The organism is Flavobacterium sp. FG19 (genome assembly GCF_057809475.1).
In genome coordinates, this window is record NZ_JBMDKA010000002.1 from 230,687 (window position 1) to 346,029 (window position 115,343).

Consider the following 115,343-nt stretch of genomic DNA (forward strand, 5'->3'; position numbering starts at 1 on the left):
CTAAAAGCTAAAATTATTTTATTTGAAGAAGTATTGTTTTGCTCAGATATACTGAAAAATGAATTAAGTCCTTATAACGTAAACTTAGTAGCAAATCTTAACTGTAATGCACTGCATGTAGAGGAATTTAAAAACGTTTTGACACTTGTCGAAAACATTCAAACTATTTACGACAGCCCAACTCTTGTCAAGAAAGAACAAGCCCGCTTTTACATCAAAATATTTTTACTGGGACTTATAGAATCTATTCACGGCCAGCATCCTATATTGCATCAAAAAACGAATCAACATGATTATATTGCTTTTAAAAAACTGCTCAACGAACAGTTTAAAAGCGAACGAACAGTGCAATATTATGCCGCAAAACTGGGAATTACACCTAAAAAACTCAACGAAATCACAAAAAAACATTGCAGCGAAACCGCCATTAATGCCATTCATAATAGAATTTTAAAAGAAATTAAAAGACAGCTTTTGTTCTCTGATCTTTCCCATAAAGAAATAGCATTTAATCTTGGTTTTAGTTCTCCATCTGCTTTGAATAAGTTTGTAAAATCAAAACTCAAAGAAACTCCAACTGAACTTCAAAACGAACTCTCGCAGATTTATAACGCATAATCTATTCTCTATTCTCTATTCTCTTTTTTCTATTTTCTATTAAAAAACGGCGCAAATTTATATCGCATAGTCCTGTTTTTATAACATCCTCCTTTTTCCCTGCTCTACTTTTGCAACAGTAAATACTACTGATGTAAAATGTACAAATCCTTATTGCTTTATAAGTACCGCAGATTAATTCTTTAATTCTACTCCTCTGCATTTTAAACAGGCAATATCATTAATAAGCATTTTCAATAACATCATTATTTATTCTACTTGTCCTAAAACTTTCTTTTGGATGACAAAAGGCATTTACACGCTTATTTTAAATAAAAAAATATGAATAGCAATAGTTCGATAAACGAAAATATTCGCACCATTTTAGAAGAAAACCTAAAATTGGCAGATCAGATTAATCCGCAGGAAATTGAGGCATTGGTTAACAAAATCAAATCGGCCAATAGAATCTTTTTTATGGCTGCCGGCAGAAGTGGACTCGCCTTAAAAATGGCCGCAATGCGTTTTATGCATTTGGGTTACAACGTATATGTGGCAGGAGAAACCACAACACCTGCCATCCTTGAAGGCGACCTTCTAATCTTAGCATCTGGATCTGGCACCACTTCTACAGTAATCAGCGCTGCAGAAAAAGCAAAAAAACAAAATGCAACAGTTACCGCCATTACAGCCGATTCGAAAAGTCCACTGGCAGAAATAGCAGATAGTATACTGCTTATTAATGCTGCAACCAAAACAGACTTTGGTGTTTCCGTTTCGCAGCAATACGCAGGAAGTCTTTTTGAACAATTTACATTATTGATACTGGAAAGCATTTTTATGAGCCTTTGGCAGGAATCTGGTTTAACCAAAGAAGACCTATGGCCTAAACATGCCAATCTGGAATAACTTTTTTTTTACTTTTTAAAACACTTTAGACATGACAAAATTACAAGTCGCAATTGATTTACTTACTACAGAAGCAGCATTAGAACTTGCTGGAAAAGTAGCTCCTTACGTAGATATTATAGAATTAGGAACGCCACTTATTAAAGCAGAAGGCCTTAGTGTTGTAACAGCTATGAAAGCCGCTTTCCCTGAAAAATTAGTTTTTGCCGATATGAAAACGGCTGATACTGGAGCTTTGGAAGCTGAAATGGCTTTTAAAGCTGGTGCTGACCTAGTTACCGTAATGGGAACTGTAGATGATGCTACCATCAAAGGCGCTATTGAAGCAGCGAAAAAATATGACAGAAAAGTTGTTGTAGATACTATTGGCGTAAAAGACAGAGTACAGAGAGCAAAAGAAGTAACTGCTTTTGGAGTGGCTTTTGTGGAACTACACGCAGGTCTAGACGAACAGGCTTTACCTGGATACTCTGTTCAAACACTTATTGGTGAAGGAAGAGAAGCTAAAGTTCCTTTCTCAGTTGCAGGAGGCGTAAACATCGATACCATTAAAGATGTTGTGGCTGCGGGTGCAACTGTAGCTGTAGCAGGTGGTGCTATTTATGGAGCTGCTGATCCAGCTGCTGCCGCTAAAGCATTAAAAGAAGCTATAAGCACTGTTACTGCATAATAATTGATTTTTTAAGGCTGGAATTTACAAGTTCCAGCCTTATTTTTTCCCTACATAATCTCTTATTTTAATGAGCATTAGTCATCTTGATATAAATTTTTGTATCGGGTGCTCCTACATTAAATTTTGTCTCTTCGTATTTTGGAGGTCCCATAAATCCTTTTGCGTTATTAGAGCAGGCTACCGGCTCTTTAGGCATTCCTATAAAATATTTATCTAATTTTCCATTACTATTCTTGTCTTGATATACCAAAACGGTATATTCTCCAGTTGGAATTCCTGTAAATTGAACCAAGGCAGTATTTGCTTTTATTACAGACGAACCCGTTTTGTATGCTTTTTTTAGAAAGAAATGCAGGCAAGTAACTTAATCTCCTATTTGTACAGAAAGTTTTTCTTCCAATTCCTTCATGTTTAATTGTCCTGAATTTTTCCATTTCCCAATAATCGTCCCGGATTTATCGATTAAAACATAATGAGGTATTGCCGTGACAAAATATTCAATATCTACAGAAGGCTTTTTATTTTGCTCTATCCCACAGTTGTTTAAGTCACTGTCTATTAAAATATGTCTCCATATATTGGTTTTATTCTTTGCGATAGAATTTTTCCATTTTTCTTTATCCGTATCTCTAGATATGCTTATAATTTCAAAATCCTTACCATTAAAGCGCTTATATATCTCTTTCAAATATTTTTGATCTTCTATGCAGGGAGCGCACCAGCTTGCCCAAAAATCTAAAAGTATGAAATTTCTGCCATTAAAATCACTTAAGGTTATTTTCTTGCCATTTATATCATAAAGACTGAAATCGGGAGCAGGACTCCCCACTTTACTCTGCTTAAAATATTTAAGTTTTTCATTCATTTTTTTACCATCCGCACTTGATTTTATTTCTTCTGTAAAGTTTTGGAAAACTTCATTGTATCGATCATAAAATTCCATTCCTTCTTGTGTTTGCACCTTACTTAAAATCAGTTTAAGACTGGCTGGTGACGAAGGATGCGAAAAAGCAAAATTAAGATCTCTCCTTACCTCCTCTCTCAAGCTTGAATCGTACAGATACCACAAATAAGTAAGGTCTTTATCTAATTTTTCATTCATAATTCCTGTAGCTTTTTCAATTTTGCTGTTGCAATCTTTAATTAAAACACCCAATGAATCCTGAGTTTTCTTAGTATCTCTATGAAGATGCTCAATCTGGCTAATAACATCAGCTTCCTGCGATTGTGCTGAGCAGCTTAAGGAAATAAAAATCAATAATACGGTAACATACAATAGCTTTTTCATATGTAAATATATTCTTCAGTTTTAAAAAATTCATCATCTTTTAACTCATTAATAAAAAAAGGCAAAGGTTCTCTTTCATATATTCTAGGATATGAAAACTCATTTATGAATAATCCCGGTGTAAAGTATGAATTCTTGTCAACTCTTTAAGCTAAGTTTTTTTATAATTTGTTTTATTTATTAGTTAAAAAATTAAAAAAATCCTCATGTTATTGTAGGCACTTACGGATACCTAATTTTTGTAATAAAAATAAGATTATTTTTATTACATATATAAAAAATATAACATAATTTACTAATTAGATTAAAGTCATTAAAAAAAACTCTAATATTCTCAACAAATTTTGATTTGTATAAACACCAAATTATTGCATAAGCCAAAAAGCGCCAATTGAAGACAATTGGCGCTTTTTTCTACTTAAAAATCTAATCTTATTGGGAACAATTTCTATTTATTCTTCGCAATTCTAAATCCGAATCCATCATTTCGTGTTTCCTTTGGTGACTGATATCTCACTTCTGGCATATGAATTCCATATTCTAATGGTCTTCCGCTCTCATCTTGTGTTTCGTAAAACCAGCTGACACCTTTTGAAATTTTATATTGTCCATCTACAGGGCCCTGAGGGTTTCTTTTACTAACCAGAATATCCTTTTCGGGATTATACCAGTCAAAAACCCATTCGCCAACATTCCCGGTCATATCATACAGACCAAGTTCATTTGGTTTAAGAAGTCCTACTTTATGAAATGTACCCTTTGAGTTTTCTTTGACCCAGCCAACTTCAATTGGATTATTACTGCCGCTATATTTGTATCTTTTTGTTTTCATTCCACCTTTGGCCGCATATTCCCATTCTGCTTCCGTTGGAAGTCTTCCCCCTGCCCACTTTGCAAATTCATTTGCTTCGTCCCAGGTTGCAAGCATCGGATTTTCATCTATCCATTGGTAATAAACTTTAACACCATGTGCATTTTCAATAGGCGGCTCGGGCATTTTTCTACCTGTTTCCCTGCAAAATTCTTTAAATTGTTTAACCGTTACTTCATATTTACCAATGTAAAAACCATCAATTTCAATTACTCTGTGAGGACTGGTAAATCCTTTTACAGAGTCGCCTTTTGGACTTACAACAATCTGGTTTCTGCCTTGTTCAAAAGTTCCGCCTTCCACAAAAATCCATTCCATTTTCTCTTCACTTTTCTTGCAGGAATTCAGAAATAAAAATCCAGTTAAGAATATAAATAGTCGTAAAGCCATTTAAATAGTCGTTAATGTTTTTTAAAAGTACTGCCAGCTCGTATATCTAACCTGACAAAAGTTTGCAATTATTTACTCAGCAGCCGCCTTTACCAGGTACACGTTTATAAATTACCTTATTATCCCGTTCTACATAGTCGCCAGATATAATTGGATATAAATACTTAGGCGCATGGGATACACTATGGCTTCTTATAATTATTTTGTCGTTAACTTTCAGACTTCTTAACTGCCGGAATTCATTGCTGCCAGACTTTTCCAATCCAAAACTAAGTATATAATCATGATGATTAATCTTTACCATAATTCCAAAACCTAATCTCGCCCCGGGCGGAAGAGAAAGAGAGGTTACAACTCCCATCATATTGGTATTATCATTAATAGGCTTTCTTATTACAGCTTCACTAGCGTAAACTCTATTACCTGCAGGAGAGGCTTCCCATTTTTTAAACATTCTGCCATCGGGAGCAGCCTCCCATTTTTTTCTTTCAGCTTTCTTCTCGGTGTTAGAAAGATTTTTAACTACTGGCTTTTTAGAAATTTCATTTTTAATTTCACGATTAGCAAATACCAATCCGCTTACTACAACCAGGAATAAGACTAGCACATAAATGATTTTTTTCATACTTTTCACAGCTTTAATTAATAACATAGTTTACTTTCTTTTTAAAGTTTATGTAACAAAATTACTTTGATATATTTCGGCTGGAGCGATAATAATTGTAAATAAAAATGTAAACTTTGTAAATAAATTATTGACAATATGCATCTTAGTCGAAATATGATCTCCGGAAAAAGTAAATATTGGTTTGTATTAACATTTATCTTGTTTTCTGCTATAATCTACGCTGCCTTCCGTACGGAAGATAGTGACAGCTTTGACTTTGCCAGAAGAGAAATTTTACTTCGAAAAATCGGACATGAACTGCTTTTACAATCAGGTGACAGTACATCAAGAGTACTCCCTGTAAAAAAAATTTCAGAAAATGAATATCAGATTAGATTTGAGAATGATTTTAGTTTTCAGCCAGATTCATTGGTAAATATTACAAATCGTTTATTAGTCAAAGACCCGTTCGCAAGTTCTTTTATCGTTAACGTTCTCAATTGTGGTAACTCCAGTGCTGCTTATGGATATGTTCTATCCAAAAACGGAAAAGATGATATTGTAACCTGCATTGGGAGAAGACAGCCCAAAGCCTGTTATATGATTAACATTAAATTCAAATCAACAGAAATCATTACAGCAGACCACAAATATCTTCTGGGAAGTCTGTCAGTTTTGGCATTAGTCGGTTTCATTCTTCTAAAACCTGCTAAATCACGAAAAAAAACACCTGATAATCAAAATACCGATACTTATTCTTTAGGATCAGCGTTGTTCAATTCAAATAGTCGAAAACTCATTATAAATGGCAATACAATAGACCTGACCGCAACAGAAACAAGGGTATTACTTATTTTTGCTTCTTCTCCAAACAAAACCATAGAAAGAAACCATTTACAAAAAGAGATATGGGAAGATGATGGTGTAATTGTAGGCCGCAGTTTGGATATGTTTATATCTAAGCTTAGAAAAAAACTTGAATCTGATCCCAATATCAACATTGTTGTTGTTCGCGGCAAAGGTTATAAACTTGAAATTAACTAACCAAGTATATAATTGTTGTTTTATCTGGAAATAAATTAGATACTACCTTTCTCTCAATTTTGCAGGAGTGTATCCGTGTATATTTTTAAAGGCTGCAATAAAGTTGGAGGTGTTCTGATATCCAACAAGGGTACTTATCTCATGCACAGGCATCTGTGTATCTAACAAATATCTTTTAGCAAGGTTCATTCTGATGTCCTGCAGATATCCAAAAACGGTATTATCAAATAATACCTTAAAACCGTTTTTTAATTTCGTCTGATTAATTCCAACCTTTTGCGCAAGTTCAACAATACTGAACGGCGTTTCTAAGTTATTGCGGATAATTGATGCTGCTTCATGCAGTCTTTCTTTATCCTTACCTGACAATTCTCCAAACTGCTTTGGCTTTTCTGTACTTCCATACAACAGCCCTATCAGCTCATAAGCTTTTGATTCTAAATATATTTTTCTGGCAAGTCCTTCAAACATACATCTCTTTACTTCCTGAATGACATTGTAAACATGAGAGTTTATGCTGAGCATATTTTTAGAAAGTGAACTGCTGATGTCTTTATTGATTTTTGAAATAAAACTATCCATCAGTTTTGACTCCCCGTCTAAATGATTCAATGATGTCAGTGGAAGGTGAATATCAAAAGTGCTGTATTCTACATTTTTCTCAAATAAAATATCGGCCTGATTTTCATCAGCTGAAAGGTAAATAATGTTTCCCGATCTTGCCGGAGTCAAATGATCCTTATTAAATTTGTCTTTATAAAAGATTCCTCTTTCAGACAAATTAATCTGAATCTCCAAAAGGGCAGAATCTCCTTTACCGCTGATATTTACATCATCCTGCATACAATAACGGCTTTCCTGTATAAATAAGTCTTCCTGCAGATTCTGAGTTTTATAATAAATACTGCCTTTTGGTGTAAGCAGCTCCACCTGATTAACTTTTGTTCCCATTGAAGAAATCTGTACTTCGTTGGGAGAAGTAACAAAATCGCTGAAATCAGCACCTAAAAATCTGTAACTCATAATACTTCCACATTCATAATTTATACTTCCATATTCGTAATCTCTTTACGTCGCAGTACGCATACTTTTACACCGTAAATATAATTTATATTTAATTTAAATAAACATTAGTCATTCCATTTATTTTGAAACCTATTATTTTAAAACCGTTTCTAAGGTTTTCTCTGCTTTTTTTATGCTGCATCAATATACTTTCAATACAAGCACAAACAGATAAGAACGCGGTATCAAAAAACTCATCTTCAGTTTCTGATACTTTACAACTTAAAAGTACAACCGTTTTTGGTTTATCTGCTTCTCAGAAAATAAATCGACAAGCTTTTAACGTTACTGCCATTGATGCTAAAAAACTTCATAATTCGACCTTAGACATCTCTAGTGTTTTGGACCGGGTTTCTGGCGCCCGCCTGCGTCAGACAGGAGGCACAGGATCTGACTTTGATTTTTCAATTAATGGATTTTCGGGAAAAAGAATTCGTTTTTTTCTTGATGGAGTCCCCATGGATAACTTTGGTTCATCATTTCAGATCAACAATATTCCTGTCAACTTCGCTGAGCGTATTGAAGTTTATAAAGGTGTAGTGCCGGTCTGGCTGGGCAGCGATGCTTTGGGAGGTGCTGTTAATATTGTTTCTGGCAGCAGACTTAGAAACTATGTTGACTTATCATATTCATACGGCTCTTTTAATACACACCGCACTAATTTAAATGCCGCTTATACGTCTAAAAATGGATTTACAGTGCAGCTGAATGCTTTTCAAAACTATTCCGATAATAATTATAAAGTAACGGTAGATGCCGCCGATGTTCGCACGGGCAAATACTATCCCAACACCACTGTTAAACGCTTTCATGACCAGTACCACAATGAAACTGCCATTCTAAAACTGGGAGTGCTGGACAAAAAATGGGCCGATCAGCTTTTGTTTGGAATTACTTTAGGACAGTATTACAAGGAGATTCAGACTGGGGCGCAACTTCGTACTGTTTTTGGTGCCTGGCATACCAAAGGAGACATCATTATGCCTTCGGTTAAATATCTCAAGAAAGATTTTATTACAAAAGGTCTTGATGTTACCATAAATGCCAACTATAATTTAGGGAAAGAACAGAGCATAGATACCGTTCATGCCCGTTACGGATGGCTTGGAGATTCTATTCAATACAAAGGCAGAGGCGGCGAATTATGGTACGCTCATAATGTTTTTAGAAATAATGCCGCTAATGCATCTATAACGGCATCTTATAAAATCAGCGAAAAACATACTCTGGCTTTTAATAATGTTTATAGTCATTTCAATCGCAAAACCGAAAATCTGGTTGCTTTTGACCAGAGACCTTATCGTATTCCTCAAAAAACAGATAAAAATATATCAGGACTGAGTTATCAGTATGCCATTTCGGAAAAATGGAATGCTACCCTATTTGCCAAACATCTTTATCAAAAGGCAAATACAACTTTAATCGAAACTACTATCGTAAATCCATTGGATACTATTTACAGAAATGTCAACACTAATATTAGTAAACCCGGTTATGGACTAGCCGCTTCCTATCAGGTTAATCCAGTATTTCAGGTAAAGTTTTCTTATGAAAAAACCAACAGGCTGCCCGAAAGTGAAGATCTGTTTGGTGACTTCGTAAACAAAGAAGGAAACTGGAACATAAAGCCCGAAACGAGCGACAATATTAATCTGGGATTCAATTATTCGCTGCCACTGGAAAACCATCAGTTATACTTTAATGCAGCAGCGATATATTACTATGCAAAAGATTTTATCTATTATGTTTTTAATAATGTCGAGAATAAAACTGTTGCTAAAAACCTTATGGACGTTTCTAACACAGGTTTGGAAGCAGAAATCAGATACTCGTATAAACAGCGCTTTACCATGGGGGTCAATGCGAGTTATCAGGATATTAGGGACAAACAGCGTTACCGGGCTGATCTTCCCGCCTCTTTTCACATTAAAAGTGAAACTTACGGCCAAAGAATTCCAAACATCCCCTATCTGTTTGGAAATGCAGATGCCTCCGTATTTTTTAAAGATGCTTTTAAGACCGGAGATAAATTTACTATAGGCTATAATATGCTGTATGTACATGAATTTTACCTCTATTGGGCCAGTCAGGGTGCGGCAAACACCAAATATACAATTCCGGAACAGCTGTCGCATGATTTAAACCTGCTGTACACTTTAAAAAATGGCAGATTTAATATTGGCTTAGAATGCAGAAATATTACTGATAAAAAACTGTATGACAATTTCAGCCTTCAAAAACCGGGAAGAGCATTCTTTCTAAAACTCAGATATTTCATTAATAACTCAAAATAATCAATTTCAAAATTTACCAATATGAAAACAAATAAATTTTTAGCTTTAATCTGCGCATCCTTGTTTTTAGGGGCATGCAGCAATAATGATAATCCTTCTGAACCGGAAATTACTGAACCTGTAGAAGGAATGTTCGTTTTAACGGCCAAAAAAGGTCTTGCCGGAGCCGATTTGTTATATAGCAAAGACTCTTTAAAAGGTGTTCTTGAAACAACGGGCAGAGGAATCGAACAAAATGGTGCCTCACGTACTTATTTAACGCATAATGGACTAATTTTCAGCTTCATGTTTGGAGGTTCGGCACCAGGCGCCGTTACAGCTTATAAAATCAATACTTCTAAAGAACTGGAAAAAGTAACTGATTTTCAAACCGAAACCATGCATGTTTTTGGCACAATTGGAGATGATATTCTGATGGTAAAAAACGCATGGCAGCCCGAAGAAGAATTCAACAATTGGTACCGTTTGGATACTAAAACACTTCAGATCGTTTCGCAAGGTCAGATCAATGCCAACAAACTGGCTGGAAATGGCGGAAAAGCATTTTTTACCGATCTAAAAAAAGTAGGAGATAAAGTTTTTGCTTCGTACTGGAATATCGAAAGCGCCAGAACATTTAGAAGTGCTTACACAGACAGCACTATGATTGCGGTATACAGTTATCCGGACATGAAATTTGAAAAGGTAATCAGAGATGCCCGTACGGGTTCTATTGGCGCTTATTTCAGAAGCGGTATGGAAGTAGATGAACAAGGTGATGTTTATGTTTTGGGTACAAAACTTGGACCAGATAAAACGGGAACTCACAGCACTAAAACACCTGTCGCTTTTATGAAAATCAAAAAAGGAACTACAGAATACGACAAAGCCTATTTCTTTGATATAACGGCTGCTTCCGGAGGTAAATATGTTTTCCAGAAATTATACTTAGGAAAAGGTAATTTTTTATTGACAATGGGTGATAAAGCAGATACATACGGAACAACTATGGGACTTACTACTCCAATAAGTTTTGCAATTGTTAATGTTTATAATTCGACTTATAAAGCCGTAACAGGTGCTCCGGATCCAACATCAATTTATCGCACAACAGAGTACAGCAATAACTATTCGCCTTTAGATGGCAAAACGGGTTATTTAGGAATAAATGTCCTTGATATGGCTACTTTCTCTATTGAAGGTGCTGTATATAAATTTGACGCAGAAACTGCTACAGTGACAAAAGCATTAACTCTTGACAGTCCGGGAGGATTTACCAGTTTAGACTGGCTTCCTGTTAGCAAATAATTATTCTTTAAGTAGTTTATTTTAATAGATTTGATTTGTTAAAGCCGTTTCAAAATTAAGTTTTGAAACGGCTTTAGCGTTTTTAATGGTTTGCTCCCAAAATATAAACTGCAGGTTATTACAAAGAATAGGCCTGTAATGTTTTTCTTGCCCATTTTCCCCAATTTTTCAAAGCTTCTAAAAGTACTTTATTAAGTTCTTTATTGTTAGCAGGCTTACCTTTTGCCGGAGGAACTAAATCTTTTTCGGGTACTGGAATTTCAGTAACTTTTGTGGCAAACCATGTAATATTTTCATGCGGCATGGCCAGGCCTAAAATTGCTCCCGGTAAACCTGTAAAAGATTCAGGACCGCCTGAGAACGGGATCTGAATGGCGTAATACGCAACAACATAAACAGAATCGATTATGACAGCATTTGCTCTCCGGCATTCGTAACCCGCAATTTCTCTGGTTTCGTCAGTAATTTTCCAGTCAATTTTGCGTAAACTATCTTTAACTAAGTATAAATCATCGTAAACGTTTTTTTGTGTAATACTGGTTTGGGTATCCAGATCTGTGGAAATAACATTTTTTAAATTAGCCATTGCATCATCTGCAATCCAACTGTCTTTACTTGTTGATTCATTGTTTTCAATCCATTTATATAAACTTTTGTTTTTTGAAAAGCTGAGTGTACTTTTTGAAGTTTTAAACTGTGAATTGTTTTTTTTATAACTTTCAAAAGCTAATTGATAATAACTCTCTGTTTCTCCTTTTATTTTTTTTGAAATCAAAGCGTACATATTTGATTTTTTTTCAAATTCAATGACACCATTTTCAATAAAGTGATTATTTTGAGCAGAAACATTGAAATCCGATAATACAATCAGTAATAACAGTATATATTTTAGTGTTGTTTTCATAATTTAGTTTGCTTTAATTTCTCCCCCGCCCATTTTACTAAAGTCCCAGCTTACAGAGAACATGAAATATCTTTTGATAGTGGTATAAGTACTTTGGTTAATATTTCCATTATACGCCGAACGATTAAATCCTGCATTTTGATTTAAGAGGTCTCTTCCTGTTACAGAAACTCTTAAATTATCTGTTTTAAAGAATTTTTTGCTGATCGAGGCATTCCATATAAAACGTTCAAACGTTTCCTGAATCACCTCAGTTTTTCCGGTATACTGGTAGTTACCATCACTACTAATTTCCAGTTTTCCGGGCAATTGAAAATTGGTCCAGAAATTACCATTAAAACCCCAGCCATTGCTATTACTATCTTTGTTTATACTGGCATTGGCAACGTTGTACACAGGCCCGAAACTGGCGTTAAAATTGTATTTTTTATCTTTATATTTAGACACGTTTAAATTTAGGGAGTAACTTGAATTTTTAGTTTGATTCAGCTGCGTATTGATGTAATTATAGTTTACGTTTTTATTGGCACTTAAGCCAATACCTGCTGACAGATCTATTGCTTTAATTGTTTTACCAAAATTACTGTTCAAATAAAAACTTGTCGCTGCTTTGTCTTTTAAGTTTACAAATTGGGATACACTTTCACCTCTGTCATTTGTAACGACATCACTAATTACCGGATTCAGGATGAAAGTATACGAACCATTAATCGAAAAATACTGATTACTGAGCACTTTGTATGAAAAATAGCTGCCATTAAAGTTATTTCTAAAAGACGGATCTAAATTAGGATTACCCAAAATTGTATTCAATTGATTCTGATTGTTCCGGATAGGCTGTAATTGCTCTAGTGCGGGCTGATCAGTACTTCCGTTATACGATAAACGCAATGATTCTCTTTGTTTAAAATTATACTGATAGTTTAGCTGAGGCATGTAATTCACAAACTTTCTCCTAAAATAAGTATCCGTATACACATTGTACTGCTTAAAGCTTACGTCGCTGAATCTGGAACCGGCAGAAAAAACGGTTTTATTTTTTTTATAGTTAAAAATAGCACCAACCTGATTTATGGCCTGATCCAGTTTATAATTATTACTAAAGACTGAATCGAGAACATTATAATTACCATCTGAAGACTGATTAAAAGATTTGAGATCAGATTTTCCGTTACTTATATTGTAGCCATAATTTAAAATTAAAGTCAGGCTTTGGGATAAAGGTTCGGTATAAATTAAATTTGATTTAAAAAACGTATTACTGATATTGTTGACTTTATTCTGATCGACAACTTCGATATCGTCAGGGTTAATTACTGATGTTTTATAAAATTCAGCTTTGGAATTTAAGTAACCATCACTTTTTGTTTCGGTACTTGACTGGTTCAAATTAAGTGATAAAGTACGTCCTGCTTTTTTTAGTTTTTTGGTTAATAAAGTGTTTATATTAAAAGTTTTATCATCAACTTCGTTTTTAGTCGTTTGATTCAGAGTATTCAGCAGACCGCCATTCTCATCAGTCCCTTTTCGCACTTCGCCGTCGTTTGAATTAGTGTTTTTCAGTAATCCATTTGCGTTTAATTTTAAGGTAAGGGTGGAATCAATTTTAATTTCGTAGGTCAGATCAAGTTTGTTTTTTAACATGTTTTTCTCAAAATTTTTATCTGAAGTATTATAAATACTGCCAGAGTTTAAATTTTGCTGATTAATATCATTACGGGTTCCTGAAAGTTTGATATCGCCAATTTTATAATTTACATTTATAAATTCTTTATCCTTATTCCATTTATTGTCAAAATGTATACCTCCGGTTTGTACAATAGGAATTCCTTCACCATTAAACTGGCCATCCCAGCTGTCTAACTCATCATTTCCGTTAATTGTAAAATTAATACCGCCATCATCCGCAATCTGGAAATTGCCTTCGCCATATTTGTCTTTATCTCCCCATCCTAATCCTACTTGTCCGGTATTACCTAAAATACCATAAGCGGCTAATTTTTTCTTGTCCCAAAACTTATTAAACATAGCCTGGCCATTATAAAAACCATCCGTTCCGCCTCCAAGTTCTGCTTTCCCAAAATATCCCTTTTTTTTATCTTCTTTAAGTTTGACATTTAGTGTTTTGGTTTTCTGACCGTCATCTATTCCGGTAAAAGCAGCCTGATCGCTTTTTTTATCAAAGAGCTGTACTTTATCTACCATATCGGCACGTAAATTTTTTGTAACTAAAGTGGGATCATCTCCAAAAAATTCTTCGCCATCAACCAGAACTTTGCTTACGGTTTCGCCCTGAGCGGTTATTTTTCCATCTTTATCAATTTGTATTCCCGGAAATTGTCTTATCAGGTCCTCTACTTTTGCGTTAGGGGCTATTTTAAATGCTTTTGGATCAAATTCAGTAGTATCGCCTTTAATTTTCATAGCAGCCCTATTGCCTTTTATAATTATTTCTGATAGCAGTCTGCCTTTATCCGCCAAATTAATTTTACCGTAATCCTTAATTAACTTTGTAGAATCAACAGAAAACTGATCTACAAAATCAGCATATTTGGGATAAGAAACCAGCAGAATAAATTTACCGGCTTCAATATTATTCAACTCAAAATAGCCATCTTCTTTGGCTCGGGTATATTTTACTAAAATGGAATCTTTTTCTCTTAACAAAGAGACTGATGCTTTTGTTAAAGGAGAATGGTTTATAGTATCTGTTACATATCCTTTAACTGTGCCGGATATTTGTGCCTGTAAAATATTTGATAAAAAAAGAAAGGAGCATACTACCAGAATTGTCTGTCTCATTAATTGGCTGTGGTTTTTGAAAAAGAGGCATTATAGTTCCATTCCATTTTTTGAAAAATAGAAATATGATGCATTTGTTATGTGATTTGTTTTTTGAGTAAGCAAAATTGCAGATTCTAGAATAGCAATTGAAATAGTATCTTTTGATACTGGTCTGCAGAAGTGCAGGGGCTTAATTTTATGGAAATCATATTTTTCTAAAAGGCTTTGGTTGTTAGTTTCGTGTATTTTAATAATATAAATTAATTATTATTACAATAATAGTTAAAAAGCATATATGTTTCAAAAATAAGTAAAAATACTACACTATTTTTAAAATACACTTTACTTTTATTATGATGATTAATTATTTACATCAAAAGGATCTTATGCTATTTCAAACACAAAACGCTAAGACTGATTTTAAAAAGAATCGCCAGCATAAGTGTTGCGGCAGAAACTTAGTAAACAACTCAACCTGATAAAATATAACCATAAACAAATCAATAACTTAATCTTAAAAAGATTTTATACAGCAGCTAAAAAACTTTGTCAGTTTCAAATAAACAAAGCATCATGGAACTATCCGTACATGTTTTTTATCTCCGCCATAACAAAGGTACTCTGGGTACTGCCTATACTTTCAACTGAACCCAATTTATTAAACACAAAATCCTGATAATGCTTCATGTCTTTGGCAGAAACTTTCATTAAAAAATCGTAATCTCCTGAGATATTGTAACATTCTACAATTTCTTCTATTTTCATAATATCACTAACAAACTGATTCCCAATATTACGATCGTGCTGTTTCAATTTGATATTACAGAAAACGATGAATCCCCTGTTTAGTTTTTCTGCATCAAGAAGTGCTATATACTTCTTAATATACCCATTATTCTCCAATCTTTTAATTCGTTCAAAAACGGGCGATGCCGAAAGATTTACCATCTTTGCCAGCTCTTTTACAGTGTATTTAGAATTATCATGAAGTATATTTAATAACTGAAGATCAATATCGTCTATCTGTTCCATAGAATGTTTTGCTAAAAAAGGGTTGAATTAATTTACAATTAAAGAATAATAATCTTCAAATTTAGCAAAAAACAACATAAAACTCCTATTCTAATAGAATTGAAGATTTAATGACCTTCAAAACTTACTTTAACAGTATAAAAATCTAAAAAAAGCATTGAAAAAGTTATTAAAAGTATTAAGTAAAGCAGGTTTACAGGGTTTCCTGTTAATGATAATACTTTATATCAGCCAGAAAGCACTCGTTTATGCTTCATGCGAAGACCAGAACGAGGTGAAAATTTCAAAGCATTTTCATTTCATAATACTTTAATTGACCTTTTTCCATTCGAATGTGCCATTCTGCTTTACAATCATACTATCAACATTTTTACCAGAAACCTTAAACTCACCCTTTATTTCCAGTAAATTGGAAAACTGAAACAGCGTCTGAGTCTGAAAAATTAAATCAAACCTGCCTTGTCCTGCAATATTTGCAACCAGACCTGATTTCTCTTTTGTAATGGTTATAAATCTCTTTGGGTCAGAAACCAACTGATATTTTCCCGTATATTTTTTGAAATTTTCATCAGTTAAAGATACTTTAGTCTGAAGCGGTCTGCCAATCATAATTTCAGGCACCCGCATTGCCAGTTCGTCTCTGGCAGCGTTTTCAGAATTGAATAGTAATACGATATAAAGATCTTTCTCAGGAAAGTAACCTGCATAAGATACAAATCCATTTTTATTACCGCCATGGTCCATTTTTTTTATACCATCAGCATTCATAATATTCCATCCAAAACCATAATTTACAGCTGTACCGTCCTTAAGTTCATAAGGTGTAACAGCACGGGCTAACAGCTCTTTATTCAGTACTTTGTAAGACATTAATCCTTTATTCCATTTTTCTAAATCAGAAGTATCAGAAAGCAGTCCTCCTGCAGAATAACCAACAGTGGCACTCCAAAACTCTGATTTTTTATACGTATCTCCGTCTTTGAAATATCCCGAAACCCGATTGGGTATGATGTTTTCGTCACTGTCTTCACAAGTATGTCCCATATCCAGAGGCAGAAAAATGCTCTTTTTTAAATAATCGGCATATTTCATTCCGCTCAGCTTTTCAATAATGAAGCCCAGAAGTATATAATCTGAATTACAATATTGGTAGGCCGTACCCGGTTCAAATTCTAAAGGTAATTTTTCAAAAAGGGCTATTAATTCTAAAGGTGCATAGTCCATTCTTTCTCCAAATTTCTGATTGGTCTCTACCTGCAGGTAATCTTTAAGTCCCGAAGTGTGGGACAAAAGATGTTGTATCTGAATATTTTTTCCTTTGAAACTTTCAATATATTTTTCCAGAGGATCATTTAGGCTGATTTTTCCTTTTTCGACCAGCTGAAGTATTGCCACTGCTGTAAACTGTTTTGTAATGGAGGCAATACTGAAAACGGAATTGGTTTTTAAAGGAACATTTAATTCTAAACTGGCACTGCCAAAAGCTTTTTGGTAAACCACTTCTCCATTTTGTGCTATTAGAACAGAACAGCCGGGAGTATTCTCTGAAAAATGCTTTTTGAAAAGATCATCCAGTTCTTTTTCAAATCCATTAACCTGACTGTAAACATTTAAGCTTACAAAAGATATAAAAAGCAGGGCAATCGTTTTCATTTCAGTATTTTTATGTTAGTAATTTTTCAATCTTAACGGGTTATTCCTCTTAAACACAAACCTTAATCCAGATTTATCACGATTGACATTATCAACAAGAAAAACCATTATGTTCTAATTCAGTTTGATCTTACAAAAACAAATATATTGTATTTATGCTGAATAACATAAGATATCGAGCAGTCTCAATTTTGGCAAAAAAAAAGAATCCTACAGTAAAAAATAAGAGTACTGATTATCCGCAAACCGTATATCCGTACAGCGTACTGAAATCTGTTTATATATACTCAACCTGTGTAATGTAGTGTAAGAATTATCTATTAGTGCTTTTTAATTTAGTTATCTAAGCATACAAAAACTTAAAATTCCATCGCTTATCCATTCACTGTAAAAAATAATCAGTACATTTATTTTTTTCATAATACATTTTTATCTTTCTGCCATGAATGCTGCCACAATGCCGGTTCCCCATAATGAAGCTGAGCGCCTTGAAGCCTTAAAACGCTATAATATACTAGATACACTTCCTGATCATGTTTACGATGATGCCACAGCACTTGTTTCCTACATCTGCGAGGTACCTGTAGCTTACATATCTTTTATAGATGAAAGCCGGCAGTGGTTCAAATCTAAAATAGGATTTGACATTTCCGAAGTGCCGCGGGAAGTTACTTTTTCGCGCTATACTATCATGGACTCTAAGCCGGTAGAGATTCCGGATACCCTGCTCAACGAGCGCTTCAAAAATGATCCCAACGTAACGGACGGTTATAAGATAAGATTTTATATCGGAATGCCCATTATCACTCCAGATGGTTATCCTATTGGAGTGTTATGTGCCGTGGATCAGCAGCCCAGACAACTTAATGAAAATCAACGAAATGCCCTTAACATTGTAGCCAGACACGTCATTAATACTCTGGAGTTAGGCAATAAAAACAGTGAGCTTGGCCGTCAGAAAAAAATAGCCGAACGTGCCGTAGCGGCCAAAGAGAATTTCCTGGCTAATATGAGCCACGAAATCAGAACACCTCTTAATGCCGTAATTGGTTTTACAGAGCTGCTGGCGGCCACGAACCTTAATAAACAACAGCATGGTTTTGTAAAAGACGTGCAGATTGCCGGAGAAAACCTGCTTCTTATTGTTAATGATATCTTAGATATTTCCAAAATTGAATCTGGAAATCTCAGCCTCGAAGAACAGCCATTTCACCTGAAAAATGTACTGAAGCATATTTACGACCTTTTGAAGGTAAAAGTCCGCGACGAAGTGGAGTTTAACCTGTATTTGGACGCAGAACTTCCTGAAATAATTTCCGGCGATCAGGGCAGGCTTAACCAGATATTGGTAAATCTGGCCGGCAACGCCCTTAAGTTTACTCCCGAAGGAGAAGTGACGATTGCGGTAAAAAAAATAGCAGAGACAGATGACAGCTATCAGATTCGTTTCTCAGTGAAAGATACCGGCATAGGGATACCTCAAAAAAAACTTAAAGCTATTTTTGAACGTTTCACTCAGGCCGAGGAAAGTACTGCCAGAAAATTTGGCGGAACAGGACTTGGTCTCAACATTGTAAAACAGCTTGTAGAACTGCACAATTCAGAGATTTTGGTAAAAAGCCGTGAAGGCAGCGGATCAGAATTTTACTTTACAGCAACCTATAAAAAAGCACTTTATAAACCTGAGCATTCTGAAGTTGAAATCATAAATGAACTGGGCACAATTAACATACTGCTCTGTGAGGATAATCCTCTAAATCAAAAACTTGCCTTAAACGTTATTCAGGGATTCGGATTTAAAATAGATATAGCCGACAACGGCGATCAGGGTATTGAACTTCTTTCACACAACAGTTATGACCTCGTGCTCATGGATCTTCAAATGCCCCAGCGCGACGGCTACCAAACCACAGCATACATCCGAAATGAAATGAAGAGTACCATTCCTATTATTGCCATGACTGTCCATTCTTTTGCCTGGGAACAGGACCGCTGTCTGGAAGCCGGTATGAATGCCTATGTTCCTAAACCTTTCAAACAGCATGACCTTTTGGAAGCTATAAAATCAGTGCTGACCAAAAACGAAAATCTGTAAAACCCCGAAGATGACCGTAATTTATAGTTCTGTAACCGTTTTAAATATTTAATCTATACGATACAATGTAAATCCCATTACAAAAATGCAAAGAACCTTTGTACAGGCAGAAAGCCTAAAACAAATATTCTTATAAAATGATAGAGCCCTTTTTTGACGTATCCGTTTCTTTTGTTGAAAAAAGGATATTTTTGGTATAGCATCTGAATTGCTGAAGAAGCCAATACATGTGCACAGATTGAATTCTGTTTCCCGACATACTCTTCACGCATTACATCCAGAATGAGTATAAGCCTCTTTTGACTAGTATGGTTCCAGGCAGTATGTGTATGTGCATCGCAAAATGGCAGGGCTGTTCCATTTGCCCATGGCTTTATTTCTGTGCCTACCTGAAAACCGCAATCAGGCAGAGTCCCCGGTATATCTATACCTACATGACAGCGTATAATGGCATCTGTATCGCCCTGATGTGGATTAATATTTGAACCCGGTTCTAAAACACTTAAGGAAAAAGAAGTAAGACCCGGTATGGTTTTTAATATTTTTATAGTCTCAGGACATTTTTTATAATTTTCCTTTATGACAAACTTCCAGAAATAAATTCCCATGGTCTTCCATTTTTTAGGAGGAAACGACATGCTTTTATTAATAAAATAAGGCTTAAGATTCTGGGGTTTCTCTATCATCAGCCCAACAACCTCATCTCTGATAACTTCCCAATTATCTTCCATAATTTTTGTCCATGGTAATTTTTCACGTTCGTAAAAAAAAGGCTGGTTCCCCATGTAGCGCCCTCCGCCAAAATTATACCATGGTTTATTATCTTTTTTAATTTCAGGTTTCATGATGTTCTCTAATACTATTAATTTTCTAAGTGGCTGTATAATTTTGTTGTGTTATAATTTGCTTCTTTTTTAATTATTTCAACTATTTCACTACTGTGATCTTTAATTAATTCATGACTTCCGTTTATATAATAAATCGAAAAATTACTTCCGGCCAGACTTATCCAGTTTTTTACCTTATCGATTCCGGCAATACGATCGTGAGTTCCTGCCATTACGACAACAGGAATGTCTATAGGCTCTTTTACAGAGACATAAGTTTCCAGTATCTGTACATCTGCCCTTACAAGTGAAATCGTATCATTAAGGGCTGTTTTCCTTGCCTGTACATTTTTTGAGTTTTCATACTTAACGACCATTTCTTCAATAAATTCAATATCAGACAATTCATGCAGCCTGCTTTCTGAAGGTTCTATAGGTGCTTCACAGGCAGAAAGAAACAATTTACAAGGCAGTTTCCTGCCGTTTTGTTTTAGAGCTGTATAAAATTCATAAGCCGTGAGTGCTCCAAAACTGTGTCCAAAAAATATAAAGTCTTCTTCGGGTTCTTCAAAATGAAACAGTAGTGATTCCATCAGTTCCGGCATAGAGATAAAGGGTTTTACATCGCTTCGCTCTTCACGTCCCGGAGGCTGTATGGCAATTAACTCAACATCCTTTTCAAACATAGCTCCCCATTTTTCATAAACTGATGAACCTGTCCCCAAATAAGGAAAACAATATATTTTTAACTTTGCTTTTTCATCTGCCTTTTTTATTAATTTAAACAGACTTCCTGAATCTTCCTTTACTTCTGTTGTCTGCATTAATTCCGGTTCCCTGATATCCTCTTCGGCCTTGATTTGATGATTATTTTCCTGTTTGTATAACAGAGAAAATATATGATCACTCACTGCATTGATGGTTGGATAATTATAGGCAAGCGTATTGGGCAGCTGACAGCCAAAATATTGCTCCAGCTCTGCAGCAAAATGTATTGCCATAAGTGAATCCATACCTAAAAAGTTAAATCGCTGGTCACCTTCAATCTTATCAAACGATTCTATAAGCATTACATTTCTAAGCTTAATTCTAACAGCCGTTTCTATTAATTCTCTTGCCTTTTCAGGGCTGCTTTCCAATATTAACTTAATGCTGCCACTGATAAGTTTTTGCTCTTCTGTATCATGTGTAAAGACTTCCGAAAATAGCGATGGCTGCAATGAAAAATCTATAAAAGTGCCAAATTTCTGCCACTCAATATCAGCGATCAATGAAAGAGGTTCATTTAAGAACAGCTCTCTTTCCATAGCTGCGAGGGCCGCATCAGGAGACATTAAATTAAATCCCAGCTTCTTAAGCAGATCTGATTCTTTATCTTCAGCACTCATGCCTACTTCTGCCCACGGCCCCCAATTGATACTTAAAGACGGTAAGTTGTGCTGATGTCTGTGAAGACTTAGCATATCCATAAAATGATTTGCTGCTGTATAATGACTTAATTCTACCGATCCCCATAATGCTGAAACGGATGAGAACAGTACAAACAAATCTAAATCCATCGTTAAGCTCAGCTGATGCAGTGCCCATGAAGATGAAACCTTTGTTTTAAGCGTCTCTAAAAATGCTTCCCTGTCCAGATCCATCACTTTTGAAAACCAGTTTACTCCAGCCGCATGGATAATTCCTCTTACCGGAATATTTCTATTATTCAGGTCACTGCACAGGTCTTCCAGTCCATTATTATCTCTTATATCCAGGGCAGCAATATCAATTACAGCTCCTTTATCCTGCAATACCAAAAGCTGTTGGATAGTACCATAATCAGGACTGTCTTCGGGAATTGCGGGCCAGAGATGTGCTGGCAGAAGTTTTCTTCTGCTTATCAGTACCAAATGTTTTACTCCTTTGGTAAGCAGCCAGTTGGCACATTTTAAGCCTAAACCTCCTAAACCTCCCGTAATAATGTACGCACCGTCAGCACGCAATTCAATATCCTGTTGTAATGCTTTCTTTTTAAATGGTGCAATATATTCTATATACTGTTTATCATCTCTTAAGGCCACACTGCGTTCAGCTGCCGGAGCTGTTATTTTGTGCAGTACAGCAGATGGAACAGTGTGATCGTCAATATCTATAAGTCCGCCTCTTAATTCAGGATGCTCCAGAAACAGGGTTTTTGAAAAACCCCAAACCGGAGCCTGTTTAAGGTTTATTATCTGTTTTTTATCGATTTGCTGTGACTGTTTGGTAACTATCCATACTGGTAATACAAGGGCATTTTTTTTAAGTGCCTTCATTAAAGGTATAAGCAGTCCGGTACCATTGCTAATTCCATATTCCAGGGTGGGTATATCGAATTCAGTATCTCTTATGTTATTTCCTGCTGTTACAAATACCAGTTTCCAGTCGGTACTGCCATCACGGCTCTTAAAGTTTACTATTTTATCAATAATCCCGGCCCATTCGGTGGCTTCTGTTTCAGCAGTTACACTAAACTCGGGCTTGACCTTACTAATAAAAGTGTCCTTAGTATCGACTTTTATCCAGAAAAAATCGTTTTTATTTTCTTTTAATTCACATACTAAACTCTCAACAAACGTATTGCTTTCACCTATGATAATCCAATTAGTGTCTTTTAACAAAGAAGAGCTTTGTACAGCTTTAACTTCCTTCCATTTAAGACGATAAGTATATGTAACAGATACCTCATCACTAACAGACGGCTTATAAACTGTCCCCCCCTGAGAAGGATTGGCAAACTCCGAAAGTTTGTCGGCATCTATTCCGGCCATCCAGTAGGATTTGTGCATAAATTTCTGTCCGGGTAAACGATCCGGGTACGCATGTCCTTCGGTAATGGCGTCCCATTTTACATTTATCCCCGACTGATAAAGTTTACCTACTGAATCATAGAAGAAATAATCTTCGGTCCTCTCACCTTTCTTAATATTGAGCGACCTCAACAGCATAGCATTAGTAAGGTTTAATGTATCGTTAACTGCCACAAGCGTACTTGCTCCGGGGCCAATTTCAACAAAATGAATATTAGTATCCCTGGGAAGTAAATTTGCCGCAGCCTTAAAGTTTACGGTATTAAGTAAATGCTCTACCCAGTAATCTGCCTTAGGCGCTTCCTGCATTACTTTTCCTTTTAAGGAAGATATCCATTTCTTTTGAGGCTCTTTAAAACTAAATTGTTTACTATATTCCTCCAGTTCCTTAGCTATAGGCTCCATAAGATGACTATGGAAAGCATGAGATGTTTTTAAATGGTAAGTTTCTGTTCCGAGCCCTCTAAAATGCTCGACAACAGCAGCTACTGCAGTCATGTCACCTGAAACTACTGTTTTTTTATCGCTGTTAATGGCTGCTATCTTAACCTGCTCTTTATCCATGATTTTGGCTACTTCCTGGGCATCAGCAAAAACAGTTACCATCATACCTCTGTTGGAAAGCGTTTCTGTAAGTTTGGCGCGTTTTGATAAAATTGCCATTCCGGTTTCGGGCTCAAAACAGCCTGAAAGGCAGGCAGCGGCATATTCACCAAGGCTGTGTCCTATTAAGTAATGCGGCATTACACCACATTCCTGCCATAATATCCCTAAAGAATATTGTACGGCAAAAAGAATGGGCTGCATATATTTGTCCAGCCAGAATGTTGTGTCTTTTTCTTCAAAAGCAAGATAAGCCAGACTGAAACCGTTACCTGTTTCTTCATCTATAACTTTGGCACATCTGTCAAAAGCAGTTTTAAAAACCGGGAATCTAAGATATAGTGTTCTTCCCATATGAAGATAATGCTCGCCCTGTCCTGTAAACACAAAACATACCTCTGAAGGAGAAATCGCTTTACTGTCCTCTCCAAGATTCAAAAAGTTTATCAGTTTGTCTTTTAAAGACTGTATCGAATTGACCATAAAACACTTGCGATACTTCAGGTCAGATCTTGATTTTGACTGGGTATAACAAATATCCTTTACAGACATTTCCTGATTTGCATTTACCCATTCGAGCAAAACTTCGGCCTGATCTTTTACCCCCTGTGCTGTTACTGCGGAAAAAACAAACGGACGCTGCGCATGATCATAATAAGTTACCGCTTCAGGAGGGGCCGGCAGTTCTTCAGGTTCAGATAGAATAGCGTGTACTAAAGATCCGCCAAAACCAAAAGAACTGATTGCAGCTCTGCGAACCTCATTATCATCAATATCCCAATTGGTTAATTGTTTAGTAAACTTCAGTCTTGTATTTTCTAATTGTATCTGCGGATTTAATGTTTTAACATGTATCTGCGGCGGTATTTGTTTGTGCTGAAGCATTAACACGGTCTTGATTACACTTGCTATTCCGGCACCTGCTTCCAAGTGGCCTAAATTGGCCTTAACCGACCCTACATAACATGTATTGGTACCTGCACCATATTGTTTCCGTATCTGTTCCATTTCTATAGGATCACCCGACGCTGTTCCTGTACCGTGAGCCTCAACGTAGCTTATATTAGTCCCCTTTAACCCAGCGGTTTTTAAGGTTTGCTCTATAAGCTGGTTTTGTGCTTTTCCGTTTGGAAAGGTAATTCCGGGACTTTTTCCATCCTGTCCTGCCATTGTGGCTGCTATTACTGCCAGTATTTTATTGCCGTCTCTTACAGCTGCCGATCTTTTTTTAAGCATTACGAGTCCGCATCCTTCTGCCCTTACATAACCATCGGCAGCTGCGTCAAACGTTTTGCACCTTCCTTCCGGAGACATCATTCCAAACTGGGACAAAGTAATAGTAGGCCCCGGCGATAATATTGCATTTACTCCCCCTGTTATAGCTTGTGTACAGTTACCATTTAAAATGGCCTGCGCTGCCAGATGTAAAGCTGTTAATGATGAGGAACAAGCTGTATCTACCGTTAAACTAGGCCCTTTAAAATCATAAAAATAAGAAAGCCTGTTAGCTGCTACGCTATTAGAATTGCCAAGTCCCGAATAAGCATTGAAGCCTTCCATTCCGGAACTCAGCTTTATTTTCATATATAAATAATCATTGGTAGACATTCCAATAAAAACTCCTGTACCTGATCCTGCAATATCTGCTTTTTTGATACCAGTATTTTCTAAAAGCCTCCAGGAAGTTTCCATAAGCAGTCTTTGCTGCGGATCTATTTCAGGTGCCTCGGCTGCAGAAATATCAAAATGTGCAGGATCAAACTGGTCGATATCATCAATAAATCCGGCCCACTTAGTATTCACTTTTCCCGGTACTGCAGCTCTTGTATCATAAAAAAGTTCGTTATTCCATCTGCTTACCGGAACTTCTGATACGGCATCAATACCCCGGGATAACAGTTCCCAATACTTATCGGGATCATTGGCTCCTCCCGGAAAACGACAGGCCATCCCCACTATCACTACAGGATCATCAGCTGAATTTTCTATTTCTACAGCATCGTCCTCTGCGTGTATAATCTGCATTCTGCCTGACAAATACTGATTGAGACATTCTTTTCTTGCGATCTTATAATTGCTGGTTTTAGGGATAAGCCCTTGTGCCGTAAATACGATTTTATTGGGTACTATTCCGTAAGCTTCTGCCAGATTGGCTTTAATTTGTAAAGCTATTTTATCGAGCTCTGCCCTGTTGGTATGCCTGTGTACTTCCTGAAATACATAAAACTCTTCTTTTGTACCATCTGCGTGGGAAACACAAACGGTATGATCATTTGTCTTTAGTTCGGTCAGCATATAACGACTGCACGTTTCCAAATCTTCGGCATCATAATTAACCCCTCTTACAATGATTATTTGTTTTATACGTCCTGTGATGTACAGAAAACCATTTAAAACAAAACCTGTATCACCTGTCTTTACAGGTGTAATCTCATCAGTGGTATACGGTATCTTATCCAGATAACCTTCAAAATTTGATGCCCCTTCAATCCATATCTCACCAGATATTCCTTCCTTACATAATTCTCCGTTGGCAATATCCACAATTTTAATAGTGCCTTTATTGTTTATACGGTACGGCAGTAAAGGTCTTTTTTGCTTTTCGCCCACTTCATTCCAAAAGATACTGTTTTCTATTTCAGAAAGCCCTTCTGTTCCTCCTGCCACGAGTAATGTGGCTTCTGCCAGTCCATAAACCGGTTTGAAAGTATTTCTTTTAAATCCTTTAGTTTTAAACTTATTATAAAATTCGTCTAATATTTGTAATGATACCGTCTCAGACCCAACATAAGCGTATTTCCAGCAGCTTAAATCAGGAACCCTGCTCTCGTCTATCCTGCGTACACAATGCTCAAAACTAAATGTTGGTGCCGCCGCTGTATCTGCCTGATACCTGTTTATGGTTTCCAGCCATAAATGAGGGGAAGATATAAACGAATGTGCCGGCAGAAAAACAGCAAATCCCGATTCATACAATACAGAAAACAAATGACCAACAAGTCCCATGTCGTGATAAAACGGAATCCAGCCTGCAAGCCTTACACTCTCCGACCGGGCGAAAATACGCAGCATCTCTGCCATATTATTCATAACATTTTTATGCCTGAGCATGACGCCTTTTGGAACAGAAGTTGACCCCGATGTATATTGTACATAGGCAATATCATCTGCACTTATTTCAGGTAATGTAACCGGTACTGTTCTATCTTTAAGTGAATCTATAGTAAATACTTTTACATCTCCCAAATTTTCATTTTTCAGGACTTCTATAAGGGTGTTATAATGTGCATCTTCTACCAGTACACTTTTAGACTGCCCTCTTTTTACAATTTCAAGGATACGTTCATAACCCTGTTTATTTCCTGATTTCCTTATTGGTGCCAGTGGTGCCGGAATACATCCTGCAAGCATACTCCCAAAAAAACCAAGAACGAAATCGGCTTCGTCTTCAATGGCTATCAGTATAATGTCACGACTAGTAACGTCAGGCAGGAGATTGTATGCTGCACTCAGACAGCCTTCCTTAAGCGATTTAAATGTAAATTGTTTTTTTTCTGCACCATATCCATCCAAAAAAATCAAGGCGGTTTCTTCTGCTTTTTCTTCCGGATAATGTAATACTAAATCAACTACGGTATTTTTATTCATATTTAAACTATTACATCTAGATGACTGGTTATAACAGATCCATTCTGAGCTGTACCTTTTAAGATATAGGTCGTTGACGAAGAAAGGGTAACCTGTTTCGTTCCCTCCTTAATTTTATCTGTCGCAATATCCTCTCCCGGGTTTAATTCAAGCTTAACAAGATTTGCCGTAACCCATGACAGCTCATACACACCATCGCCTTTACTTGTAAAATCAAAAAACTGCACCTGTGGGTGTGTTGTATCTCCATCCCCCAGATAATACACTTCTGTATTGCCTCCCGGCTGGTACAAAGTAAGTATTGCCAGTGTATTACCAATTATCTGCAGCCTTTGGGCTCTCCATTCCGGGCAGTCAAAACTTCTTACTATACCACTTAATGTATTACCGTCTCTTCTGGCATATTTAAAATACAGCATTTGTACGGGCAGTAAATTTATACTTACCCGTTTTGCTGCTATATTTTTAAAACCATTTACACTTAGTTCATAGTAAACAGAAGATGGCATATTGGCATAATTACTTCTATAAAACTGCTGCACTTCATTCCCCGGATTAACTGTAATACCCGGCGAAGGGTTGTTTAACTCCAATCCTGAATTTGAATTAACAGCCGACGATGCTCCCCACAGGAAAAACCAATCCAGTTCTATAGAATCATCGACTTTTATTGAGCCGCTTTTATTACTGGTGAATGTTGTAATTAAAGGCGGGTTTTGTGTTAAGGTTACAGGGACCTGTGTATGCCGCTGGTCTGATGTAAATACGGTTACAGTATAAGTACGCTGGGATTCTGTTCGGGATGGTATAGTAACCATTGTATTGCCGGGACTTGGCGGCGGCCCCTCCACAGGAAATACTCTGTCACCACTGTTAAAAGGTGCAATCACTACTCTTGTCCCCCCTACAGACTGCCAGTAAAGTCTGGCGGAACCATTTAAGGCTATGGTTGACGGACTTACCCATGCGATAATATCTAATGTATTATTAGCATGTTTAGATATGTTTACAGAAGCCTCACCCTCCTCCATCAGATTTTCATTTATTCTAATGACCGCCGGAACAGAAGGCTTGTATTTAGAGTTAACAGGCACAGCCAAAAAAGTAATCTCAAACTGCTGCCCGGGCTGTAGTTTTGTATTATTGTTAGTAAATCTCACAATAAATTCATTTCCCATAGAAGACTTCCCGCAGGTGATACCAGACGGTACTCTTGTATCAAAATTTAAGTTTTCTACTAAGTCCGTATCGGTATTCCCCATAGGGAAAGAGATCTCAATACTATCACCACGAATCCCTCCTCTAAAATGGATAAGCTCACCATCTGCAGGGTTGGTAATGATCATCGTAAGATCGACAGAAGTACTTATAAAAACTTCATTAGGCTCAAAAGAATATTGTAAAATACTTGAATTTACCATCACTTTCTTTACTTAAGTTAATTATTTGTTGCATTAGAACCCGATAACACTATCCATCCTTCAATGAGTGAAGGCGGGGCCGAATTTAGCACAGCTTGCGGAGTGGAAGGTATTATGGCTGTCTCCTCGTTCCAGCTGGTTACATCTTTTCTTGCCATCCATGACCAGCTTCCTTTTACCTCAGCCGGGGTTGGCATTTTTATTCTTGCCGGGTCCAGTAATAATGGTCCGGCTCTAAAGGTCGCTTTTAGATTATTTAAGGCTATAGATACAGGTCCGTTTGGAAGACTCACTGATACGGCTGGTAAACTGCCTGAAATTACGGGTATATTTCCTGACGGGTCAACCAGCAGGGTCAGTTTTACGGTTTCATTATTGGGTGCAAGTGATACTTTATGCCCGGTTTTTACATAGCTGGTTTTGTATCTTACTTTTTTACCATCATCAATAAGCTTAAAGAGACTGCTATTAGAAGCAGCATCTTTAAAAAGTGATTCATTTACTCTTACCGTCTGCCCGTTTGCTCCATGAACAGCATAAAAAGTATCATAATTATCGGCTTCAAAATAACCTAGTACCCCGTTGGTTTCTACATTATTGTCACCTACCCTTACGGTAAAAGGCACTTTGCAGAAATCAGGCAGTGTAAGTTTGTAGGTACCATTTTGGTTGTAGTACCTTCCTGTTTCGCCCCAGCTCTGGTTAAATAACGGCATACCTGAAAGCGATAAATCTATTTCGGCACGTACTACAGCCAGAGGTCTTCCTAATAATATAGATAAGTTACCATTTTGACTGCCAACGTTTTCCATTGTCCAAAGTGAATCATCAATAGAAGACATAAGATCATCATAAGCTACTGATCCTTCGGGAGCTGTTGCTAATAAACGCATTATAAAAGCCTGTAAATGCTCATTAACTAATGCAGGCGGTGCCCCTAATGCAGCATTACTGCCCGGAACAGCATCCCATCGTATACTATAACCTCTTCCTGTCTGATCATCCCTGCTTTCCTGCCCTACTTTAATAACAGCTCCCATGTTTTCTCCTTCCGCATTAAATACCATTAAGGAGTTGTCAAGGTGATTAGGCATTACCCATCCGCAGATGGGGCTGGTAAGATCCGAAGAGTTGCTTTTTATCCTGTCATTATCACTTTGCAGGAGGTTTAGTCTTACCTTAGCAAGCTGTGCCAGCCTTGGCCGCAGCTGTCCAAAATTTTCAGTATTTCCTCTATAGTTCGGGCTAGATGTGGTAAGGCTTTCTGACCAGTATATATCCGGTATAGGCGATTGCTGTCCGCCTCTTAATATCTGCCCGAAAGAATCCACCACCCAAATATCCATTACTTCAAAATGACCTGCCGGAATTGGGAAAAAAGGCTGCGGATTGGCGGAACCAAAACTACCTGTTACCGGCCTGAAATTGGAATTTGAATTCCCCAATAAATTAACTATATCAGCATCTTCGGGATAAGTGTTTATAGAAATAAGCATCGTAGTGAGCTGCTTCATCAGCCCGCTCATTGACTGGGTTAACATATCTATTTTCGATATTTTACGGGCTGCAGCTTTAAGATCTTCTTTTATATAGTAGGGTATTGTTGATGAGTCATAATTACTATCTGTGGTAAAGGTTTCAAACTTATCCTGAATTACCCGTGCGGTATTAGCATTTAAAATGGCACGTCCCATAAAAGGAGGAAAATTTTGAATAGGTGTTATCTGGTTCCCCATCCAGTCATAATCTATATCTCCCAATTCCCATAAACCAAGTCTTTGCGCATCATTTAACACCGCAGGTCTCCATCTGATACTCCAATCTATATAAATTGGAGACCATGGCTGTACTCTCCTGTAAGCAACTCCTACTGCTGACGGAATTATTCCTTTAAACTTAGCAATATCGGCTAAGGATTGCACATGGCATTCCAAAGTTTTGGGGTCATTCCATATAACAGTCTGCTGCATTCTAATCTTCTGTGCTAATGGATTAATCTGTTCATTCGAAGGATTCGCAACCCCGCACATATTAAAAAATAACACAGCAATAAGTCTTGCACAGCTCTGATCCAGCAGTAATGTCTCTACCCATAAATCCATTACTTCTTTAGGAATGGCATTCCATAAAGGCATGGCTGCAGCATTTAAAATTTGATGTGCCCCAATGGTTTGTTTATACTCCACATTATCTATACTATAAGTAACATCAATGGATATTATGGTCTGCCCCGTTATCCTTACACTTAAAAAGCTGCCATCATCAAATTCTGTCGGATCCGATAGTTTTGTATCCTGTCCGACTCCCGCTACCATAATTACAGGATCATTAGGAGATGTATAAGGCTCAAGGTCTACAGCTTTTACAACAAAATCTGACCCAAGTGATTCCTGCAGCATTATTGAAATAGTAACAGCATTCTCACTTTTAGTCTGATGATTTTTAATATTATCCTCAAGATTTACAGAGATTGCCTGCAGACTCTGGCTAACAGCAGTATTTCTCCTGAAAGCACTTTTTAGACTTAAAGAAAAAAGTTCTGTCCTTTGGCTGGCAATAAGCCTGTGAAGACTGTTAACCTCGCTTTGTAAAGTATTTAAATTAATCAGGGTTTCTGTATCCTTTTGAGTAAGATCAATTGTCTGCTGGCCTCCGGTCATTACACTATTGGCACCACCCTGCTCTGCATTTACTACTATCCATTCCTGACCTGCATAAGCAGTTTCAAACCTGGAATTATGCAAAAGGGTTTCTACCCTTACCGGATCTTTATCAAGATCAAAAATAAGGTCTCTCTGAAAAGCTTCTAATGCCCTTTCTATATCATGTACAAATGGCTCCTGGCCATGTTCTTCTGCTACTTTATTTGACATATAGGCAGATATCGCCTCTATAGCATTAGAACCAATAGCAACGTCAGGGAATGCAATACCGCCGCCCGGAGCACCTGATCCATAAGCAATTTCATAACCTTCCCATACTACATTTGCTACCATAGAATGACAGATGGTTTGTGCTGCCAAAGGCGCAGGGCTGTTTGTATCTCCGTATTGCTTCTGCCAGTTGTGCCAGGCAATTATTGCATTTTTAGCCTGCTCAGGAAGATTAATGGCATCCGGATCAAAAACTCCCTGCAGGCCATGAGTCTTCTGCCAGTAAAGCCAGGCATTTACAGCATCTTCAACATCAGCGGTGCCATCGCCTACAGACCATGAATATTTTTCTCTCAGGGTTTGTTCCCAAACCTCGTTACTTTCAGCGGGCATGTCGGCTAAAATATCATCTTCGGGATCAGCATACCAACCCACAATTGAATAGGTAAATATTGATTTATCTTCGCCGGGGATATCGTGCAGTGAAAAAACATTGGTTACATTATCATATGCAACAGACCATGACACATCTCCGGGGCCTACTGCTTTTAAAAATGGTTTTCCGTCTGTCGCTTCACCTGTCCAGTCTTTTAGTCTGTAACTTTTACCAATCCCTCTTACAGGAGTATAAATATCTTCAGGATAAGGATACTGGCTATGATCATTAGGAATATCGCCTAAATCAAAAAGATCATCACTCTTTAATACATTAACCCCATTATCCTTTATAACAGGAGCGACATTTATGGGAGTCCCATTGGGAATTTTATCATCATTTATATTTCTTGGATATTCAAAACGGGTAATAAGCCACCTGTTAGGAACATTCGGAAAAACTACTTCATTAATTTTTTCATCCTGTTCTCCTCTTCGCATCGTGTAAGGAAGTGTCCACATGATATGAATACCCGGTTCCGGACAGTCTTTTGTACCAAAAGGAGCCGGCTGATCAGGCAGTACCCCTGAAGCCAGATTATAATAATTGTCCTTTACACTGGACCATCTTGTTTCTGAATCATAATCAATACGACTGATAAGCAAAATATCAGCTGCCATAGGAACCAGAACACAGGGTCCCGGCCATACTGGTGAAAATTTTGAATCTGACATAATTATATCGTTTTAATACTGTCAATTGTATAATTGCATTGAGGATACTGTCCTCCTTTTTCGTCTTTTATCTGATACGACTGTCTGCCTGCCCCCTGCGTGAGCTGTATAGCAAAACCGCCGGGAGTAAGCGTATTGTTTTCCAGAGCATTATTTGCTGAAAGCGTTTTGGTAATAGAGTCTGCAAGTGCACCTATATCTACAACCCCCGGTTCCTTATCCTGCCTCATGGTTCCGGATGCTGTGACACTTCCTATCTGTTTTCCGGCAGGATGTTCTTCCTGAGACGGATACCCTAATCCTCTCATGGATACCTCAAAACGCTGCGCACTTTCTTCCCTTGTTATCCCAAAATGCAGTCCTTCGGCGGGTTCAGAAAAGTCAACTCTGTCCGGTACTCCATAAAACAGACAAAGCAGTACATTAGGAGAAAGCCGGTCCATTCTTACTATAGTAAGCAGAGTATCATCCTGATAAGCATTAACCTCTATTCCCGGCCATCCTGAAACTACCTGAGAACGAAAAATAAATCCTGAAATAGTTCCTCCAGTAGTATTGGTCTTTAAAGCTTCATTACGAAGATCAGACCTTAACTTTAACTGGAATTCATCTACCTGAGCATAAATCTGTTCAAAAAAAGCCTGTGTAAATACCTGATCTCTGGATGATAACACCCCCGTACTTAGAGCTCCGTCTACAAGTCTGTCCAGCCAGTTTCTATCCAGAAAAAAGAATCTTAGGGATTCTGTTGGCAGCATTCTTGGATCGGGAATCAGATACTCTGTTGGCACCCCATACAAAAGTGTAAGCTGCGACAGCCATCTGGCAAGATCATCCGGCAGTTCGGGTGCATCACTGTCTTTTTTTCCGACAGATGCATTCATTATACTTTTTGCTATTGATTTATGCAGCGTTTTTCTATTGGCCCAGGATTTCATAACATTAGTTTTTTATTTTTTTTACAAGCTCCAAAAGTGGATCATCATCACTTTCAATTAGTGCTTTAACATCGTTATTATTAAGAACACCCGGTAAATGATCTCCTAAAAACTTTTCTTTACGGGTTTCAAATTCAGGCCATTCGACTTTTTTAAACTTATTTGTAAACAGGTTTACTGTACCCGATACAATATTTGCCTCTTTTTTATCTACAGCCCCAATTATCATGGCTTTTGCTTTTAGTCCTTCATTTTTAGACTGTCTGATAAGTGATTCTAAATAGGCATTACGCCAGTTAAAAAGCCCGTTGGCAAAAGTACCGTCCGATAAAGCCAGCAGACGTCCGATCTGCCATGCCGAACTATACGCATGATTAAATAATCCAAATTCGGGATCATAATGAATGGCATGATCACTATATAAATAAGGGCCATAATCAAAACATCTTTTGGTAGGTGCTGCTACCAATGGTCCCCGATACCATGAAGTTGATGTTTCTCCTTCACGCATATTATTCTGCAGTGGTACATAGCTTATTTCCAAAGCTTCCCGAGCCAGCGTATTGGTATCTGTTTCTGCCTCTTTTGGTAATTGCAGCAGACTTACACCGCCTCTGCCTTCCAGGCACAAATCGGCCATTAATGTTTTAAAACTGGCTCTGGCCTCATTACAGGTAAACTGCCATGATCCAAGTGTTACCAGTCTTATCTTATCGTAACCCTCTACGTTATTCGGACTCAAATGATCCTGATGTCCTTCGTAGGAAACTAAAAAAATATGATTTTTTACCCCTGCTTTAGGCAGCCTGTTTCCTATTACTACAGAAAAACAGCCATCGTCGTTCATACCCAGCATTACTTTACCTCCTGTATTGACTCCTCTTGCATGTGCCAGAAAAGGCAGCTCTTTTATAGTGGGTGCTATTGCCTGAAAATATTTAATATCAAAATCCATTACCGTAAGCGAATCACTGCCATTAGGTACTTTTCCTAATACAGGAAGTAATACTTTTGATGCCGGCGTCAGCATTTCGTCAACCGTCATCACTACCGGATCTGGAACTTTTTTTGAGTCGATATCATCCTGGTATACTGTTAACAGGCCAATCCAGGGGATCTGGTTAATTTGGGCCGGATCTCCCATTGCTTTGTCAAACCTCAAACTTCTTTCCGATTCGGTTACGGGAGGATTAATTTCGCGGGACCATGGCAGCGAAAAATTATTAAACACCATATGCGGTAATGAATTATCGTAATTACCTAATTGGTTTGCCGGCGGATATAAAGTATGGATACTACCGGGATCTATAGAAAATCGCGGACCATTAACTAATAATGGCTGATCGGACACATAGGACGGATCCTTTCCGTCAGTGACTCCCAGAACCTCCTGCTTTGCCTTTAAGGTATAATTTCCGGCAGGTAAAGGAGGCTGGATATAATCGTAAAAACGAATTTCTCCAACTCCTACAGTATCCGGTTGTGTTATAATGCTGGTACTCATCGTTTTGTTATTTAGCAGTTATTTGTATTGCACTTGATTTATTATTATTGGCTTCCAGATCTATGGCACCGTAATTAAGGGAAAGTTTTTCCCAAATATGTCCCGAAATTTCTTCTATATCACTCAGTCCATACATACCTATAATATTTAAATCGGGATTGCCTGGTTTTGCAATCACTCCATAATAAGAATCTTCAGGCTTAGCTTCCGGAACAGCATAAACAAAAGTAGTTTTGCCGTTTTTGATGTATGATTTCTCATAGCTGCTTAAACCGGTTTTTAACGGAATCTCTCCTGCCGCTATTGTTACTAAAAGATCATCGTCGCCTTCCATTATACTTTCTGTCATTACGGCAATAAACTTACTGGAAACAGGAAATAATGATTGTATCCATCCTGGTTCTAAACCGTTTACGCCCATAACCTTATTGTTCTTTAAAAGATCTCCGGTGTCAATTAATCCCATGTGTCGCTTAGTTCCCGGAATCGCTATTCTCTGGCTGTTTTGTACCCTGATCAATGCCCTGTCTGTCAGTGCCCAGACCGGATTTATTTTAGAAAGCAGGGTATCTTTCTGCCAGCCTGCGGTATTATCAGCATTCTGCCCATAACCTTGTACTACTACCTGTGCCGTAAAGGCAGGAAGGGTATATATTGATCCCGATTCAAAATATTTCATACTGGTTATCTCTCCGTATTTATTGAAAGTAAATACCAGAACAGGAAGACCTCCTTCATTTTTCACAGTAGCCACACTGTTTACATCTGTTTCCCAAAGTGCTATACCTCCGTCATGAACCGTTATAAAATCAGGAGAAACAGTTTCTCTTTCATTCTGAGCAGAAGGCTCTGCAGTTTTGTCTGACCATTTGGCCCTTACATTCCCTGAGTAGAGCGGCATGGCATCTAATGAATTTGTATCTCCTTTGCTTTTTAACACAGCTCTCGTACCGTATCTTTTTAAAATACCCTGCAATACCGGCTGTCTCACTTCTCTATTTAAAACAGCTGCTTTTTTAAGTGCTTTTACGGCTGCACGCGGTGTACCTTTTTCCGCCTGCCCGCCATTTTGGTAAATACCCAGTCTTGCAATAACCGGAAGATCCTGGAGTATCATTTCGGCGGCAAAGGCCATTACAGAAAGATCCGGACTGTCCGGTGCATTTATAGCGCTTGCTCTTAATGCAGCAAATACCGCATTACGTTTTGCAATTACATCACTATTCATGACAGACTCCCTGATTATGGTATAAGACCTGTTCTGGTCAGGATAACGCAGCGCAGGAGGATAATTGGGTACTAAAGCATAGGGCAATAGTTTAACCGCATTATTGTCATATTTTAAATTACCAATATCAAAAGCCGGCAGGTTTTTTGGAATTACATAACGATTTACATTTATGGTTAATCCAAACAATGCTCCTTCTATAAGCATACCTGCTGCATTTGGTGCCTGATTTTTATCCAGCATTTCTTTCGACCATAATGCCGAAGGCGCCCCGTTTGTTATAGCTGTCATTGCTATTTCTCTCTCAGACAGATTAATTTCATTACCTGCTCCGTCAACTATTGAAATAGTAATCGGGGCCTTAAGGTTATCAATATATCCCATCGGACGTACTCCTACTGCCATACCACTCTCCTCAAATTCGGAATTGCTCACTGTAAGTAAATTTACAGGAATCGCTGACTGAACTGAAACGGAGAACGGAACCGGGTTTACCATCCATACCGGACTGTCTGCATTAGTGCTCTGCAGGCCGGAATCTGCGTTCCATTTTACAATCTGTTGTGCAGGATCAACTGCATTTTTAAACATTAAGTTTTCTGAAGCAGATTGCTGCGGTTCTGTTTGCGGCAGGAAGCTTTGTTCAAATGCTGCCCAGGTAAGCTGGTTGTCATTTCGGTTATTCTCACCTCTTCCAATAGGAATTGTAAATGAAATTACGTACCAGTTAACTTCTATAGAGCCATGTGTAGGCGGACCTTCGAGATTTAGTCTGGCACCAAGTTCTGCTCTAAGGGTTATCGATATTCCTGCAATGGTTACACCAAAAGATACTCCAACCGTAATACCAATACCTACATTAAAATAGAAAGGTTTCCATTCTATAAGGAAGTTGGCGTAAGCATTAAGCCATGCGCTAAGCGGCCCCAGCTCATAACTTACATTTAGGTAACCGCCAGCCATAATTGCTGTAGGGCAGAGCGCAAAATATACACCTCCGGTTATACTTATCTTGCCTACCGCAATATCCATCTTCCATTGCATGCCTAAGCGCGGTACATCCGGATAATAAACCGGTTTGTTGAACGCAGGGTGATATCCGCCAAGCGTAATTACAAAATCCCCGGCAGCAATTTTATAGTCTTTTGTTGTTATATCTTTATACCATAAATAAAAAGCAAATCCTCCTGTTACCCTGCAGTCTTTAGTTAATACAAATGAATTAGGTGTTAACCTCGCTTCTGCCGATATAATTCCCTCTCCAGGCTTAAAGGAAACTTTAATTGCAAGTTCAAAATAAGCCAGTGCTGCACCGGAATCCTTATTATCTCCAACAGGCGGCAGCGTTGCATAACTCAGCCCAAGCAGGTTAATATCCCATTCTTTACCAAAACTGAGGAACAGTAAGGCCACTGTAGTAATAAGCTCAAACGATTTGAATTTTAATCCGGCCGCTACCCAGTACTGTCCTATTTCTGGTCTTACTACCTCCGAAAGATCGGTAAGAGCTTTAACCGGATCATTACTTGTAAAACTGCCTTCTGCAACGCCTTTAACCAATAAGAAGCTTTGTACATCCTCAACAGAAGGAATCTGGATAGAACGGTTGTAACTAAAACCGGCAGCCACACCCGTTATAAAAAATGCCGGCGGTCCTCCAAGCGGAGCATTTAATACTCCAAATACAAATAACGATGGAACCGTGTCTGCTCCTTTTTTGTCGGATACCGGAATTTGTGCATAAGATCCCAGAGCCATTAAAGAAAAAGATCCTCCTTTAATCACCGCTGTACCATTATAACATAAAAACGGATTAGTCTGCTTAAGAAGACCTGCGTCAAGACTTACACTTCCTCCTCTAAAACTTATATCCAGTCCCTGCAGATCAAGAGTATAAGATCCAAAATCGGCTGGTTTTGTTACTGGTAAACCTACATCCAGTCCTATTAAAGTTGCTTTTAACCCGGCCAGTTCTACACTTCCTGAGAAAAGGAAATGCAGCAGATACTCTTTTTCTTCTTCTTTACCATTCCAGCCCAAGCCAAGGCTGTTTACAAACAATGGTCCGAATGCTCTTTGAACTGGCAGTATAATTTCGGTACCACTGCCCGTATTGCTCTTAAGGTTAATATATAATTCATTAGTATAAGCCGCTGTTACAGAAAAAGTAGGATTGGTTGGCGGGTTGCCTTCGCTTTTTTCATCACCTGATCCTAAAAGATTACTCGCAATAGGGTTTTCACTTCCTCCGGATGCCATTCCGGAAGGCGATAACGAAATTCCTATATCTTCTAGTGTAACTCCTGCTCCAAATGTTACTTCAGGATTACCACCGTTTAAATTCAGGTCAAATAATACTCTTGGTTTTATGGCATCTATTACAAACCTGCTAAAGTTTACAAGAGGTTTACCATTGGTACCTACAATGTCAAAACCTACATTATCCAGTACAAGGTTTATACTGCTAAAATCGGCCGCTATTTCATTGGTTACAGCATCTACTGTAATAGGTATATAGATACCTATACCGGGATTTCCTACTTCTCCACCGCTGCCCTTTACCCAGTCATCATTTTTATCACCCAGCTGTAATACGATATTGGACAGTGCCGCAATTTTAAGATCCGGCGCAAAAAGATGTAATCCATAACTGCCTGATTTACCGGGCTCGGGTCCTATCGTTATTTTCGATTTATTATCTGTGCCAAATGTAAGGATCGTAATTTCATTTTGCATCAGTGTTTTAAGCAGGTTGCCAAAGAAAGCCTGCGGGGTTATATGGCTGAGGTTGTCAAACGAGTTAAGGTAATATCTTTTTGGTGCACTGCCTTCACTGTTAATAAGCGAAGCGGCTTCCAGAAGCACTGCAGGTGTCGGCACGCCCGATCCTGTACTGATTACAGGTGATTCCAGCCATGTATGTACACTGTCCTGATTAAGAACCAATGCCGATACATATCTTGGCACTACATTTTTAAATACGCTGAATATCCAGTCGGCCATCCTGTCGGATAATTCGCCCTGTCCGGGGAAGAATTCCGGTAAAAGCTGTCTTTCAAGATTTGAATTTACTAAACCTGTTTCTGTTTTATTAGTAAGAGGATCCAGAGATAATACAAATCCTTTATCTGAAACATATTCCAGATTTATAGAAGGTCCCGAAGTACCTTCTACAGGTACCATAACATTAAGCCCAAAGTTAAAATCGAACTTGCCGGTGCCCATATCAATACCAGCTCCTGTATCTTCAATAGCGATGTTAACAATCTTTAATGAAGGCATTTCAAGTCCGGCCCATAAACCCAGCATATTCCTGTCGTTTAAGCCTGCTTTTATTACAGGCATATTCTCTCCGGGAGAGAATAACACAAGACCTTTATGGGTACTAATCTGATTAGGTAAAACGGTATCCAGTAATGTTTTTACAGCAGCAGCGGTTGCCGGGGCATTTTCAGCACTAAACCTGTCCTTCAGCCAGCTTAATCCCGCTTCTTCAATTAATTGAAGAAGTTCTGCCTGCGTTTTGTTTATAAAGTTTTGCGGCGTCAGTATAAGCAGTAACGCATCGGACAGAGTATTTACATCGACAGCCGCTGCAAAACCTGTCATTTTATCTATAAAAGGTTTTGCTCCTGTTTTTGCCAAAGCTTCTAATAGTTTAGGCGTAAGATCTTTTATAAGGGTTACAGAAGCCATTCCTGCCGCCTGTCCCGCTATATTTCCCCATCCCAAAAACGGCAGCAGCTGGAGGTTTAAAGGCTCCGGTTTTTCCGGAGTACCTCTTGTTATTTTCAATAAAAACTCCCTGTCAAAACCCGTTGACACAAAAAACGGAAAATCTGCTGCTTTGGTAGAGATGTCTACTCCTCCCGAAAATGCAGGCTGGAAATTGGCATCAAGATCTACTTTTAGCTTAAGATTGTCCAGTACTGCCATCCCGCCGGCAATATCTATCTTGGCAGTACCAAACTGGAAAGAAGCCAGTCCGTTATCTCCTGTCAGTTCTATAGCCAGATCATAAGGCAGTCCTGAGATCTTTATACCATTTTTAAGGGGAGCTGCTTTTATGCCGTTTGATGTAGATACCTCGGGTAAGTTACTTAACAGCTGTACGAACGACCCCACATTAAATCTTCCGTTATGTCCCAATACACTGTCTGACAGCAGCCATGGCAGAGGATCTTTGAGAAGTCCAAGTATAGACTCCATGCTCCAGCTCTGGCTATTTGATGCTGCCAGTAAAAGATCTTTATTTTGAGGACTATCGCTTTTTTTAGCCAGACCAAGTCCCTCAAATACCTGCTGTAAGAAAGGATATTTCTCTAATAAACCGTCTTCCAGTACCGCATTTAAAAGAACATTAAGCACATAGGCCGGGGCAATTTTAGATAGCTGGCTGACAAAATCTTCTCCTTTAAAAGGATATAGCTGTAATGCCTCCGCAGCAGGTCTGCTGCCATCGCCCCAGATTATTTTTGAAGTAAAAATATCCTCTGTTGTTAATGGATATCTTAAGTTTATAGTATTGTTTAATGCAAGCTGCAATACAGGACAATAAGCGTTAAGTGTGCATTGCATAGACCTGTTAATAAGGTCCAGACTCAGGCTTCCGCTAAATTCTGCAAAACTTCCCAGTTGAAAAGCGTCTTTAGGTAATACCGCCAGGGTTACTACGCCGCTGCTGTTTGTACTAAAAGTGAAGTTACCCCATTGTGTCGGCTGAATATCCTGAACCAGTTCTCTGGTAAGTGCCTGTAATAATGCCGTATCCGTAAATAAATTTTCAAATCTGTCACGTATACTGCTGACCGGGTTAGAAGCTATTTCAAGCAGGGCTTTCGGATATAATGGGTATCCTTCGGAAGCGGGACCGCATATCCCTAAACCATTTAACAAATCCAGGAGAGGTTTGGGAAAATCAGGGATTTTAATATCGAAAATCTCTTCTAAAAACGTAAACAGCTGTTTTCTGGATTCAACATTTGTTAACAACGATGAAAGCTGTGATTGGATATACGTATCAAAATTAGCTAACAAGGCATTCCAGCCTGCTGTATTTATAGTATACAGATCATCTTTCCCGGTTCGGGTATTAACCAGACCCAATATAGCAAGCAGGTCATAAGCCGTTTTAAAACCCTCTACATCTTCTACCTGAATAGCAGCGGTCTGTACTGCATTGCTCAATATGGTATAAAATGCCTGCTGAAGTCCTGTCGCAAAATCAGGGCTCAAAATCTCTTTGAGTGTTAAGGAATCTCTTTTATCCTGTCCTGCCAGCGTAACATCCAGCATGGTAATTACAGGCTCAAATTGTATAGCCGAATCAGCAATACTTAAATTTAATCCCAGTACCACTCTGCCTACACTTCCCGCATTAAGCGGCAGGTCTACTAAAAGCTCACCCGGTTTTGACAGTGTTCCTAAAAGACTGAATGACGGGCAGTTTGTAGTAATAAAATCTCCTGTATCTAAAGAATATTCTATAGCATTTAACCTTGTTTCAAGCTCAAACTGAAAATCACTGTAGTTGTAGATATCACTACGCCCTATTCCGGCTCCTATTACCTTACTAGCTGCAGTATACCATACCGGTATTTCAAAACCTTCAGGCAGTGGTGTTTTATACGGATCGATGAAACTGCCGCTCCCTGTTATAGCCGGAGGAGTTTCCAAATCTGTATTGATAGTCCATGTGAGCAGTCCAAGTAAACTTTTCGCCTTATCATTTGTGCTAAAGTTATCGGCCATCTGGTTTCTTATATCAGTCCATGGTGCCGAAAAACTATTAATTTTAAACTGTGTGAAGCCGTCCCATTTGAAATCTGCCGGGAAAACGGGCGATTTAGAAAGATCTGTCAGTAAGCCAAAAGCTCCCGTTGTAAAGAGTCCAGCCCTTGTACGGGTACGCATTAAAAAAGCTCCTAACGCTCCTACAAGGAATGGTCCAAAGGTTTTTACCCCATTTGTTACAAGCTCTTCCAGTGCGCTTTGATCATCAAAATTAAGATCCTGCCCCAAAGCCAGGTCCTCTCCGTCCAGTTTTAAAGCCGGTTTATTTACAAATAAGGACCAGTTCCAGCCATTAAATCTGCTCCATGCGGCAGACAGCTGTGCTTTTTCTACACTAACAGATATACCTGCAGCTTCTGGCGTACTAAAACCATCAGGCAATGTTAACTTTGCTTCAATAAGCGGCAGCCAGTTCGCTGTTATCTGTTTATTTCCGGAATCTCCTGAAGGAAAATCCACACTCACAAAATCCAGCGTTATTGCGGGTACAACCTTTATTCCTGGGAGATCCACCTCTGGTTCAAGAGATAAACCCAGAATCAGTCTCGTGTCACCATTGGACAGCTTCGTATTATAAGCTGTTAAGTATGCGGGTAAAGAAACCTTATCCAGAGAAATCCCTGCTTTCCATGGTGAATCCGGAGTACCTTTACCCGTAACCACTATCGTTTCACTTCCTGAAGCTGCATTCAGCATTTGTGCAAAATCCTGCACTATATAGGTAAATGCTGTTTTATTATTAACTAGCGGTGCATATTTAAGGATCTCTAAGTAATATCCTGCCCATGCTCCTATTGGATTTGTTATCGAATTAATCATTTGCCCGGCATCAAAAGGGGCTGCTAATGCTGCAGGCCAGTCTGATGCGCCAGACGGACTCGTAAGTCCTATAAGCGATGCTACACTATTGGCAAATGTATTGGTTGAAGATGAGGTTACTCCAAGCAGAGTCTTAATACCATCGCTTAATAATGATGCCCCGGCATTGGCTAACTGCGACGGAGAAAGCAGATTAATGGTATCGAAAGAGCTGGAGCCCGTTACAACCTTATTTAACCTGAAATAAGGAACTACGCTTCCTGATAAACCAAAGGACATACCGCCTTCGAGATTACCAAAACTGTATTCATTGAACTTACACAGAGGTTCTCCTGCTGTTTTATTATTAAGACCGCATTTAAACTGAAAATTTATCGCAGGATCGGCCGTTATGGTATTACCGCTTAACTGAAATTTTGCAAGTTCCAGATCGGCCTCCATGCTGAGTGCAACATCTGAATCGCCCAGTATAATGTCTTTACCCGCAAATGAAATTCCCGGATAAAAATAGCGGGTACCTTCCAGAACTACATCGGTACCTACTGTAAAGTTTAGTTTTCCAATATCATTAATACTAATTAATGAGATTTCAAAAGGATTTGTTCTGGTACCGCTTCCCGAAGCTTGTACCGCAGTACCGCTTATAAAACCACCCAGGCACGAAAGCCAGGTTTTTAATTGTGCCGGATTGGCACATAAAGTATTAAACCAATTTAAAAATGGTGTGGCTGCACCATTAGGATATTGTTCAGGATTTGAAGCGATCTTAAACAACTCGTACCATTCCAGTACGGGTAATTTTTCGTCGGAATTAGGTACAATGGAGGTTAATCCCATTAAAGGCGGAAAATAACCTATTCTTGTCTGCTGTGTCTCGTCTGTAAATACTTTGCTTAAAGCACCAACAAAAAGACTGGATACGGTTTCCAGTATCTGCTGGCCGGTTATAGCTTCAAGATCTGCAAGAGTACGGTCGCTAGGTTTAGCATCTCCTGCAAGCTTTAGAGCTAATACCTGAACCGAAATATCAAAAGGTACGGCAGCAGCCAAATCTATACTGGCGTTTACTTTTACACCATTAAACGAAACATCATTTATGTCTATTAAAGAACTGTCGGCTTTTGCACCTTCTACGGCTACCCCAAAGTTAATTGGGTATCCTGCTTTATCAAATGTAATATTAACCTGCCCCTTATCTATCCTTAAAAAAGGAATCTGCCCCCAGACATTAACTTTAAGTAACGGATTCTCTGATGTTACAGTCCAGGTATGCAAAACACCTAAGCCCAAAACAGTTTCTGTACCATTTTGGGAGGTTACAAAGTACAAACCTGTATTTTTATCATCATATTTTACCGGATACCATGTACCCAATAAAGCAGGATCTTTTACCGGAATCCCCAAAGCATTGCCGCCAACCTTACCTAATAACTGCCCCAGAAGATCCCCCAGATTAGAAGAATTTGCCGTAAACCCGTTTTTAGTATTTTCTATAGGGTCTGTAAACCAGCCATTATTAAGGTCATAGGTATTGTCCTGATCTTCTTTTTTATCAAGGAGACCTACCATTTCACCCAGACTGCCCAAAATAGGATCTAATCCAGAAAATGTAACACCATTGTTCTCTTCAAAATCCTCAGCTGTAAAGGTTTCTGTATCATTAAAAAATGTGTTTTCCATAGGAAGATAAACTTATAATTCTAAAGTTGTACTATCGGAATCCTTTTGGGATATTGAAGAAGGTCCGTTCGGATTTAAAAGATTGATATAACCTGCCAGCGAGTGATAGGTAAATTCTTCTGTTTCAAGTTGTCCGTTTACCGTAATCTGGTTCACCAGACTGAAAAAGCCAAATTGTATAATAGAACGTGACAGAGTATCTCTGAGCCTTAACAGCTGATAACTATTTGAACCCGCATTATTTTTAAAATAATCTTCAAAAACAAAATTGGCCAATAAGGTGCTGCCAAATGTGTAAAGCGCCGTTACATTAAAGCCGTAACCACTCATTGCATAATCCATTGCGGCAAGGCTGGCTGCTGCGCCGCCTATATCATGTCCAGTTAGATACAATTTTTTACCGGGTGCAATAGCTTTAAGTTCTGTAATTAGGGCTGCTGATAATGTTGTGGCTGCACCACCTGTTGTAACGGGCAGGTTATAAATTGCTGCTGTTCCGGCATGAACCTCCGCTAAAGGGTCACCAACAAAACTAACCGGGGCAAAAATAGAGTTACAGTTATACGTGTAATATTCTCTAAAACTTACAGTACCTCTAAAAGCTACCACAACAGAATCGGAACTTTGAAAAATAGCTGCAAAACAGGTGTCCTCACCTATAATTTTATAAAGTGTATAAGGATTAATATCTATTATGGAACCCGGATGCTGCGCCCATTTATAAGTTGCCGCTGTCAATAATGATAAAATATAAGCCATGTTTTGCGAAAATCCAGCCGGAAGATTCGAAAATGATACCGGAATCGGTCTGTTTTTTCTTGCTTCTCCGCCAAGCTGTTCCAAATAATACACATCACTTCGGCTCCACCACGGAACATCATATTTCGGTAAAACCAGCCCCTCTATATATTGTATGGCGCCAAGCGGGTAAAAACCTCCATTTATTGGAAAAAAATCAGCTTTTATGCTTGGTGTTGCTGCCCATACAGCATATTGTTCAGGCATAGCCTTATTACTTATTAAAGCGCTATAATAGGTCTGAAATGTAAGATTAGTAAATGCCGGTGCCGAAAAAGTGTACCCTTCTGCCAGTTTTGCAGGAGGACGCTCCCTGTCAGGACCTGAATTTCCTTCTTTAAAATCCAGCAGACAGATCTGGGCAATAGGTGCTCCCGGTCCCATACCCGTTATATAAAAAGGCAGATCCTTATAACCTCCCTTTTCAAGATAAGTTAGACTATCCCATATAGCATTTTGCACATGGGCATAAGCATCTGCAAAAACCGACAATACCATCGCAGAAGGCGGAGCATTTCTGCCCATAATCCTTGACGAAAGAGGTTTTAGATTGCTATCTGAACCTGAAAATCCCAATATGTTACCCCTGTAAAATGCATTCCAGGTAATACCAAGCGACAATGCGACTGCAAGATCACCATCTTCATTAACAGGCCCGACAGATAAAAAGCCTTGTACAGGTGTCACATTTCCCAAAGCCCTGCTGGAAAACATATTTAGCGCTGCCCAGCCATTTGGCAGCTGGGGACCTGAATTTATAAGAGTAGGTAAAGCTGCCTGAGCAGCCAGCTGTACCATTAAAACCTGTAAAGAACTAACCATATCTTTCATAGAGCTGTTTTTTATCTTTTTTGTAAAAGAGCTTTTCCCTGAGCACCATTTGATGCAGAACTTCCTCCTCCCGAATCCCTTCCGTTATTACCATTTGAAGCATGTATAATTCCGCCTTCATTTGCACCACCTTTGCCGCCAATACCTCTGGTACCGCCATCTCCGCCTCTTCCGCCTTGTCCCGGATTTGTGCCTAAGCTTATTTTAGTCATGTCCAGAGAATAATTGTAATAGTAAACCATAACATTTCCTGCATCACCTCCTTTTCCGCCATTGCCTCCTTTTCCACCATTGCCTCCATTACCGCCTCTGCCGCCGGCAGCCGAAGCGCAGGATCCATTACTAAGGCATTTGCTATTATTTGTACCGGAATTTCCCCCATCACCACCGTTACCGCCGTTACCGCCATAACCGCCATAACCGCCATTGCCTGCCTGACTTAAAATATTTAAAGCAGCACCGTTTATTACAAAATTGGTTACGGTCATAATAAAGCTGGGAGGAGCATTTAATCCATCAGCACCGTCTGTTCCACTGCTGCCGTTTGCTCCATTAGCACCTGGTACACCATTTTCGGCACAAGTACATTTTGGAAACAAGCCGCCGCTGCGTGAACCATTCTTTCCATTAACACCAATGCTGCCTCTGTTACCATTCTCACCATTAGCTCCATTACTGCCGTCACTATCTGCCTTAGCTATATAAATGCTGTAATATGTATCATTTATTATCATAAAACATTAAGATTATTGTTATAAATAGATAAACTGCCCAATACCTTTGTATCCGGGAATATTGAAATTATATAAACTTACTTTATTACTATATCGGGATCAATGTAATTTTAGAAGGAGATCCCACTTTTCCGGGCTGGCCATTATTCCCGCCTGTTTCACCACCTTTGCCGGCACTTCCCGGCTGGCTGTCAACAATCTTCTCTTTTATATTTCCGGTGATTACCCCATGATAAATGATTACCTGAGCTCCTGGTCCGCCATTGCCCGCATTGCCGCCATCTCCTCCCTTACCCTGTGGTCCCTGCGCTCCGTTATCTGCATTTTTTCCATCATTACATTTGGCTCCTATATTTCCGTCAGCAATATTCTGCGGGTTCCAGTTACCGCCATAGCCGCCTCTTCCGCCATCTCCGCCATTGCCTCCCCTTCCTCCGGACTGCCCATTGCCCCCGCCGGCAATAATGGTAAGATCGCCTATAACATCTGTTAAGTTAAAGACAGAAATTGGTCCGGGACTTCCATCAAATCCATCTGTACCCCGCTTGCCTTCTCCTCCCTTTTTGCCATCTTGACCTCGTTTAGGCGGGGTTACACAATAATATTTACAATTACCGCCATCATATCTATAGTCAGCAGCATTGTCTCCGTCATCTCCGCTATCTCCTTTTTCTCCTTTTTGTCCATCAGGTGCTACCGGAACCAAAGGCGCCGGAGCTATAAATTCTAGTGTTCTATCTGCCATGTTGTTTTAAGTTTAAATTATTAAATTACAATTGTGTAAATATCTGACAGGTTAACTGTACATTTCCAACTACAGAAATTGAGCCCCCGTTTTCAATAGTAATGGTTCCGAAATTGTAGATCTCAGTCTCACCACTTTTTCCTAAAACAACAGTCTGCCCTTGCTTTATATATAAATCTTCCACACTAAAAGCCAGTGCCTTACCCGGAAACAGTGCTGCATTAATGTAATCCTCATAGTCTTTAAGCTTATCAGGATTTCCTAAAATGTAAGCTGTTGCTGCTTTCTTAATATCTTCTTTCATACTATCACTAATATTCTCTCCTTTGCCAAGTTTTAAAGTACTTACAGGGTAATCAACATGAGAGTCATCAGTGTCATTCGGCAGACCCGATAGTTTTTTTAGATCCGCTATCGTGGCAACCGGTATAACTTTACCAACAATATCACTGCTTACATGATCTGCTCCAAAAACAATGGTATCTTTTTTTGCTAAAACATCATTAACCGATGATTTTAACACTTCTGTTTTAGAAGTAAATCCCAAACGTTCATTGACTTCCATAAATTTTTTCTTGTGGTGGTCTTGTAAATTACTCATATTTTGTTTGTTTTATGGTTTATTTCTTAACGATATAACTGCTCAGCATAATAATCTGCTATTAATTCTTCCGGTTATAGTAAAACTAGGGTCTGCTTATAAGAAAAATTAAAAAAAACACATGAGACAGCTAATTAATGTTATGAATGAGAATTATGCTGCTATGGGCTGAAAAACAGGTTTTCATACTATCTGCAGAATTCTGTTTTAACTACAGTTACAGATAAATTTGCAATTTATTCTGATCTTTATTTCAAACTATTATTCAGGAACTTCTTAAATACCTCGTGTACACCCATTCCTGCTGGTTTTGACTAATTCTGCTCCATCCGCTTAAGCGTTCATATACCTGCACTTTTGTACCACGCAGTAACACTCTTCTAATCGTAAATCCGGTTCCCGGCCCTGTCCTCACATTGAGTCCGGAAGCCGTTACTTCCATACTTACAAACGAGGCCTGCTCTTCATTCAATTTAGCGATACAATCACGAATCAAAGGATAAAAATTAGCTTCTGCAGACAACATTGTATTCCCTTTAAAATCATCCGATTCCTGTAAAAAGAAATTAGTACCCGGACAGCTCTTTTGCGAGGATCTTCCTGAATTTATAAGCTGCGGACTAAATCGTCTTCCTCTGGCATCAAACCAATGATGGTAAACAATGAAAGAGCTATTGGGAACTATATCAAACTTTTTACATAAAATAGCATTTACGGCAATGATCGTATCCCGGTGCAGCTGGGTCATGACATCACCGTCTGCATCAAAATTTCCAAAATGTTCTATACATACTGCACCTGTATTGGCACCGGCAATACCAGCCGGAATTCTATTTATAGGCCGGCAGACGGCAATTTTCCCCGAAGGGAATGTCGTAATGTTTTGTCCAATGTCAGACCATCCTCTGTTATCGACATGATCTCTGCGCATCGATTGGAGCCAGAAAAGTTCATCACGCCCGCTTCGAATATGGTTATAGCTGGGTGTCCAGGTATGATGATTCTGCAAAAACCATATTTTACGGGAAAAACGGGTATTCATTATATACTCCCTAAAAGTTTCTATCGTATAAATTCTAAATTCTGACAGCATAACTTTATCTTAATTTATTACTCTATAACCGACTCATCAGACAAAAAGCATCCGCTTTCCTTAACTTCCTGCACCTGTTACATTCAATAGTTGAAACCATAATGAATTGTATCACAACAAATTAAATAAATAATAAAAAAATAAGTAAGAGTATTTTTACCTGATTTTTAGTATTTTAGTGTTTTCTTTACCCATCGAGTAAGTTTCCGGTTTGCTACACCTCTTTTTACCTAGCTTAAGTGAGGAAGAAACTAAATCTGTAAATTATATAAAAACAACAGTTACAGGATATAACTAATTTGTAATTAACATTTTATAACTTAACAGTTAATTTATCTGACATGAGCAACGCCCCTTTTTCCAAGACTCATAATGAATCCGAACGTAAAGATATTTTAAAGCGTTACAGCAGCATGCTGGAGAATCTTCCCGGGCATGCATTTGATGATGCTACAGCATTGGTATCTTATATCTGCGGTGTGCCAATTGCCTATATCGCTTTTGTTGATGAAAACCGTCAGTGGTTCAAATCAGAAATTGGACTTGGTTTCTCTCCCGTACCCCGGGAAATTACCTTCAGCCGTTATACGATTATGGATTCTGTTCTTGTTGAAATCAACGATACACTACACAGTGAACGTTTCAGAGATGATCCGGACGTAAAAGGCGGTTTAAAAATAAGATTCTATGCCGGAATGCCTCTCATTACTCCGGAGGGTTGTGCAGTGGGGGTTTTATGCGCTGCCGATCATGAACCCCGTACACTGAATGAAAACCAGCGAAGAGCACTTTATATTGTCGCCCGGCATGTGATTACCACTCTGGAGCTTGGAATAAAAAATAACGAACTGCTCAGACAGAAAAAAATTGCCGAAAGTGCCGTACTCGCTAAAGAAAGTTTCCTGGCCAATATGAGCCATGAAATCAGAACACCTCTTAATGCTGTTATAGGCTTTACCGAACTCTTATCCGGAACTCCGCTCAACGAACAGCAGCGTGTCTTTGTACAGGATGTTCAGACAGCAGGAGAAAACCTGTTACTCATTGTGAATGATATACTGGATCTCTCTAAAATTGAATCAGGGGGGCTTTCTCTGGAGCAACAGCCCTTTAATTTAAAGAAATCTCTCGTACATGTGTATGACCTGCTCAAAGTAAAAGCTGCCGATGATGTCGAATTCAATCTTTTTCTCGATGCCGAGCTTCCGGAAATCATTACAGGAGATCAGGGAAGACTAAATCAGATAATGGTAAATCTGGCAGGAAATGCCCTTAAATTTACCACTGAAGGCGAAGTAACAATTTCTGTGAAAAACAAAGGAGAAACAAAAGATGAATATCTTATTCGTTTCTCTGTTAAAGACACCGGAATCGGAATCCCAAAACAACATCTCGATTCTATTTTTGAACGCTTTACACAAGGCCGGGAAGACACTGTAAAAAAGTTTGGAGGCACTGGTTTAGGGCTCAGTATTGTAAAACAGCTGGTAGAACTGCACGATTCTAAAATACAGGTTAAAAGCCGCGAAGGTTTGGGATCTGAATTTTTTTTCACTGCTGCTTATAAAAAACCAATTCATGAAAAAGAAACTCCAAAACCTCTTCCTGTAAATGATCTGGGCAGGCTAAAAATACTACTCCTTGAAGACAACCGCTTAAACCAGAAACTGGCCCAAAACGTAATTAAAGGCTTTGGTTTTGAAATCGATACCGCCGAAAACGGGGATCAGGGCATAAAACTTCTTTCTGAAAACCACTATGATCTGGTTTTAATGGATCTTCAGATGCCTGTACGCGATGGCTATCAGACTACCAATTATATTCGGCACGAGATGAAAAACGATATTCCCATCATTGCCATGACGGCACATTCTCTTGCCGGTGAACAGCACCGCTGTCTAAATGCGGGGATGGACGGTTATGTGCCTAAACCTTTTAAACAGCATGAACTTCTGGAAGCTATTAAAACTGCTTTAAAAAAAGAACGCCGCCGCTTTATTGCCCCCAAAGCAGATTTATCGGCAATTGAAAAGACTGACGTTATGAAACCTGGCTGGAAAAAAGAAGTTACATCGCAGTTTATACAAAAAGCCCCAGTCGAACTCAGGGAGCTCCAGGAAGCCATTTTTCAGCAGGATTTCAGATCGGTTCTCCAAACGGCCGAACAACTCCAGGCATGGCTGCATCTTTTCCTGCTGGAAAGTCTGAGCAAAGAACTTTCTTTTATTGAAGAACAGGCGCATCAGAAAAAATTCACAGCCGAGACCGCTGACAATCTCGATATCTTACACTGCAGCATTCAGGAAATTATAAAACAACTTCAAAAAAAAGAAATCAGCTGATAACTGAGGTCATTGTAATCATTAAAAAACTCCATAGTTTCTGCTATGGAGTTTTTCGGCAGCCGGCCGGTACCTGAAAAGTGTTTCACATGACTAAATTTCCACATTTAGCGCTCCAGACAATCCCGCCGGTCACCTCTTAGTTCCTGTCAATTTGTTAAAAGACATTGTTCTTTTTTACTTTCACTTAAACATTCAACGATCTCAGTACGCAAAACCAGATCTGTGACTTATTGTTAAGCCAGTTCAGTTTCGGTATGAAGAGCGCAAAACCAATCACTATTTTCTTCTATCCATACAAAAGTACAGGCACATTTCATTGATTTATTCTCTTTTGCGTCCAGCAATTCGATTATATAAGCTGTTACAGCTGTTCCTTCAGACAGTCTTTGCGATGTAACATCCCAAAAACTCAGGACCTTTACTTTATCTCCGCTGCCGGACTCGAACATTTTTTTAAAACTGGCTTCATCCACGCTGTATATACCATTTTACCCGCAATGGTACACGGAAAATAAGTAAGATTCTTTACCGTTTCATATACATGATCCTCCATTCCCTGCCAGTATTTCTTTTCTAATTCAAAAATCGCCGTTTCCATAATTAATCATTTTAGTACTGTAAACAAATTATACCGCAGTAAAGTAATCATTACCGATTCTCAAATTCTCTTCTATTATAAAAATTGTCATCATCAGCATTAAATCCGGAATCATGAGCAGGATAGTACGATTTCATTATGTTTCGTTCATAGTCCCTGTCAAAATTATACTGGCTGTTGTACCTGCCTGTATTTCTAAATGTATCATATCCTATACCGTTGGCCATAACAATTTTTGTGTCTTTATTTATGTTTACAGATCCGATAGGGATAATAATATGACTGTTTCCGTCCTTATAGACAAACTCTTTACCATTGTCATAAGCAATAGCATCGTGTACCTCTTTATGACTGTCTTCTATTAGTTTTTTATCAACCTTAACATCCAGATAAACCACTCTCTCCATGTCTTTATTGACCCAGAGATTATCAATAGTACCTATAGTTCGGTTATCTGAATCTACTATTTTCCAGCCCCTTACATCAGAATAGCTGGAAGCAATTTTATAATCAGGAAGTTCATCCAGTCGATATAAATTTCTTTCTTTAGTTTCCATAAGTTATCTTTTTTTATGTTATAGAGTATTTTCCCTAAAAGGGATCCTGATGTTCCTTACTCTGCCAGAGTATCTGTACCCACAGCGTTTTCAGTTTCTGTACTCCAGTTAGTTCCTGTCTGGTCATCTTTTATAAAGACATAGTATGCCACTGCCGAGATTAACAAAATTGCCACGATCCATGGCCATAAAGGTTTTTTCTTCTCGATTTTAATTTCTGCCATAACGTATTTGTGTTTGATTGTAAATATTTTTAATTAAGAATAAAATTACAAATACCTAATACTCACAGACGTATTTAATTTCACTTAGATTTTACAAAATTTCCAGTAAGAATTAAAGTAAATCACTAATTAACAAATAATTAAAACAAAAAAAGGCCTTAATTCGTAAAAATTAAGGCTCTTATTAACGGTGCGGATTTGGTATAAAATTGAAAAATCCTTGTTATCAGAAGGCATTTTTCTACTTTTAAAATGAGTTTAAACAAACACCAGGATTTCTTCTAAAACCGGTTTTATACAACTGGTATCTAATTCCTTATGACTACTCACTTTACTGAATACTTTTAATGGTTTTCTATTCCTGAACTTAGTCGCTTCTGGCTGGTTAAATCCGCTGGCTATGTCTGCCATATTTTCTCCAAAAGCAATATGCATAAGGCCCGGAAAAATGCTCTGCTGTTTCAGGATTTCGCTTTTAAAGCTAAGTTCTTCTTCCGGTGTTACATCTGATCTGAATTTGTACAACACTACATTTGCGGATTTTGGCTGGTCTGATTTGTTCTGGCACTGCCCATTTTGTGAACAGATTGCCAAACCTAGAAATAGATATTTCATATCGCTGAACCTTTTTCTCTGTCAAATCGCAAAGTTAGCCCGTTTAATCCCGAATACGGATGTGTACAATGTTCTACATTCTGAAACCTGATTACTTTATTTTTTTGCATGACTTTAATTATTTATTAATGCAAAGTTCGTTTGTAACCGTATATTATTCTTTGATATAGATCAAATTATGTTATCCTTCAACGTTAGGCAGTCTTTTTTTGATCATTTTCGGAATTAAAATGATCCAGAAAATCCAGATACAGCGGAACACTTCTTTCTATCCACTCTTTAGTAGGTTCAAATGTCATTCCGTAATAAGCAAAAAATGGCTGGTATTCGGCTTTTATGTAATCAAACAAGGCTTCAAATGGTCGTGTCAGTTCTTCAAGAGTATATTTAAAAACGGTTCCGTGCTGTAAATGCTCTTCTTTCAGTCCTAATGAAATAGCCAGTGCCACTTTCTTCCCTTTAAATTTAAAACCGCTTGTACTGCCGTATGCCCAGCCGCGTGTCAGCACTTCGTCCAGCCATTTTTTTAATAATGCCGGAGAATGGTACCAATAGTACGGAAACTGGAAAATAATATGATCATGTTCTTCCACCAGTTTTTGCTCTGCTGTTATATCAAACTGCTGATTCGGATACACCTGATGCAGCTGGTGTATATAAAACTTTTCAGGATATTTTTCTAATTCAGTAAGCCATCTTTTATTGATTACTGAGTTATTAATATCAGGATGTGTAACAATAATGAGTGTTTTTTTCATTTTAAATTCAATTTATGTAATTAATAAACGGTATGAGATTACGATCTACTTTAAGAGAATTCGACATTATAACAGCCAGCCTTGCTCTATGTAATGGACAGCTATACATTGCCTTTAGCAATCTTTATTAGTTGCATGCCTCTTTGTTTTCGATAAGTCAAAATTAGTTTTGCTTTTCAAGAGTCTGTTTCAGGAAAAGTTCAAAAACTATCGGATAAAGTTCAGTGAGGTATTTCATAATTGAAAACAAATGCAGTACTAACAAACTGATGGTAAATCACTTTTAAATATCAAAAATCATCCTTCAGAAGGTACAATAGTTCACTGATCATTTTAGCGGTAGCGCCCCAAATTTTATGAGGGTGTATTTCGTAATGCGGTACTATGACCTGTTCACCCCGAATAAGCATTTCACCATTTCCAATAATGTCCGGATTGGAGAGATCTTTAAGTTTGGTTTCAAGAACAGTTTTTACCTCCCTTTTGTCGCCTTTAAATTCCGGTTTGTAAAGAAGATAACCTATAACGGGCAGCACCAGAAAGTTACTCGCACCAATAAAAAGTTCCGTAAGTGTTCCCAGAATTTTCACGTCACCGGATCTTAAACCAATCTCTTCCTGTGCTTCACGTAAAGCAGTTTGAATCAGGCTTTCGTCTTCAGGTTCATATCTGCCCCCCGGAAATGCAATTTGAGCCGAATGAATACCATCATAAGCCGAACGCAAAATGAGCGGCAGATAAACTTCTCCTTCAAAAGGATAAAAGAGAATCAGTACCGCACTTTTTCGGGTTTGTTCATTAGGTTTAAAATGAAGCCGGCTTGTCGAGGAATTCTGCATGATCTCATGCGCCGTTTCTCCGGGAAGCGGCTGCTGCAGCTGATTCGTAAGTTTTTCTATGAATAAGTGAAATGATTTCATTCTGATAAGATGTATTTTATTGTGTGTTTTTGAAGTTTTAAACAATAAATCGAAAATTAAAAAAGGCTGAATCTTTCCGGTTAAAGATTCAGCCTTTTTAGTTATTAGCATTCGCAGGAAATATCACTACAGGATTGCCCGGTTTGGAATTCAGGAACTGCTGTGCTTTTTAGCCAATTATCAACAGCGGGCTTTAAGCTGTCATAACTCTGAAATCCATGAGAAATGACTTTAACAGTCCCATTTTCTATAGTAAGCAGTGTTGGAAATCCTTTAACTCCCAATTGCCTGCTGAACTGAAATCCCTGCTGTGTTTTTGCTTTAATTTCGTCTGAATTGAAATGCTCCAGAAAACTATTTTTCTCAACTCCGGTTTCTTCAGCCAGTCTGGCCAGAACATTTTCATTTGTAATATCTTTCCCTTCTGAGTAGAATGCTTTCTGCATAAGGTTCAGAAACTCATAATCCCTTTTTGGAAACAATTTTTGAATTACAATCAAAGCCCGGCTGGCTGGTTCAGTATCGTATGTGAAGGTATTACTGACGAACTTCATCGAATGATCAAAATACTGGCCGCTTCTAAGGTTTACATTTCTCCAGTGATATTCTAAAAAATCCCTGTACTCTTCAGTACCGGGAACTCCGGGGCTTCCAAGTTTTGTGAATCTTAAAAAAGAAGGTTACGAAATTTTAATTTTCTAAACCCAGAGTAAAACTGCCCTCTTTTCAGGAGGGCAGTTATTATGTTTAATATCCTGAAAAACCACCTCTTTTGTACTGCAGACTGCTTATCGAATAGTTGTTTTTTTGAGTAATTTAGCCAAAGTTACCTTCCTAAAAACAAGAGGTTTTAAATTTAAAAATATGCAAAAGGATTCTCAATATTATATGAATGAGTGTTTAGAGCTTGCCAAAACTGCTTTGAATACCGGTAATCCACCCGTAGGTGCGCTTATTGTGCTCGACGGAAAAATAATAGGAAAAGGTATTGAATCCGGAAGATCAACCGGAGATATTACCAATCATGCCGAAATAATGGCTGTTCGCGATGCCCTCAACAATGGTTACGCTGACAAACTGCCATTAGCGTCAATGTATACCACGCACGAACCCTGCATCATGTGTTCGTATCTGATTCGCCATCATAAAATAGCTGAAATCATCTATGGTACCGGGGTTCCGTATATAGGCGGATTTACTTCAAAATATAATGTTCTTGCAGCAGAAGATGTGCTCAAATGGGGAAATAAACCTAAAGTAATCCCTAATGTATGTCCGGAAGAATGTAACGAACTCAATACTCAGTTTTTAGAATTAATTAATAAACTCTAAGAAATTATTATGCTATCACAGTCGGTATATACACTTGTCAATCAGCAAAACGGAAACTTATCCTTTAAAGTATTCGAGTTTGACAACAGCAGTTATTTCGATCATATTCAGCGAAATAATTACTTTACCATCATTATTATTACTTCGGGAGAAGGCGTTGCGAAAGTTGATCTTTGTGAGTACGCTTTTAAAGAAAATACGCTTTTTACTTTTTACCCGTATCAGCCTTTTATGCTGGCTTCAGAAGGGCCGCTGATGGGAATTTCTATTCAGTTTCATCATGATTTTTTCTGTATATACAGACACCATAAAGAAATAGCCTGTAATGGCATTCTTTTTAATAATATATACGAACAGCCTTTTATCTGGCTCGAAGAAAACGATAAAAAGACGCTTTTAAACATTGTACGGGAAATCGTGGGCGAATTAAAAATGGAGGCCTTAAGAAAAGATGAAGTTCTGGTTTCGTATTTAAAAATATTTCTGGTCCTCGCTACGCGAATCAAAGTAGAACAGCAATCTGTAAAAGAAATAAACGGCAGTGAGAAACAGCTGCTTATGATACAAAACTTAAGAAATGCCATAGAAGATAATTTCAGGACCAAACATTCTGCCAGTGATTATGCCGATATACTGCATGTAAGCCCTGTGGTTCTGGCAAGAGCGGCCAAAAGTCATTTCAACATGACACTTTCTGATTTAATAACTGAACGAATCATAGTAGAAGCCAAAAGAGAATTGTACCTTACAGACAAAACCGTTAAAGAGATTGCCTACGAACTTGGTTATGATGATGAATATTATTTCAGCCGGGTATTTAAAGGTAAAACGGATATTTCTCCCCAGCTTTACAGAGATACAATTGGTTTTAACAGAGGAGCATTATCATAGCAGATATTCATTATTTGCTTTTGAATTTTAGAAATGGAGGAGCATTTCTATATTTCTTCAGATAAAGGATATAGAGTATTCCAAGAAGAATTACCAGTATATCAAAGCGGATGATTTCCGGAATACGCATCATCTCACCCTGATAATACGTTCCCCCTATAAGCGCTCCAAATCCTATTCCTAATTCCATGCAGATGTACATTGTCGCTATTGCCTTTCCTTTGTACTGTGGTTCACTGAGTTCTATTGTCCACGCTCCCACAGCCGCTGAAATCAGACCGGCACCTATACCGTAAACCGCAGCTCCGGTCAGGAGAACAGGTACATCCTGCCCTTCGCTTATGATAAACAGTCCGGCCGCTTTCACTATTAGTCCGGCCATTATTACATTGGTACGTCCTTTCTTATCTGATATTTTTCCGGCTGTATATCTAACCAGTATGGAAGCTCCTGAAAATACAGTAAAAAAGAACCCCTTGTTATGCATCCCCAAATGTGCGCTCCAGTCAGGAATTAAAGTCTGTATTAATCCATGAGCCGTATAGGAAAAAAAAGTTACTACACCAGCCGGAAGGGCTGCGGCATATACTATATCCGACCTTTTCAGATAAAGCATGTTTTTACCAAATTCCTCCTTCACAGTTAAGGTTTCCTCTAAATTAATTACTATTATAGTGGAAAGAAAAGCCAGAAAAGCAGAACTGTAAAACATCATATCAACACCGTAAGCTTTTGTGAGCATCCCGCCAGCCGTAGGTCCCAGACAGATTCCAAGACTAAAAAATAAACCATGTACGCCCAATGCTTCACCCCATCTTTCTTTGGGCGTAATATCCGCCGCGTAAGCCAATGAAGCCGTAGGCCGGAATCCGGTCGAAAAACCGTGGACTAAACGTAAAAACAGAAAACCAAAAACAGAACTAAAAACCGGATATAAAAAAGCAGAAACCAGACAAAAAACAGAACCTATAGTCATCATAGGAATTCGTCCCAGTCTGTCTGTAAGTTTACCGCTCAACGGACGTGAGACAGCGGCTGTCAGGGTAAAAAGCGAAACAATAAGTCCTTTGTACTGCGCGCCTCCTAAACTGCTTAAATACGCAGGCAGTTCCGGAATAACCATAGTAAAACTTGCAGCAAAAAAAAGAGAGCTCAGACAGAGCATAACAAACTGAAGTGAATAAATTGATTTTTTAGCAATCGGCATTAATACTTTATTTAGGGAAACTTTGAGTGGTTTGCATCTTAGATTAAGTTTCCCGTAATAGGTTTAATGAAGCATATTTATTTTTTAGTCTCCATTGGCATTGCCTTACTTCATTCTCTTCAGATTAAAAACGATAGTTGTGTTTTAGTTTATAAAGCTGGTCCTAAATATAAAAAAGCGGTGCAAGAAGATCATTAATAAGAAATCCGGCAGTGAAACACACCGCTTTACCGGAATCAGTAAACATATCCGTTATCGAAAGCTGTTTTGGAGTAACACCAAAATATTTTCTAAATGAAGCAATAAAATGTGACACGCTTTTATATCCCAGAGAAGCAGAAACCTCATTTACCGTACTCTCCTGCATCAAAAGCTTGCGGGCATGTTCCATACGCAGCTGTGTCATATAAGAATGCATGGTCTGATGGTACACTTCTTTAAAACCGCTCTTAAGCTTAAACTCATTTAACAGCACCGTTCTTGAAACCTGTTTTATAGTGGGATTTTTTTTGTAGTTTTTTTCAAGGTATATCTTTGCATGCTCGAGTTTTGAATATTCTTCTGCTTTAATTCCGGATGGAAGCGCTTTTTCAAGTTTATAAATATGTGACATCAGAAAAAGCTCTTTTAGTTTTGAAAGCAGATAATAATGTCCCAGAGAACCTTCGTGGGCGTTGTGGACTATTTCATTTAATATTTCAACAATATTATAGTTCATGGGAACTCTGAAATTTCCAAAATCTAAATAATGACCCGCTTTTACCTGCTTATAAAAATAATCCTTTTTGATCCAGTTCTCATTCTCCAAAAGTCCGAGATAAAACTTTCTGGAGAGAAATATTCTTGTATAATGCAGCGGTTCCTCTTCTGCAGACATTTCCATTTCCACATCATGATCCTGAAGATAAGCATAAGATAAAGAACCCGGAGTAAGCGTTTTTAGTTCGTCGGCTCCCTTTTTCAGCACTTTATAACTTCCGCTTGCAAGTAAGGAAATATGAATATAATCTTCATTGATCTTAATAATGTCAGTACATTTATAAGCCTGTTCGTAATTGCATCTCAGCAGACAGAAACCATCAGTATAATAGACAAAATATCTCCCGTCAAGGAAATCGTAATTTATTATTTCCTCTTTCTTTTCACTTAAATCAGGTTCTTCCGTATAATGATCAAGAAGGTTAATATCCAAAAACTCTTTATCAACTTCTTTTACTCTGACGTTTATAAACATACTACAGCTTTAAAAATTTATTCCTTTTGCAGCTCTCCTGCCTGCAGTTACTCTCTAAAAAGTAATGTCCGGCTAATTAATGCATTTTTTTTCTTATGTCCACCCGGACTATTCTTCAGTTCAGGTTCAAAAAACATCTCTCAAAAGCACAAAAAAAGAAATAACTAAATAAAATTCAACAACTTAACAAACAAAACTACATATCACAGGCTTAAAACTTAATCCACTTTTTGACATTTTTAATACTGATTTGGTTACCCGTATTGTGGAGTACCTGAATACTTTTGCAAAGTTATTTATAATAATTCTAATTAAAAATAATTTTCCATTCATCTATTTATAATCCATACATGAACCAGCAATACTTATTTGTCCTCCTATTCTTTTCAATATCATTCCAGTCCTTTTCACAAAAAAAACACACTTCACTTTACGGACGTGTTTCCGGAGAAAACCAAACAATTCCCGGTGTAAATGTCGGGATAGCCAATACTAATTTATTCACACAGACCAACGCCGACGGGACTTTTAAAATAGAACTTCAACCCGGACATTATACCATAATTTTCGCTGCCACAGGTTTTCAGAGTCAGACTGTAGAAATACACTTAAAAGATAATACGCCAAAAGAATTAAATATAACACTGGCAGCCAGCAGTCCCATAGATCTTAAGGAAGTAGCTGTAAAAAGCAAATCAGCTATTGAGCAGGTTAAAGAATCTCCTTTTAATGTAGTGGCGCTGGATGCCAAATCAAAGTACAACTCTACACTGGATTTAGGTCACTTATTAGCCAAAGCCTCAGGAGTTAAAATTCGGGAAGCCGGAGGCGTGGGAGCCGATATGAATATTACATTAAACGGATTTACAGGCCGTAACATAAAAATTTTTATGGACGGTGTACCCATGCAGGGAAACAGTTCTTCCTTTCAACTGAACAATATTCCCGTTTCACTGGCAGAACGTATTGAAGTTTATAAAGGAGTGGTTCCTGTTGAATTTGGAGGCGATGCTATTGGCGGGGCTATTAATATAGTAACAAATCGCACCACTAATTCTTTTTTGGATGCCTCTTATTCATACGGTTCATTTAATACTCACAGGACAAATATTATACTGGGACATACCACACCAAAAGGTCTTTCTTTTCAGCTGAATGCATATCAGACCTATTCTGATAACGATTATAAAATAAAAAGCAGACTGATCACCAACGGGCAGTATTCTAGAGAAACCTATGAATTTAAACGTTTTCACGCTGCCTATCACAATGAAACCGTAGTAGCCAAATTAGGGGTCGTAAATAAATCATGGGCCGATCGTTTTTTTGTGGGAGCTACAATAAGTCAGGATCACCAGGAAGTACAAAATGCGCCGGCTAATATCGAATTTGTATACGGCGAAGTGGAAACCAGCAGAAAAGGTATTCAGCCCAATCTGGAATATTACAAGAGAGACTTATTCTTAAAAGGATTAACCGCAAGAGTATCTGCCAACTACAATATCAACAGCAATAAAAGTATTGACACTTCCAGCTATAAATACAACTGGCTGGGCGAAAAAACAATGGCAGTGAGTAAAGGTGAGCGGGGCACTTCTGCTTTATCAGAATACGATAACGAGAATTATTCAGCAATGGGCAATATCAGTTATGACATCAGTCCATCCCACTCGGTTACTATTAACGATGTCCAGACTGGTTCAAAACGCTATTCAACTTCCACTGCCCCAGTGGAACTGGTAACAGAATTTGAAAAATTACGCCGACTGAGTTACAAAAATGTTTTAGGGATTTCATATCGTTTCCGTCAGCTTAATAAATGGAACATCAATGTTTTTGGAAAAAACTACTACCAAAAAGTTATCGGACCTTATAATACTGCCGATGAAGCGCATCCTGACTGGCAGGAACGGGATGCCAGTTACAATACAACGGGTTACGGAATAGCATCCACCTATTTTTGGAAGTTCTTTCAATTTAAAGCTTCCATGGAACGGGCTTACCGCTTACCTTCAGATAGTGAACTGTTTGGCGACGAAAATGCTGAAGTTGGTAATTCATCCCTTGTGGCCGAAAATTCAATGAATTACAATTTAGGCTTTACAGTAAATAAAGAATTCAAAAATTCGGATGCCGTCTATCTGGATGTAAACGGTTACTTCAGAGATACAGATGATTTTATCAAGAGAGAGATTTTAGTACGAACAGGAACACTGACCTCTGTCAACTTTGGAAGCACCCGTAACCTTGGGGTAGATGTGGAAGCCAGATACTACTTTAGAAACAAAGCGATGATTGGCGGAACCTTTACCGCCATGCATCTCTACGATAATGAAAAATTCAGAGGATCAGAAGGAACGGTGCTAAATAGCCATTACAAAGACCGTATGCCCAATATACCGTATCAGTTTGGTAATCTTGATGCTGCTTATTACATCCATAATATTGGAAAAAAAGAATCCGGAAATGTACTGAATCTGGAGTACAGTCTTAATTATGTAGGTCAGTTTTATCTGAACTGGGAAAGTTTAGGCAGTACCGATAAATATGCATTACCAACACAATTATCCCATGATTTTAGTGCATCCTACAGTATAAAAGGCGGAAAATACAATTTCTCCCTGGAGGTAAAAAATATCACCAACGAAGAATTAGCAGACAATTTTGGGATGATGAAACCAGGAAGAGCCTTTTACGGAAAAATCAGGGTTTATTTGATGCACCGTGGAAAACGTCAAAACAACTAAAAAAGAATAATTAAATTTTAATATTAAATAACTATGAATCGATTACTAAAAAACAAATCACTACTGCTTGGCCTGGCCATGCTGTCTCTTACGGCCTGTTCAAGTGACAATAATGCTGCAGATCCGGAAACAGACAATACCGCTGCCGACAAATACTTTCTGGCGGGAACATCATCAGACGGAACTACTACTTTTACGTACACCATGGCTGTTAAAGACCTTGCAAAAGATACTTTGGTCAGTACAAATTATCCTGGAACAATTGAAAATATCGGCAGTTATACACAATGGGGCTATAGCGGCACCAAAGCGCTTTTTGCTATCAGCTACCAGCAGGGTAATCCGGCACCGGGTTCCGTTTTTCAGTTAAGCGCTGCCGGAGCATTAAAAAAAATAGATGATTTTGTACTTGACAAAGGTTTTAATACCATTGGCGGTTTCAGTAATTACCTGGTTGCCGCAGCAAATGGTGAAACCCTTACCGGAGCAAATGACGGTAAAAAAGGATCTGTATTTTATTCCTTTGACCTGAACAATAACAATGCAATCACACAATATGCAGCTGTTGGAGAAGGTTTTGTTGGAGGTGACCAGATAGCCAGCTTTGTTGGTATAGCTGACGCAGGAAATAATACTTTTTTTACCGCAGTTAATTTAGCCGTAGGCCCTAGTACAAGACCTGTTAATGCAGACAGTATTTATGTGGCTAAAATGGATGCCCAGGCAAAATTAGTGCGTCTTTACAAAGACGATCGTTTAAGCGCTTCCGGAGGACAGTTTCGTTCTGCCCGTTACGGACAGCTTGCAAACGATGCTGATGGTAACACTTATGTTTTCTCAACAGGCTATGGTACCACTACTAAAAAAAGCGGTGCTTTGTTAATCAAAAAAGATGCAGCAGCATTTGATTCAGCTTATTATTTTAATATTGAAGAGGCTTCCGGAGGATATAAATTACGTAAAGTTTGGAACATAACAGCCGATTACTTCCTTCTGGAAATGTACAATACTGCCGGAGTAGTTGCCTCTACTGTGGCTGCCACCCAATATGCTGTTGTTCGTATGAGTACCAAAGATTTCAAATGGGTTCGCGAAGGTTTTCCGACTGTAACTGAAATTATAAGTGTGGGATGGCCATTTACGGCAGACGGAAAAGCCTATATTTCTGCTGTTACACCAAACACAAATCCAACGGTATATGTAATTGATCCTCTTACAGCAACAGCCAAAAAAGGAATTTCCATCTCCGGTGTATCTGCTATTCCGGGTATGGGCAAGCTGAGCCCTCAAAGCAATATTAATTAATGCTCAGCCAAAAAATAAAATAATCAATCTTAAATTATTTTAAAACAAACCTAACAACAAGCCTGCAGGTATGCTGATCAGGTTTTACCTGCAGGACTATTGTAAACAAAAATAAGCTAATGAAAAAAATATTTTTTTTAGCGATTGCAATGGCTTCAATGACCTTTGTAAACGCACAAAAGTCAAAAATAAAAATTCTGGATAAAGATTTCTGGAAAGCAAATCCGGATTTAACAGCTGTAAAATCAGAATTGAACGGTTTTAAATTTGCCGATGTAAAAAATGGCGATGACCCTTTGAGTCTGGCTATTAGTAACGATGCCCCAATAGAAGTAATCCAATATCTGGCAGACCAACCGGGGATTGATTTTCAGAGAAATATCCGTGAAGGCAGAACTTACCTGCATGCAGCAGCTTCAAAACCAAACGCAGAAGCAGTTGACTATTTATTGCAAAAAGGTGCCGATATGAACTTTTTATGCCATCACGATCAAACTGCCCTAACCTTTGCCGGTTTCAGCGGAACGGTAAACCTTCCTGTAATCAAAGCTTTTGAAAAACACGGACTGGATCTAAAAAAAACATATCCAGCCAAAAATGATGCTAATATCCTTTTATTAGCAGTAGGTTCAGACACTGATTTCAGTATTACCAATTATTTAATTTCTAAAGGTATTTCTATACAATCGAAAGATAATAAAGGGCTTAATGCTTTTGATTATGCAGTAAAATATGGAAACGTAAGTGTTCTGAAAAAACTGGTAGAAAAAGGAGTTAAATATTCTGATCAGGACTTACTTTTTGCTGCTCAGGGAGCTTTTCGTAAAGCAAATAAAATCGATGTTTTTCAATACCTTGTTGATGATTTAAAAATTAAACCTGCCGTTACCAGTGAATCGGGCGATAATGTTTTGCATTACATTGCCGCTAAAAACAATCAGGACGATATCATTACCTATTTCATTAAAAAAGGGGTTAATATCAATCAGGAAAACAAAGAAGGAAATACTCCGTTTATGAATGCTGCCGGAGGGAAAAGCTTTGAAATTGTATCGCTGATGCTGCCTAAAGTAAAAAACATAAATGCTGTAAATGCAAAAGGTGAATCTGCCTTAACATATGCTGTAAAAAGCGGTTCGCCAAAATCAGTTGATTTACTTGTGAGCAAAGGCGCTGATATAAAAATCAAAGACAAACAGGGAAATGACTTAGCTTATCATCTGGTAGAATCTTACCGTCCCGCACGCGGTGGTTTTGGCGGTGGTACAGAAAATCCAAAACAGGACGATTTTGGTGATAAATTAAAATCGCTTCAAAAAAGCGGCTTAAATTTTAATGCTCCTCAAAAAGACAACAGTACTTTATATCATGTGGCTATAAGCAAAAACGATTTGGAAATACTTAAAAAATTAGCTCCTTTACAAATTGATGTTAACGCTAAAAATAAAGATGGCTTAACCGTCTTACATAAAGCCGCTATGCTTTCTAAAAATGATGAGATCTTAAAATACCTGATTTCGATAGGAGCCAAAAAAGAGATAACGTCTGAATTTAATGAAACTGCCTATACTTTAGCAAAGGAAAATGATTTCCTGACCAAAAATAATATAGACATCGAATTTTTAAAATAATACTATGAAATTGTCCTTCCGATTATCATTTCTAATGCTGATGTGCCTTGTTTGTTCAGGCGCATCGGCACAAACAAGCAAATATAAATGTATGCTGCAGATGTCCGGCTATATGGGCGAAGGGGCTTACATCGTTGTTTCGCTTATAAATCCGCAGGGAAACTACGAAAAAACGCTGTATGTTATGGGCGAAAACAAAAAATGGTATAACACGCTTAAAGAATGGTATGCTTTTTATTCTAAGAAACCAACCAATATCAGTGCTTTAACAGGCGCTTCAATAACAGGTGGAGACCGAAGTGTTACCACACTGGAACTGGAAGACTCTAAAATAAACAAAGGTTATAAACTGCGTTTTGAAAGTGCAGTCGAAGATCAGAAATATTATGCTGCCGATCTTGAAATAGCGCTTACAGAGGAGCAGCTGTCGGCAAAAACAGAAGGCAAAAATTATATCAAATACATCCGTTTGAGCAAAATTTAATCTGAAAACGCCTAATGACAATTTCAATTTAACGGTACACAGTTCCGGCATTGGTGGTATTTTCTTCTTTGTTTCTTATAAAGGCTTCTGTAATCGGAATCATTTTAGCCCGGGAAGCAATACCGGGAGAAAATACCCTCCTGCCCTGTTATAAAATGATTCTGCAGCAGCAGGAAACAGATCCTGCCTGCTGCTAAACCTACTGATTGCATTTTACTTATTAAAACATATTCCTGCCATTAAAAATATAGAAGTGATTAAAATTAAGCTGCAGCAAATACGTATCAAAAAAAACATCAGCCAGGAAGACATTGCACGTATGATTTCTGTTTCACAGCCCACTTACAGTCGTAAAGAAAGAGGAAAAACAGAAATTACAATGCCGGAATGGCATAATCTGGCTGTAATTTTAAATGTAAAACTGGATGAAATATATCAGGACCAAAACGATTTTAACCGTAACGAAAACAGGTCTTCCCTGCATGCAAATCCGGCACCTGTTTCGAGAAACAATGTTTTGGTGTATATAAAACAAAATTCAAAACTAAAAGATACCATAAAAATACTGAAAGCCGAATTAAAAAAAGCCAGGAAAAACTAATACAATCGTTCCCCGAATATTTACAGGGTTACAGCTTGTTCCTCTTTAAAAAGCACAAAGAAATAATGGTAAGGAACTAACATCGTTCGTTACTTTATTCATTCTAAAAATATTTTTTACCAAGATCAAAAATGGCTCCAAGTGCCGTGCCAATAGCAAGTGCCACGGCAATACTTTGTGATACGTTTCCGTACTGATAACCGTAAGCGGCTCCAAATGCCACTCCCAGTGCGGCTCCAATTCCAATTCCGTTTCCCACATTTTGTTTTTTGTTTCCTGTCATAATCTCTGATTTTAATAGCTAGTTTTTATCTTCAAGTAATTGTTTAACAGATTTGAACTCTTTATCTCTGTTTCTAAATGCCCAAATGTTGAAAAAGACAGCTGCTAAAAATGCCGCTCCCATTAGAAAAATAAAGGGAATCTGAATGTTTAAAGCAAAGATGTTTTGGTTTGTAAATAGTTTTGTAAAAACTACAACAGCTGCAAGGAACAGAAACGGACTCGCAATAAAACTTATTTTTTCTGCTTTTTTCAAATTGTTTCCTGATGCATAAATTTGTTCCAGTACATTTCTGCAATTTGAGCGGGCCAGATCAATATGTTTCATTTTCCAGGTTTCAGCCAAAGTATAAACTGGCATTATCAAAAGATAAACAACCAAAACACAACCGCATAAACGCAGATACCAATCATCTAAAGCAGGAAAGCTGTATAGCACAAACCCGGCAAAAGTGTATGCCGCCGCTAAACCAATAACTTCTCCTGTTTTAAAAACAGTTGCTCTTTTATTGTATTCATGCTGTGAAGCTTCGCTAATTTCAAATGGAATTTTTTCTGCTCTTTCTTCCATAGTACTCCACACCTTTTTCATTTCTTCTAATTCCATAAAACAATTATTTAGTCATTTGATTTTTCAGTTTTAATTTAATCCTATTGAGTCTGGTTGAGATGTTCGTTGTTGTAAGACCCATTATATCAGCGATTTCATCATACTTCTTTCCTTCAAGAAACAAAAAAATAATCGCTCTGTCAATTTCGTTCAGTTGTTTAATATGCTGATACATTTCCGAAATTTTTTCTTCAAACTGTATATCCTTTTTTTCTTCAAACTGAAGCCTGACCTCGTGTATTGAAATGGTTCCTGAATGTTTCTTCTTTAAATTTATATGTGCTAATGAAGTATTTAAGGCTACTTTGTATATCCAGGTGCTTATTTTTGATTTTCCCTGAAATGAATTAAAGGATTTCCACAGCTGATAGACTATTTCCTGGTATAAATCTTTTTGCTCGTCATACTGATCTGCATAAATCCTGACAAGCTTAAAAATAATGCCTTCGTTTTCCTTTATTTGGGCTAAAAAATCATAATTCATCAGCAGCTTTTGTTTCGTTTCTTGTATTAGTAATAAGATTACCGGAAAAGTCACAAAAGATCGTCTTTTTTTTCAAAATAAAGAATGAAGAGGATTTGTTTTCTTATGGTTTTCTGTATTTTAACCCGCAGAAAGTTTGAGTTTTACAGTCTAAAGTCTAATTTTTAAAAAAGATAATTTATTCAAAAAACAGGTATAATATTCTGACAATGCTAAAGTTTTATGTCATATTTTTTTATCTTTGAAACTCATGATTTTTAGCACAAATGGCTTTATCTTTGAGCCTGTAGAAAACCAATATTCATTATGGAACAGAAAATACATCAGGGAAGAAACGTAAAACGTTTTAGAGAAATGCTTAACATCAAACAGGAAGCATTGGCTTATGATCTGGGCGAAGACTGGACCCAAAAGAAAATTTCTTTGCTGGAGCAGAAAGATGTAATCGAAGACAGCCTGCTCAAACAAATCTCCGCTGTACTAAAAATTCCGGTTGAAGCTTTTCAGAATTTTGATGAAGAACAGGCAGTTAATGTTATTTCTAATACTTTTGGTGATCATAGTATTGGATATCAGAAAAATGATAATCCAATTTTTAATCCTGTAGAGCAAGTACTAAAACTTCATGAAGAAAAAATTGCATTGTATGAAAGAATGCTGAAAGAGAAAGATGAAATGATGGTGAAGCTTGAGAAATTGATTGGGTAATAATCATTTATAAAATGATATCATAAAAAAAAATTAATAATACGTTTCACCCCCAATTTCGATAGCGCGGATTTGCAATCCGTGACCGCAGCAGTAAGACACAAAGCAAATCATCAAAAACAAAATTTTCATTTTTTTTTATTTCGTTCGCTAGCTTCGTTAGCGCAGATTTGTAATCTGTGCCCACAAAGCTGAGTAAAATCAAAAGTTAACAAGTTTCAAAATAAGTATAACAAAACAACATCTAAATCATTTTCTAAACCTGAATAATTTCTTGCCGAGCTAAAATAATAATCTTCAGCTGAACTAACAGTTTTATCTTTTACGGGATTATTATGGATGTAATCTATTTTTTGCTTAATAAACTTATTGCTGTAAATATGTTCTGCATGATAGCCATTTTGCCATACCTTATAAGTCACATTCTTTTTTAAATGCTCACATGTCTTTTGAAAATATTCCAGCATCCATTCTCTTCTGCTTTCGGGTTCATTTATTATAGTTTGTATTATTTTTTTTGATGTAAATTTTTTAAAATCTCTAATAATATCAGATAATACAAAACCATTTGTCCCTTTACAGAGCAAATGAATATGACTGCTCATAATACAATAGGCATAAATTTCTAAACCTTTGTGGTCCTGACAATATTTTAGAGCATCTATCACTATATTTTTCTGATTTAGTCTTGTAAATATATCTATCCATCCTACAGTAGTTATAGTTATAAAATATGCTTCTCCAGTTACAGTTGCTTTATACTTTGTTGACATTCTCTTTTTTCCTACAAAAATAAAAAATATAATATAAAATTTCATTTTTACTTGTAGGACTGTGAAGGAGTCACTTTGCGCATACAGATTACAAATCTTCGCTATCATTGTTGAAATATATCAGCGCAAACATTTTTTTCAAAGTGAACTAACCAATCTTTGCGGGCACGGATTGCAAATCTCCGCTATCGCTGCGGAGCTATCTGTACGATCGGGAATTTTTTTTCAAAGTGAGCTAACCAATCTTTGCGGGCACGGATTGCAAATCCGCGCTATCGTTGCGGAGCTAAATCTGTACGATCGGGCTTTTTCTGTTTTTACTTTGCGTAAAAATACGGGCGTTTTTTATCTCTGTTTTATTTATGTTTGTTAAAAATTAAAAATAGAATGGATACACTTAAAGAAATTGCACAAAGTTTTTTTATTGATTCTCTTGTGGAATTTCTCTGTCTCGTACTGAAAAAAGTATACATATTTTTAGGTTGAACACTTTCAGAAAAAGATCTCACAAAAAATCATACCTTTCAAAAGGCAGTGAGAACATGCTTGTCCAATCTCCCCAATCTGGCGATTCATCTAATCTTCCGTTATAAAAAGTCAGTTCTCCGTCATCAACAACTACAGTGGGATAGTAAAGATGATATTCATTGATTAACGAGATACTATTTGCTATATCTTTTCCATTTATTTGCAGCATAAATACCTCTTCCTTTTGATCATTATGGGATCTGTCGTCTACAAATTTCAATACTATTGCATTCTGATCAATTCTTCGAACTGCTGCCAGTACCGGATATTTATTCAGGATTTTCATTTTAAAAAATTACTATTGACATTACATAACCGTCATTAAAAATCTGCCTGCTGCTGCTTCGTTTTAAAAACCTTATAAAATACAAAAAGAATCCCCAGCCAAATAGGAATTAATTCTACGGAGATCTTCATATTGGTCATCCACATAATAGATAATATACCTAATAAAAACAGAAAACAGATATAATTACTTACCGGATAAAATATAGATGGAAAGGTCGTTTTGGTGTTTTCCTTGTCTTTGGCGCGTCTGAACTGCAGGTGTGTATACGAAATCATAACCCAGTTAATTACTAAACACGACACGACTAATGACATTAAAATACCAAAAGCCTCTTCCGGAATTACTTTGTTTATTAAAATACAGACAGCCGCAAAACAGGACGAAATTAAAATAGCATTAACCGGCACTGAGTGTCTGTTCAGTTTCTTTAAAAAACCAGGCGCACTTCCCTGATCTGCCAAACCAAATAACATTCTGGAGTTGCTGTACACACTGCTGTTATAAACAGATAAAGCGGCCGTTAATACGATTAAATTAAGCACATTGGCAATAAGCTTCGTAAAAAATATTTTGAAGCCAAACAATTCAAATTCCATTCCGTTTAAGTTTTGAAAAACCATTACAAACGGACTGCTGTCTGTTGTGATTTGTCTCCATGGAGATAAAGCAAACAGAATGACCAAAGCCCCTACATAAAATATAAGGATTCTGTAAATAACCTGATTGGTTGCTTTTGGAATGTTTTTCTCCGGATTTTCTGCTTCGGCAGCTGTAATTCCAATGAGTTCTAAACCTCCAAAGGAAAACATAATCAGCGCCATTGCCGCCAATAATCCCTGAAAGCTGCCATCAGTCGTTTTTTCAAAGACACCTTTTGGAAAAAAACCTCCATCGCTGTACAAATTATGAACAGCGGCGTGCTCCCCTCCTGTACCGCTTATGAGCAAATAAGTACCAAAAAGGATCATGGCAATAATGGCGGCTACTTTTATGATAGAAAACCAAAATTCTGTTTCGCCGTATACTTTTACGGAGGCAAAATTTAAAGCATTAATAACCAGAAAGAAAAATAAACTGGATGCCCAAAGCGGAATTCCGGGCCACCAAAACTGTACATAAACCCCAATGGCTGTCAGTTCGGCCATACTTACTAAAATATATAAAATCCAGTAATTCCAGCCTGATGCAAACCCTGCAAAAGAACCACAGTATTTATACGCAAAATGACTAAAGCTACCCGAAACCGGTTCTTCGACAACCATTTCACCAAGCTGTCTCATTATAAAAAAAGCGATAATTCCGGCAATAGCATATCCTAAAATAACCGATGGTCCTGCCAGTACGGCCGCCGGACCAATACCAAGGAAAAGCCCCGTTCCTATGGAGCCTCCCAAAGCAATTAACTGAATATGTCGGTTAGTCAGCCCTCGCTTAAGCTGATTTTCTTCTACAGCATCATGATTTTTTTTCACAAACTAGATTTTTAAATGAGTACTCTGTACTCTCAAATGTATAAACAGCGAAGATAAGTTAAAAAAGGAATCGTACAAAGCATGCCCTGTACGAATACACAATTGGTTTTTGCTAAAAAACCGTTTTTTAAATAGAAAACGACCTGAATATTTAACGTTTATTTGATCGTGTCTCTTCTTTTTGAATTGGTACGCGGGAAATTTAAGGTATCTCTCTGCCTCGGTCTCCTGCGTTCTTCCGGTTTTAAATTATTAAGTTCACTTTCTTCAGAAAAAGTCGTGTCTTCTTTAAATTTACCTGTAGAAATTTCAAAGTTTTCAGCGGTACCGGTAATTTTCATGGGAACATTAATAAGTCCCATTGGCGGAAGCCCCAATCGGAAACCTACATTTATTTTTCCGTCCATTGTTACCTGACCTTCCAGTTTCCCTCTAAAACCAGCCATTTTCATCGTGGTAGGCGTAATGGTCATGACATTATTCTTAATAACCGAATGTATTGCGATTTTATTAAAGGAAGCTTTTTCTAAATCGGCGGCATCTGCTTTTTTGGCTACATGGTTTAGAAGTTTAAAGTTTTTAAATTTAATATCTTCCAGAGTCAGTGTTCCTTCTCCATCAATAGATTTAAAATCGAGATCCATATTTCGGTCAATACTTCCGCCAAGCTTATAATCAACCGAGACCAGACCATAGGCATCTTTAGCCATACTGACTAGTTCTGCAAAAATCGGAATCTCTTTATAAGCACGCTGAATATCAAAATTACTGGCTTTAAAATTCGCATTATATTTTGCCAATAAACGATGCTGTGCCTTGTAATCTCCCGTCATTTCTATCTTCGTGCCTGCCATATTAAAAGCGGCCTGAGTTACCTGTACTTTGCGCTCGTTTACAACCAGATTTCCAACAAAATCATTAATTTTATAGGTATCGAATTCTAAATCAGTAACTTTTGCTGAGATTTTTAAATCGGCTGTTCTGGGAATTCTAATAACGAAATTTTTGTTTTTATCACCTTCATTTTTAGCAATCGTACTTACAGCTGTAGTATCTGTTTTTTGTGCCGCTTCTTCTTCGGCTTTCTGATCGGTATATTTTGCAATCATGTCAAAAAACTCATTGGCATTAATATGATTACTGGAAAGTTCTATATCGGCTTTTAATTTTTCATTAGACTGCTGCAGGTACTTTCTATTAAAAAGGTATCGCAAAACATTATGGATATACCCATTTAAAACAATATCAGATTTACCATAAGCAGCACTGATTTGCTCAAAACGCATTTTATCCTTAAAAAACTTAAAGGTTCCCTTAGACACCTGAAACGGTTCCGGAAACATGGCACTTTTGATGACTAAATTTCGAGCTTCGAGTTTTCCGCCATTTTTGATGTTGTCGAAATTTTTGGCATCCAGATCTTTTTTAGATCCTTTGGCAATTAAATTGGTCTGAATTATTCCGGAAACTGTTACATCTTTAATCGGGAATATCTGCGTTAATTTACCAATATCCAAAGTTCCCTGCGTTTTAATATTATACACTAAATCGTAAAGATTATTGACTTCGCCCTGCACTTTAAAAGGTGATCCCGCCAGAACAAATTCTGCCGGCTGCAGTTTTACATTTAAATCTTCTCCTGTCCCGTTTTTACTGCTTACAGCTGCACTCACATTTATGTTCTCAATAGGAATATTAGGAAATTTAAGTGATTTTAAATAGCCGTTTTTAATATTTACAATTGTTCTGGATGAGGGATATTTCTTTTGTTTCCGGTTTAAAATCCCGTGCATGCTTACTTTCAGATTCAAATCACCTTTAACCTCCAGACTGTCTAAAGGATAAAATTGATGTATCGTTGCTAAATTAATCTTAGATTCTAATTCAGTGTCTACTGTAAAAGGATACAATTTATGAAGCTCAAATTGCCCATGAATAAAATTGCCCAAAGCCTCTGCATTCAAATTGGTGATTTTTCCTGAAACATTGCGTAAAATACTGTCTTTGGCCGTTAAACTCAGATTTAGATTAACATTTTTTATCGCGTCTGGCGTTTTGGTATTTTTTAAATAGCCATTTTTTAAGCTGACGTTCAGCTGAAACTTCGGAATACTTTTAATGATAGTATCAATTTTATTCAAACGCGGACTAAACCCTAAATCCCGTAAAAAAACACCATCGGCTTTTAAGTCAACAGCAATCTCTCCGCGAATATCATTTTTATTAAGATTTAAAGCTTCTTTAAACTTTGCCGCATCTAAACTGGCTTTGATGACCGTTTTAATTTTTAATTTTTTAAAACCTTCTGAATGGAAATTAATTACCGTTTTCTTTTTATCCAGATTAAACGAAAGGTTATCTAAATCAAATTTTAATTTATTGATATCTAAATCCCTTACCATAGCTTTGGCTGAAATAGTAATATCTTTTACCGGTTCTTTAATTTTTTTATAGGCGATTGTACCATTGTTAATCTGCAGATCTGCCGAAACTACCGGCTTTTCTGACTGGTCCTGCATGTATTTTCCACGTGCAAAAATTCCAAAATTAATATTACCAGTAATCGTCATCTGTTCGCGCCACTGGTCATAAGCCGGCGGTACGAGCGACAGCATTTCTTCTAAAGTAGAATTCTTCGAAAGCATTCTAAGATCAAAATCATACCCTCCTTTTATAAAAGAAAAAGAACCATTAAACGAGAAAGGGAAATTTTTAATTCGGATAGCGTTTCGTTCAAATTTAAATTTAAGTGCTTTTGTATCTATATAGGTTACAATTTCGGCATTTATGGGTTTACTGCGCACATAATCGACCCCGGCCACGCTAAAATCGAACGTTTTTATTTTTACATTAGAATTCAGATCAAAAAAATCAGCACTCAAATCACCCGTTCCTTTATAGTTTAAATCCTGAGCTTTAAACTTTAAAAGGGTACTTTTATCATTATAAAGGATATTCGTTTTGCTGATAACGACTTTTTTTATTTTAAATTCGGTCTGGGTAGTATCCGAAGGAGTATTAGAAGGTTTTACAATATCAAAATTGGCATGTCCTTTAGGATCAGTTTCAAGATTTAAACTGGCATCATCCAGATAAACAGCGTCCAAAACTATTTTACCTTTTAATAAACTGTAAAAATTAACGCCAACGGCCGCCGTTTCTGCTTTTACCACATTTGGTGACGTAAACTGGGCTTTTTTATTAACTATACTAACATCTTTTGCATAGACGATTAAAGCGGGAAAATGTTTGAAAACCGAAAGTCCAATCTCTCCAAAACGCACCTCTGCATTCAGGTTTTCATTAGCGATACTTTCTATTTTAGCCGTTATTTCATCCTTAAAAAAATAAGGAATAATTGTCAGAACTATTACTAAAAGTAAAATTAGGGTCGCAATAATAATTGCCGCTTTTTTTAGAAACTTTTTAATCATTAGGTGTGGCTTATATTTTTGGTTTTTAAAAATAGATATTTAATAACCGTCGATTGTTGCTGGAAATAATATTAACTCAAAAATAACAATTTCATCTCCCTGGAATTCTATTAACAAAAACGAATAACAGCTTGTTTGAATTGAGAAAATGCTTCTTGTTCTTTTTCCCGGCGTGTTTTACTAAATAAAGTCCAGGCAGAACAATTAATAATGCTCATCTTCATAAAACCAAAAGACAGCATAACCATAGAAGCCGATTCATTTGATCCGGATTCATATTTGTCTTTTGGGAAAGTGTACCACCTGACCTGGTTCCAATACTTCTTTTTGTCCTGTTTGTTATTCACAACAAATCCTTCGTGATCTACATACAAACTGATTCTGCGCAGATTTAGCATAAAAAATAGTTTTACTACAAAAGCTGTAAAAAGCAGCAATGCAAAAATGTAGATTATAGTACTGCTCCAATCTGGCAGCTGTTTTTGTAAAACGGGTTCTAAATAAAAAGCCACTTTTGCAAAACCAAAAATCAAAAAGGATACTAGCGGAATCGAGTAAATCAAATTTAGATAGCGGAAAGAACTAAAGTATAATGTATTTGGGACTTGGGGGGCATTCTGCATTTATTTTTCGTTTAAATTGTTCCTGTTTACGAAAATACAAAAAAGAAATTATTCTGTTTTTCTCTGCTATTCCTTCGCAAATGACATTATTGTCGTCTTAAAAAACAGTGCTTTTGAGCCTAAAAACTGAAAATCAGGTATACTGCACTTTAAAAACAGGTAGAATTACGCTTGAAATTTCAGATTTTACTGATTTTATTTGTTAGGAATTTTGATTTGAAAAAAGAATAAACCCACAACTAAATCACCTGATCATGGAAAACTACTTACACGGCTTACTCGATGAAGACAACGACCCTATTATCCAGCAATACTTAAAGTACATTGACGACGGAATACCGCATACGGGCAAATCAAAAGATGTATTAATCATTGGTGCAGGAATGGCCGGAATGGTTGCGGCCAGTCTGTTAAAACAAGCCGGACATAAAGTTACTATAGTCGAATCAAATACCCGTGTGGGCGGCAGGATCAAGACTTTCAGGAATTCTAAAAACAAAAAATATTTTGAAGACGACACCGTTTATGGCGAAGCCGGCGCAATGCGTATCCCGACCATACACCAGATGGTGCTCAAATACATTGATAAACTCGGACTTAAAACAGAGCCATTTTACTATCTGTCTGTTGATAAAGAACAGGCAATTGCACATCAGGCAGATCCGTCTAAACCAGCGCCTGAGGTAACCAGAAATTCCCTTTTTTATGTTAACCGTAAACGCGTTGTGCAAAATCAGTACATCCCAAAAAATGCAAGTACGACTGTCGATGTAAACCAGCTGCTTGACTTTCATCTGGGCAGCAGTGAAAACATGCGTGCCGACCAGTTAATGGCTAATCTTATTAATCCGCTTAAGGCTTTTATTGCCGAAGATCCTGAGAAAAACTGGCCTTTATTAATCGAGCGTTACGGCGAATATTCGATGAGACGTTTCTTAAAAGAAAATTCGATGTACTCAGAAAATGCTATAGAGATGATTGGGGTCATGCAGAATCTGGAGTCCAGAATGGCTTACGATTTTATCCAGAGTTTTATTGAGCAGAATATCATCAAGGATTCTACCCGTTTTTTAGAAATTGTAGGGGGAAGCGACCTGCTGCCAAATGCCTTCTTTAAAGCTCACAGTCTGGAAGAAAACACTTATTTTGACTGCAGGATGACCAAAATGATGCTCGTTAACAATAAAGTAAAGATTGAAGTTGATATTGAAGTGCAGCGCGACCCTCAGTTTTATGAAGACGCAGGATTCAGAAAATTAGAAACACCGGTCAGTGAACTGGAATTTGACGAAGTAATTGTTACCATCCCCTTTTCGGCATTAAGACATGTATATGTAACGCCACAATTCAAACAGCTTAAACGAAAAGCAATCCGTGAACTGCACTACGATTCTGCTACTAAAATACTGCTGGAATTTCGTGAAAAATGGTGGCAGGAAGCGCCTTATAATATTGTAGGCGGCGGAACGATCACTGATTTTTCGAACCGTTTTACCTATTATCCGAGCAACGATTTGGGAACTAAAGGTCATGGTGTCGTGCTGGCCTCTTACTGCTGGTCTGACGAAGCAAGCCGCTGGGATTCTATGGACGACGACGACAGGTATTTTTATGCACTTAAAAACCTCGCCATCATGCACTCTGACGATGAGAAGGAACAGCAGCGTATTATTGACCTTGCCGTAGTCAGCTCAAGCATCGAAGACCGCAAAGGTAAAGCCGGAAAATTAATTGGCGGTGCAACACAAAGCTGGATGCGTGACCCGTATGCTTATGGTGAAGCAGCTATATTTAATCCGGGACAATTACACTTACTACAGCGTCATATCATTTCGACCGAATGGAACGGAAAAGCACATTTTGCCGGCGAGCATACCTCCCTGAAACATGCCTGGATCGAAGGCGCCATCGAGTCCGGAATCCGTACGGCACTTGAAGTCAATGAAAATACCGGTAACCTGAATAACCCTATTTAAGATGTCACAGAAAAAAATCACCGTTGCAAAATACCTGCAGATCCGACTGGAACAATTAGGTCTCACCCATTTATTTGGAATCGCGGGCAATTATACTGCGCCTTTTTTAAATACGATTCAGGAAGACAAAAATGCAAAAATTAAAATCGTTAACGATACGAATGAAATAAATGCCGGACACTGCACTGATGCCTATGCCCGTCAAAACGGTTTCGCTGCAGTAGCGGTAACCTATGGTGTAGGTGCGTTTACACTGCTCAATTCGGTTGCAGGCTCCTATGTAGAACACTGTCCCGTACTTGTCATTAACGGGGCTCCTACCAACAAAGACCAGCAGCGAAGCCTCGTTCAGGGCATGCTGGCATCTCATATGACAGGTGATATGTACAGCAACATTAATGTATTCCGAAATGTAACCGTTGCAGCTGAACAAGTCACAGGTTCATCAGATGCACCTTATAAAATTGATTCCGTGCTGAATGCCTGTATTTTATATGGAAGACCCGTATATTTGGAGGTCTTTGAAGATGCATGGCGAATGGAATGCGATCCGCCTGCCGCTCCATTAGCAGAAAGAGAAACATCTAAATGTCAAAGCAGTGCACGTAAGGCCGCCCAAAGAGTAGCGGCCATGGCACGCGGAAAAGAAATTATTTTTTGGGGCGGTATTGAAATTCAGCGTTACGGTATTCAAAATGAATTTCTGGATCTGATTGAAACTACCAATACAGAATTTGTTACGTCTATACTTGGCAAATCAATCGTATCCGAAAATCATCCTAAATTCAAAGGCGTTTTTAATGGCAAAGCATCGCCAAAAGATGTCAAGGAACAATTTGAAAAAGCCCAGCTGAAAATCGGTTTGGGGGTATGGACTACCGGAAAAAACCTGGGTGGTTTTGATGTCTGGAAAGAAGATACCGTACTTGCCAATCACAGCGGCGTAAGGATTGGGGCTTCTTACATAGCCAATGTATCACTAAGAGATTTTATGATATTTCTAAAAGAGGAACTTACCAAAGTTACATTTACTGCTTACGAAATGTATGACCAGGAGAGACTGCCCGAATCATTTTTTCTGGCTGATAACAGGCTGATGAAAAAAGGAAAACCAGCGCTTACTTATGATAGCTTTTTCAATCGAATCAATACTTTTATAGACGAACGTCATATTGTGGTTGCCGATGCAGGTTTTCCTTTATTGGGAGCCCAGGGTATCCGTATTGCAGAACCTAACGGATTCGTAGCTCAGGCATCGTGGCTTTCGATAGGGTATTCTGTTCCTGCAGCAACCGGAATAAAATGTGCCAGACCTGATAAAAGACCAGTCGTATTTGTTGGAGACGGTGCTTTTCAGGAAACCTGTCAGGCCATATCTACACAGAATAAACTGAAACACGATACCATCGTATTTGTTTTGGATAATGGCATTTACGGTATTGAGCAAATGCTTGTTAATCCAAATCCGTTTCGTGGTGCAGACAAGGTACAATACCCTCTTCCGGATTTAAACAATGTTTATGATTATAACGAAATGCACCGCTGGAAATATGCCAGACTCACGGATGTATTTGGAGGTCAGGGTTTTGAAGTAAACAGTCTCGACGAGCTTGAAGCGGTTTTAGTCCAGCTTGACAATATCACAGAAAATACCATTATACACGTAAACATTCCTAAAACGTCTATTCCGGAAGCCATTGCTTATAAAACAGAAGAACCCGGAGAAGATGAATTTCTGGATAAGGACTGGAGTTTATGTTAGTTGTAAAATAGAGTTCAGTTGTAAAAACACTCCGTCACTATAAAAAAAGAGCCGTCTCAGTTCCCATTTCTGAGACGGCTCTTTTAACAGGAATCTACATGTCAATCAATAAGCTTGAATCCTTTGTTTCTGATATTTAGAATTTCTACAGCCGGATCGGCACTTAAATATTTTCGCAGACGCGTAATGTAAACATCCATGCTTCTTGCGGTAAACGGATTATTATCGCCCCAGAGCAGTAACAAAGCCTTATTGCGATCGAGTAATTGATTTTTGTTCTGAATGAGCAAATCCAGTAATTCCGATTCGCGCTGTGAAAGACTGACCGATTTACCTTCAATTGTTAATTCCAGTCTATGAAGATTAAACTGAAAGTTTCCCACTTGTATGCTTTTATCGCTTGTAGCCATTTCATCTTCTGAATAAACCGACTTTCTCCTTACCAGCTTTTGTATTCGCAAAATAAGTTCTTCCATACTAAAAGGCTTTTTCATATAATCATCAGCACCAATTTTCAGGCCTTTTAACACATCTGTGATTTCATTTTTTGCGGTAAGAAAAATGATTGGAGTCAGCTGATCTATGATCCTGATGTCTTCTACTAAGGAATAACCGTCTTTTCTTGGCATCATGATATCAACCACACAAATGTCCGGTTTCTTTCTCTGAAACTGCTCCCAGCCTTCTACTCCATTTTTGGCAATTGTAAAACTAAACCCCCGCAATTCGAGAGTCTCTTTTATGATAGTCGACAACACTTCTTCGTCTTCTACCAGCAAAACATGTATCAGCTCATTCATAACGGAAATTTAATTATAAAGGTTGTACCCACTCCTAACCGGCTATTTACAATTATTTCACCCGAAAGCAAAGTAACCAGTTCTTTTACATAACTCAATCCTATTCCGTACCCCTTTACATCGTGCAGATCGCCAGAGGTAACCCGGTAGAATTTATCAAAAATCAAAGGCAGATTTTCTTCACTTATGCCGTTTCCGTTGTCCTGAACTTCCAGCTGCCAGTATTGGGACGAACTCAGTACTTTTATTTTAATTTCCGGAGCATCAACGCTGTATTTTACAGCATTATCTATAAGATTAGTCAATATGCCGTCAATCATATCTTTATCAGTAAGAATAATTTCATTTTCTAATTCCGTACTAATTGTTATTTCACTGGAATCATTTAACTGAAACTTATCGGTTATGTTTCTTACTAATTCTTCAATATTTATCTGAGTTAAATTTACGTATTTTACTCCCAGTTCATATCTGGTTATATCCAAAAGCCTGTCTATATTATAATCAAGTTTATTTAAAACATCGGCATTAATTTTTAAATAACGTTTTGTTTTCTCGGGATTCGAAGCTTCGCCAAATTGCAGTAAGGCTTCATTAGTCGATTTAAGAATAGATATTGGTGTTCGCAATTCGTGCGTAATATTGCTTATAAAATTATTCTTTTTAAAATCCAGCTGTTTCTGTCTGTAAATGATCAGTCCCAAATACCAAAGACTTCCGCCCGTCAGAATTACCAGAATTACAGATATTGAAAGCGGAATAATGTTTTTGGAAAGCAGGTATTTTCCGGTTCTAGAAAGTCTTGCTTCGATTACCCCGTTTTTCGCATTAGCGGCTAAAGGAACGCTTATCAATTCTTTAGAATCTGAAACTGTTTTTTTTTGTACTGATAAGGTATAGTTAATAAAAATCCCTTCCTTTTCGAGTTCTTTTCTAAAATCTTTACTAACCAATGCTAAATCAACATTTTGTTTGTTCGAGGATGCGATTAGTTTTACCAAAAACAAACGTACACTTTCCAGATTGGCCCTATCTATTCTTAGGGGCTGCATCCCAATTTTAACAGGTCCGGTTGATTTTGACATGTCTTTTCTAAAGTTTACATTTTCTTTTTTATCATCTGTAACTTCACTTATTATGGATAAATACGGATCGCTGTTAGACAAACTCATAGGAGTTCTGATCTTTTCCAGAAAGTATAGATCGACACTGCGCTGTAATGCATTTTTTACTTTTACCTGAAAATTTTCCTGGCTCTCCTGATACGTTCGGTAAACCCAAAAGAGCTGGAACAGTACTATACTGCAAGCCGTAATTGTCGTGATTAAAATAATTTTAAACTGATTTTTCATTGTAAATTATTATTTACACAAATATATCTGATTTTGATGACAGGATAACCGAGTTAACACTAGTTAACATTGGTTAAGAGGGCTTTAACTCCCAGCCAGAATATTGCAGCTACTTTTGACTTGTAAAACTTAAACAACTGAAATCATGAAAACCAGAAAACTTTTAATAGGCACAGCGACAGGTCTGCTTTTCGTAAACATGAAAGGACAGACTCCATTGGAAGACGATGCTTCAAAAAACTCAATTACCTTTCTTTTGCCCAACGGAGAAGTTCTTAAAAATCTTGACAGTCTTGAAAATGTTTGGGGAAAAGGTCAGATCCTTTTTAAACATAATGAAGAAGACGATCAAAACGGTGTAATCCATCTTGTGAAAAAAACTTCAGATTTTAAAGATCAGGAAACCAAAAGCAAAAAAGCTTTAGCTGAAATGCGTAACACTCCCGCCCCGCAATTTGAACTTAAAGACCTGAAAGGTAAAGTTTGGTCTTTAAAGGAACTTCAGGGTAAAACGGTAGTTTTAAACTTCTGGTTTACATCCTGCGCTCCCTGTATTAAGGAAATTCCGGAACTCAATAAGTTAGTGGAAGAATACAAAAACAAAAACGTTGTCTTTCTTGCCATTACCTACAATACTCCGGAACATGTAGAAATTTTTCTGAAAAAACGTGTATTTAATTACGTTCAGTTACCCAATTCGGCTGAAATAATTACTCAATATAATATTTTCTATTTTCCTACCAGTTTTGTAATTGATAAAAACGGAATTATCACAGGGGTGCTGGAAAAAAGTGAGACAATTTACTATGATTTAAAAACCATCATTGATAAAAGAAGTTAGAAAAGGAAAACTAAAAACCGGAAAAGCATTTTTATTCAAAGTAAAACTAAAAAAAGATTGATTTTATTAGTTGTAATTGAAAAACAAAATAGGAAATATTTTAATTTTAGGTTCAATTACGCATTATTAGTAAAAAGTCGAAATAATTTTTAGTACTTATGAATGAACTGCGAAGACATATTGAAGAAGTAACGCCGCTTACTGATGCAGAATTTGATTATATCAAAACTTTTTTCACCCTAAAAAAGGTCAGAAAACATCAATATCTGCTTCAGGACGGAGATAAAGTTTCTTCTGAATATTGGATCATTAAAGGTATTTTTCGCGCTTTTTATATGGATAAAGAAGGAAAAGAGCATATTGTACAGTTTGCTTTAGAAAACTGGTGGCTGTCTGATTACAATGCTTTTTTTAATGAAAAGGAATCCGGCATTACTATCGTCTGTATGGAAGATGCTGAAGTTTTATGTCTTACGCTTTCCGGCCGGGAGCAATTGGCATCAGAACTTCATAAGATGGAGCATTTTTTCAGAATGAAACTGACTAAAGGGTATTCGGCACAACAACGCAGAATTATTTCGCTTTTGTCCAACAACCCGAAAAAGAGATATGAAGAATTTGCCAGTCTTTATCCGGACATTATGCAAAAAATACCCAAAAAATACATTGCTGAATATCTTGGAGTCAGCAGAGAAACACTAAGCAGGCTCTACTCTAATCCGTAAAGTTAAATCTCAGCGCTTTTCTTTTACTAAAACCCTGTTTTTTGCCGCAGTAAAAAACAAACTATTGCTTTCAATATACTAAATCAAAAAACGGATTTCGTATTTGAACTTTACCCGCCCGTACCCACACAGGAAAATTTTTCTTAACCCAAGTCAATGATTCTTCCGGAATCACGAATTTACTTTTGCCTCATAAAATCATCTGAATAATTAACTGTCTCATTAAAAAAGCAGTTAATGCTCTTCGCCTGTATTCTTATTTCAGCCCTTGGTTTCTAAAGACTTGTCTTAAAAATGTGATTCAAATCACACTTTTAAAGTGAGTTGACGCAACCTGTAGTTTTTAGACTTGACAGAACTTTGTCATGTAAGATAAAGCGAATTACGGATTACCAATTTTGTTTTACCCATTTAACCATTAAAAAATAGAAATTATGAAACCAACAGTTTACAAATCAATAACTAAAACAGCATTGAAAATTACTTTGTATGTTATTTTACTTATAACAGCAAATACAAAAGCTCAGAATTCTTATAGAATAAAAACAGGATTTTTGACTGAAACTACTTCAAAAATAACCAGATACGAAGTAACGGAACAAAATACAGTACCATTTCGCAAAGCATTAACAGCTTATGTAACAGCTTCTCTTTCCTCAAAAGAAAATATTATGGCCGAAGCTTTTTACGAGCAAAACAATTTTAATGTTTTATGGCTGATTGAAAGATGGAACGGAAAAAATCAACTGGAAAATTTCAGCAAAAAAGAACCGGCAAAAGCCCTGCAGTCCTTAACTGAAAAATTAAAAATTTCTCCTAAAATCTATTACGTAAAAGATCTTGAACCTTTGACTAAAGAACAATGGCGAAGAACTTCTAAAAAAGAAGATGACCAGCTTGTTATAATGCTTTTTGTCGATGGAAAAAAAGGAACAGAACAAAACTTTAAAGATACCTATCATACTGCAATGCCGCAGTTTCGCAGCGAACCTGGTGTAGTAACCTATCAGCTATCTCAAATTGAAGGAGACGAAACGCAGTTTGTAACTTATGAAAAATTCAGAAGCAACGATGCCTTTCAATACCATCTCAACTTTCCTCCTATTAAACCGGTAATAGAGTATCTGGAAACAAGCATCAAAAAACCGCCATTTCAAAACGGAATTCGTAACCTGATAGAATTTGCACCACTTACAAGAGAATAATAAATCATAAATAAATTTCAATTACTAATCCATTTAAAAATTAAAAGTCATGAAAAATTTAAAACAAATTATCGTTACCAGCTTATTAAGCACCGCTGCATTTTTTAATGTACAGGCACAGTCAAAAGATCACAATCTTGATGTAATTAACCAATTGGCAACACCTTCACACGTTTCTGTGATGCCTGTTTCGCAATTACTGAACGCTCCCGGAAATGAAGCTTTAAGAGCTTTCTTCTTTAATCCGGTAAAAGACAAAACCGTTTTAAAAGGTAAAAGAATCGCCGTACTCGCTGCCGACGGTTTTGAAGAAATCGAACTAACAGGACCAGTCTGGTACTTTAAAGAATTGGGCGCTCAGGTTGATATTGTAGCTCCAAAATACAATCCTGCTCCGGCAAGATACGGATTAAGCGCTCCCGAAATGGCAAAAACACATATTATGGCCATTCAGTACTTACAACCTGTTGGATGGATCAAATTTGATAAAACAGCAGACCAGATCAAAGTGAGTGATTATGATGCTGTATTTATTCCCGGTGGTGCCTGGAATCCGGATAACCTTCGTTACGACAAAGATGTTATCAAATTCCTTCAGGATTTTAATAAATCCGGAAAATTAATCGCTGCTATTTGTCACGCTCCGGTTGTATTGGCTTCTGCCGATATTTTGAAAGGAAGAAAACTAACCGGATACTGGAACATTCAGATTGATTTGAAAAACGCAGGCGGTATCGTATCTGATCAGCCAGTAGTAGTGGATGCCAACATTATTACAAGCAGACACCCAATTGATGTGGCTGATTTTTCAAAAGCTGTTGAAAGCTGGTTAGCTAAAAAATAATTCATTCCATAGGCAGGAAAAAAATAACGGAAGATGAAAAGCTCTTCCGTTATAAAACAAAAAAATACAAATTGAATTTTAGATAGATAAAACAATGAAAACAAATATATTCGAACCTGTTACTCTTGGTTCATTACAACTAAAAAACCGCATTTCGATGGCACCTATGACAAGAGCCCGAAATGCAGACGGAATCCCAAACAACGACAATGCCGTTTATTATTCACAACGTGCCGGAGCGGGATTGATAATTACCGAAGGAACAGCCATCTCTGATACGGCCAAAGGAGTTCTCTATATTCCGGGTTTATATACTGCTGAGCAGGTAGAAGGCTGGAAAAAAGTAACCCAGGCAGTACACGAAAAAGGAAGTACCATATTTACACAATTATGGCATGTGGGAAGAGTTTCTCATACTTCAAATCAGCCCAACGGAATTGCTCCTGTTGGTCCGTCAGATATTCAGGCATCCACTTCTTTTGCATGGGGATATGATGAAAACGGAAAAGAAGGCCCGGTAATTTCTTCTAAACCCAGAGCGCTTTCTACCAGCGAAGTTAAAGAAGTAGTGAATGATTTTGCAAAAGCGGCCAAAAATGCGATTAAAGCAGGTTTTGACGGAGTCGAAATTCATGGTGCTAATGGCTATCTGATCGAACAATTTTTAAATCCGTTTGTAAACAATCGTAAAGACGAATACGGAGGAAGCATCGAAAACCGATCAAGATTTTTGCTTGAAATTGTAGATGCAGTTACTGAAGTTGTTGGTAATGAAAAAACAGCCATTAGACTTACACCTTATGGAGGTCTGGGAGATTTACCACATTATGATGAAATTGAAGCTGCTTATCAATATCTGGCAAAGGAATTAACCAAAAGAAATCTGGCTTATGTGCATTTAATGGATCAGCAGTCTAAAGGAAGTCATGCATTGCCTGAGGGATTCCTGGAACGTTTTAGAAGCTGGTACGATGGTGTAATAATTCTGGCCGGAAGCATGACCCGTGAAAAATCTGAAAAACTGATTAATGCGGGAACCATTGATGTGGCAGGTTTTGGAGAACCTTTTATATCCAATCCCGATCTGGTAGAGCGTTTAGAAAACAACTGGGAACTGACTCCGCCAGACCGAAATCTGTATTACGGTTTAGGAAATCACGGTTACACTGACTGGGAAACTTACAAGAAAAATTAATTTTAAAACTATAAAAATGGAATATAGAAAATTAGGAGATTCTGATCTCCGGTTATCCACAATTACCTACGGAAGTTTTGCTATTGGAGGTACGATGTGGGGAGGAACAGAAAAAAGTGAAGCCAAAGAAGCTATTTTGGCTTCTATAGATCACGGTGTTACCAGTATTGATACCGCCCCTTTTTACGGATTGGGACTTAGCGAAGAACTGATTGGTGAAACCATTAAAGATCTGGATCGCTCTAAAGTGCAGCTGTTAACCAAATTCGGAATGGTCTGGGACGGCAGTAACAACGGAAAAGGCGATTTTATGTGGCATCAGGAACATGATGAAAAAAGTTATCCGCTTTATAAATATGCTTCAAAAGCCAATGTTATCAAAGAGACTGAAGAAAGTCTTAAACGATTAAAAACCGATTATATTGATCTGCTTCAATTACACTGGCCGGATTCTACAACTCCCATTGAAGAAACTATGGAAGCGCTTCAATTATTAATCGATCAGGGGAAAATACGAGCTGCAGGTGTCAGTAATTACAATAAAGAACAATTAGAGCGAGCTCAAAAAAGTATTCACCTTGCTTCTAATCAAATGCCATACAGCATGCTGAATCGCGGAATTGAAAAGGATATTGTCCCATTAGCAATTGAAAACAATATTGGAATAATTGCTTATAGTCCTTTAGAAAGAGGTTTGTTAAGTGGCAAATATTTTAAAGGCGAAAAATTAAAATCTGACGACCATCGACAGGATTATTTCGGGCAGTTTAATCGGGAAAAGACAGAAGCTTTTTTGAAGAAAATGGAGCCTTTGGCAGCAGATAAAAAAGCGAGTCTGGCACAATTAGTTTTAAAATGGACCACACTTCAGCCCGGAATAACGGTTGTATTGGCGGGAGCCCGAAATAAAGAACAGGCGATCAGTAATGCGAAGGCAATTGAGGTAAACCTGACGGAAAAAGAGCTGGAATATATCCATAAGGAACTGACCGGAATCTCTTTATAACCTAAACGTTATTATCTGCCGGTCATTCTTTTACGAAGCCTGCTCAAAGATTCCGGTTTAATGCCAATGTAGGATGAAAGCTGATTCTGTGATACCAATTGAAAAAGATAAGGTTCCTTTTTTAAAATGGTTTTATACCGTTCTTCGGGAGTTTGAAAATGAAGCATTTCTTCTCTTTCGATAATGATAAGGTAAGCAGATTCAGCTATTAATCTTCCAAATTTTGACCAGTTAGGAGAACTATCATACAAACGCTCTACTTTCTCATATTCTAAAGCAATGACTTTCGAATCTTCCATCGCCCTGCAATAGTATTGAGCCGGCCTTTGCGTAATAAAACTGGCGAAATCAACTAAAAAATCATTGGGTTTTGCAAACCTGCAATTGATCTCGTTTCCCCGGTAATCCACATAAAACATTCTAAAAAAACCGCTTTCTATAAAGTAGATGTGACGGCATATTTCTCCCTGCTGTAACAGATCTGTATCTTTTGGCACTTCCCTTCTTTCTATAAGGGGAAGCATCCGATTATACTCTTCATCAGACATGGGAATAAACGATGTTACAACAGTTTGAATAGCATCCATAGGAATAATTTAAGAGAAATAACTTCTCTAAAATTAGATTTTATTCTGTTAAGTACAAAATACTTCCTTTTCAAAACAGCAAAGAATCGTTCTTAACCAAAGTCAATGATACCTGTGAAATTCCACCTCTACCTTTGACCTGTAAATAAATAAAAATCAAACCATTAAAATATTTTCATTAAAAATAACCTATTACCAATCATTAAAAAAAACAACCATGAAAACTAGATTTAACATCGACACAAAGACAGACAAAAATTTAAAATTAGGGTTCAAAATTCACCTGCTTGTCTTTTTATTACTTACTCCGGTAATCATTATTATCTGGTATTTAACAGACACTACTTATCCCTGGCCGCTTTGGTCTGTTCCTGCATGGGCCGTTGGAATTCTTTTTCACTATTTAGGGGTATATGTATTCAGAAAAAACAAAATCTAAAACCAAAAAACCATGAAAACAAATACAACATTCAGACGCATCGTAACGGGGCATAATACAGAAGGCAAAGCGATTATTATTTCAGATGAAGTTCCGGCAAGAACGTATAGGGTAGGCGGACCAAACGGAGCTAAATTTCACGAAATATGGAACACAAAACAAACTCCTGCCCTACTTGATGCCATTTCACAAGATCCTGAAGAAACAGGACTTATTTTAGGTCCTCCAAAACAAGGGACCAGAATACGGGTTATTGATTTTCCGCCGGAAAATGACGAGATACGCAATCTTACCAAAGAACAAGCCTTTGAACATTTTAAAACCATGGGAGGCGAACATGCTTCAAAAGCGGGTGGAAATGCACCTCATCCTTTAATGCATAAAACAGAAACCATTGATTACGGAATTGTTCTCGAAGGCGAATTAACCCTGATTGTTGATGAAGGGAAAACAACAGCAAAAGCAGGAGATATTATCATCCAGAGGGGTACAAATCATGCCTGGAGTAATACATCGGGAAAAGTATGCCGCGTTGTTTTCATTTTGATTGACGGACAATTTGAAGAAAACATTCGTTAAACCTAACAATAATTACTATGCGAGTAAATCCTGTAAACCCGGAAACCATGACTCCCGAAATTCGTTATGTACACGATGAAATTGTCAAACTCATTACAACAAGTCAGGGGCCTGTTTCAATGCTCAATAACGAAGGGGCCTTAACGGGTCCTTTTCCCCCCATGCTTGCTTTTCCTCAATTTGGAATTCCTGCTTTAAGTTTTGTGCGTTCACTGGACAATTATGCTATGCTGCCTAAAAAAGTCCGGGAAGTGGCCATTCTAACTGTCGGTGCCGCATTTGGTGCCCGTTTTGAACTTTATGCACACGAAATTATGGCGCGACATTTTAGCTTTTCTGCGGCTGCAACAGCCTCTTTAGCTTCGGGAATTCGTCCTGATGAATTAAATCCGGAAGAATCTGCCGCTTATCAAATCGCTGCTGTTTTAGCCAAAGGCCGTATTGTACCAGATTCCCTTTATAATCTTGCAAAAGAAACATTAGGTCAGGACGGATTAGCCGAGCTTATCTTTTTAATTGGTGCTTACACTCTTCTTGCAACTGTTTTAAATGGTTTTGATGTTCTTCCCTAAGGAATAAAAACATCTCATTCTTAAAAAATAAAACAAATACTAAATTTAGAAACAATGAAAAAATCAAAAATGAATACTCAAATCCCTTTAAAAACAATGTCAAAGCTTTTTATGCTATTGTTTACTACCATTTCCTCCGCGTCCTGTTCCAATGACGAAACCACTGACAATGCCAAAAAATCTCCGGTTGTACTGGTGCACGGAGCCTGGCAGGCCTCTTATGTCTGGGACCAGACAGAAGCTGATTTAAAAGCAGCGGGTTACAATGTTTCCGTTGTAAAACTTCCCGGACATGGAGATGACACTACTCCTGCTTATCAGGTTTCGCTGCGTACTTATGTTGATGAAGTTAAAAAAGCGGTTAATTTATACGGTGAGCCCGTTATCCTGATTGGTCATAGTTTGGGTGGAGCCGTAATTACGCAAACCGCTTCTGAAGTTCCCCAAAAAATCAAAAAACTGATTTATGTTGCCGGTTTTATTCCTCAAAGCGGAAAAAGCGTTTTGGATTATTCTCAAATGGATAAAGCATCTCTTTTGCCGGCATCCTTACAATTATCCGACGATCAGACTCTGGCCGGAATAGTAAATCCGGAAGTTAACCTGCCTGAGATCTTCTCTCAGGATGCCACAGAGACCCAAAAGCAATTTCTGGTAAAACGCTACAAAGCAGAACCCACCATTCCTCTTGGAACACCTTTGAGTTATAAAACCGAAGATTATAATCTGGGAGGTAAAAAATACTACGTCTTTACCACTGCTGATCATACCATAACATATCCTTTTCAGCAGAAAATGGCAGAAGAAGCCGGTATAACCCATACTTACACTATCAACTCCGGACATAGTCCCTTTATTTCTAAATCTCCGGAACTGACAAAGCTTTTAATCAAAATTGCATCAGAATAAACGCATAGCACCCTTTGTCTAAAAAGATTCCTGAATTTTTCTTCAGGGATCTTTTTAACTTTTATGACAAAACAAATGTAGTTTAATACTGCTTCAACAAATCAGCAGCAGCCTGTATTCTCCCTCATTTTCTTTTGGTGCTCTGTGAATACAAGGCAATACCTGCTGTTCCGGATGATCAACAGCCAGTCGCCACAGGTGCATTACTCCCAGATTTACAGGTTCTGCATTCTCATGTTCCTGATAATGCAGATCAAAATAATTTTCTCTTAAAAAGTCTTCGAATTCTTCCTCCGGTCCATTATGCAGTTCCTTTAATCTGATGCGTATCTCGGGAATTAAAATTTTTTGTTCCGCCTGCGAATTAGAAACAATATCACTAGCCGCTCCGTGATAGGTGCACAAAAAGGTATCTGCTGCTATGGGAGAACGGTCAACGTGAAATGAATATACATCTGTAGAAATGAAGTCAAATTCATCGTCACGTTCATAACATTTTAATAAATTAAGAGAGGGCAAAGCTCCAAAATCAGTTAAAAGCTGCAAATCGTTTAAGATTATTTCTCTCGCTTTATTTCCCTTCTCTGAGAGCCGGAGTGCGATTAAATCTTCCGGATAAATTTCGGTTATATTTTCTTTTAAAGATAATTTTGCCGCAACTTCATTAAAATCACCATCCAGGTTTCTGTACCAGCAAAGTGCATTTATTTCTCCTTTGAAATCAGTATGTACAAGTTCAGAGAAAGTAGATACGATTCCTATCTGGCTGTTAGCAGAAAATATATTGTTCATTGTATGATAGTAAGAGGTTTAATACTTCACATAGTACAAAATTATACAATCGGTCACAAACTGAAAAGCCCGCTTCCTGCGAAATGGGCTTTTTATATATTAAGATTAAAACTATTGGCGTTATCATACCCGGTTTAACTCCATTCCGGAAACTGAGTTTTATTTAAATCCAGTTTTTCGATTGCTTTTAAATCAGCATCATCCAGTCTGAAATCAAATATATCTAGGTTCTCTGCAATATGTGTCTTTTGAGACGATCTTGGGATGGCTGCAATACCGCGCTGGTAATGCCACCTTAAACTTACCTGTGCAGTAGTTTTGCCATATTTTTTTCCAATCCGGGTTAATACCTCATCGGTAAAAAGACCGTTACGACCTTCCGCAAAAGGAGCCCATGCCTCCATTTTGATATCATGGTGTTTCATTACATTATAATCATTAGTCTGTTGGAAATAGGCATGCGTCTCAATTTGATTGATAACAGGTTTTACCTGAGCATAAGATATAAGATCTGCCAGCTGTGCCGGATCGAAGTTGCTTATACCTATGGCTTTGATTTTTCCGGCTTTATAAAGTTCTTCCATGGCTTTCCAGGATCCTTTAACATCACCTCTCGGACGATGTATCAGATACAGATCAAGATAGTCAAGTTCTAATTTTCTTAAGGTCTCTTCAAAACCTTTTTTAGCATTTTCGTAACCCGCATCATCAACCCATAGCTTTGAAGTAACAAAAAGCTTTTTTCTGTCAATTCCGCTTTGCTTTATGGCCCTTCCTACTGCTTCTTCATTTCCATATACTTTAGCCGTGTCGATAAGACGGTAACCTGCCGCTATAGCATCTACAACAGATTGCCGGCATACGTCTCCGCTGAGTCCGTAAGTTCCAAATCCCAGCATTGGCATTTTTAAGCCGTTATTCAGCTTTACATCCGGTATCTGGACAGCTGCTTTCTCTGTCAGTACATTTCCGAATAATTCAGGCATGCCAAACACACCCAGATAAACTCCGGCAGCTGCAAGTTTGAGGCCGTTTTGCAAAAATCTGCGGCGGTTGATTTCATTTTTTTGGTTTTGAGAATTCATGTTTTTTTGGTTTAAATAGTCAATCAATAAAAGTAGAGATTATATTTTAAATAAAAGACTCAAACTTTTCAATACTAATTACTCCTTTTTCAGAGCTCTTTTTTCTACATTTTTACTTCAACAAATACATCAGATAAGAGTTCTTAAATTATCTAAACCAAAACTTTATTTAATTACTTTAAAAACATTCTTTACCAGTTTATTGTAATAATTATAAAAGGATACAATATTTATAGAATTTCAATAAGAAAATAAAAAAAGCTCCAGAGGAGCGACATATTCTTTTGCAATTTACATTATATGTCGCTCCTCTGGAGCTTTATATTGGAAACATGTACCCTATTCTGTAAATGGGGCGCTTCTCCGAAGCATACAAAAAATGAGCAGCCCTTTGAGACAGCCTGCTTACTATTTACAGCAATTTAACCGGATTTTTAGGGAACCAGCACAGCCCGTCCTTTAATTTGTCCGTGACGCATTTTATCGTACACATCATTTGCCTGTTCCAGATTAAACTTTTCAATTTCGATATGTATTTTTTTCTGTCTTGCCAGTCCCACTACTTCCATCAATTCGGTACGGGATCCCCAATACGGATTCGTCATGGTAACTCCAAAAGGCAGTCCGTTCATACTGTATTGGTAATATCCGCCTCCAAGTCCTACTATGGTAAGATCACCATCCATTCCCACTACTTTCGTTCCCAGTTCAATGGTGGGTGTAGCTCCAACAAAATCCAGAATTACTTTGGCTTTCTTTAAACCTGTAATTTTTAAAATCTGTTCTGCAGCATCGGCATCTTTAGAATTCACCGTATAAGCAGCTCCCAATTCTTTAGCAAATGCCAGCTTCTCCTCTGTTACATCACAGGCAATTATAGCGGCTCCCGTGGTTTCTCTTAAAATCTGAATTGCCACATGTCCAAGTCCGCCTACTCCAATTACCACCACATATTCATCCGGCATAAGTTTAGGAAGTGATCTCTTAATAGCGGAATAAGGCGTTAACGCAGCATCTGTTAACGGCGCTGCAATTACCGGATCAAGGTCAAAAATAGGCACTAATAACCGTGAAGACGGTACCAGCATATATTCGGCCATACCTCCGTTTAATCCTAGTCCGCCGCCATAACCTAATTCGCTTTGATGATCACAGTAATTTTCTTTAGACTGCTGACAGGGCTTGCAATGTCCGCATCCCCAGGGTCCATAAACCAATACCGCATCTCCTTTTTTGTAATCTTTTACGGTGTCTCCGACTTCTTCAATCCAGCCTGCATTTTCATGTCCAAGCGTAAAAACCAGATCTCCAATAGTACCTTCATCAATAATATGCAGGTCGGAGTGACACACGCCTGCTCCACCAATTTTTAATAAAACCTCATCCCCTTTAGGAACCGGTTTCTCCAAATCATTCACCACTCTTACATCTTTATGTCCAAAATAACGTACTGCTTTCATAATTATACATTTTAATCATTGCTTTAATATGAAACAATGTACGCCAAAATGCCGGATTTTTAAAGAATACGACCTTTAAACTTATGTTAATAATGGACTATTGCCATTTTAAAGTGCAGCTATTCTTTGGAACGAAAATTATCTTACACTGTAACTTCGGCCGCTTTCAGCATTAAATTATGTAATTCTATGTTTTGTACAAAAGGTTTCAGCATTTCACTGCCCGGACCATACATGGCCAGTTCTACATAATCTCCGGAATGATCCATACTGATCCAGCCTACATTATTATGTTTTTTCTGAATTTCAGAATAGGCTTTGAAAGGCAGTTTTTTATAATTGTAAAGTCCAGTTTCCTGTTTTTCAAGACCGGAATAAAAACTTAGCAAATGTTTGGCTTCTTCATCGGTCAGACTAATTTTATTGGTTTTGTAGATCCAGTCTTTAATTTGCTGCAGATTAAAATCGGCATGAATGGCATTTAATATGTACTCATTTGTGTATTTATAATTGGCAATGCTGTTGAAATTTTCTACGGCTTCTTTTCCATATATAAGTCCCGGATTGGCATTTCCGTGATCGGTTGTTATGATCACTAAAGTCTCTTGGTCTTGTTCTGCAAAATCAACCGCCGTTTTTACTGCTTCATCAAAAGCCAGCTGATCGTGCAGTAAAGCCGCAATATCATTAGCATGTGCCGCCCAGTCTACTTTTCCGCCTTCAATCATCAGCACAAAACCTTTCTCGCTGTCTTTCATCTGATTAATCGCCGCCGCACTCATTTCTGCTAAAGTGGGTGTATTCTGTAATTCCGGTATATTGTTTCGGTCAATAGTGTACGGAAGCGCCCCCGAAGCAAAAACCCCCAGTGCTCTCTGCCCTTTCTTCAGGTTTTCTAAATCTGATTTTTCTTTTAAAACCTGATAGCCTTTCTGCTCGTAAATTTTATAGATATCTTTTTTGTCTGCTCTTTTTGAAGCATTAAAAAACTCATCACCACCGCCCATCATAACATCCAGTCCCAGATCAGCGTACATTTCTGCAATTTCGTTCTCAGCATTTCTGCTGTCAGAATTGACACAGAAACCAGCCGGAGTGGCGTGCGTTATCGTTACTGTAGTCACACAGCCCGCTTTTTTGCCCGCATTTTTAAATTTCTGCCATATCGGAAGGTATTTTTCACCATTCGGTCCAATATTTAAAACACCATTTTTAACCCGATGTCCACCGCCAAAAGAAGAACTTGCCGCAGCCGAATCGGTCACCGCTGAACTTGCCGATGCAGTATCCATTAAAGCCCGTGAAACTTTATTGTCGGTATACAGATTCATCCAGTTTCCATTTTTTCCTAAGATATTCTGAGAATACAGATTCGCCATTTGAAGGGTTCCGGAACTCATTCCGTCACTTATCAGAAAGATTATGTTTTTTGCTTTTTTACCCTTTTTAACTGCTTTTTCTAAATCATTGGAAAGAATAACTGAGGGACTAAGCGTAAAAAGTCCGGTAAGTACCGTGCTGCCTTTTAAGAATCTACGTCTGTTCATGAATTAATTGTTTTATACATCCTGTAAATTAAGTTCTTTTTCAATAACTAATGAAACTTTGTTGCGTTAATTAATTATTATTTTTTTACATCAATTATCCATCAGAAATCTTTTTACCCGATAATGGAGTCTCTCTTTAATACTTATGTATATTTGATTAAACAATATGATATTGAAAAAATATTTACTATTAAAAATACCTGCATGAATAAACCAGCTTTATTACTTTGTATCATTCCCTTCTTCTTTTTTATCTCCTGTCAGAAGAAAAATAAAGAAATCCCAAATATTCCTGTACAAAAAGCAACTGCATATGATACAAAAACAGAATCGGAAATAAAAAATAACACTATCTATCCGGTTTATAATCTGGCTGGTAATACAACTGCCATTGTAATTACGATGTTTGAATCGGATACCAATTCTCAATACGAAGAAATTTACCAGAGAATAAACGAAACCGATTCACTGGAGAATGACTTTTACAATCCAAAATCTTCAAGACTTAAACAAATCGAATATTACGATACTTTAGGGATTGTACACCTCATTAAAAGCAAAAAACTGGAAAAGGAAATCAAAAAAATTATCGCGTCTAAATACTATGTTTACGGTACCAAAGGTTTCTCGGAAACGACAATCGATGAAGTTCTCTGCAGAATCGACGACTGCAGAGAAAATTTTATTGCATTAACCCTTAAAAATTTTGATACTGCTAAAAATGGCAAACCGCTTATCTGTTCTGTAAAACCATTAAATCTCAACTACGGAAAAGATTATTTTTCGATTCAGAGAAAAATTCAGAAAATGGATGACAGTATCGTTTACAGATATAGTGATATGGATTCTGTTAAAGTAAAAGTGTATGCAAATACAGGCCCCGCCTATTTTGTTTACAATGATGATTTTTTATGGGGGAAAAATTTTAATCAGTCAAAATCTAAATTTCCTGAAAGAAGAATTCTCATTCACGAAAAAAACGATACGTTTAAAACAATCTACGTTCAGGGCTTAGATTTGCCAGGTTTTCGTTGTGATTAAACCAAATTCTAAAAAAATATCTTTCTTTATAATCCTTAAACCTAAAATAAATTGAACCCAATTAAAAGCAAATTAACCATAACCCTTTTATCTGTCATTACTTTGTCTTCCTGCAGGAATGATGAAAAGACCTTAAACAAAGAAAATACTATAGAAGACAGCACCGCCATAGCAGCATCTGCTAAAACCAAAACTTTATTTTCTTTTCATAATAAGAACCATGACGAAATCATCAAAATATCAGGAAGTGAAGTCAGTGATAACGATGATTTTTATCTTGACGGCGATGAAAATATAGTAACAGCTTCTAAATATAAAAATAGTAATGGAAAACCTGAGCTTATCAGGACCAATACTTTGATAATAAGCAAATACAATCGTATCCGGATAGACCGTAAGCTTTTCTTAAGGAAAACAATTAAAGGCATCGATTATTTTCTGTTTGCCGTAAAAGAATCTCCTTCAGACAGCAAAGACCCCGCGCAGTATTTAAGCTTTATCCTATTAGACATTAACTCTTTAAAATTTGATATATTAAAATACAATGGAGAAGCTACGTTAAGATCCAGTAAAACGGCAGACGGCTCTTTTGCAGAAAATGAAAGTTTACAATCTAACGCTGAAATTTATAAGGAAGTATTACATTTTGCGAATCAAAGCAAATGGATTTACAATCCTTCTGAAGAAGAAAAAGACATTAATTTTTATAAAAACTTTGAACACAAATGGTACAAAGACAATTATCCCGGAGGTGCAGAAATTTTCTATCCGGAAATAGTGAGAAGTACTTATTATGCTGAAAATCTTTTTGAATTTAACGGGAATTACGATAACAGCCGGGCTATTGAAAATTCCAATTTTAAAATAGTTTCTTATTTTCAGGATAACACTATTGGTTATGATAAAATTAAAAAATTGTATTTCCCAATTACGGTACAATCCTGTCGTACCGGATGTGACCAGAAAGTAAAATTTGTAAATGATAATACAATAGAGATCTCCTATGAACCTAACGGGCAGGATGCCGATACTATTTATTTACAAAAAATCCAATTTGCTAATGCTCCAAATGAGAATTAATACTAAAAACTCTTTATCATTCTAATTTTACTTCCAGACAGATCTGTATAAAAGCAAAGCGGCCGGAATAAATTCCGGCCGTTTCTATAAATAAGGATATTAGTCGAACATTACTTAACCGGATGCGGTGCTGTAAGCTGTTTACTCCATATCTCGCCGCATCTTTGAGCTGCACTGTTTCTCTTCATCTTTTTTTACTTCAGTATTTCTTCAATTCTTAAATTGGTATTGAACAGTTTTACGGTCTGCAGCCCCATCCCACTACTCCATTCAATCCCGCTCTGATCAATAAGAAGCTGATTCAGCAGTGATCTGTCAAGCGCCTCATTTCCTATTTGTAAAAACTTTACTCCTTCTGCACCATTGGGATGTTTTATATGTTCCGGCCGGGGATTAGGAGCATAAGCCGACATTATAAACGGAAACATAATATCATCAGGAATTAAAAGTTCCCATTTTAGTTTTCGTCCGTTTTCGTCTGTTCGTTTCGCTTTATGATAACTATACGGAATCTTGTTGAGCTTAAACAGTACTTTTTCTTTCTGAAGTGTTACTGTAGTGGATTCGAGCGACCATTCACACCAACCACTGCCATAACTTTCCCATTTCTTCATTCTGTTTAATACCGGCTGGTATCCAGCGATTTTCATAAACCATTTTGTAAATCGGGATAATTCCGGATTTTCATATACTTCAATAAATACCCCTTTTTCAAACCATATAAAAGCATTATATGCTTTCTTTGGAGAGGTACCGTATTCTACATTAAATCCGGCATCGGTAAGTTTTTTAACTGCCTCGTGAAGATTTGCAACACAATAAAGCACATGACTCAGCTGTATGTTCTTTTTATCATTTCTTATCATACTAATTTCTTTTTGAATATCCACTTCAACTTTACCTCAAAATCTCTGGTCTTTACATTTTATAACAGAATGCATATCTACGCCTTTTGATGCAGTATACCAAAATTGAAAAACAAGAGCAGTAGTAAAAGAGATTTAAATCTTATTTTTTTTTAAAGAGGGTATTTTAAGACTATTACAGGAAGTCATTTTTATTTTATTTGCGAAGTCCAGAAAAGACTTTATATAACAAAAGACATTTAATCTCTACAAATATAATCTAATTTAGACTCAATAAAAATAATTGATCAAAAAAAATCCGTCCAATCTTCGCGTTGTAATAATTCAAGGTTGTGTAAGTTTGTTCCTTTAAGGTGAAAAATAAAAGAAACTTAAAAAAGTACTTTTTCTGCTGTAGTGTATCCGTCTTCTAAGGTTGTTTTTACCAATAAAACCTGTGAACCTGCCTGAATATTGGCAATTTCAAATTCAGATGTTCCAATGTTAACATTGTTGTAAAGTAATTTGCCTGACATATCAAAAACAGCTACTTTCTGCAGTGCTGATCCGTATGATTTTAATCTGATAATTTTATCTTTTGAAGCCACATTCAGACTGTGTACTGTATTTTTAAAATCATCTGTCCCCAGAGTTGTACCAGCCGGATTGTATCGAATTACAAAACGATCTGTAAAAGTACCGGTTACAGTAGAAAAGGTATAACTTTCTTTTCTCAGATTATGCAGTACTCCGGTATCCTTATCTTCTAAATAAATATCCTGATTGATTAAATCGCCGTCTGCGTGATCAATAGAAATTATTAGTTCTCCTGCAATTTCAGAGCGGTATCCTAAGGGTACTCTGTCTGACAAATCAAACGGCAGTGCTCTTGCCTGAATTACTAATCTGAGACCTTCGTTAATACTGTAAAAATCTCCGTATATATTACCGTCGATGGTAACGGCATCGTATTTCTGATCCCAGCCATTGGTGGCTCCGGTCATATAGGCTATCAAAATTTGTTTAAAAAAGCCCTGTTTGTTTTTAAGATTGATCCAGACCCGGTGCCTGATCGTTTCGAGCGCTGTACTGTCTTTTATACTAACAACTGTCCTGTTTTCCTGAAACCCGGCTCTATTGTTATCTGTAACGGAATGAGCTGCAATAGGATTTAACAAAAAAACAGACTGAAAAGGAAAAAGTAATACCAGTAAAATGTAAAGTTTTTTCATAGCAATAATATGATTAAAAAATTAGCAGAACGGATATAATCAGTATATATTAAAAAAGAAAAAATCAGTAAAACTCTGCCTTCCCAAATACAAAATGCATTTTCAGGTTATCAGAAAAAGACAACTTCAAAAGGTATTTATAACCAGCGGTGCTTATAAGAAACTGTAAAATCCGTTAACACAAAAATGGATTCAGTTGTCAGCCAGAGCTTTAAGAAATTAAACAATATTAAAAGTACAATTTTTTCTTACATATCGTAAAATTATATCCATAAAATTTAACGTTGAAACTTATTTTTATCTTCCCTTTACCTAATAGTATCACAATCAAAATAGTAAAGGAAGATTAGTCCGGCATTTAAGCCTAATCCAAAAATAAGTTCTGAAATTGTAAGACAATACGAATAAAGGTTATACTATACAACTTTCTGTTATGAGATATTACTGATGTATTATACTACAGAACAAATTAACAACCGTTAATTACCGGTACTATAAAAATTGGCTTCGTACGGGTTTCTTAAAAAAAAGCGTCAATTCTAAAAGAATTAACGCTTTTTTTGAACGTACTTAACCGGATCTGTTAGTCTTTAATACTGTATAGAATATTTTCTAAATCTGGTTTTATATTTTCTTTATTGGCTTCAGAGGTCCAGAAAATAACTCTGTAAAATGCTTTATCGGTTTCGGCAGCACCTATAAAATAGTATGCGGTTTCCTTTCTTTCCTGATCAAAAAAGGTCAGATCAGTTTCGATAAAATTTACCTCTCCTTTTTTAAAATACGCTGATTGAGACACTTTTCTTTTTTCTTCATTTATCATAAAATCGCGAAGAATTTCGTCAAGATAACTTTTGGCGGAATAGGTACGGGAGGTAATATTACTGTTTTCTTTAGTATCCACAATGACATATCCGTACACCTCTTTTTTTTCATTTTTAAATTCTATGGTCGCATCCACGTTCAGTCCTGCTGTTTTCTCAAAATAGGCCGGTAAACTTATCGTAAAAACAAAACCAGCTTTGTGGGTAATCAGTTTTAGGTCTTCTTCTGTAAATTCTTTCCCGATTATTTCAATAAATAAATCGTTAGATTTTACAGCAATTCCGTTCTTGTACATATAGACCCTCGGAATGTTGAAACGTCCGGGTTTATAGGCCCGCATCCCAAAAGAAATTGCTGCTCTGTCTGTCGAAGTATTTTGATGAGGACCACTCACTAATTCAAAATTTTTCTTTTCTATTTTGACAGAATCTATTCCTTTTTCTATGCTGTATGTAATATCGATAGTTTCACCTGTAGTATACTTTAATTTTTCAATCGTCGTCTTTATTTCCTGAGCTGTTACATGAGTGTTATGGAACATCAGGGAAAAAAGTACTAAAATAAATATTCCGGATTTCATTGTTTAGTCTTTTAAGCTGTATAATACTTTTTGGAAGTCTGATTTGAATCTGCTTTTATTTTTACTGACTGTTTTTATAACCAAACTATAAAATACTGTTTTAGTTTCGACAGTTCCTGTAAAATAATAAAAGTTTTCGCTTGTTTCGGTGTCAAAATAAGTGAGGTCGTTTTCTGCAAAATTTATCCCCCCTGCTTTGGTAATTTTTACGGGAGAAAGGATCTTTTTCTTCATTTCTTTTCCTCCGTAACCATTCACAATTTCCTGATGGAAAACGGTTAATGGTTTCACTTTCTTACCTGACAACTGCATATTTTCTTTTTTCTCCAATACTACATAGCCTAAAATCTCATGTTCTGCATTACTAAAACAAATTGCGGCATCTGCACTTACTCCATATGCTCTTTTAAGATAAGCCGGCAGGGTAATCTCAAAAACGTTTCCTGCTTTATACTCTTTAAAAGCATGTTCGCCTGAGTTAATTTTGGCTGCTGTTTCCTCCTCGTTCAGTACGGTACCGTTTATATTTAAAGTAACTGTTTCTGATTTTAGGGCCTGGCCGTCTGTAAACATCTGCAGTTGCGGTAAATCTATTTTTCCTGCTTTACGGGGTTCTAAAATGAAGCTGTATTTTATTTCATAACTGCTTTTTCCGTTCACATAATTCCGGGAAGAGCTTCGGGAAGGACCTGCAATAAGCCTGAACTGACTCTGATCGAGTTCAGAAACACTGTCGATATCTTTTTCTACTTTATAAGTCACCAGAATTTTATCTACTATATTATACTCTGGTTTGTCAACAATAATTTTTACTTCCTGTCCTTTTGACTGAAAAGTCTGCAGCAGTAAAAACACAAGAGCTGTTTTTAAAAATTTCATAGTATCATTTTAATTTATTTGAATGTTTTGTTGAACGTATAACTTCGTTCTGAATTCCGGAATTCAATTTCTACATCGATAACAAATTCCTTTTGATTGTACAGCATCACACAATCTTTTACTTCAAAACTCCTGTCGACAGCGGCAAACTCATTAAGAGATATTATTTTTCCCGAAGAGTTAAAAACCTTAAAGTCTTTATGTTTCTTTTCTTCGCTGTCATAAATAAACTCTGCCATTTTTTTACCATCGGGATAAAAGAGTTCTACTATTTTACCTTCATCAGTAATGGTTATTTTCTGCGCTTTTTTTTCTGTACTTGTCCGGTAATAGTACACCAACTCTTCTTTCTCATTTTTCCAGTCGTAGATTCCTGAAAACTTTAGTTTTCCATTTTCAAAATATTCCGCCGCTTTTCCGTCTTTATTTCCGGCATAATACTTTATTTCAGAAGCTAAGGCGCCGTTTTCAAAATACGTTTTATACATACCGGATAATCTTCCGTCTCTTAATATCGATTCTTCCAGTTTTGGTTTTCCATTTTCAAAATAAACAAAATGTTTACGGGGCTCTTCATTTCTTTCATTAACGGCTTCAGGGTATTCCGTCAGTTCTTTTAAATTTCCGTTTTTATAATACACTTTCCAGCTGCCTGTGTTGTAATTGTATAAAACACTGCTAACATGTTTAGACGCTGCTATTTTATAATGTTCTGTTTTTTCAATCTTTCCGTCCGGATAATAATAAGTATGTGTACTGTCTTTTAGCTGCGGGTTTTTAGAAACATATTTTCCTATAAATTTTAACTTTCCGTCTTTATAAAAAGTCTTCCATATTCCGTCTTTGAAGTTCTTTTTATAATATCCCTGTTCGGCAACCTTTCCATCGTAGTAATGGGATTCAAAATAGCCGGAATAATAGGTATTGTCATAGTGGTACAATTCCTGTATCGAATCCCCAAAAACCTTTCTGTACCTTTCTTTGGCCGGATATAACAATCTCTCCTCTCTTAATCTGCCCGTTTTGTCATATTCTTTTTCAAGCCAGCTGGTATTTTTTTCATTATCATATTCATAAAGACTCTCTTTTTTCCTGATCCCCGATTCATAAAAATTGGTTTCAGAAATTCTGTTGTGGTTCTTATAAATCTCTTTTATTCTTATGGTTCCGTCCTCACGGGTTACTTCATAAGTACCGTCTCCTTTTTGATCTAAATCCTTTACAATAACCAGCCGCCCGTTTTTATCGTATTCCCTGATATAACTGGAACGCTTTCCATTATCATAAAACTTTTGAATTTTTTCCGGATCTCCATTTTCAAAATAACTGATAAAAGTTCCGGATCTGTCGCCATTAACATAATTACCCTCTGATTTCTTCAGTCCGTTTTCATAATATTCCAGCCATTTGCCGTTCAGTTTTCCTTCTTTATAATTGCGGATTACTTTTACCTGTCCGCTTTTATAAAATTCTTTTCCTGTTCCGTTATCTTTCCCTTTTACATAATTTTGTTCCTGAAAAAGCTTTCCATCAGAAGAAAATCTCTGCCACAAACCGGTCTGCAGGCCTTCAGCATCCAATTTGCCTTTTTCGGTACCGTTTCCATTATATTTTCTTTCAACAAATTGGGTCTGCGCAAACGAGATATGGGCGGTCACCATTAAAAATAGAATAAATCTTAAATGCATCTTAGCAGGGAAATTAAAAATTGGGGAATAATGAAGGGGTTGATTCTTGTCACGAAATAAAAATCGCTTAATCATGGTAATATTCTATTTTTCGCTCCATAACAGCCGAAATTTCACTTTCCGGACTGTTAACCCTTATCTTACATTCGGTCCAGTTATCATACTGATCGTATTGGTAATCGTAATATTTATCTAAATAAAGCTGTTTTTTCCTGACGAGCTGTTCATCTTTGGGTTCTACATGTAATAAAATAGCGGTCAGATCACCCTGTTTATTGTATTTTCTGGTATAATTGTGCACGTTTGATAAATAATACTGTTCCGGGTATTTATGATAAATAGATTCTGTTTCTACAAATCCGTATTGCTTATTGTAAAAATACTTTACGATCCCTATTTCTTCTCTTGTTTTATCATCGACAGCAAAAACGGTATATTGCAGTAATCGGTCTTTATCGTCGTAATCAAAAAGAATTTCGGCTTTTAAAGTTTCTATCTGAGTCCTGAAATATTTGATAAGAAAATCCAGAGAACGGTCTCTGTGCATTTTGATTTTTTTTAAAAGACCTTTTTCATTGTATTCATAGTGCCATCTGTCTTTAAAATGTTTGTCATCCAGATCTTCATCACTGCCATTGAGCTTTTTTTGGGGAGTAATTGTTCTGTAAAACACGGCATCAGTAATCTTCTTTTTATCTTCATCATAATTGAGTCCGTATATTTCATGTACGGCATCCGGATGCTGTGGATAATCCTTATGATAATAACTTCTGCTGGCACGTATACTATAAAATCTCGGGTCTGCCATTGGAGGAAATCCCTTTGTACCAGAAAATCTTTTTTTAGAGATTAAATCGTATTCACTATATTCATACAAAGTTAAATATTCTAAATCCAAAGGTTCCAAAACCAGCAGACTGTCATTGTATGCCCCAAACAAAGATTGTGTCATTAATCCGTCTTTGTTATATTCGGCAAAGACCTTTTCGACATCTCCTTTGGGCGTTGCTATTCGGTTAGCATTATTGTATGTATTGCTGAGATCAACATAATGTACCTTTAGATGAAAGGATTTTACAGGGCCTTTAAGATTTTCATCTTTTAAATCGTCAGCCAGCAGGTTTCCGGACGCATTATCTTTTAGTGTCTGTGAAAAACACGGACCGGTAAAAATAAATACCAGTAAACTAATTATTGCATCTACACTTCGTAAAGTTCTAACCATAAGCTTTTTGAAAACACTAAAATTGTTTTTATTTTTACGGAATCCCACATTCCTTACCCGATTATTTTTCCGGAAAAATTTGTTTAATTTTTTTAGCTAATATAAATTTATTTCTGTTCAAAATACATTTTTAAATTTGATACGAGCATTTTTTTTACCATCTGTATTTTTATTTCGAACCATAAAAAAACCTCGGAAATCAGCTGATTCCGAGGTTTTAATTTATGATGATCTTAAGTGCTTCTGTTTAAAAAAGCCTTACATTTCTTTTAAGTTCACTTCTTTTTTATCGCCGTCTTTATCTATGGTTACCCGTTTTTCAACATTGGCTTTATCTGTATAAGACTGTCTTGCTGTGCCGTAATTGGTTGTAGACCCCTGATATCCCCAGTAGTTGTAATAATTGGTATAACCGGACACGTAAGAATAGTTATAAGAATTGGTAAAATCAAAACTTGCCATTACCACATAGGTTCCCGGCATCAGATCTGAAAATTCAAAATGCCCCTTATCGTCATACACTTTGGCTTTTTTAACAGAATAACCAAAATCGCTGTTCAAAGGAACTTCGGGCATTTTTTTCTGTTTACGGATTTTCTTATTCACTTCTACCCACTCCTCATAATAGTCTGAACTTGGAAAAAGGGTAATCTCTGTACCCTGCGGTGCGTATTGTTTTTTTGCTGTATTGACCAGACCTCCGAGTCTTTTACCAGAATCCGATCGTGCATAAGCGGTACCAATAATAACACTATTGCCTTTAGAAATCTGCTTAACAGCTTCTTCTTTATTAAATGCGTTCTTAATAGGCTGATAATCCAGCTCTTCATTGGTTGTGATCTCCCACATTCCTTTAGCCATAGACATTTCGCGCTGCCAAAGACGACGGTCTTTTTTGTCAATAATATAATTATAAACCGCATTCGTGCTTTCTTCCAAAACCGAAACCAGCCATGTTTCGTGTTTACCGGTTCTTGGAGAATTGTACACAAAACTTTTTACCTCTTTGATCGTATAATATTCAACCAGTACACTGGATTCATCATTATAATAAAACTGCGGAAAACGGGCTTTGTATCCTACATCCAATGGCAATGTTCCAATAAGATGATCGGTCCAGTTGAAGTCAAAAAATTCTTCTTTAGGTTTTAGTTTCAGTTTTTTATCTTTTTTGGTTTTCTTAGAATAAAAATTACCGGTAATGGTTTCTCCAAAATTAAGATTTAGTTTTGCGTTCTTGGTTTCATCGGCATAACTAATCGCTTTAAGTGTCTGGGCATCTGCTGTACTAATACGTGACGTTGGTTTTCCATTGTCTTTTGGAGTATACGTATTGTTTAAAGTTAACTGATTGTTCACAGTAGTAATATCATAGGTCAAAGATCCCATATTTTTCCAGTCTTTATCCTTCACATAATAAACCGTATAGAGAGACTTTCCGGGTTTGATATACTTCGTATTAATATCTTTACTTCCCGGCAATAGTTCTTTTTGTCCGAATACTGTAAAAGGAAGCAGTACTGCTGCATAAAAAAGTTGTTTTATTAAACCTGATGTTCTCTTTTTGGGAAATTCCGATTTCGGTACTAAAAAACCAGCTGTATTGTAAGCTTTCATTGTGATTTCTTTGATTAATTACAAATTTACTGACGTTAGCTGCGGAAAACAATACCTGATTTCATGGTTATTTGTCTTTCTATATAGGGTTTGATTCATCAAACCGACTTCTCTTTTTCCAGCGGATCATAAAGCATGGCAGTACACAAACAGTTTTTTCTTTCCTTACTTCTTAATATAGGACAGTTTACACAGGACTGACAGCTTTCCCAGAACTTTTCATCCGAAGGTAATTCTGCAAAAGTAACCGGTTCAAAACCCAGTTCGTGATTCATTTTCATTACGGCAAGACCGGAAGTTAAACTGAATATTCTGGCCTCGGGATATTTCTCACGGCTTAGTTCAAATATTTTCTTTTTAATTTTTCTGGCAAGGCCTGTATGGCGAAACTCGGGTGCCACTATGAGTCCCGAATTGGAAACAAATTGTCCGTTTTCCCATGAAGAAATAAAGGAAAATCCGGCCCATCTCCCGTCTGAGGCAAATGCGATAACCGCTTCTCCCCTGTTCATTTTGGTTTCGAGCAGTTCCGGGGAACGTTTTGAAATACCCGTTCCTCTGCCAATCGCAGAGGCTAAGGTTACTTCACAAATCTGCCGGATCCAGAAAGTATGTACTGATCTCGCTTTTTCGATCGTAAAATCAATTGGGATCTCCGTTTCTTCAACTGCTGAAACCACAGCATGAGTCCGGGATGAAACCGAAAAGAAACTTTTTTTAGTCAGGTTTATATCGGGATTGATTACGGGATTTAAAATTTTCATACGTCTTGTAGATATCATTATTCTTTTACAATATAATTCTCATTCTGTCATGATCTGATTTATACAATTTGTGAGATCAGCAGCACGGCAATAAAAAAGACAATACCAAATACCATTGTGTTAATAATCCTGTCCTTATGCCGTGCAGATCTAAGAGAGGTATACTGCTTTGTAATTTCGCGGCTTCTTGTTTTATTTTTTTTCATACGCTGTTTTTAAATGGTTTTGTTTTCGTCAAAAAAACAAAGGGTATGCCAGAAGAACCAAAAACAGAATAAACAACTAAATAACAGCAACTTAATCGAATAAATTCTGTTTTATTCTTATCCTGATACTTATCAAAATGAGAAGACCGGCCTTTCAAAATGAGAAAAAGTGCCATGGTTTTGTTCTGATTCTTTTAAAAAAAAGCTGTATGATGTACTCTTAAATAAGGAAAATGACGAATTAAAAGAAGATCCCTAGATACCCGAATTTTAATCAGAATATGGTATTTTTGATAGCTGTTGAGCAGAATGGCACATTTGTAAAACTAAAAAAGATACTGCTGCAAAAACAGACAGACAGTTCCTTACTCTAATTTTAATCTATACTTTATGGCAGACAAAGCAGAAGAAAATTACAATCCTGAATTTATGGAAAGAGCCGTATATCTTTCTAAAATAGCGTATCAAAGCGGTAAAGGCCTTCCTATTGGCTGCGTCATTGTTCGAAACGGAGAAATTATCGGCGAAGGTCATAACGAAATCTTTTTAAGAAACAATCCTACTTCTCACGGCGAAATGGTGGCGATAGAAAATGCCTGTAAAAACAGTGGTGCACTGCTGCTGGAAGACTGCGAAATATATACAACTTTACAACCCTGCCCAATGTGTCTTGGCGCCATTTACTGGGCCAAATTGTCTAAAATATATTACGCCTGCAGTAATGAAGATGCTTCTGAGGCGGGATTTGATGATTCTTTTATTTTTGAAGAGTTTAAGCTTGAGCCCGAAAAAAGAAAAATTCCACTATATGGTAAAAACTACCCCGAAGCAGCTCAGGTCTTACGGGAGTGGAAAGCAGAAAACATTCCTGCATCGCAGCCCTGGTCTGAAAACAACTGAACCTGAAAATCCTGTTGTACGTTTTTTAAATTTCTAAATTCAGAACCGCATTTTCTCACTTCAGCTGACACTAAATTTATTTACGATTCATGATTTATTAAATAGTATATACAGAAAAAATAATTACATTCGCAAAACACTTATAAAATAAGGCCGGACCGCTTTTTTTACAAAATAAACCTGTGAAAATTTCCTAAAGCCAATACCACTTAAACGCCAAAAAAATACAAACTGAACAAATAGAAGACCCCACCAATGACAAATAATTGTTTAAACTGCAATGAAGCAATTACAGGAAAATTTTGCAGTAATTGCGGACAGTCGACCTCTACACATCGATTTTCTTTATCTCATGTTCTTAAACACGACTTAATTCACGGAATTTTCCACTTTGATACCGGCTTTTTCTATACGATGAAAGAGCTGTTTTTAAGGCCTGGACACAGTATCAGGGAATATGTAAAGGGAAAAAGAGTAAAACATTTTAATTATTTTGCCACCATTATTCTTTTGCTGACCATAAACTATTTCCTGAAAAAATGGACGAAAATCGAAGTATCTGACTTGTATGATCAAACGGCTTTGTCTGGTGTTTTTAAGGTTTTAAAGGAATATTCAAAAATTACTGTTTTTTTACACGTTCCCATTATTGCTTTTGCCAGTTATCTGCTCTTTAAAAAAAGCGGACAAAACTATACGGAGAATTTAGTACTCAATATGTATCTGTTATGCGGAGTTTTGGCAATCAGCCTTGTCCTGCCGGTTTTTATGATTTTTAGCGACAACAAGGAATTTCTGCTTATGGTTAATACTTTCCTCAGTGTACTTACCTTTGTCTATATCGTCATTTTCTTTTATCAGTACTTTTCTGTATTTGATTTAAAAAAGCACCAGCTTATTATCCGGGTTATTCTTATCGCCATCCTGTATCTGGCAGCGAAACAAATAATAAATACAGGTTTAAATATTATCGGACTTAAATATCTGCATTAATTGTAAACACAAAATACGACCAGAATCAAAAGCTCATTTCTTTGGGAATGGGCTTTTTTTTATGCCTTTTAAAGATCTGTTATCAGCCTTAAAAAATGTTCCCGGAATAAAAAACATCCTGATCATGTAAAAACGACCCAACCACAATACATTTTACTTATTTATTTAAGACATAAAACAAAGAATCATTTTTAAACCTGACGGTATTCTGTTTTTCATCTCTTATTTTAACAAATAAAATACACTTAAATCATTTGTACCAGATTTTTTTGTACCCAAAAACGTACTGTATCACCCCTCCTGTAAACCTTTATTAATCAACTTTGTAGGATAGTTTACTAAACACGTAACCAACAGAATCGCAGTTTGGTAAAACTTATCTAACCCTTTATTAACTATTACCTATTTATTAACCTTAATGTTTTAAAAATGAAAAAATTCTTAAAATTAGCAAGTCTGCTGTTTATTACAGCCGCAGTGTTTTCTTCCTGTGAAAAGGAACAAGATTTTAATGAGCCTCAAAGCGTTACTAAAAGCGGAGAGCAAAACGCCAGCAAGCAAGCTGCCCCGGCTGCTGCAGTAGAAGGCACTGTTACTGCATTAGGCAGTGCCGGAGCCAGAACGATTACTTTGCAAACCAATACATTATCGTGCCCCGGCGGTTTATGCACCTCCTACGGGGTTTGGTCAACGGGCGTTTATACCGTATGGTTCCAGATGCGTTTCAATTCCGGATTTTACTGGAGCCGAGGCGGAAAATGCGGATATGGTATCTTAATTGGTGATCAGAATACGGGCGGTGATCCGGGATGGGACGGTAATGGCGGAAGTGCCCGATTTATGTGGTATTGTCCAAACGGATCCAATACAGCCAAAGGAAGCGGGGCTTATCTTCAGCCTTATGTATATTACAGAGACCAGCCCGGGCAATATGGTAATGACTTTGGAAAAAAATACTATATACAGGAAAATGTAACGTACAACTGCCAGATATCGGTTAAACTCAATACGGGATCCAATACAGACGGCTACGTTAAATATTATGTAAACGGTACTGAAATCCTGAATCAAAAAATCCGCTGGGTAACCAATGATTCTAAGCGAAATGTGAATGCCGTTAGTCTGCACACTTTCAGAGGCGGAAGTCAAAGTTACTGGACGGCTCCGGTAACCAGTTCGATTTATTATCCTAGTGCTTCCTGGGACGCTCTATAAGGTAGTGTTCCTGCCGGAAACAACTTAGGAATAAATAAAAATAACAGCTTCGATGGTGTGTAACCAGTATCGAAGCTGTTAACTGTTTAGACAGCAAATCTTTGTAATAACATTAATCCGCCTAATTTTGTCTGATTTTGTTAAATTAAGGACTCCCCTGTTCCTTTTGAACTTAAGGAATTCATTCATAAGAAAATCGATTATACCAAAAAACCTCTAATTTAGAATTAGAGGTCTTTCTGTTTTTAAAATTCTAACGCCATCCGAGCTCCGGAGCAACGTATTTAAGTATAGACGATAATATATGTACATTGTACTCAACTCCCAGAGTATTAGGTATCGTAAGCAATACGGTATCGGCTTCCTGAATAGCTTCATCTTCGGCCAGTTCTTTTATAAGTTTTTCGGGCTCAGCAGCATAACTTTTTCCAAAAATGGCACGCTTATCACTTTCGATATAGCCAAAACTATCGGCTCCTTTACCCTGATCTCCAAAATAAAATTTATCCTGATCATTGACTAAAGCAAATATTGAACGGCTTACTGAAACTCTCGCTTCACGCGAATGTCCGGCTTTTTTCCAGGCTTCTTTATACAATCTGATCTGTTCTGCCTGCTGAATATGAAACGGTTTTCCGTTTTCGTCAAACTTCAAAGTAGAACTTTGCAGGTGCATTCCGTTTTCAGCTGCCCAAATCGCTGTAGCATTCGATGCGGCACCCCACCAGATTCGTTCCCGCAGTCCTTCGGAATGCGGTTCAAGACGCAATAAACCCGGTGGATTTGGAAACATCGGATACGGATTGGGTTCTGCAAATCCTTCCCCACTGAGTTTATCCAAAAATTCCAGTGCTTTTTTACGTCCCATATCGGCATCCGTTTCACCATTTTCCGGTTCGTAGCCAAAAGAGCGCCATCCATCGATAACCTGTTCCGGCGATCCTCTGCTGATTCCTAATTGCAGCCGGCCTTCTGATATTAAATCCGCTGCACCGGCATCTTCGACCATATACAACGGATTTTCGTACCGCATATCGATTACGCCTGTTCCAATCTCTATTTTCTGTGTTTTAGCGCCAATAGCCGAAAGTAAAGGAAATGGCGATGCCAGCTGTCGTGCAAAATGATGAACACGAAAGTAAGCACCGTCTATACCAATTTCTTCTGCGGCAACAGCCAAATCTATGGACTGCAGCAGTGTATCGCTTGCCGTGCGGGCTTTATAGGACGGATGATTGGCCCAGTGTCCAAACGATAAAAATCCTATTTTTTTCATAGATTACAGTTCTTATTAATTACACTTTCAAATATACGCATCATTATTGACTGAGCCTGATTCTTCTTCAACGCTTTTTCAAAAAAAATTTCTTATCAGCTGAATCCTCAAAACGTGATGTAAATAAAAAACAGCCGCTATGCAGACTAAATTCTGTTATATTTTTGCCATGTTTGCTTCATCCTTAACAGCGTTTATTTTCATTTTAAGCCAATTCATTGATACATAACTTCCATTACCCGTTATGGCTTTTACAAGTGATTCATTGTTTTCCCAATCCAGAATATAAAGCCCGGTTTTGGTGTTCAGTCCTTCGTTTTCGGTTCCAACAAAAATATTCTGATAGTCTATATACAGCGGCACCGAATTCCGGTAATAAACACTTAAAGTTAAAACTCCAATATGTTCTGTATCTTTTGGATATTCTTCATAAATAACTTTACAAATTTCATTTCCTTTTTTTAATACGGTAATAGTCTTTTTGTCAAAAGGGCTTCTTCCCGGAGTACTTTTTGCTTTGAAGCTTTTCACTTTCAAAGATTTGTCCGTATCTATTTTATGAATAAATTTATCCGTCTCCAGAATTTTAGCATCATTGTACAAACTCACTTTTGGATCGCCGTAAGTATTGTATACTACATAACGAAGTTCATTATTCAGTTTTATCAATGCTATACCCAGTCTGGAATACTCGTTTCCTTTGTCATAGTACAAAAACTCGTAATTTTTGATTTTGTTTTCTGACATGCAAAAGGCGGCAATTTGTTTTCCTTCTTTATAATTTACAGGTTTCCAGTCAAACATAAAACTATTTGTATTGCTGCCATTTTTATAAAAGGTTTCAATTTCAGCTCTTTTGGCTGTAATTAAATCGCGATACCGCACATTCCTTTTATCCTGTTCCAGATTACCACTGCTTTTTAACAAGCAGAACATATCCTCTTTTTTATAGTAATAATAAGCCCCTAAATCTTTATTAGGTTCTCTGCTTCCGGAACATTCACCACTTTGGGTAATTTTTTCGAGATAAAAACAAATGTAATTCCGGTCTATTATTTTGTATTTACCACTTGAACTTGTAAAACAGCTGTTCCCGCAGTCTGCCACATTATAACTGGCAAAAGTCTGGTCCGGTTTCAATGTAATCATATTTCCAATAGCAAATTCGTCAGGACTGTTGGGAAATAAATAATACGCTGCCGTTTCATCTGTTAGTATTAGTTCGTTTGAATTCCACGTACCCTGCAAATCACTTATCATTACAGGCTGCTTAACCCATTCAAAACCTTTATAATTAGATTGAAAGCCGGAGTCTGCAGCTGTATCTTGGGGATTATTCTGTTTTTGCGAACAGCTGAAAATCATACCTGACAGAACAAGTAAAAAAACAGTTTTCATATTCTAAATTTTAGTTATTCTTCAATTGTAATGCTGACATTGTCAGCTGTCAGAGAGCTGATTTTTCCGTTATTATAACAAACAAAATAGTTTTTGCTTTCCTGATAAGTAACGGAATCATAGATCATGGGAATCCGCACTTTATTGTTTAAATCAATTACTCCCATTTTAAAAAGATCAGAAACGATAAGATATTTTTTATTGATCATTTGTTTTATTTCTCCGTAAACTGCCGGAATTTTTAAGGACAGTATTTTATTTTCATCGGAACCTAAATCTATCAGTCCCTGTTTTCCGTTTAAAGAAACCACTATGTAGTTATGATCCGTAGTCTGAATCAGGTTGTCATAAATAACGGGAATAATTACGGTTCCCAAATGATTTACAAGTCCAAATTTAGTATTGTTTTTTACTTCCAGATAGTTGTAAAACTTTGAGAAACTGATTTCATCGTAGGCCGGTGAAATTATTGCTCCATCAGAATTAGCAATGTATTTTTTAGAATCTTTTTCGGTAATAAACAAATTCTTGTTGTACGTTTTGCTGACTTTGGAATATAGCGGAGGAAACAACAGGTCTCCTTTTTCATTCATCAATCCCTGCTTTCCGTTTCTAAAAAATTTAAAAATCTTCGGATTATTCCATTCTAATTCTACCAGCGAATCACATTCTACCTCAAACAAAAAGCCTCCCCGGGAGTTATAAACCCTCTCTTTCCGGTCTTTTCTGGCAATTATAGTGCTGAAAAGTGTTCTGTCTTTTCTAAAACTGTCATATTCTAAAGGAACCACGATTTTTAAATCAGGGCCAAGAATTCCCGATTTGTTGTCCTTTGTAACTATAAAATTAAAAGATGGTTTTTGAGGCATTCTTTTATCATACAATTCCTTGATAATCCCAACATCATTATCCGGCATTCTCCTTTCCTGCAGATACTGAGTCTCTATTTTATCATATTCAAAACTCAGCAGTACCGTATTATCACGATCAATAATTCCGTATTTGTGATCTTTTTTAGCAATGTAAACAGAATCTACAGAAGTTATAAGGGTGTCATAAACAAAAGGAACACAGATTTTTTCATCGACAGCTGTTATTCCGTATTTGTTTTCTTTTTTTCGGATAAAGTACAGCTTCCAATTCTCTAAATATCGTACATCCTGATTTTGATCAACAAATCGTTCGGCAATTAAATTTGCTTTGGTGCTGTATTTTTGAACCAGTACTTTTGAGCCTGAACCCGAAGTTCCATTATTTCTAATCGTAAAACCTCCGTCAGCGTCCAAAAATAAACTGCCCTTCACTTTTTGAATAATTTTATTTTCATTTAAATCGAAAAATACAACTTCATCAGAAGCTGATAAAAAGGCGAGGCTGTTTCGAAAATCAAGTTTATAATTCTTTTTGGAAACGGATAATCCTGCTATTTTCTTTCCGTCAAGTGATACAAAATCAATTTTATCAGCCGCTTTATCTGATTTATCCATACAAACCAGAATTTCTCCCGATTGTTCTTTTTTATTCTTTATGCCGGAAAGTACCACTTTATTGGATGCCCTGTAAATTAGGTCATAAACACCAGCTTTAATGATTATTTTTCCGTTATCCGTAACAAGACCGGGGCGCTTTGTGTTATCATAAAATTTATAACACCTTCCTTTTGTTGTCTGCATAACATAAT

The 115,343-nt window shown here is 37.3% G+C and carries 89 protein-coding genes and 1 pseudogene (2 of these 90 running past the window's edge); 33 read left to right on the top strand and 57 right to left on the bottom strand.

The window, feature by feature from the left end; translation table 11 throughout:
- From ACODST_RS02995 to hxlA, 3 genes are all read left to right on the top strand, one after another.
- Positions 1-618: the 3' portion of a helix-turn-helix domain-containing protein gene (locus ACODST_RS02995; RefSeq protein ID WP_488930630.1), read on the top strand. 261 nt of this gene lie to the left of the window's left edge; the window shows 618 of its 879 coding nt (coding positions 262-879); its start codon lies beyond the left edge, outside the window; its stop codon occupies positions 616-618.
- Between the two features lie 321 nt (positions 619-939).
- Complete coding sequence (hxlB, locus tag ACODST_RS03000) at positions 940-1,506, top strand: 6-phospho-3-hexuloisomerase (protein WP_488930631.1); 567 nt, start codon at positions 940-942, stop codon at positions 1,504-1,506.
- Positions 1,507-1,537: 31 nt separating this feature from the next.
- Complete coding sequence (hxlA, locus tag ACODST_RS03005; RefSeq protein WP_488930632.1) at positions 1,538-2,176, top strand: 3-hexulose-6-phosphate synthase; 639 nt, start codon at positions 1,538-1,540, stop codon at positions 2,174-2,176.
- A 67-nt stretch (positions 2,177-2,243) separates the two neighbouring features.
- Here hxlA and ACODST_RS03010 read toward each other — a convergent pair whose 3' ends face one another.
- The 4 genes from ACODST_RS03010 to ACODST_RS03025 all read right to left on the bottom strand — a co-directional run bounded on the left by ACODST_RS03010 (position 2,244) and on the right by ACODST_RS03025 (position 5,353).
- Positions 2,244-2,534, bottom strand: a complete 291-nt coding sequence (locus ACODST_RS03010) for a DUF2141 domain-containing protein (RefSeq protein ID WP_488930751.1) — start codon at positions 2,532-2,534, stop codon at positions 2,244-2,246.
- Positions 2,535-2,543: 9 nt separating this feature from the next.
- Positions 2,544-3,467 carry a TlpA family protein disulfide reductase gene (locus ACODST_RS03015; RefSeq protein ID WP_488930633.1) on the bottom strand — a complete coding sequence of 308 codons (924 nt, stop codon included), beginning with the start codon at positions 3,465-3,467 and terminating at the stop codon, positions 2,544-2,546.
- A gap of 448 nt (positions 3,468-3,915) precedes the next feature.
- On the bottom strand, positions 3,916-4,728 hold the full coding sequence (locus ACODST_RS03020) for a formylglycine-generating enzyme family protein (protein ID WP_488930634.1): 813 nt from the start codon (positions 4,726-4,728) through the stop codon (positions 3,916-3,918).
- A gap of 76 nt (positions 4,729-4,804) precedes the next feature.
- The gene (locus tag ACODST_RS03025) at positions 4,805-5,353 is read right to left on the bottom strand and encodes a hypothetical protein (protein WP_488930635.1); all 549 of its coding nucleotides are present in this window, start codon (positions 5,351-5,353) and stop codon (positions 4,805-4,807) included.
- A gap of 138 nt (positions 5,354-5,491) precedes the next feature.
- Here ACODST_RS03025 and ACODST_RS03030 point away from each other — a divergent pair, with 138 nt between their 5' ends.
- Positions 5,492-6,379, top strand: coding sequence for a winged helix-turn-helix domain-containing protein (locus ACODST_RS03030; RefSeq protein ID WP_488930636.1), 888 nt, complete (start codon positions 5,492-5,494; stop codon positions 6,377-6,379).
- A gap of 42 nt (positions 6,380-6,421) precedes the next feature.
- On the opposite strand, the gene ACODST_RS03035 is transcribed toward ACODST_RS03030, so the two are convergent.
- Entirely contained in the window at positions 6,422-7,402 is a 981-nt protein-coding gene (locus ACODST_RS03035) for a helix-turn-helix transcriptional regulator (protein WP_488930637.1), read from the bottom strand.
- Positions 7,403-7,527: 125 nt separating this feature from the next.
- Between ACODST_RS03035 and ACODST_RS03040 the strand changes: the two genes are divergently transcribed.
- Together ACODST_RS03040 and ACODST_RS03045 are read left to right on the top strand one after the other, a co-directional pair.
- Entirely contained in the window at positions 7,528-9,738 is a 2,211-nt protein-coding gene (locus ACODST_RS03040; protein ID WP_488930638.1) for a TonB-dependent receptor plug domain-containing protein, read from the top strand.
- A 21-nt stretch (positions 9,739-9,759) separates the two neighbouring features.
- Positions 9,760-11,025: a DUF4374 domain-containing protein gene (locus ACODST_RS03045; protein ID WP_488930639.1), complete on the top strand. Its 1,266-nt coding sequence runs from the start codon at positions 9,760-9,762 to the stop codon at positions 11,023-11,025.
- Positions 11,026-11,143: 118 nt separating this feature from the next.
- Here ACODST_RS03045 and ACODST_RS03050 read toward each other — a convergent pair whose 3' ends face one another.
- From ACODST_RS03050 to ACODST_RS03065, 4 genes are all read right to left on the bottom strand, one after another.
- Positions 11,144-11,929 carry a GLPGLI family protein gene (locus ACODST_RS03050; protein WP_488930640.1) on the bottom strand — a complete coding sequence of 262 codons (786 nt, stop codon included), beginning with the start codon at positions 11,927-11,929 and terminating at the stop codon, positions 11,144-11,146.
- 3 nt (positions 11,930-11,932) lie between these two features.
- Positions 11,933-14,731, bottom strand: coding sequence for an outer membrane beta-barrel family protein (locus ACODST_RS03055; RefSeq protein WP_488930641.1), 2,799 nt, complete (start codon positions 14,729-14,731; stop codon positions 11,933-11,935).
- 561 nt (positions 14,732-15,292) lie between these two features.
- On the bottom strand, positions 15,293-15,745 hold the full coding sequence (locus ACODST_RS03060; protein WP_488930642.1) for an Lrp/AsnC family transcriptional regulator: 453 nt from the start codon (positions 15,743-15,745) through the stop codon (positions 15,293-15,295).
- Positions 15,746-16,054: 309 nt separating this feature from the next.
- Positions 16,055-17,398 carry a serine hydrolase domain-containing protein gene (locus tag ACODST_RS03065; protein ID WP_488930643.1) on the bottom strand — a complete coding sequence of 448 codons (1,344 nt, stop codon included), beginning with the start codon at positions 17,396-17,398 and terminating at the stop codon, positions 16,055-16,057.
- 442 nt (positions 17,399-17,840) lie between these two features.
- On the opposite strand from ACODST_RS03065, the gene ACODST_RS03070 reads away from it, so the two are divergent.
- Positions 17,841-19,493, top strand: coding sequence for a GAF domain-containing hybrid sensor histidine kinase/response regulator (locus tag ACODST_RS03070; RefSeq protein WP_488930644.1), 1,653 nt, complete (start codon positions 17,841-17,843; stop codon positions 19,491-19,493).
- A 77-nt stretch (positions 19,494-19,570) separates the two neighbouring features.
- Here the strand turns inward: ACODST_RS03070 and ACODST_RS03075 are convergent, their stop codons facing one another.
- From ACODST_RS03075 to ACODST_RS03130, 12 genes are all read right to left on the bottom strand, one after another.
- Entirely contained in the window at positions 19,571-20,338 is a 768-nt protein-coding gene (locus tag ACODST_RS03075; RefSeq protein ID WP_488930645.1) for an aspartyl/asparaginyl beta-hydroxylase domain-containing protein, read from the bottom strand.
- Positions 20,339-20,355: 17 nt separating this feature from the next.
- Complete coding sequence (locus ACODST_RS03080) at positions 20,356-27,402, bottom strand: SDR family NAD(P)-dependent oxidoreductase (protein ID WP_488930646.1); 7,047 nt, start codon at positions 27,400-27,402, stop codon at positions 20,356-20,358.
- Positions 27,403-27,404: 2 nt separating this feature from the next.
- On the bottom strand, positions 27,405-28,823 hold the full coding sequence (locus ACODST_RS03085) for a hypothetical protein (RefSeq protein WP_488930647.1): 1,419 nt from the start codon (positions 28,821-28,823) through the stop codon (positions 27,405-27,407).
- A gap of 17 nt (positions 28,824-28,840) precedes the next feature.
- Positions 28,841-32,806, bottom strand: coding sequence for an RING finger protein (locus tag ACODST_RS03090; protein ID WP_488930648.1), 3,966 nt, complete (start codon positions 32,804-32,806; stop codon positions 28,841-28,843).
- Positions 32,807-32,808: 2 nt separating this feature from the next.
- Entirely contained in the window at positions 32,809-33,744 is a 936-nt protein-coding gene (locus ACODST_RS03095) for a hypothetical protein (RefSeq protein WP_488930649.1), read from the bottom strand.
- Positions 33,745-33,748: 4 nt separating this feature from the next.
- Positions 33,749-35,248: a hypothetical protein gene (locus ACODST_RS03100; protein WP_488930650.1), complete on the bottom strand. Its 1,500-nt coding sequence runs from the start codon at positions 35,246-35,248 to the stop codon at positions 33,749-33,751.
- 7 nt (positions 35,249-35,255) lie between these two features.
- The gene (locus ACODST_RS03105; RefSeq protein WP_488930651.1) at positions 35,256-44,768 is read right to left on the bottom strand and encodes a DUF6603 domain-containing protein; all 9,513 of its coding nucleotides are present in this window, start codon (positions 44,766-44,768) and stop codon (positions 35,256-35,258) included.
- Positions 44,769-44,780: 12 nt separating this feature from the next.
- Positions 44,781-46,397, bottom strand: a complete 1,617-nt coding sequence (locus ACODST_RS03110; RefSeq protein ID WP_488930652.1) for a lipase family protein — start codon at positions 46,395-46,397, stop codon at positions 44,781-44,783.
- Between the two features lie 11 nt (positions 46,398-46,408).
- Positions 46,409-47,131 (bottom strand): hypothetical protein, encoded by a 723-nt coding sequence (locus tag ACODST_RS03115; protein ID WP_488930653.1) that lies wholly within the window; start codon positions 47,129-47,131, stop codon positions 46,409-46,411.
- Positions 47,132-47,219: 88 nt separating this feature from the next.
- Entirely contained in the window at positions 47,220-47,876 is a 657-nt protein-coding gene (locus ACODST_RS03120) for a hypothetical protein (protein ID WP_488930654.1), read from the bottom strand.
- 25 nt (positions 47,877-47,901) lie between these two features.
- Complete coding sequence (locus ACODST_RS03125) at positions 47,902-48,477, bottom strand: hypothetical protein (protein WP_488930655.1); 576 nt, start codon at positions 48,475-48,477, stop codon at positions 47,902-47,904.
- A gap of 265 nt (positions 48,478-48,742) precedes the next feature.
- Positions 48,743-49,570 (bottom strand): SH3 domain-containing protein, encoded by an 828-nt coding sequence (locus ACODST_RS03130; RefSeq protein WP_488930656.1) that lies wholly within the window; start codon positions 49,568-49,570, stop codon positions 48,743-48,745.
- Between the two features lie 341 nt (positions 49,571-49,911).
- Between ACODST_RS03130 and ACODST_RS03135 the strand changes: the two genes are divergently transcribed.
- Positions 49,912-51,912 carry a GAF domain-containing hybrid sensor histidine kinase/response regulator gene (locus ACODST_RS03135; RefSeq protein ID WP_488930657.1) on the top strand — a complete coding sequence of 667 codons (2,001 nt, stop codon included), beginning with the start codon at positions 49,912-49,914 and terminating at the stop codon, positions 51,910-51,912.
- A gap of 236 nt (positions 51,913-52,148) precedes the next feature.
- Here ACODST_RS03135 and ACODST_RS03140 read toward each other — a convergent pair whose 3' ends face one another.
- From ACODST_RS03140 to ACODST_RS03175, 8 genes and pseudogenes are all read right to left on the bottom strand, one after another.
- Positions 52,149-52,364: a hypothetical protein gene (locus ACODST_RS03140; protein WP_488930658.1), complete on the bottom strand. Its 216-nt coding sequence runs from the start codon at positions 52,362-52,364 to the stop codon at positions 52,149-52,151.
- A complete protein-coding gene (locus ACODST_RS03145; protein WP_488930659.1) occupies positions 52,334-52,513 on the bottom strand; it encodes a hypothetical protein in 180 nt (59 codons plus the stop codon). The genes ACODST_RS03140 and ACODST_RS03145 overlap by 31 nt, the downstream gene beginning before the upstream one ends.
- Before the next feature lie 50 nt (positions 52,514-52,563).
- Positions 52,564-53,070: a PRC-barrel domain-containing protein gene (locus ACODST_RS03150; RefSeq protein ID WP_488930660.1), complete on the bottom strand. Its 507-nt coding sequence runs from the start codon at positions 53,068-53,070 to the stop codon at positions 52,564-52,566.
- Between the two features lie 56 nt (positions 53,071-53,126).
- Positions 53,127-53,294 carry a hypothetical protein gene (locus ACODST_RS03155; protein WP_488930661.1) on the bottom strand — a complete coding sequence of 56 codons (168 nt, stop codon included), beginning with the start codon at positions 53,292-53,294 and terminating at the stop codon, positions 53,127-53,129.
- Between the two features lie 258 nt (positions 53,295-53,552).
- Entirely contained in the window at positions 53,553-53,909 is a 357-nt protein-coding gene (locus tag ACODST_RS03160; protein WP_488930662.1) for a Dabb family protein, read from the bottom strand.
- A 194-nt stretch (positions 53,910-54,103) separates the two neighbouring features.
- Positions 54,104-54,667 carry an NAD(P)H-dependent oxidoreductase gene (locus tag ACODST_RS03165; protein WP_488930663.1) on the bottom strand — a complete coding sequence of 188 codons (564 nt, stop codon included), beginning with the start codon at positions 54,665-54,667 and terminating at the stop codon, positions 54,104-54,106.
- Between the two features lie 290 nt (positions 54,668-54,957).
- Positions 54,958-55,587 carry an NUDIX hydrolase gene (locus tag ACODST_RS03170; protein ID WP_488930664.1) on the bottom strand — a complete coding sequence of 210 codons (630 nt, stop codon included), beginning with the start codon at positions 55,585-55,587 and terminating at the stop codon, positions 54,958-54,960.
- 104 nt (positions 55,588-55,691) lie between these two features.
- Positions 55,692-56,156 (bottom strand): annotated as a pseudogene (locus tag ACODST_RS03175) (DsbA family protein); the annotation flags it as partial.
- Between the two features lie 295 nt (positions 56,157-56,451).
- On the opposite strand from ACODST_RS03175, the gene ACODST_RS03180 reads away from it, so the two are divergent.
- On the top strand, positions 56,452-56,919 hold the full coding sequence (locus tag ACODST_RS03180; protein ID WP_488930665.1) for a nucleoside deaminase: 468 nt from the start codon (positions 56,452-56,454) through the stop codon (positions 56,917-56,919).
- 9 nt (positions 56,920-56,928) lie between these two features.
- Positions 56,929-57,810 carry a helix-turn-helix domain-containing protein gene (locus ACODST_RS03185; RefSeq protein WP_488930666.1) on the top strand — a complete coding sequence of 294 codons (882 nt, stop codon included), beginning with the start codon at positions 56,929-56,931 and terminating at the stop codon, positions 57,808-57,810.
- Between the two features lie 10 nt (positions 57,811-57,820).
- Here the strand turns inward: ACODST_RS03185 and ACODST_RS03190 are convergent, their stop codons facing one another.
- Positions 57,821-59,017, bottom strand: a complete 1,197-nt coding sequence (locus tag ACODST_RS03190) for an MFS transporter (RefSeq protein WP_488930667.1) — start codon at positions 59,015-59,017, stop codon at positions 57,821-57,823.
- 163 nt (positions 59,018-59,180) lie between these two features.
- Complete coding sequence (locus ACODST_RS03195) at positions 59,181-60,251, bottom strand: helix-turn-helix transcriptional regulator (RefSeq protein WP_488930668.1); 1,071 nt, start codon at positions 60,249-60,251, stop codon at positions 59,181-59,183.
- Positions 60,252-60,601: 350 nt separating this feature from the next.
- Here ACODST_RS03195 and ACODST_RS03200 point away from each other — a divergent pair, with 350 nt between their 5' ends.
- From ACODST_RS03200 to ACODST_RS03220, 5 genes are all read left to right on the top strand, one after another.
- Positions 60,602-62,998, top strand: a complete 2,397-nt coding sequence (locus ACODST_RS03200; protein WP_488930669.1) for a TonB-dependent receptor — start codon at positions 60,602-60,604, stop codon at positions 62,996-62,998.
- Positions 62,999-63,031: 33 nt separating this feature from the next.
- Complete coding sequence (locus tag ACODST_RS03205) at positions 63,032-64,303, top strand: DUF4374 domain-containing protein (RefSeq protein ID WP_488930670.1); 1,272 nt, start codon at positions 63,032-63,034, stop codon at positions 64,301-64,303.
- A gap of 119 nt (positions 64,304-64,422) precedes the next feature.
- Entirely contained in the window at positions 64,423-65,934 is a 1,512-nt protein-coding gene (locus ACODST_RS03210) for an ankyrin repeat domain-containing protein (protein ID WP_488930671.1), read from the top strand.
- 4 nt (positions 65,935-65,938) lie between these two features.
- The gene (locus ACODST_RS03215; RefSeq protein WP_488930672.1) at positions 65,939-66,418 is read left to right on the top strand and encodes a DUF2271 domain-containing protein; all 480 of its coding nucleotides are present in this window, start codon (positions 65,939-65,941) and stop codon (positions 66,416-66,418) included.
- 253 nt (positions 66,419-66,671) lie between these two features.
- Positions 66,672-67,019: a helix-turn-helix transcriptional regulator gene (locus ACODST_RS03220; protein ID WP_488930673.1), complete on the top strand. Its 348-nt coding sequence runs from the start codon at positions 66,672-66,674 to the stop codon at positions 67,017-67,019.
- Between the two features lie 103 nt (positions 67,020-67,122).
- Here the strand turns inward: ACODST_RS03220 and ACODST_RS03225 are convergent, their stop codons facing one another.
- From ACODST_RS03225 to ACODST_RS03235, 3 genes are read right to left on the bottom strand one after another with little or no spacing between them, the layout of a single operon-like run.
- Positions 67,123-67,302, bottom strand: coding sequence for a hypothetical protein (locus ACODST_RS03225; protein ID WP_488930674.1), 180 nt, complete (start codon positions 67,300-67,302; stop codon positions 67,123-67,125).
- Between the two features lie 18 nt (positions 67,303-67,320).
- On the bottom strand, positions 67,321-67,908 hold the full coding sequence (locus ACODST_RS03230; RefSeq protein WP_488930675.1) for a hypothetical protein: 588 nt from the start codon (positions 67,906-67,908) through the stop codon (positions 67,321-67,323).
- Positions 67,909-67,915: 7 nt separating this feature from the next.
- The gene (locus tag ACODST_RS03235; RefSeq protein ID WP_488930676.1) at positions 67,916-68,395 is read right to left on the bottom strand and encodes an RNA polymerase sigma factor; all 480 of its coding nucleotides are present in this window, start codon (positions 68,393-68,395) and stop codon (positions 67,916-67,918) included.
- Between the two features lie 306 nt (positions 68,396-68,701).
- Here ACODST_RS03235 and ACODST_RS03240 point away from each other — a divergent pair, with 306 nt between their 5' ends.
- Positions 68,702-69,103: a helix-turn-helix domain-containing protein gene (locus tag ACODST_RS03240; RefSeq protein WP_488930677.1), complete on the top strand. Its 402-nt coding sequence runs from the start codon at positions 68,702-68,704 to the stop codon at positions 69,101-69,103.
- 218 nt (positions 69,104-69,321) lie between these two features.
- Here the strand turns inward: ACODST_RS03240 and ACODST_RS03245 are convergent, their stop codons facing one another.
- The 5 genes from ACODST_RS03245 to ACODST_RS03265 all read right to left on the bottom strand — a co-directional run bounded on the left by ACODST_RS03245 (position 69,322) and on the right by ACODST_RS03265 (position 76,222).
- On the bottom strand, positions 69,322-69,876 hold the full coding sequence (locus ACODST_RS03245) for an REP-associated tyrosine transposase (protein WP_488930752.1): 555 nt from the start codon (positions 69,874-69,876) through the stop codon (positions 69,322-69,324).
- Positions 69,877-70,381: 505 nt separating this feature from the next.
- Entirely contained in the window at positions 70,382-70,690 is a 309-nt protein-coding gene (locus ACODST_RS03250; protein WP_488930678.1) for a hypothetical protein, read from the bottom strand.
- Positions 70,691-70,725: 35 nt separating this feature from the next.
- Entirely contained in the window at positions 70,726-72,165 is a 1,440-nt protein-coding gene (locus ACODST_RS03255) for an amino acid permease (protein WP_488930679.1), read from the bottom strand.
- 158 nt (positions 72,166-72,323) lie between these two features.
- Complete coding sequence (locus tag ACODST_RS03260) at positions 72,324-75,599, bottom strand: AsmA family protein (RefSeq protein ID WP_488930680.1); 3,276 nt, start codon at positions 75,597-75,599, stop codon at positions 72,324-72,326.
- A gap of 110 nt (positions 75,600-75,709) precedes the next feature.
- Positions 75,710-76,222, bottom strand: a complete 513-nt coding sequence (locus ACODST_RS03265; protein WP_488930681.1) for a hypothetical protein — start codon at positions 76,220-76,222, stop codon at positions 75,710-75,712.
- Positions 76,223-76,476: 254 nt separating this feature from the next.
- Between ACODST_RS03265 and ACODST_RS03270 the strand changes: the two genes are divergently transcribed.
- Positions 76,477-78,198, top strand: a complete 1,722-nt coding sequence (locus ACODST_RS03270; protein ID WP_488930682.1) for a flavin monoamine oxidase family protein — start codon at positions 76,477-76,479, stop codon at positions 78,196-78,198.
- A 1-nt stretch (position 78,199) separates the two neighbouring features.
- Positions 78,200-79,960 carry an alpha-keto acid decarboxylase family protein gene (locus ACODST_RS03275; RefSeq protein ID WP_488930683.1) on the top strand — a complete coding sequence of 587 codons (1,761 nt, stop codon included), beginning with the start codon at positions 78,200-78,202 and terminating at the stop codon, positions 79,958-79,960.
- A 101-nt stretch (positions 79,961-80,061) separates the two neighbouring features.
- On the opposite strand, the gene ACODST_RS03280 is transcribed toward ACODST_RS03275, so the two are convergent.
- Positions 80,062-80,760, bottom strand: a complete 699-nt coding sequence (locus ACODST_RS03280; protein WP_488930684.1) for a response regulator transcription factor — start codon at positions 80,758-80,760, stop codon at positions 80,062-80,064.
- Positions 80,757-82,112, bottom strand: coding sequence for a sensor histidine kinase (locus tag ACODST_RS03285; RefSeq protein ID WP_488930685.1), 1,356 nt, complete (start codon positions 82,110-82,112; stop codon positions 80,757-80,759). The genes ACODST_RS03280 and ACODST_RS03285 overlap by 4 nt, the downstream gene beginning before the upstream one ends.
- A gap of 145 nt (positions 82,113-82,257) precedes the next feature.
- Here ACODST_RS03285 and ACODST_RS03290 point away from each other — a divergent pair, with 145 nt between their 5' ends.
- The 6 genes from ACODST_RS03290 to ACODST_RS03315 all read left to right on the top strand — a co-directional run bounded on the left by ACODST_RS03290 (position 82,258) and on the right by ACODST_RS03315 (position 87,928).
- Positions 82,258-82,953 (top strand): peroxiredoxin family protein, encoded by a 696-nt coding sequence (locus tag ACODST_RS03290; protein ID WP_488930686.1) that lies wholly within the window; start codon positions 82,258-82,260, stop codon positions 82,951-82,953.
- A 158-nt stretch (positions 82,954-83,111) separates the two neighbouring features.
- A complete protein-coding gene (locus tag ACODST_RS03295; protein WP_488930687.1) occupies positions 83,112-83,678 on the top strand; it encodes a Crp/Fnr family transcriptional regulator in 567 nt (188 codons plus the stop codon).
- Between the two features lie 434 nt (positions 83,679-84,112).
- Positions 84,113-84,883, top strand: coding sequence for a putative quinol monooxygenase (locus ACODST_RS03300; protein ID WP_488930688.1), 771 nt, complete (start codon positions 84,113-84,115; stop codon positions 84,881-84,883).
- Between the two features lie 49 nt (positions 84,884-84,932).
- Positions 84,933-85,727: a DJ-1/PfpI/YhbO family deglycase/protease gene (locus ACODST_RS03305; RefSeq protein ID WP_488930689.1), complete on the top strand. Its 795-nt coding sequence runs from the start codon at positions 84,933-84,935 to the stop codon at positions 85,725-85,727.
- A 94-nt stretch (positions 85,728-85,821) separates the two neighbouring features.
- Entirely contained in the window at positions 85,822-86,922 is a 1,101-nt protein-coding gene (locus ACODST_RS03310) for an alkene reductase (protein WP_488930690.1), read from the top strand.
- Between the two features lie 16 nt (positions 86,923-86,938).
- Positions 86,939-87,928 carry an aldo/keto reductase gene (locus ACODST_RS03315; RefSeq protein ID WP_488930691.1) on the top strand — a complete coding sequence of 330 codons (990 nt, stop codon included), beginning with the start codon at positions 86,939-86,941 and terminating at the stop codon, positions 87,926-87,928.
- Positions 87,929-87,939: 11 nt separating this feature from the next.
- Here ACODST_RS03315 and ACODST_RS03320 read toward each other — a convergent pair whose 3' ends face one another.
- A complete protein-coding gene (locus tag ACODST_RS03320) occupies positions 87,940-88,515 on the bottom strand; it encodes a Crp/Fnr family transcriptional regulator (RefSeq protein ID WP_488930692.1) in 576 nt (191 codons plus the stop codon).
- A 217-nt stretch (positions 88,516-88,732) separates the two neighbouring features.
- Here ACODST_RS03320 and ACODST_RS03325 point away from each other — a divergent pair, with 217 nt between their 5' ends.
- The 4 genes from ACODST_RS03325 to ACODST_RS03340 are packed head-to-tail and all read left to right on the top strand — an operon-like array spanning position 88,733 to position 91,014.
- Positions 88,733-88,954 (top strand): 2TM domain-containing protein, encoded by a 222-nt coding sequence (locus tag ACODST_RS03325; protein ID WP_488930693.1) that lies wholly within the window; start codon positions 88,733-88,735, stop codon positions 88,952-88,954.
- A gap of 12 nt (positions 88,955-88,966) precedes the next feature.
- Complete coding sequence (locus ACODST_RS03330; protein WP_488930694.1) at positions 88,967-89,533, top strand: cupin domain-containing protein; 567 nt, start codon at positions 88,967-88,969, stop codon at positions 89,531-89,533.
- 17 nt (positions 89,534-89,550) lie between these two features.
- Positions 89,551-90,105: a carboxymuconolactone decarboxylase family protein gene (locus tag ACODST_RS03335; RefSeq protein ID WP_488930695.1), complete on the top strand. Its 555-nt coding sequence runs from the start codon at positions 89,551-89,553 to the stop codon at positions 90,103-90,105.
- A gap of 54 nt (positions 90,106-90,159) precedes the next feature.
- Positions 90,160-91,014 carry an alpha/beta fold hydrolase gene (locus ACODST_RS03340; RefSeq protein ID WP_488930696.1) on the top strand — a complete coding sequence of 285 codons (855 nt, stop codon included), beginning with the start codon at positions 90,160-90,162 and terminating at the stop codon, positions 91,012-91,014.
- A gap of 93 nt (positions 91,015-91,107) precedes the next feature.
- Here ACODST_RS03340 and ACODST_RS03345 read toward each other — a convergent pair whose 3' ends face one another.
- From ACODST_RS03345 to ACODST_RS03360, 4 genes are all read right to left on the bottom strand, one after another.
- Positions 91,108-91,806 (bottom strand): DUF1826 domain-containing protein, encoded by a 699-nt coding sequence (locus ACODST_RS03345; RefSeq protein ID WP_488930697.1) that lies wholly within the window; start codon positions 91,804-91,806, stop codon positions 91,108-91,110.
- Between the two features lie 134 nt (positions 91,807-91,940).
- A complete protein-coding gene (locus ACODST_RS03350; protein WP_488930698.1) occupies positions 91,941-92,891 on the bottom strand; it encodes an aldo/keto reductase in 951 nt (316 codons plus the stop codon).
- Positions 92,892-93,325: 434 nt separating this feature from the next.
- The gene (locus ACODST_RS03355; protein WP_488930699.1) at positions 93,326-94,351 is read right to left on the bottom strand and encodes an NAD(P)-dependent alcohol dehydrogenase; all 1,026 of its coding nucleotides are present in this window, start codon (positions 94,349-94,351) and stop codon (positions 93,326-93,328) included.
- A gap of 143 nt (positions 94,352-94,494) precedes the next feature.
- Complete coding sequence (locus tag ACODST_RS03360; RefSeq protein WP_488930700.1) at positions 94,495-95,898, bottom strand: alkaline phosphatase; 1,404 nt, start codon at positions 95,896-95,898, stop codon at positions 94,495-94,497.
- A 204-nt stretch (positions 95,899-96,102) separates the two neighbouring features.
- On the opposite strand from ACODST_RS03360, the gene ACODST_RS03365 reads away from it, so the two are divergent.
- Positions 96,103-96,939, top strand: a complete 837-nt coding sequence (locus ACODST_RS03365; protein WP_488930701.1) for a hypothetical protein — start codon at positions 96,103-96,105, stop codon at positions 96,937-96,939.
- A gap of 51 nt (positions 96,940-96,990) precedes the next feature.
- Positions 96,991-98,019, top strand: coding sequence for a hypothetical protein (locus ACODST_RS03370; protein WP_488930702.1), 1,029 nt, complete (start codon positions 96,991-96,993; stop codon positions 98,017-98,019).
- Between the two features lie 194 nt (positions 98,020-98,213).
- Here ACODST_RS03370 and ACODST_RS03375 read toward each other — a convergent pair whose 3' ends face one another.
- From ACODST_RS03375 to ACODST_RS03410, 8 genes are all read right to left on the bottom strand, one after another.
- Complete coding sequence (locus ACODST_RS03375) at positions 98,214-98,885, bottom strand: VOC family protein (RefSeq protein ID WP_488930703.1); 672 nt, start codon at positions 98,883-98,885, stop codon at positions 98,214-98,216.
- Between the two features lie 371 nt (positions 98,886-99,256).
- Complete coding sequence (locus ACODST_RS03380) at positions 99,257-100,096, bottom strand: DUF8693 domain-containing protein (RefSeq protein ID WP_488930704.1); 840 nt, start codon at positions 100,094-100,096, stop codon at positions 99,257-99,259.
- A 583-nt stretch (positions 100,097-100,679) separates the two neighbouring features.
- Entirely contained in the window at positions 100,680-101,501 is an 822-nt protein-coding gene (locus ACODST_RS03385) for a hypothetical protein (protein WP_488930705.1), read from the bottom strand.
- 3 nt (positions 101,502-101,504) lie between these two features.
- Positions 101,505-102,380 carry a BatD family protein gene (locus tag ACODST_RS03390; protein WP_488930706.1) on the bottom strand — a complete coding sequence of 292 codons (876 nt, stop codon included), beginning with the start codon at positions 102,378-102,380 and terminating at the stop codon, positions 101,505-101,507.
- 14 nt (positions 102,381-102,394) lie between these two features.
- Entirely contained in the window at positions 102,395-104,068 is a 1,674-nt protein-coding gene (locus tag ACODST_RS03395) for a toxin-antitoxin system YwqK family antitoxin (protein WP_488930707.1), read from the bottom strand.
- Positions 104,069-104,135: 67 nt separating this feature from the next.
- Complete coding sequence (locus ACODST_RS03400; protein WP_488930708.1) at positions 104,136-105,293, bottom strand: hypothetical protein; 1,158 nt, start codon at positions 105,291-105,293, stop codon at positions 104,136-104,138.
- Between the two features lie 258 nt (positions 105,294-105,551).
- Entirely contained in the window at positions 105,552-106,910 is a 1,359-nt protein-coding gene (locus tag ACODST_RS03405; protein ID WP_488930709.1) for a DUF3108 domain-containing protein, read from the bottom strand.
- Positions 106,911-107,008: 98 nt separating this feature from the next.
- Positions 107,009-107,674, bottom strand: coding sequence for a GNAT family N-acetyltransferase (locus ACODST_RS03410; protein ID WP_488930710.1), 666 nt, complete (start codon positions 107,672-107,674; stop codon positions 107,009-107,011).
- A gap of 596 nt (positions 107,675-108,270) precedes the next feature.
- Between ACODST_RS03410 and ACODST_RS03415 the strand changes: the two genes are divergently transcribed.
- The 3 genes from ACODST_RS03415 to ACODST_RS03425 all read left to right on the top strand — a co-directional run bounded on the left by ACODST_RS03415 (position 108,271) and on the right by ACODST_RS03425 (position 110,988).
- Positions 108,271-108,780 (top strand): nucleoside deaminase, encoded by a 510-nt coding sequence (locus tag ACODST_RS03415; protein WP_488930711.1) that lies wholly within the window; start codon positions 108,271-108,273, stop codon positions 108,778-108,780.
- A 255-nt stretch (positions 108,781-109,035) separates the two neighbouring features.
- A complete protein-coding gene (locus tag ACODST_RS03420; RefSeq protein WP_488930712.1) occupies positions 109,036-109,773 on the top strand; it encodes a DUF3667 domain-containing protein in 738 nt (245 codons plus the stop codon).
- Positions 109,774-110,202: 429 nt separating this feature from the next.
- Complete coding sequence (locus tag ACODST_RS03425; RefSeq protein ID WP_488930713.1) at positions 110,203-110,988, top strand: polysaccharide lyase; 786 nt, start codon at positions 110,203-110,205, stop codon at positions 110,986-110,988.
- A gap of 253 nt (positions 110,989-111,241) precedes the next feature.
- Here the strand turns inward: ACODST_RS03425 and ACODST_RS03430 are convergent, their stop codons facing one another.
- The 3 genes from ACODST_RS03430 to ACODST_RS03440 all read right to left on the bottom strand — a co-directional run.
- Positions 111,242-112,264 carry an LLM class flavin-dependent oxidoreductase gene (locus tag ACODST_RS03430; RefSeq protein ID WP_488930714.1) on the bottom strand — a complete coding sequence of 341 codons (1,023 nt, stop codon included), beginning with the start codon at positions 112,262-112,264 and terminating at the stop codon, positions 111,242-111,244.
- A gap of 156 nt (positions 112,265-112,420) precedes the next feature.
- Positions 112,421-113,662: a hypothetical protein gene (locus ACODST_RS03435; RefSeq protein ID WP_488930715.1), complete on the bottom strand. Its 1,242-nt coding sequence runs from the start codon at positions 113,660-113,662 to the stop codon at positions 112,421-112,423.
- A gap of 14 nt (positions 113,663-113,676) precedes the next feature.
- On the bottom strand, positions 113,677-115,343 hold the end of the coding sequence (locus ACODST_RS03440; protein WP_488930716.1) for a WG repeat-containing protein. The gene runs 2,326 nt beyond the window's last position; 1,667 of the gene's 3,993 nt are visible here — the last part of the coding sequence; the start codon falls outside the window, past its right edge — the gene reads right to left on this strand; it ends in the stop codon at positions 113,677-113,679.

What these genes read in the sequence shown, in the direction of transcription:
- ACODST_RS03015 (WP_488930633.1), bottom strand. Translation starts at nt 3,467, where the DNA reads ATGAAAAAGCTATTGTATGTTACCGTATTATTGATTTTTATTTCCTTA.
- ACODST_RS03225 (WP_488930674.1), bottom strand. Translation starts at nt 67,302, where the DNA reads ATGACAGGAAACAAAAAACAAAATGTGGGAAACGGAATTGGAATTGGA.
- ACODST_RS03295 (WP_488930687.1), top strand. Translation starts at nt 83,112, where the DNA reads ATGAATGAACTGCGAAGACATATTGAAGAAGTAACGCCGCTTACTGAT.
- ACODST_RS03100 (WP_488930650.1), bottom strand. Translation starts at nt 35,248, where the DNA reads ATGAGTACCAGCATTATAACACAACCGGATACTGTAGGAGTTGGAGAA.
- ACODST_RS03180 (WP_488930665.1), top strand. Translation starts at nt 56,452, where the DNA reads ATGCAAAAGGATTCTCAATATTATATGAATGAGTGTTTAGAGCTTGCC.
- ACODST_RS03265 (WP_488930681.1), bottom strand. Translation starts at nt 76,222, where the DNA reads ATGCAGAATGCCCCCCAAGTCCCAAATACATTATACTTTAGTTCTTTC.
- ACODST_RS03405 (WP_488930709.1), bottom strand. Translation starts at nt 106,910, where the DNA reads ATGAAAGCTTACAATACAGCTGGTTTTTTAGTACCGAAATCGGAATTT.
- ACODST_RS03415 (WP_488930711.1), top strand. Translation starts at nt 108,271, where the DNA reads ATGGCAGACAAAGCAGAAGAAAATTACAATCCTGAATTTATGGAAAGA.
- ACODST_RS03385 (WP_488930705.1), bottom strand. Translation starts at nt 101,501, where the DNA reads ATGAAATCCGGAATATTTATTTTAGTACTTTTTTCCCTGATGTTCCAT.
- ACODST_RS03025 (WP_488930635.1), bottom strand. Translation starts at nt 5,353, where the DNA reads ATGAAAAAAATCATTTATGTGCTAGTCTTATTCCTGGTTGTAGTAAGC.
- ACODST_RS03080 (WP_488930646.1), bottom strand. Translation starts at nt 27,402, where the DNA reads ATGAATAAAAATACCGTAGTTGATTTAGTATTACATTATCCGGAAGAA.
- ACODST_RS03245 (WP_488930752.1), bottom strand. Translation starts at nt 69,876, where the DNA reads ATGTCAACAAAGTATAAAGCAACTGTAACTGGAGAAGCATATTTTATA.
- ACODST_RS03125 (WP_488930655.1), bottom strand. Translation starts at nt 48,477, where the DNA reads ATGAGTAATTTACAAGACCACCACAAGAAAAAATTTATGGAAGTCAAT.
- ACODST_RS03290 (WP_488930686.1), top strand. Translation starts at nt 82,258, where the DNA reads ATGAAAACCAGAAAACTTTTAATAGGCACAGCGACAGGTCTGCTTTTC.
- ACODST_RS03105 (WP_488930651.1), bottom strand. Translation starts at nt 44,768, where the DNA reads ATGGAAAACACATTTTTTAATGATACAGAAACCTTTACAGCTGAGGAT.
- ACODST_RS03280 (WP_488930684.1), bottom strand. Translation starts at nt 80,760, where the DNA reads ATGAATGAGCTGATACATGTTTTGCTGGTAGAAGACGAAGAAGTGTTG.
- ACODST_RS03250 (WP_488930678.1), bottom strand. Translation starts at nt 70,690, where the DNA reads ATGAAAATCCTGAATAAATATCCGGTACTGGCAGCAGTTCGAAGAATT.
- ACODST_RS03345 (WP_488930697.1), bottom strand. Translation starts at nt 91,806, where the DNA reads ATGAACAATATATTTTCTGCTAACAGCCAGATAGGAATCGTATCTACT.
- ACODST_RS03095 (WP_488930649.1), bottom strand. Translation starts at nt 33,744, where the DNA reads ATGAAATCCTGGGCCAATAGAAAAACGCTGCATAAATCAATAGCAAAA.
- ACODST_RS03360 (WP_488930700.1), bottom strand. Translation starts at nt 95,898, where the DNA reads ATGAACAGACGTAGATTCTTAAAAGGCAGCACGGTACTTACCGGACTT.
- ACODST_RS03275 (WP_488930683.1), top strand. Translation starts at nt 78,200, where the DNA reads ATGTCACAGAAAAAAATCACCGTTGCAAAATACCTGCAGATCCGACTG.
- ACODST_RS03285 (WP_488930685.1), bottom strand. Translation starts at nt 82,112, where the DNA reads ATGAAAAATCAGTTTAAAATTATTTTAATCACGACAATTACGGCTTGC.
- ACODST_RS03135 (WP_488930657.1), top strand. Translation starts at nt 49,912, where the DNA reads ATGAGCAACGCCCCTTTTTCCAAGACTCATAATGAATCCGAACGTAAA.
- ACODST_RS03365 (WP_488930701.1), top strand. Translation starts at nt 96,103, where the DNA reads ATGAATAAACCAGCTTTATTACTTTGTATCATTCCCTTCTTCTTTTTT.
- ACODST_RS03425 (WP_488930713.1), top strand. Translation starts at nt 110,203, where the DNA reads ATGAAAAAATTCTTAAAATTAGCAAGTCTGCTGTTTATTACAGCCGCA.
- ACODST_RS03355 (WP_488930699.1), bottom strand. Translation starts at nt 94,351, where the DNA reads ATGAAAGCAGTACGTTATTTTGGACATAAAGATGTAAGAGTGGTGAAT.
- ACODST_RS03395 (WP_488930707.1), bottom strand. Translation starts at nt 104,068, where the DNA reads ATGCATTTAAGATTTATTCTATTTTTAATGGTGACCGCCCATATCTCG.
- ACODST_RS03435 (WP_488930715.1), bottom strand. Translation starts at nt 113,662, where the DNA reads ATGAAAACTGTTTTTTTACTTGTTCTGTCAGGTATGATTTTCAGCTGT.
- ACODST_RS03160 (WP_488930662.1), bottom strand. Translation starts at nt 53,909, where the DNA reads ATGAAATATCTATTTCTAGGTTTGGCAATCTGTTCACAAAATGGGCAG.
- ACODST_RS03030 (WP_488930636.1), top strand. Translation starts at nt 5,492, where the DNA reads ATGCATCTTAGTCGAAATATGATCTCCGGAAAAAGTAAATATTGGTTT.
- ACODST_RS03060 (WP_488930642.1), bottom strand. Translation starts at nt 15,745, where the DNA reads ATGGAACAGATAGACGATATTGATCTTCAGTTATTAAATATACTTCAT.
- ACODST_RS03115 (WP_488930653.1), bottom strand. Translation starts at nt 47,131, where the DNA reads ATGATAATAAATGATACATATTACAGCATTTATATAGCTAAGGCAGAT.
- ACODST_RS03055 (WP_488930641.1), bottom strand. Translation starts at nt 14,731, where the DNA reads ATGAGACAGACAATTCTGGTAGTATGCTCCTTTCTTTTTTTATCAAAT.
- ACODST_RS03270 (WP_488930682.1), top strand. Translation starts at nt 76,477, where the DNA reads ATGGAAAACTACTTACACGGCTTACTCGATGAAGACAACGACCCTATT.
- ACODST_RS03325 (WP_488930693.1), top strand. Translation starts at nt 88,733, where the DNA reads ATGAAAACTAGATTTAACATCGACACAAAGACAGACAAAAATTTAAAA.
- ACODST_RS03400 (WP_488930708.1), bottom strand. Translation starts at nt 105,293, where the DNA reads ATGGTTAGAACTTTACGAAGTGTAGATGCAATAATTAGTTTACTGGTA.
- ACODST_RS03230 (WP_488930675.1), bottom strand. Translation starts at nt 67,908, where the DNA reads ATGGAATTAGAAGAAATGAAAAAGGTGTGGAGTACTATGGAAGAAAGA.
- ACODST_RS03145 (WP_488930659.1), bottom strand. Translation starts at nt 52,513, where the DNA reads ATGGAAACGGCGATTTTTGAATTAGAAAAGAAATACTGGCAGGGAATG.
- ACODST_RS03035 (WP_488930637.1), bottom strand. Translation starts at nt 7,402, where the DNA reads ATGAGTTACAGATTTTTAGGTGCTGATTTCAGCGATTTTGTTACTTCT.
- ACODST_RS03320 (WP_488930692.1), bottom strand. Translation starts at nt 88,515, where the DNA reads ATGGATGCTATTCAAACTGTTGTAACATCGTTTATTCCCATGTCTGAT.
- ACODST_RS03165 (WP_488930663.1), bottom strand. Translation starts at nt 54,667, where the DNA reads ATGAAAAAAACACTCATTATTGTTACACATCCTGATATTAATAACTCA.
- ACODST_RS03120 (WP_488930654.1), bottom strand. Translation starts at nt 47,876, where the DNA reads ATGGCAGATAGAACACTAGAATTTATAGCTCCGGCGCCTTTGGTTCCG.
- ACODST_RS03315 (WP_488930691.1), top strand. Translation starts at nt 86,939, where the DNA reads ATGGAATATAGAAAATTAGGAGATTCTGATCTCCGGTTATCCACAATT.
- ACODST_RS03340 (WP_488930696.1), top strand. Translation starts at nt 90,160, where the DNA reads ATGAAAAAATCAAAAATGAATACTCAAATCCCTTTAAAAACAATGTCA.
- ACODST_RS03410 (WP_488930710.1), bottom strand. Translation starts at nt 107,674, where the DNA reads ATGAAAATTTTAAATCCCGTAATCAATCCCGATATAAACCTGACTAAA.
- ACODST_RS03215 (WP_488930672.1), top strand. Translation starts at nt 65,939, where the DNA reads ATGAAATTGTCCTTCCGATTATCATTTCTAATGCTGATGTGCCTTGTT.
- ACODST_RS03335 (WP_488930695.1), top strand. Translation starts at nt 89,551, where the DNA reads ATGCGAGTAAATCCTGTAAACCCGGAAACCATGACTCCCGAAATTCGT.
- ACODST_RS03420 (WP_488930712.1), top strand. Translation starts at nt 109,036, where the DNA reads ATGACAAATAATTGTTTAAACTGCAATGAAGCAATTACAGGAAAATTT.
- ACODST_RS03235 (WP_488930676.1), bottom strand. Translation starts at nt 68,395, where the DNA reads ATGAATTATGATTTTTTAGCCCAAATAAAGGAAAACGAAGGCATTATT.
- ACODST_RS03375 (WP_488930703.1), bottom strand. Translation starts at nt 98,885, where the DNA reads ATGATAAGAAATGATAAAAAGAACATACAGCTGAGTCATGTGCTTTAT.
- ACODST_RS03155 (WP_488930661.1), bottom strand. Translation starts at nt 53,294, where the DNA reads ATGGCAGAAATTAAAATCGAGAAGAAAAAACCTTTATGGCCATGGATC.
- ACODST_RS03140 (WP_488930658.1), bottom strand. Translation starts at nt 52,364, where the DNA reads ATGTTCGAGTCCGGCAGCGGAGATAAAGTAAAGGTCCTGAGTTTTTGG.
- ACODST_RS03050 (WP_488930640.1), bottom strand. Translation starts at nt 11,929, where the DNA reads ATGAAAACAACACTAAAATATATACTGTTATTACTGATTGTATTATCG.
- ACODST_RS03240 (WP_488930677.1), top strand. Translation starts at nt 68,702, where the DNA reads ATGGAACAGAAAATACATCAGGGAAGAAACGTAAAACGTTTTAGAGAA.
- ACODST_RS03090 (WP_488930648.1), bottom strand. Translation starts at nt 32,806, where the DNA reads ATGTCAGATTCAAAATTTTCACCAGTATGGCCGGGACCCTGTGTTCTG.
- ACODST_RS03300 (WP_488930688.1), top strand. Translation starts at nt 84,113, where the DNA reads ATGAAACCAACAGTTTACAAATCAATAACTAAAACAGCATTGAAAATT.
- ACODST_RS03070 (WP_488930644.1), top strand. Translation starts at nt 17,841, where the DNA reads ATGAATGCTGCCACAATGCCGGTTCCCCATAATGAAGCTGAGCGCCTT.
- hxlB (WP_488930631.1), top strand. Translation starts at nt 940, where the DNA reads ATGAATAGCAATAGTTCGATAAACGAAAATATTCGCACCATTTTAGAA.
- ACODST_RS03110 (WP_488930652.1), bottom strand. Translation starts at nt 46,397, where the DNA reads ATGAAAGATATGGTTAGTTCTTTACAGGTTTTAATGGTACAGCTGGCT.
- ACODST_RS03430 (WP_488930714.1), bottom strand. Translation starts at nt 112,264, where the DNA reads ATGAAAAAAATAGGATTTTTATCGTTTGGACACTGGGCCAATCATCCG.
- ACODST_RS03390 (WP_488930706.1), bottom strand. Translation starts at nt 102,380, where the DNA reads ATGAAATTTTTAAAAACAGCTCTTGTGTTTTTACTGCTGCAGACTTTT.
- ACODST_RS03185 (WP_488930666.1), top strand. Translation starts at nt 56,929, where the DNA reads ATGCTATCACAGTCGGTATATACACTTGTCAATCAGCAAAACGGAAAC.
- ACODST_RS03195 (WP_488930668.1), bottom strand. Translation starts at nt 60,251, where the DNA reads ATGTTTATAAACGTCAGAGTAAAAGAAGTTGATAAAGAGTTTTTGGAT.
- ACODST_RS03310 (WP_488930690.1), top strand. Translation starts at nt 85,822, where the DNA reads ATGAAAACAAATATATTCGAACCTGTTACTCTTGGTTCATTACAACTA.
- ACODST_RS03380 (WP_488930704.1), bottom strand. Translation starts at nt 100,096, where the DNA reads ATGAAAAAACTTTACATTTTACTGGTATTACTTTTTCCTTTTCAGTCT.
- ACODST_RS03170 (WP_488930664.1), bottom strand. Translation starts at nt 55,587, where the DNA reads ATGAAATCATTTCACTTATTCATAGAAAAACTTACGAATCAGCTGCAG.
- ACODST_RS03350 (WP_488930698.1), bottom strand. Translation starts at nt 92,891, where the DNA reads ATGAATTCTCAAAACCAAAAAAATGAAATCAACCGCCGCAGATTTTTG.
- ACODST_RS03205 (WP_488930670.1), top strand. Translation starts at nt 63,032, where the DNA reads ATGAATCGATTACTAAAAAACAAATCACTACTGCTTGGCCTGGCCATG.
- ACODST_RS03210 (WP_488930671.1), top strand. Translation starts at nt 64,423, where the DNA reads ATGAAAAAAATATTTTTTTTAGCGATTGCAATGGCTTCAATGACCTTT.
- ACODST_RS03200 (WP_488930669.1), top strand. Translation starts at nt 60,602, where the DNA reads ATGAACCAGCAATACTTATTTGTCCTCCTATTCTTTTCAATATCATTC.
- ACODST_RS03190 (WP_488930667.1), bottom strand. Translation starts at nt 59,017, where the DNA reads ATGCCGATTGCTAAAAAATCAATTTATTCACTTCAGTTTGTTATGCTC.
- ACODST_RS03330 (WP_488930694.1), top strand. Translation starts at nt 88,967, where the DNA reads ATGAAAACAAATACAACATTCAGACGCATCGTAACGGGGCATAATACA.
- ACODST_RS03130 (WP_488930656.1), bottom strand. Translation starts at nt 49,570, where the DNA reads ATGCTGTCAGAATTTAGAATTTATACGATAGAAACTTTTAGGGAGTAT.
- ACODST_RS03020 (WP_488930634.1), bottom strand. Translation starts at nt 4,728, where the DNA reads ATGGCTTTACGACTATTTATATTCTTAACTGGATTTTTATTTCTGAAT.
- hxlA (WP_488930632.1), top strand. Translation starts at nt 1,538, where the DNA reads ATGACAAAATTACAAGTCGCAATTGATTTACTTACTACAGAAGCAGCA.
- ACODST_RS03065 (WP_488930643.1), bottom strand. Translation starts at nt 17,398, where the DNA reads ATGAAAACGATTGCCCTGCTTTTTATATCTTTTGTAAGCTTAAATGTT.
- ACODST_RS03260 (WP_488930680.1), bottom strand. Translation starts at nt 75,599, where the DNA reads ATGATTAAAAAGTTTCTAAAAAAAGCGGCAATTATTATTGCGACCCTA.
- ACODST_RS03150 (WP_488930660.1), bottom strand. Translation starts at nt 53,070, where the DNA reads ATGGAAACTAAAGAAAGAAATTTATATCGACTGGATGAACTTCCTGAT.
- ACODST_RS03085 (WP_488930647.1), bottom strand. Translation starts at nt 28,823, where the DNA reads ATGGTAAATTCAAGTATTTTACAATATTCTTTTGAGCCTAATGAAGTT.
- ACODST_RS03045 (WP_488930639.1), top strand. Translation starts at nt 9,760, where the DNA reads ATGAAAACAAATAAATTTTTAGCTTTAATCTGCGCATCCTTGTTTTTA.
- ACODST_RS03075 (WP_488930645.1), bottom strand. Translation starts at nt 20,338, where the DNA reads ATGAAACCTGAAATTAAAAAAGATAATAAACCATGGTATAATTTTGGC.
- ACODST_RS03305 (WP_488930689.1), top strand. Translation starts at nt 84,933, where the DNA reads ATGAAAAATTTAAAACAAATTATCGTTACCAGCTTATTAAGCACCGCT.